The sequence below is a fragment of the Streptococcus sp. SG1 genome, from assembly GCF_030439935.1.
GTDB classification, from domain to species: Bacteria; Bacillota; Bacilli; order Lactobacillales; family Streptococcaceae; genus Streptococcus; species Streptococcus gordonii.
This window is the reverse complement of the sequence record NZ_JAQFJC010000009.1, coordinates 1-113655: the sequence shown is the minus strand read 5'-3', so window position 1 is coordinate 113655 and position 113655 is coordinate 1. Positions and strand designations below refer to the sequence as shown.

Here is a 113655-nt window from a genome sequence, read left to right as displayed (position 1 = left end):
CCCTCGACCATAGAAGACCTTATGGGTAACACCACCTTTAATATGTTGCAAATTAACGATTTCAGGCCTGTTGAAAATGTCAAATGCCAAATCAAAACGAGACAAACGTACCGTCAATGAATTCAATTTAGCAAAGTACATTAATTGTCTCCATACTTTCATTCCGTCAAATTCTTTTAAAATATTAGGATTGAAATCAATTCGAATCAATTGTTCACCTCCATAAGTGGATAATTGGAAAAATATAATATTGATCGAATCATACTCATTAAAATTTTTAGCTAAAGTAAAGACATCATCTCGTACATTATCATATAGTTCAAATGAATCAACTCTTGTACTTATTGCCTGTTTCAGATTTTTGAAAATTCGTCTTAGGGAACCAGTGTCTGTATCCCAGATAACCGTTAATCTATCAATACTGACATCTAACCGCTGTACTAATTCTCCTACATCACATCGTTCTTGAATGTTTCTTAAATCTTGTATAGAAACCAACAAAATTGTCCCCCCTTCTTTTAGATTTTTTAGGTCTCAGAAACACCGTCAAATCAACGTTTGCTCGTTCCGTCGTTCTTTGGGCGTTGCCCTAAGTGTACCTTTTTGCTGGCTGTTAGAATAGCCAGCTTTTGCTTGGCTAGAAATTGTCTGGACGCCAGTCTGCAGGACTTCGCCTGACTTCCCGTCAGGCTCGTCCCTTGACCTTGTCCACACAATTTCTAGCACCAAGGCTTCGAATAGTCATAAGTCATAGTCTCGTCCTCAACTTCCTCCTCACTCACTGTTCCTAAACTTACGAGCTACTTTGTATCGTTTATAACTTATTTATAAGTTATAAATATATTTTATAAAAAATATTTTAAATAGTCAACTAAAAACTTGATTTGTAAGTTTATAGATGATAGAATAAGTTTAAAATACAACATAGGAGTTTATCATGACCTTTATTATTCAAAATTTTGGACCCAATTTGGCACGACTACGCATAGAAAAAGGAGTAAGTCAAACTCAACTTGCGGAAGATTTAGGAATCGGTAAACAGTCCATCTCTGATTATGAAAAACAAAAAAGCTATCCTACCTTTGCAAATTTAGATAAGATAGCAGAATATTTTAATGCAACTCCAACCCAACTATTTGGAACTAGTAAAGAGATTGAGTTAGAAAAGAGTGTTCTTGAATCTAATGAATACTCTGATAAAGTAAGTGAAATCTTAAAGGCTGTCAAATACATCGAACATTTTCTACAAACTGATGGACAGTACTTAGAGGATTTACTTTACCTAACAAGAGGCAACCAACTATACACAGAAGATGGAGATGAATTGTATATTGATCCAACTTCTCAGAAAAGAACATTTCATACCCAATATGAACCCGGTTTTATTGTAGCAAGAGATAAATCCCCACTAGAACTCTTAATTGAAAATAAGGACCTATTAGATTAAATAAAAAAAGCGAGTTTTAGGCTCGCTTTTCTATTGTATAATCTTATTCTTCAGTTCTTCCAGTTACTTGAAGCAGGTTCACTGTTTCAATATTGTTGAAGACAAAATTAATTGAATTATCCTCTCCAATCTCAATACGATCTATAAAAGACACTAAAGATAGTTGATTTAATTCATCACTTTCAGAATTAGGAACTATCTCAGAAACGAAAATTTATCCCCTTGATAACCAGATTTATTAATTTTTTAAAATATGCTTACTTTTTAAATACCATTTTAACTTCAGCACCATTACCTTGATCATCATAATTATTTAGTAACAATTGTCCCTTGTTATTTTCAAGTATTTTCATAACAATTGAAAGCCCTAATCCATGTATATTATTATCATACATTTTCGTTGATACATATTTTTCTCTTAGATCATAAAGAATATCATTATTAAATCCATCACCTTGATCCCTGACCACAATAGTATAATCATCTATATCATCATAAAAACCGATAAATATCGTAGAACCCACTGAAGAGTTCTCAATTGCATTATTTACTAAATTTTGTATCGCAATAGCAATTGAATTTTTATCTAATTTAATGTTACTTTCATCAGACGAAAGAATTGACAAGCTAAAACCCTTAAGTTTACAAATACTAGTCACAATTTTTATCCAATCGTCTAAAACTTCTTTTGATACAACTTCCTTTGGAGCTTCCATCAAATCAGAAAATTCATTTAGTTTTTTTAAAAAAGATTCCAATCTCTCCACACCATTTAAAGCATCTTCTGCTCTTTCAAGAACATTTTCTTGATCTTCTTTTAATAATTCTATATTCCCCTTAATTAGAGTAATCGGAGTCCTCACATCATGAGTAATCGATTGAATCATTTCTTTTTGTGTCATCTGCATATTCCATTGTTTTTCTAATGATGCCTTTAAGCTCCTTGCCATACTATCTATAGAATCTAACACTCCTGAAATTTCTGTATAATCAGAATACTCTCTTTCAAATTCTAATTGTAATTTTTCAATATTTTCATTAGCCTTGGATATCTTTCTAATTTCACTCCTTAATTTCCTTGTCAAATTACTTATTAAATAAATAAACCCAATTAGCCATAGACAAAACATGCTTGTAAAATACACCAATTCAAAATTTCCAATTATTTTGTATACATTTGGATTGGTAGGTATAGCACTAATTTTATATTTTATGATCAAATCTTTATTACCATTTTTAAAAGCCTTAAATACATCTGAACCTATTATGTGTTCCTTTGAAGATTTTCCTTTTTGCAATGCCTCACTTATTTTTTGATTATAGCGTTCATCAATCGTATTTTCTATAATTTCTCCATTATCTCTTAATTGATATTCATAAAAAAATGGTATTTTATCAATTTCCCAATTCTCTTTTTGAAACTCATATTTTACTGTATCAGAATGCCTTTCAGCATAATTTGCAGGATATACTACCCCAGTGTTAATTAAGATGTTTAGAGGCATATAGGAAAATAAACTCATAAATAGTACAAAAAACAATTCTAAAATTGCAAATTTACTAATTAAATAGGTTAAACTTTTTTTAGTTCCCATTGATAACCTACTCCCCAAATAGTTTTAACTGGATCTATATGAAATCCAGCAAATTTTTCTCTTATTTTTTTTATTCTTTCTGTAATAGAAGTTGAACTATCACCTTCAGCATCATATCCATAAATTGTTGTATAAATCTTTTCTTTAGTAAAAACCTGGTTTCTATTTTTTAAAAGTAATTCGCATATTTTATATTCACTTTTGGTAAGAGTAATTTCATCTTCCTTGAAATATATTTTTTTAGACAATAAGTCACAAGAAATTGGATAATCAATTATTCTACTGTGCTTATCTCTATTTTCTCTTCTAATATGTGCTGCAACCCTCGCCCTTATTTCAGATACAGAAAATGGCTTTGTAACATAATCATCTGCACCTAAGGCAAATCCCTCTATCTTGTCCTTTTCAAAACTTTTAGCCGTCAACAAGATAATCGGTGCATCTATCAATTCTCTATATCGTGATAAAAACTCAAATCCATCCATTTTATCCATCATGACATCAAGAATAATCAAATTATATTTAACCAGCTGTTCAGGAACAATTTTTTCAGCTGAATCACAAAGGTCAACATTATATTCTTTTTTAAAAGTCAACTCTAAAAGTCGTAATAGATCTTTATCATCATCTATGATTAATAAGTTCATTCTACTCCTCCATTTTATTAATACCATCCCATCTATTATACCAAATATTAAATACGCCTATAAACAATACAGTAATGATTACTGATAATGCTAAAAACATCAAAATATCATGACTTGTAACTTCATGACTTGTATAAGCAAAAATAAGTTTTATAGGCCAAACAAAAGGTAATAAATACCAAATATTACTGCCTAATTCTGTGGTACCTAACAAAATACCTGATAATGTTAAAAAAATTCCGATTAGTATACTGCCAGAAAAACCTAATTTCAAACTTAAAAATTGATAAACAGGAATCATTGGCATCAGCATAATTGTACCAATCAAAAAGCATAAAACTGTACTTATATAATTAAACTCAACTTTTCCAAACCCGACTAATATCATTACCAAGATAGATATAAATTCAATTATAAATAGTAATATAGAGATATAAATAGATTTAGAAAAGAATATTTTTTTCCTACTAATCCCAGTCCTTAAATCATTTGCAAAATTCCCAGCTACCTTATCAACCTCATATATCATTGGTATATAAAAACACATTGAAAAATTTGCTAAAATTATATATGCGCAAAAGAACACTCCCATTTCTTTCCCTATTAATCCTTTTGAATTCATCGAATAAATACCATAAATCAAAGAAAATAGGATTGGGCATAAAAAAGTCATTAGTCTTACTGGTGTCCTTCTACTTCTAAGCCAGTATGACGATATCATATTATGCACTTCATTTACTCCTTTTGTTGTTAATTAAAAGACTTAATGTTAATACGACTACATAGACCGCAATACTTAAAAGCAATCCTAAGTATGTTGCATCCATATTCATTAGTTTAGAGCCAGTCTCAAGAAAAGTCCCATTTGGATGTACTCCAACAACTGGACTAAGCATTCGCAAGTTATATGACCATGGAAATAAAATCCAATTTTTTGTTACTGCAATCACAGCCGATGGGAATGTCAACACAAAATTCAACAATATAAGAACAGCTTTCTTTTTTGTAAGTCCATATATCAAAAAAGATAAAGCAACGATCGGTAAACTTCCAATAAAAAGACAAATAGTAGCTATAATTAATTGACTTAGCGATATTTTTTCACCTAGAAAAAATGTCGCAACAGTAAATATTAATATTGTTGATATTAGTAGAATAATAAATAATTCAGCTACAATAATAATATTTTTTGCCAATTCTATTTTTGTAAAACTTAGATTTTTGCTTTTTTGTAAAACAATATGCTCGCTCTTTTCTTTAACATTTATATTCACAACTAGTAAGCTCAAAACTATTGGGAGAATTAAAAGTGGATACCAATTAAAAGAAGTTGCCAATATGTAACTTTTTCCTTCTGGACTTTCCCCCATCAAACTAATCATAGCTATATTAAATAAAACAAAAATTATAGGCACAATAATTCCTAACTTTAAGTTAGCAGATCTTTTTTCTTTCATTAACTCTGTTTTAATATAACTAATCATTATTTTTCACATCCTTTTTTATCATTTCTAAAAACAATTTTTCCAAATCCATCTCATCAGAATTATTAGCTTCATAAATGAGATGCCCATTATTAATAATCCCTATCTTATCTGCTATCTGTTGAATCTCACTCAGAATATGACTTGAAATAATGACTGTAATCCCTTTTTTAGAAAACTCTTTTATCAATTCTCTTAACTCTTGAATTCCCAAAGGATCTAGTCCATTAGTTGGTTCATCAAGTATCAATAATTCTGGATTATTTATTAGTGTCATTGCAATTCCAAGTCTTTGTTTCATCCCCAATGAAAAATTTCTTACCAATTTTTTATTTGTGTCTTCTAACCCAACTGTTTTTAACACATAATCAATTCTTCTTTTATCAATATTTAATAATACTGTTAAAACTTCTAAGTTTTCGTATGCTGTTAAATTTGGATAGATGGCAGGATGCTCTATGATAGCTCCAACTTTTTTTAAATCTTGTGTACACATGCTTTTTCCTTCAAAAAAAATATCCCCTGATGTACAATTCATAACTTTAGTAATTACTTTTAATAGCGTTGATTTCCCAGCACCATTCGGTCCTAATAGTCCATATATCTTTCCTTTCTCTACTTTAATTGATATATTTTCAAGTACCATTTGTTTTTTGATTTTCTTTGTTAAATTTCTTGTTTCAAGCATAATTTCCATATAATGTTCCTCCGTTTCTTATGTAATCAATTCTAATACTAAAAAATAACCAAATCATAATTACTCTATTTTTTTGTAAAACAAAAAGCATATATAAATTTTAAAAAGGAGTAAGCAACTCTTCTGTTCACTTACTCCCCCATACTTTTATCTAAAATCATCAAATGTGAGTCATTCGTTATTTTTGCCCCACTTTTGCCCCATTTTTAAATCCTGACATTGAAAACACCTAAAAGTATTTCTCTAAAATCAGCTATATTTCAACATTTTTATTTATTTTCAATATGAAAAGTTCTTACAAATCCATGTAGGGGGCATAGAAATATAGAAGAAAAAGCCTTGATTTTCAAGGCTTTTTTGTGTCTTCTCTACTTTAGTTCTACTAACGGATACTCATTTAAAAGGTTTTGTAGTATCTGATGTTCTTTTCCTTCTCTTTCAAAAGATGAGCATACGTTTCAATTGCTCGTTTTTTATTTTTATGCCCCATTATATAAGCAACCGTTCAGATATCAATTCCTTTTGCAAGCAACATAAATACCCGTAGAATTGAGAAAATTCCTATTTTACTCAGTAACAAAATTGTAAACCTTGATATAAAGATCAGATTCGTCATATAGGATTTATTTTCTCAAAAATTTTTTTAAAATTTACGCTTGACATGGAACGCGTTCCATGGTTTATACTGATTTCAAAAGTAAAAGAGGTAAATTTTATGACAATCAAACGTATTTTTTGTGATATGGATGGAACACTATTAAATAGCGAAGGACAGGTCAGTGACAGTAATGCGACCTTGATACGTGAAGCAGGGATTCCTATAACTTTAGTATCTGCTAGAGCACCAATGGAAATGAAGGAGGCCACAGATGCCCTTCAATTAAAAGGGGGCCAGGTCGCTTTTAACGGAGGATTAATTTATACAATAGGCGCTAATAATCAAGTTCTACCCATTCATGTACAAACCATTAAAAATAAGACAGTAAAACAACTGCTGAAAGGGATACGTCAACACTTTCCTCAAGTCAGCTTATCTTATTACGACCTGAACAACTGGTATTGTGATAAAATAGATGAAGGAATCCAATACGAACAAAGTTTAACCCGTCAAACACCAACATTTATTGATAATGAAGATCAGTTTTTAGAAGGTCAAGGAAATACTTTTAAAATCATGATGATTACTTTCGATGAAGCAACAATGCGAGAATTGGAAAAATATCTTCAAAGTTTATACTTACCACAAATCACTATTCAACGTTCAGGTAAGGCCTATCTTGAAATTACACATCTCTTAGCCAAAAAATCTAAAGGAATCGCACACATCCTTCGAAAAGAGCAGTTGGCTAAAGAAGAAACAGCTGCATTTGGTGACGGACATAATGATTTGCCTATGCTTGAAATGGTAGGTTACCCTATTGTGATGGATAATGCCTTTGATGACATCAAAGCGATAGCTTATAAAATAACGAAGTCTAATGATGAAGATGGCGTAGGATATGGGATTCATCAATTTTTAAAGTAGGAGCCCAACAATGACAAGTATTAGTGATATAGCTAAAAAGGCTGGCGTTGCTAAATCAACGGTTTCCCGTGTGATCAATCACCATCCATATGTTTCTGATGAGACACGGAAAAAAGTAATGGATCTTATCGCTGAATTGGATTATATGCCAAACCAACTAGCGCGAGATCTCAGTCGAGGCAAAACACAAAAAATAGGTGTCGTCATTCCACACACGCGCCACCCTTATTTTACACACTTAATAAATGGTCTCCTAGATGCTGCTAAAGCTAGCGACTATCAACTTGTTATGATGCCTTCAGATTACAACCAAGAATTAGAACTGTCCTACCTGAAGCAACTTAAAATGGAAGCTATTGCCGCTTTAATCTTCACCTCAAGAGCCATTAGTCTTGAGATTATTGAAACATATGCAAAATACGGACGCATAGTGGTTTGTGAAAAATTGCAGGGATATCAGCTCCTATCCTCTGCTTACCTCGACCGCTATTCTTCATTTGTGGATGCTTTTTCTGCTATGAAAGCACGAGGCTTGCAGCACTTAGTTTTGTTATTTTCAAGAGATAATGAATCATCTGCTACTTATCAGTCCGCATTATTAGCTTATCACGATGTTTATGGTCAACAATCGACTCCATATATGGTATTTGGAAATATCCACGATTTTAATGATGGCCTACATATATCTCATCAATTGGTAAAAGATGCTCATATAGATGGTGTATTAGCTACAAGTGATGAAGTTGCTGCAGGGATCTTAAAAGGATATGAAGAAAGTAAGAAAAAATATCCCTATATTATTGGGCAAGAAAATTTGTTAGTTGGGCAACTGTTGAAACTCCCAACGATAGACCACAAATCCTATTCATTAGGAAAATTAGCCTTTAAACAAGCTTTATCTGAATCGATTAGTCAAGAAGTTTTGATCTCAGAATTTTTATCGCAAGACAATTAGTCATTAAAAGTAATAAAAAAGTTTCCAATTTTGTATAGTTGGAAACTTTTTTAGTTAATGATTCATAATTTTAAACAGTTACTACTTGCCCAATTTTAAATCGCTCAAAGTATTTTCTGAAAATCACTTATATCTCAATATTTTTAATTAGTTTCAATATGAAGATTTCTTACAAATGCATGCAGGATGCATAGGAATATAGAAAGAAGCCTTGTAAATCAAGGCTTTTTTGCTTGTCTCAAGATTATTTGCTCCACATTTTTCATGAGCAATCTTTCCAAACACCTTTGATTTGATTAAATTCTTCAAAAATTTTCTCTTCTAAAGTGTGTCTATACACTCCTACTAACATTGAAATATCGCTCTGCCCTAAAATTTTTGCATAACTCCAAGGTCAAATCCTTTGTGTCAGAGATAACTCCCATAGGTGTGATGTGCTTCTTTTGTCGTGATATTTAAATAAATGCCCAACTCATTTAAGAAAATACTCAATGCTTTATTGACACTTGCAATATCGGGGACTGAATGAATAGACGTTTTATTTTTGGGTAAGACAAATTTATGAAAGAGAATTGCCTATTCGACCGAATTTTTCATCAAATTCTACTTCATACTTTTTTATTCGATTAATTCTTCAAACTATATCCTATTTTAAAGGATCGTATAAGTCAAAAAAAGGAATAATTTATTTTCTATAATTCCTTTTAACGTTTCAGAATTTTTTACTGGGTTAATCCGTTCAGTATTACCAATAATCATTGTTGAGAATTTTTCACTTATAGTTATTTTGTCAAAAATATTAAAATAGTGTCAAAAATAGTTGACATCACTTTAAAAAAAGAATATTATATAGTCAAGTATATACGACATAATTTAAGAAAGGAGTAATCATGAACCGTGTCCAAAAGTTTCGAAAAAAACTGGGAATTTCCCAACTTGATCTCGCCAAATATATTGGCGTCTCGAGACAAACAATTAATATGATTGAGAACAATAAGTACAATCCAACATTAGAACTTTGTCTAAATCTTGCTCGAAGCCTCCATACTGACCTCAACAGTCTTTTCTGGGAGGATGACTTTTAAAAAAGGAAAACAAATATGAAAAAAGAAACTTTCACTGAAAAACTCATCAAGCGTACATTTGGGATTTCTGGCCCTCTAGACGAGCATAAAAAACGTGAAGCCGACCGTATTGGTAATCAGGTTTTTATAGTCCTCTTTTACATGATGGTTTTTGCAAATATAATCCCACTATTTCTAGCTAAACGTTACCCAGAAATTATTGCACTTGGATATCCCATCTTAATATTTCTGTTTTCTATCATCATTAGTATATATGTTAGTTACCAGTCAAAAAAATCAGGTATTACAGCCATAGACCCAGAAATTTTGGAACAGAAAGAAAGCAAACGTTTACCACTCTCTGGTCTTAAAGCAGGTATAGTTTATGGAATAATTATGTTTTTTAGTCTCCCATTTCTCAGTATCCTAATGGGAGATGCAAGAAACTATTCTCAAAATCTTTTTAATATAAAACACATATGCTCTACTCTTTTTGCTTCCGTGTTATTTGGAATAATTGTACAAATTGTTATTTATATGCGGATTCGAAAAGCAAAAAATGAACAAGATGATGATTGAGAGGTGTACCTTATGAAATCACTAGTGACCTTGATTATTTCCCACATTACTTTAAGTATTTTTGTGGTAGTTCTCTTTCTTTCTGGTGAACCATCTAAAAAATATTTAATTCTAATTCTTCTGTGTCTTCCAGCACTAAACAAACTTCTCGCGCATCTTAACATCAACTCAGATAAAGCTCGATTACTCAACTCATCTCTATGCTTCTTCCTCATATCTTTACCACAGTTAACAAATATCTCTACTAACTGGAGATATTTCCTATTATCAATAGTAGCCGGCATTTCCGGCTTCATCTATCTCTATACTTTCTATAGATTATTAAAGGAAACTAAGAGAAAAACACTTATTTAAGAGGTTAATTCCCTAAAAAGGACATTTAGAATACTTTTTCCTATTCTAGGATTCAAATTTTTAAATTTTCTTTATTAATTTTTTTCTAAAAGATGACCGTAAAAATTTTTTATTCCCAATTTTTCTCTGCTTCTTTTGGAGCATTGTTACGGATCTTGTAAAGTAATCCACTATATTTCATAACTACCAAAAAATCCCTTGAAATAATTTCAAGGGATTTTTGAATTAAAGTTTAACTGTCTCGACTCCAAAAAATTGCTAATAAAATCACTGCACCTAAGATAGAGGGTACTACAGCTGTGTCATGGAGAAGAGGACCCCAGGTCCCGAAAAGACTTTGGCCTATCCAGGCTCCAAGCAAGCCTAGTATCATCTTGCCGATGCATCCCATCCGCTCGCCTCTATTGGTAATTGCGGCAGCTATCAGACCAATGATAAAGCCAACTAACATACTTCCAAGCATGACTTAACCCTCCTTTTTAAATCGTTGAACCAACCAAAGGATGGCCAAGGAAATCACTGAACCAACAAAGGAAGCAAAAATTTTAAAGATAGGGAAAAAGACAACCAAGCCAAGCAGGGCACCGATTAAGCTGACCAACAATTTTAATTTCCATTGTTTGAGCTTTTCAAACGGCGTCAATATGACTGCCACAGCTGTCGTCAGTAAACAAGCTGGCAAAGTGAAAATCAATACAAAAATTAGTCCTGTCATCTTAAATTGCCCAGTCTCCATTTCTAAAGATTGCTACACGGCTGCCGTCTTCGCGGATACCATCAATATCCATCTGATTAGAGCCAATCATAAAGTCCACATGGACATCCGAGCGGTTGAGACCTGCCACCTCCAACTCTTCTTCGGAGAAATTCTCTCCGCCCACTACACTAGTCGCATAAGCTGCACCAATAGCCAAGTGGTTAGATGCATTTTCATCAAAGAGGGTATTGAAGAAAGTAATACCTGACTGAGAAATCGGACTTGGATCTGGTACCAAGGCACATTCACCTAAAGCACGCGCACCCGCATTTTCAAAGACAAGATCCTTCATAACCTGATCACCCTTTTCAGCCGTAATATCTACAATCTGGCCATCCTTGAAGGTCACCTTGATGCCCTCGATGATATTACCATTGTAGCTAAGAGGTTTGGTGCTGGTCACATAACCTTCTGCCCGGCGGAAGTCCGGTGCTGTAAAGACCTCTTCTGTTGGCATGTTAGCAATGAAATACTCACCTTGGGCATTAAGACTGCCAGCCGACTCCCAGTGGTGGTTCTTGGGCAATCCTAATGTCAGGTCTGTTCCCGGCGCTGTGTAGTGGAGAGCAGAAAATTGCTCTTCATTTAGAATCTTCGCTTTTGAGCTGAGTTTTTCTTCATGAGCTTTCCAAGCTGCAACTGGATCATCTTCATAGACCCGGCAGGTTTTGAAAATCTGATCCCAGAGAAGATCTACTGCTTCCTCATCGCTAGCTGCATTTGGAAAGACCTTCTTAGCCCACTCAGTACCAGCTGCTGCTGCAACTGTCCAGCTGACTTTATTGGATTGGGTTGCGATTCGCATCGGCTTCATAGCTAATCCCAAAGCCTTAGCAGAAGCTGATAATTTCTCAGCATCCACACCATTCAAAGCCCCTGGGTCAGATGAACGGACACCCAAACGACTGGCTTTCTTTTCTAGAAGATAGTTCATCTCAGCCACCTTATAGTCAGGGATGTTGTCCAAGCGGTCCATCGGCGCATGGAGGAATTTCTCCCGCGTACTCAAATCATCCGCCCACTGGACGATGACCTCGTGAGCACCCAGAGCATAGGCCTCCTTGACAATCAAGTGGGCCAATTCACGTTGCTCCACATCAATATTGAGCGCCACCGTATGACCCGGCTGCACATTGATACCATTAGCCACCAATAATTTAGCGTATTTTTCTAAGTTTTCTTTAAAATTTGGTAAAACCATTTTTTTCTCCTTAATAAGCAATATTCTCTTCCTAGTATACCATAAGTACACGCCTCCTGCAGAATCCTTACAACAGAAAGTGCCTTTCCTTCCGTCTTGAATACTTTTTTCTCTGCTAGAATATTAAAAATCAAGTCTATTATTTAAACATAAACCAAGACTTTCTACCGTGAGAAAAGCGCCTGAAACAAGAATGTTTCAGGCGCTTGGAATTTTGAAAGCTGAGAATTAGGGAATAACATAGCCTTGGTCATCTACCATATGAGGATGTTCTGGATTTCCATTCTCCCTCAGGGCTTCCAAATCTTGATCCAAAATGGAATTGTAGTCTGTACTTTCTTCACGTGTTACACGAGTCGATACTTGTCGCAAAAGTTTTTCGTTGAGATTGCGGACCCAGCGACCGTTACTGTGGTCATTGGCACGCAAATAATTTCCTTTCACAATTTCTCCGTAGAGAGCTTCATTGACTTGGTAGCCTTGCTTGCGTAATCCCATGAGACCAATCTCTACAATCTCATCTGGATTATAGTCCTCAAAGTCAAAGACATTTGGAATCCGACTTTGCAGTCCTGAATTGACTTGCAAGAAGTCATGCATCTCCCTAGTATAACCAGCGAAGATAATGACGATATCTCGACGGTGATCCTCCATAAATTTGAGGACCTCATCCAAGGCCTCCTTCCCGAAATCATCATTTTGACCAGTGTAGAGCGTGTAGGCTTCATCGATAAAGAGAACCCCACCAAGCGCACTTTCTAAGACTTCACGCGTCTTCAAGGCTGTTTGGCCTTGATAGCCACCAACCAGATTGCTTCTAGATACTTCGATGAATTTCTTCTGCTTGATGACACCTTTTTGAAAGAGAATATTCCCCAAAATGCGAGCAACAGTCGTCTTTCCTGTACCAGGGTTTCCAAGAAAGAGCGAGTGCAGGGTTGTATCTTCCACAAGACCACCTTGCTCCGCCCGTTTTTGGTTGAACTCAGCCATGGCTACAAACTGTTCGACTTGCTCTTTCACTTTTCCAATTCCAACCAAGCGGTTGAGGGCTGCCATACCATCTTCTTCTTTGTCTACCCCTACTTGGTACTTGCCTTGGTTGAGAACAGCATCAATGTCGATATTGAGTATGGTCTCGATATCATCTGAACCTTGGGCCACTACTCGGTCTGCCATGGTCTTGGTCAACTGCTCATCCAGATTACGGATCCAGCGACCATTGCTTTTATCTAATGATCCATCATAGGCTCGCTTGACATGACGAGCATAGTAATCGCGGTCTTCGAGCTTATAGTCTCCCTTATTCAAGATCATTTCACCCAGTTGGACAATTTCATCTCCTGTGAAGTCTTCAAAGATGAAGTTATTGGGCACACGCGAACGGAGGCCTGGATTAGTCCTTAAGAATTCCTCCATTTCTTTGGTATAGCCGGCAAAAATAATCATGATCTCATCACGATTGTCCTCCATGAATTTGAGGATGGTATTGATGGCTTCGATCCCAAAGTCGACATCACTGTCTTTTTTGTCCAAGCTATAGGCTTCATCAATAAAGAGAATCCCACCACGAGCTTTTTCAAGAAGAGCCTGAGTCTGCTCAGCTGTCCCTCCAACATTAGAAGAGATTAAGTCTGACTCAGTCGCTTCGACAAAACGAAATTCCTTACCGGAAAGGACACCTGCCTCAAAGAGAACTTCTCCCAAGAGACGGGCAACGGTCGTCTTCCCTGTACCAGGATTTCCCATGAAGGCTGCATGTAGGGTTTGCTTTTCAGGAGCCTTGCCATTTGCGATACGCTTTTTGTTAAATTCTACCATGTTGATCATTTTTTTGATCTCATGTTTGACCTTCTCAAGACCAATCAGGCTATTGAGTTCTTCCAGTGCATCGCGTTTCTTTTCTTGTTCAGATCCACTTGCTGTAGTAGTTGGAACAGTCGGAATAGTTGCATCAGATGCAGAGCCTGAAGAAGGTGCTTGCGGATTTGCTTTAGCCACTTCTCTACCTACAAGATAGTCACAACCATCCTCAATCTCAGTTATCAGATCACGCGCATCTCCCTGCGTATAAGTAACAGCATCCGCCTTCACATAGGCAGAACTTTGAAGTCGAATATTTGGATCAGCGATTTTATGGAAAATCATCTGGTCCGCCATTACTACACTATCTGAAAAAGCCCCGAATGAAATTCTTTGAGCATTTTCCGCAAGGAAAGTAGTTTCTCCTGTCAAAGTCGCGAACGATAGGTCATAGATGCATAAAAATTCTGTGAAAGTGGCTTGATGAGCTCGAAGCATACTTCCGTACGAATTCAAGGACGTAATGCAATCCGAATCAGAGTTGAATTGAACGTTATTATTGAGGCAAACCGCAGTCCCACCAGGCAATTCGATTTTACAGTTCTCAGATTTCCAGACCACATTATCTAACCAAACTGGTGGATAGTCCATCTCAAGATTCCCACCTTTAACTGTAGAGTTCTTGAGAGTCACTTCTGAGTTAGTCGCACTGATCGTATTAATATCATATTTTTCAAGGTGGACAGTTTCTAATGTTAACTTAGCCCCGTCTGATAGATCAATTCTAGATAAAATCCTTGAATGACTGATTGATAATTCAGAAGCCACGATACCGATTGAAGCATCGTGTTTTTCGGGAACCTTCATTTCTATATCAGTTAAGATTAGTTTAGAATGCGTGTCTGCATATAGAAAAAAGTTCTGATTGTTTTGGGTGCTAATTTCAAAACAAACTTGCTTACAAGTGACTTCAGATCCACTCCATAACAGAAGGGTAGAATAATTCCCTGTGACTTTAAAACACAGATTTTCAAAGGTGACCTTTGCTCCTGCTACAAATCGGAAAGCCGCTTCGATGGTATTCTTAAAGATTTGGCCATTGCCATTTGGATTAGAAACCGATTGCCCTACAAAATGTAGCTCCTTATCAATTACAATTTCCTGATTGGTCGGCCATTGAAAAGCGTATCCATCTTCAAACTCGATGATGTCCCCATTCTGAGCTTTGTTATAAGCATCCATAAAATTCCAACTATTGTTGTAAGGACCTACTAAATATTTCGCCACACTCTTCTCCTCTTTTCTTCTGATTACCAATAAAAACTCGCTGATTTATCAGCTCATTTACGAAATTCTACACACTAAAAATTGTAACACAATCCAGGTTCAATGAAAACATCTAGAAGCGGTTATAAAACTTAAAAACCTCTATTTCCTTTTTTTGAAATAGAGGTTTCGATCTAATCTTTAAAGAGAGACAAGAGAGTTACCATAACTACACTGGAGTGGAGCAGACCAAGCCGGTTACTTTTATAATTGTATCCGTGTCTAGCTCTAATTGATAACCAAATGATTTTTGAGCTGGTTTATCTTCTGCTACAATACTAAATCTCATTTTTCCCCTTTCTTACTCCTGATCCAGATACAATCTTTGCGCTTCTGGGCTATTAGCTAGAAGAACCACAGTCAGAAAACTCAAAACTTCTTCTAACAAGTTTGCCTTAAGCCCACGTTTCATAGACAACTTAAAATCATTTTGAATTATTTTAGAAAAACTCATCAAACAGACTCAACTGGTTATCCTCCGGCATATTGCCCAGAATTCCCATATCGTCCATTTTTTCGACTAGGGTGCTAGAGAGGCCACCGCGCTTGCGGAGCTCCGTCTTAGAGAGGAATTCGCCTTCTTCCCGTGCTCTAACCACCTGGCGGGCAACATTGTCACCCAGACCGTCCATAGCAGAGAATGGCGGGATAAGGGTATCTCCTTCGATGAGAAACTCGGTCGCATGGCTCTTGTAGAGGTCTAGCTTGCCGAATTTGAAGCCTCGCTCCAGCATTTCATTGACGATTTCCAAAGTTGTATAAAGGTCAATTTCTACATTGGAGGCTTCGTTGTTCTTGCGCTTTTCAGCGATTTCGTTCATCCGGCGCTTGACGGCATCAAGTCCGCCACTCATGGTCTTGATATCAAATGCCTTGGCCCGGATAGAGAAGTAGGCACAATAATAATAAATCGGATGATGCACCTTGAAGTAGGCCACCCGCAGGGCCATCATAACATATGCTGCCGCATGGGCCTTGGGGAACATGTACTTGATCTTTCCACAGGACTCAATATACCACTCTGGCACATTATTTTCCTTCATGGCTGCGATGTAGCCATTGCGCTCTTCTTCAGAAATCTTCAGCCAGAGGCCCTTCCGCACGCGCTCCATGATCGTAAAGGCCATCTTAGGGTCCAAGCCCTTGTGCATGAGGTAAACCATGATGTCGTCCCGACAGCCGATAACGGTGGACAGGTCAGCAATTCCTTGCTTGATCAAGTCCTGAGCGTTGCCCAGCCATACGTCCGTACCATGAGAGAGACCAGATAGCTGTAAGAGCTCGGCAAAGGTGGTCGGATGGGTCTCATCAACCATGCCCCGTACAAAGTTGGTTCCAAACTCCGGAATTCCCAGCATACCAGTCGGCGTGCCGATCTGCTCCTGAGTCACTCCCAGAATGTCTGTCCCAGAAAAGAGGGCCATGACACCAGGATCATCCATAGGAATATCAGTAGGATCAATGCCAGATAAGTCTTGAAGCTTCCGAATCATGGTCGGATCATCGTGTCCCAGAACGTCTAGCTTGAGGACATTTTCATCGATATCATGGAAGTTGAAGTGGGTGGTCTGCCACTCGGCCGTCACATCATCAGCTGGATATTGGACTGGTGTAAAGTCATAAACATCCATGTAGTTAGGGATAACAACGATTCCGCCCGGGTGTTGTCCAGTCGTCCGCTTGACTCCGGCAGCTCCCTGCGCCAAACGCTCAACTTCGGCGTCCCGATAGAACTTCCCGTAGTCGCGCTCGTAGCCCTTGACAAATCCATAGGCCGTCTTAGCAGCAACGGTACCAACGGTTCCAGCTCGAAAGGCATATTCCTCACCAAAGATATCCCGCACGTCCAAGTGGGCGCTAGGCTGATCCTCTCCGGAGAAGTTCAAATCAATATCGGGTACCTTGTCCCCGTCAAATCCAAGGAAGGTCTCAAACGGAATATCTTGCCCATTTTTGCTGAGTTTGTGGCCACACTCTGGACAGTCCTTATCCGGCATATCAAAACCAGAACCATAGGAGCCGTCCGTAATGAACTCGCTGTATTGGCATTTGCCACAGACATAGTGGGGTGATAGAGGATTGACCTCGGTAATCCCGATCATGGTCGCAACAAAGCTGGATCCGACAGACCCCCGTGAACCTACCAGATAGCCCCTCTCATTGGAGCGTTGCACCAGCATCTGCGAAGCCAGGTAAATCACGGCAAAGCCATTCCCCAAGATAGAGGTCAGCTCTTTTTCAATCCGTAAGTCCACAATATCTGGCAGCGGATTGCCATAAATCTCAAAGGCCTTTTGATAGGTCAGCTCGGCAACCGTCTCCTCGGCCTTATCAATGAAAGGTGTATAGAGGTCGCCCTTGACCACTTCTACCGGCTCAAAGGTCTCCGCCAGCTGATTGGGATTGGTGATGACCAACTTCTTAGCCAAATCCTCGCCTAGAAAGGCAAATTCGTCCAGCATCTCATTGGTGGTCCGGAAGTGAGCCTTAGGAAGCGGAGCCGGCTGGGCATTTTCACCGTGACCAATGGTTCGGTTAATCATGGCTCCCTGACCCAGACTCCGTACGATAATCTCACGGTAGATCTCTTCTTCCGGCTCGATATAGTGGACGTTCCCCGTTGCAAGGACAGGCTTGCCCAAGCGATCTCCGACCTCAATCAGATTGCGAATTATGGTCTGCAGTTCTTCCTGGTCCTTGATCTGCTCCTTGGCAATCAGTGGCTCATAGATGGCTGGTGGCATGACCTCGATAAAGTCATAATACTTGGCTACTTCGACAGCCGCATCCACCCCCTGAGAGACAACAGCATCATAGACTTCGCCTTCTGAGCAGGCTGAGCCCAGAATCAGGCCTTCACGATGGGCATCCAGCACAGTCCGTGGAATCCGTGGGACACCTTCGAAATACTTGGTATTGGACAGACTGACTAACTTGAAAATATTCTTGAGCCCCGTCTGATTTTTCACATAAATGGTCGCATGCTTGACCCGAGCCTTCTTGTAGGAATTCTCATCGACCAGATCCGTATTCAGATCCTTGAGATTGGTCACACCATGCTTTTCAGCCACATCCTTGATAAAGATAAAGAGGAGGCGGCCTGTCGCTTCCGCGTCATAGTTGGCCATGTGATGGTGCTCCAGAGCAATCTGGAAACGCTTGGTCAAAGGCCCCAGACCATGACGCTTGTACTCTGGATAGAGGTTGCGGGCAAATTCCAGCGTGTCAATAACTGGCTGAGTGATTTTCGGCAGGCCATGACGCTCATAGTTGACATTCATAAAGCCCACATCAAAGGTGGCATTATGGGCAACGAGGACACTGTCCTGGCAAAATTCCTGAAATTCTTTCAGGACCTGCTCCAGGGGTTTGGCATTGCGGACATGCTCATCTGTAATCCCAGTCAAGTCCGTAGTAAAGGCCGACAGAGGATGCCCAGGATTGATAAACTCATCAAACTCAGCGATGATATTGCCCTTGTGCATCTTGCTGGCAGCGACCTGAATCAAGTCATTGTAGACGGCTGAAAGCCCCGTCGTTTCCACGTCAAAGACTACATAGGTCGCATCGCTCAGCGCCATGTCCACTTCATTGTAGACGATGGGCACCCTGTCTTCTACAATATTGGCCTCCATACCGTAAATCAGCTGGATACCAGCTTTCTTGGCAGCCTTGTAGCCATGGGGAAAGCTTTGCACATTGCCATGGTCAGTAATGGCGACAGCCTTGTGGCCCCACTTGGCAGCCGTTGCAACGATTTCCTCTACCTCAGGCAGGGCATCCATAGTAGACATATTGGTATGAGCGTGAAATTCAACCCGCTTCTGGCCCTCAGGCATCAAGTCCTTGCGCTCATAGTGGGTGACTTCCTGCACATCCTGCACATTCATCGTCAGGTCGCGGGTGAAATTGTTCATCTCGACATTTCCCCGTACGCGTAGCCAAGCCCCCTTCTTAATCATGTCAAACTTCTTGGCTTCTTCTTCGTTTTTCATCCATTTCTGCAAGGCGAAGCTAGAAGTATAGTCTGTCATCTTGAAATTGAGCAAGACCCGGCCGGTCCGAGTAACCTTCTGCTCCAGATCAAAGACCATTCCCTCAAAGACCAGACGATTTTCCTCAGTCTGAACTTCAATCATAGGGGTAATCTCTGCCTTATCTAGCTTTGGTTTAGCCGCAGCCTTGCGAGCTTGGAAATCATAGGCTGGTTTTTCCTCTGGCGGTGGCGCCATTTGCTGTAGAGATTCCATGGCTTTGAGAGCTTCTTCATTAGCTTCTTGAACAATCTTGTCATTCTCTGCCTGGAAATTCTCTGCCTGTTGCTGGGTTAACTCATCGCTGTGCTGAACCTGACAGGTCAACTGAGGAAAGCCATACTTGACTAGCTGGCGACTGAGATTTGGTAGGTGATTCTTGCGAAAATGTTCCGTATCAATGGTCGAGGGCCCTTCAATTAGCAACTTGTCCTCATCCAAATGAACCTGCAAATCCTGATAAAGGCTCTTAAATCCATGGCTGGCACATGGACCTTCCTCAAAGGCCAGCTGGTAATAAGCCTGCAAGAGCTCATCTGATAACTGAGGCGCCTGACAGTGAATTTCAAAAATAGCTTGATTGCCTGTCTTCGAAAACTCTTGAGCTAAGCGATTCTGCAATTCCCTAAAAATCTCAACAGGCAGAATATCCTCAAAAGAAAAATGAAATTCCCAGACTCGACTGACCTTGTGGACCAAAACCTTCTCGATTTCTGCATTCAAAAAGGCCTCTGAATTTCTCATCTCCAGTGGCATATCTAGCTGATTCATTAAAATTTCAAACTTGTTTGACATGACATTTCCTCGTACAGTAGTGACCTTATTTTACCATAAATCAGCACTTTTTTCGACAGAAAAAGGACCGAGCAATGCTCAGCTCCCCATATAATTTTCAAGACTTTTTTCTTGGTCCTAAGTTATGATATAATAGAAAAAACATTTACCTAAAGGAGTCTTAACTGTGAAGAAAATTTTACTAGCTAGCATCTGTCTACTGACCCTAACTGCTTGTAGCACGACCAGTCAGAATAAGCAAGAAAATACACCCAAGCAAAGTCAGAGTCAAAGTAAAACCAAAGAAGAAAAGACAAAGACGAAAACTTTTTCTAAAAAAATCGATGAGCATTATACTAATTCAGTCAAACTTTTCTATACTAAAGACAAGATCCTATCTTTCCAACTCATTTCCAGCCAGGCCATCCCTGAAGAAAGTCAAAAAATGAGTGTTGAAGAATTAAAGAAATCCTATAGTGAAGATCTTAAGAAAAGTTCCATGATTGAAAATCAAGAAAAGCTAAAAGGACTTAAGATTCATCTTAAAATTTCTGAAGACAAGAAAAACGCTATAGCCATTTTTGACTTTGACCTCAGAAAAATAGATCAAGAACAACTGATTCAGTCAGCAAGTGACTCTGAAAGTAGTCAAACTTTCTTCAGGAAACTTCAAGATAAACCAGAAGTTGTCTTTGATTATTTGAAGGGGCAAGGACTCGAAGAAGAATAAAAAAGCTTTCTGATTAATTTTTAAACTTATACCTGTTCATAAATTTTAGTATATTTTCTAATACAAGTTATTAACTTTTGTTTTATTTTGATATAAATTTCAAGGAGTTTTTATGCGCTTAACTAAAAAAACTGTTCTTATTGGTGTCGCTTCTCTTATTATTTTAGGCTTAGCTGCATGGGGAGTAAATTTATTTCTCGTTAAGCACAACGCTCAGCAAAGTTTTGATAAAAATTTTATTCACTATCAAGCAAAAAGTGACGATCACGAAACTTTTATTACTCAAGGCATCGGAAAAAAAGAAGTCTATAATTTATCCTACTCTCCTTCTAAGAAGACCATTGAAATAACCAAATCGACTAAAAATGGAGATAGCTATTCTGCCGATTCCATTTACGGAGCAGTAAAACTCTATGATATAAAACAAAACGGTAATAGCTACGTCTTCATTACTGCTGCAAAACCAATAATCATTGACTTCGGAATGACTTCAGTAAGGGTAACTTATGACGGAGGTAATTTTGAAACCCCATACTCTGAGCTGCATTTTGGTGAATCTTTCCCTAGTGAAGACAACTAGATTGCTACTTCTCTAGACTAACAGTCTTTAACTATCAACTAACCAAGCTATTAGGCTGTGGTTAGTTTTTGTTTGCAAAAAAAGCGGTTGAAACCGCCTTTATTATCTTAATACTGCTTCTGCCAAAGCCTTCTGAATAGCAATGACACTCTTATCACTTCGGAAAGTTAAGATTTCGGCTGGTTCTTCAGCACTGGATACCCAGATTTTCAGCTCAGCATCAAGGTCAAAGTGGCCAGCCGTTTCCACTGAAAATCGACTGATAGAGCGATATGGATAAGACTTATAAGCCGTTTTCTTGCCCGTCATTCCTTGCTTATCAACCAAAATCAAGCGCCCATCTGTAAACACAATCAAATCTCGAATAAGACTGAAGGCCAGTTCCACATTTTCAGTTGGTGTTAGAATATTCTCTAGTTCTCTTTCAACTTTATCAATATCTTTTTGAGAAGCATTGCCCAGCAAACCACTAAATAATCCCATGATTTCGTCCTCCGATTCATTTTTTCTTACTATAGCATTTTCAAGTCCAATAAGCAAAAGAAAACTGCCAGGCAAAACTGGCAGTTTATCTTATTTCGTTAAAATAGACAAGGTTTCGATCAAGTTATCTGCATGGACCTCAATGGTATCGCCACTTGCTTTAATTTTGACTTCTACAATACCTTCAGCAGCTTTCTTACCAACGGTTACTCGGATTGGCAGACCAATCAAGTCGCTATCGCTAAACTTAACACCGACCCGCTCATTGCGGTCATCGACTAAGACTTCATAGCCAGCTCCAACTAAACTTTCTTCAATCTTGTCGGTCAAAGCCAAGCTTTCTTCATCTTTGACATTGACTGGGATCAAATGAACGTCAAATGGCGCCAATTCTTTAGGGAAGTTAATTCCCCAAGCATAACGATACTCACCTTTAGGAGTTTTATTAACAAAGAGGCGGGCATGCTGTTCCATGACAGCTGAGAGCAGACGACTAACACCGATACCATAGCAACCCATCACAAGGGGAACTGCTCGGCCATTTTCATCTAGAACTGTCGCATTCATACTGTCAGAGTAACGAGTCCCTAGTTTAAAGATGTGCCCAATCTCAATCCCACGTGCAAACTTCAGAACACCATTACCATCTGGAGAAATTTCTCCTTCGCGAACTTCACGGATATCGACATATTCAGCAGTAAAGTCACGACCAGGATTTACCCCTGTCAAGTGGTAGCCATCTTCATTGGCTCCAGCAACAGCGTTGGACAAGTCTTGAACCTTACGGTCAGCGATGATGGTCACTTCTTCTGGCAGATTAACTGGACCAAGAGAGCCAAAGTTTGCTCCGAACAATTCTTGGACTTCTGCTTCTGTTGCCGCTTCAAAGAAGTCAGCCCCTAAGTGGTTTTTCAATTTGACTTCATTGAGCTGGTCGTTTCCTACAAGCAAAGCCACTACCGGATTTTCATCTGCAATGTAGACCAAGGTCTTGATGGTTTGCTCCTCAGAAACTTGTAGGAAGGCTGCAACTTCATCAATAGTCTTACAGTTTGGTGTTTCCACACGAACCAGTTCAGTTTCAGCTACTACACGATTGCTCGGCTTGTATTCATTCGTTGCCATCTCAAGGTTGGCTGCATAGCTTGACTCACTAGAGTAAGCGATAGTGTCCTCACCAGAAACCATCCAGTTGCTTAGCTCAGCCTTAATGGCTTCCAAAACATCTGCAGGGATTTCGTCCAAGCTTGCAACGGATTTATCCAATACCAACCAACGATCCAAGTCTGTCCGATCAGGAGTAATCGCCATAAATTCTTGGCTATCCTTTCCTCCCATAGCACCACCATCTCCAATGATGGCTTTAAAATCAATCTCGCTACGAGTGAAGATCTTTTCATAGGCAGACTTGTATTCATCATACGTCACATCCAAACTATCATAGTTCGCATGGAAGCTATAAGCATCTTTCATGATGAACTCTCGCGTCCGCAAAAGACCGTTACGAGGACGTTTTTCATCACGGTATTTTGGCTGGATTTGATACAGATTCAGCGGTAATTGTTTGTAAGATTTCACTGAATCACGCACTAGAGCAGTAAAGGTTTCTTCATGGGTTGGTCCCAAAATGAAGTCTGATCCCTCACGGTTCTTTAACTTGAAGAGGTCATCACCATAAGTCTCGTAACGCCCTGATTCACGCCAAAGATCTGCACTTAGCAAAGCTGGCGCCAACATTTCTACTGCACCAATTTTTTCAAATTCTTGGCGCATGATATTCTTAGCTTTTTCAATAACTCTATTGGCCAATGGCAGATAAGAATAAACTCCCGCTGACACTTGGCGAACATAGCCCGCCCGCAAAAGCAAGGCATGACTGATAACCTGCGCATCACTTGGCATTTCACGCAAGGTTGGAATTAGCATTTTACTTTGTTTCATAAAAACTCCTTTAATTACATTTGAAGGCAGTGAAGGCCCTTTAGCAATCTACGTTTTCTCTTCACTTGCCCTTACTTAAAAGAATGTACGCATAATATCATTCCAGGTAACAGCAATCATCAGCACAACCATAATCGCTACACCTGCTAAAGTTACATAAGTCTCTGTTTCGCGCTTGAGCGGTTTTCTGCGAATTGCTTCAATAATGTTGAGAACAATCTTTCCACCATCAAGAGCTGGAATCGGAATCAAATTGAAAATACCAATATTGATTGATAACAGAGCCAATAGACTAATCACCTGATCCAGACCAGCTTGTGCCGCTTGACTGCTGACACGGAAGATAGCAACCGGTCCTCCCAGTTGATTAAGACTAGGATGGAAAATCAAGTTTTTCAAAGCATTCAAAATACGGAAAGCCGCATCCCAAGCCATGGTCAGACCACCTACCATCATGGACATCAGATCCGACTTCATGCCTGGCGTAACACCTAATAAGTAACGGTCCCCTTCTTTTTTAGGACTGACTGTCACATCTTTGGTCTCGTTTCCGCTTTTAACTGTCAGGTTAAGTTTGGGATTCTTTTGACCTTTCGTTTCCTTTTCAACTGCCTGAGTCAAATCATCCCAGTTTGAAATTTCTGTCTGACCAACCTTTAGAATCTGATCATTATTTTTTACACCAGCTTGAGCTAAGGCACCGTTCGGAGCAACCTGTACGTGGTTTGTGTCCAGATTTTGAACACCACCTTGTAGAGCAATTAGGATCCAAAAGGCTACGATTCCCAAAATAAAGTTATTCATAGGGCCAGCAAAGTTTGTGATTAAACGGCCCCAGATTGTTGCATTTTGGTACTGAACATCTAAAGGCGCAATCCGAACTTCTGTCCCATCTGCTTCAACGATAGTTGCATCGTGATCAACTGAGTAGGTTCTACTTTCTTCAAGAACCAAACCAGTGATTTCTAATTTATCTTCAAAATCAAAACTTGTCACATTCATTGGCAAGGCTGTCTGGTCAATCTTCTTGCCAGATAGATTTACTCGAATAACCTTGCCTTCTTCATTTAGAGTCAGACTGACAGGTGTTCCAGTTTTGATTTCAGTTGTATCATCACTCCAGCCAGCCATGCGCACATAGCCACCTAGAGGAAGAATCCGAATGGTATAGGCTGTTCCATCTTTTCCAATATGAGAAAAGATTTTCGGTCCCATTCCAATGGCAAATTCTCGAACGAGAATGCCTGACTTTTTGGCAAAGTAGAAATGTCCATACTCATGAACCACTACAATAATACCAAAAACAATGATGAAGGTGAGGAGTCCCATAATTCCCATACTTTCCTTACCACACATTCCTTTCTAAATCTTGACTTCTGGAGTCTAAATCAAAGAGGCTGGGAGTGTCTCCCAGTACTCTGTTTTTCATTAAATTTTGTTCCAGGCAGAAGAAGCCGCTTATCTCCAACTCTGCACATCTTAAACAAATTAGAATAAACCTAAAATCCGCATCAGAGGGAAGACAAAGAGCAAACTGTCAAAGCGATCCAAAACACCACCATGGCCAGGTATAAACTTACCAGAATCTTTGACACCATAATGACGTTTAATGGCGCTTTCCACCAAGTCTCCAAACTGTCCAGCTATACTAAAGAAAATAGCATATAAAACCAAAAGCCAGCGATTATGCGGAGCAGCCACACTTCCATCAATCAAAACAAAAATGAAGGTGACTACCATCGCAGACGCGATACCACCGAGGGCACCTGCAACAGTTTTATTGGGTGAAATTGTTGGAGCTAGCTTTTTCATCCCAAAACGGCGACCAAAGAGATAAGCACCACTATCTGTTGCCCAAACAATTAGAAGAGCCAAAAGCACCTTGTTTAGGCCTGCACCTCGAGCATCTAAAAGGGCATTAAAACCTGATCCTACATAGAAACTAACTGCAATCGGATAGACTACATCATCAAAAGTATAATTGCTACCAACGACAATAGAACCCAATAAGCAAAAGATGACCAGAGTATAGGCTATTACATTGCCATCAATTGGCAAAAAGGTAAAATAATACTCAATCGGAACTGCTAAGACAAAGGCAGCCAGCATGGCCAACATACCTTCAAGAGTTGTCGTCGCTAGGCCCTTCATTCGGAGCAATTCATGTACTGCTAACATGGCTAAAATGCCTACAACAATCTGAAAAGCGACTCCTCCTAATACGACCAAAGGAAGGAAAATTGCAAGAGCCACTCCCGCAAAAATCAATCTCGTCTGTAAATCCTTATCCATATATTCTCCTAAACACCACCAAAGCGTCTCTGGCGCTTACTATATTCTTCGATAGCTTCTTTTAAAGATTTTTCATTAAAATCCGGCCACAAGGTCTTTGTAAAGTACAATTCGCTATAGGCACTTTGCCATGGAAGGAAATTACTGAGACGTAATTCCCCGCTAGTCCTGATGATCAAATCAGGGTCCCGTAAAATACGAGGTAGGTTACTAGTCTGTAAATAATCCCCAATCATTTCCTCGCTGATATCACCGGGATTAAACTTGGCATCCAAAACTTCTTGAGCAATATTGCGAATGGCTTGAGTTAATTCTGCCCGTCCACCATAGTTCAAGGCAAAGTTCAAAATCAAGCCAGTATTGAGCTTTGTCAGCTCTTCTGCTTTAACCAAGGCATCATATGTAGCTTTAGGTAATCTGGCCACATCGCCAATCATTTGAATTTTCACATTGTTTTTGTGCAATTCAGGCACATAACGCTCATAAAATTCAACAGGCAGGTTCATGATAAATTTGACTTCTTTTTCTGGTCGAGACCAGTTTTCTGTTGAAAAAGCATAGACCGTCAAAACCTGGACGCCCATCTCTTTGGCTGCGATGGTGACATTCTGCAAAGCCTCCATACCCGCCTTATGTCCAAACACACGAGGTTGCAGTCTCTTCTTGGCCCAACGGCCATTTCCATCCATAATAATCCCAATATGCTTTGGCACCTGTAGGGGGATGGTTACTTTTTCTTTCTTTTTTAAGTGAAACATAGCTTTATCCTAAATTTTAATCATTTTATTATATCATAAATCTAACAAAAGTGTTGTTTTAGCAAGTTTTTTGACAGTGAGCACCCAAAACTAGGCTAAGAAGCTTCGTAAAACCACTCATTCACAGCCTCTTGTTCTTTTGAAAGGCCTTACCTGCTTATATTATAGGCTTTCCTCTTTTATTTTTCAAGAAATGCCCCAAAACTACAGACTCTGATAAAAAGGTAAAAAAAGAATCCGAGATCCTCAGATTCTTTTTCTTATTCTTCGATAGCAGATTCTTCCACACCATCAGCCTCAATCGCTACTTTTGCTTCAGGATCAACTTCTGCTTCAGCTTGTGGTAAGACTGTCTTGATCGCTGTTAATTCAAAAGTCAAATAAACGCCATCAACATCCAAAACAACGGTCCGTTTTTCAGTATCCACTTCATCAACAGTTCCATACAAACCGCCAATTGTGATGACCTCATAACCCTTTTGGAGCTTATTCAAGCTTTCCATGCGTTTTTCCGCTTGTTTTTTCTGTGTGCGGTTCATGTAGAAAATCAATCCAGCCATGACCACAAACATGATAATCATTTGGTATCCCATAGTCGTCTCCTTTCGTTTTTCATGTCTTCATTACTATAACAAATTTCTCTTTTTTTTACAAGAGAGGACTGTTCTTTCGACCTGACTACAAAAGGCTTTAAAGACGATTTTAAAAGACTTTTTTAACATCACTAATAGCTGGTCTATCTTTTAAAAGTTCAAGAGAAAGGGACTTACTCAGCCCCCTCCTTTTCCTTAATAACCAAGACACCATCTTCCAAATCAGCTGTCAAATGCTTAGCATCTAGATTATCCAAGTGGAAGTCAGTCACCTTGTCACGGATTTGTTGCTCGATAACTCTACGGAGTGGACGAACACCCATGACTTGGTCATAACCAGCGTCACGTAGGAATTCCTTAGCTGCATCAGATACTGCAAGATCAATTTCTTTTTTGCTCAAGGTTTGATTTACTTCAATCAGCATGAGATTGACAATCTCCATCAAGTCTTCTTTCTTGAGATGAGAGAACTCAATAACCGCATTGAAACGATTGAGGAATTCTGGACGGAAGTAAGCTTTGAGGCGGTCCATCAAATCAGGTTTTTCTGCATCTTCTTCTAAGCCAGCTTCGTAGCCAAATCCAGCATTGGAAGTTGCAATGATAACCGTGTTCTTGAAGTTGACAGTATTCCCTTGACCATCTGTCAAACGACCGTCATCCAGAACTTGAAGGAGAAGGGTAATCACTTGTGGATCAGCCTTTTCAATCTCATCCAAGAGAATGATAGAGTATGGATTGCGACGTACACGCTCGGTCAAAGTATTGTTATTGTCATCATAACCAACATATCCTGCAGTCGTACCAATCAGCTTGGACACAGCAGTCCGATCAGAGTATTCAGACATATCCAGACGAATGATGGCCTCTTTAGTACCGAACATATCTAGAGCCAGTTGCTTAGCAAGCTCAGTCTTACCAACACCAGTTGGACCAACAAAGAGGAAGCTTCCGATTGGACGGTTGCCTTCATCAAAGCCTGCACGGTTACGGCGGATAGCTCTAGCCACAGCTTCTACAGCCTTGTCTTGGCCGATAACTTTGGCTTTGAGGCGGTCATTCATGCCCTTGAGGCGCTCAATATCACTTGCACCCATTTGAGATACTGGTACACCCGTCATACGTTCAACAGATTCTGCTACATCGTTGACTGTTGCCGTCACCTTCATATCCTCAGTGTGGTTTTGAATTTTCTTTTCTAGTTCTTCGATACGAGTCTTAGCATTGAGAGCTGCTTCAAAATCTTCTTTTTCAACAGCGGCTTCCTGCTTGTCTTTTTGCTCAGCGATTTCATGCTCGACCGCATGAACATCAGTCACCGGATGTTGGGCTGCCAAGTGGGCTGCCGTTACATCAACCAGGTCAATCGCCTTGTCTGGCAAGCTCCGTTGTGGAATATACTGAACAGAATAGTCCACAGCAGCTTTCAGCACTTCATCTGGCAGGATGACATTGTGGTGTTTTTCGTACAAGTCACGAATACCTTGAAGGATTTTATAGGTATCTTCTGCAGATGGTGCATTGACTTTAACCTCATTGAAACGACGAGCTAGAGCCGCATTTTTGAGAATAGTGTTACGGTACTCATCCTGAGTAGTAGCCCCGATAACTGTCAACTCACCACGAGAAAGCGCTGGTTTGAGAATATCCGCTAGTCCCTTAGAGCCACTATCTCCACCGGTAGATCCTGCTCCTAGGATTTGATGGATTTCATCAAAGAATAGGATGATGTTGCCGGCTTCCTTGACTTCATTGACCAAGTTTTGGATATTTTCTTCAAAGCTACCACGATACTGGGTACCAGCTTCCAGACCAGAAATATCAACAGAAATGATTTCCTTATTCTTGATAGCCGCAGGTACATCACCATTGACGATAGCTTGAGCCAAACCTTCTACGACAGCTGTCTTACCAACTCCGGCATCTCCGACCAATACAGGATTGTTCTTGGTCCGGCGAGAAAGGATTTCAGCTGTTTCTTGGATTTCCTTATTACGCCCAATGACTGGATCTAATTTACCATCACGAGCTTCTTGAGTCAGATTGCGACCCAGCTTAGCCAGGATGCCATCTTGCTTAGGTCCATGACCAGCAGTTTGTAAATCCTGTTCACCCGTTCCTTGACCAGGTAGTTTACCAGTAGCACGATATTGTGCAAATTCTTCTGGTGTCACTTCACGGCCGTTAATGAGGTAACGACGGTTTTCACTATTGTAACCACGCATTCCAGCCATTAATTGATTAAATAAGTCATCCATATTATTAAAATTGTTGTAATTGTTATTCATATTTATACCTCTTCATTTTCAAGAATTGCAAACGATATTTTGTTTTGTGTTTTTCGTTTACATTTGTAATTGTAACATGGTACAAAAGGATTGTCAATAAATTATGCTCAATTTTTTTAAAAAAAATTTACAAGTGTAATCGTTTGAGTTTCTATCCTTATTATTTTCTACAAGGTTGTATTTTTGAAAGAAAAATACAAAAAAACAGACATCCATATTTGAATATCTGTTTTTCTATATTATACTTAAATTTTTAGGCTTTTACTTCAATAACAGCATCACCTTTGCTTACTGTCCCTTGACCTACTGGAGTTACAGAAGCATAGTCCGCAGTATTCGTCACGATAACCATTGTAGTATCCTCAAGACCTGCTGCAGCGATCTTAGCTGAATCAAATGTTCCTAGAACATCACCGGCTTTGACTTTATCACCTTGAGCTACAGTGTGATTGAAGCCTTCACCATTCATTGATACCGTATCAATACCAACGTGAATCAAGATTTCTGCACCATTAGAAGTTTTAAGACCATATGCATGTCCCGTCGCAAAAGCAATCGTAACCTCTGCATCAGCCGGAGCATAGACAACTCCCTCGCTTGGCTTGATTGCTAAACCTTGCCCCATAGCTCCGCTTGAAAATACTGGATCATTAACATCTGCAAGAGCGACAACTTCCCCAGCAACTGGAGCAAGAATTGTTTCATCTTGGAGTGAATTTTCATTTTCAACTACTTGCTCTTCAGCAACCTCTTTTTCTACTGTTTCAACAGCTGCCTCAACAGTAGCTTCTGCAGCAAAAACATCTGCTGCCTTTGTCTTACCGTAGAAATAAGTCAAAGCAAAGGCAATCGCAAAAGCAATAACTTCACATAAGAAATAGAACGGAATTGACTTAGCATCAATTGAAAGGAATCCAAGGAAACCAGCTGAACCAAGAGACACCGCAACAACTTGGAAAAGACCTGCAAAGAGAGCTCCTACTGCTGATCCGATAAGGGCACAAAAGAATGGGAATTTATATTTCAAGTTTACACCAAAGAGAGCCGGCTCTGTAATACCCAAGAGGGCAGAGACACCTGCAGATGATGCAAGACCTTTGGTTTTAGCATTCTTAGTTAAGAACAAAATTGCAAATGTAGCTGCACCTTGAGCAACGTTGGCCATAGATGCAACAACAAAGATAAAGTCACCATGTCCACTACCATTTCGCCAAGCAGAAAGCAATTGCGTTTCGATGGCTGGGAAAGATTGGTGAAGTCCAGTCATTACAATTAATGAATACGTTCCACCAAAGATGCTCATACCAATAAAGCTTGTTGTGTTGTAGAGCCAAACAATTGCATCTGTAATACCATTAGATACCAACAGCATTACTGGACCTACGACTGTAAATGTCAGGAACCCAGTAATCATAACAGATAGCAATGGAGTGAAAGTGAAATCTACAGCGGACGGTAACTTCTTATGGAAGAATTTTTCAAGGTAAGATAGAATCCATACAGCAGCTAGAACTGGAATAACTTGGTAAATATAGCTTGTTTGCTTAACATGCATGCCAAAAATATCCCAAAATTCTGTATAGGCACCAATTGTTGACGCTTTACCAATAAGATCTTTTGCTGTCAAACCAATGATATTTGCTGCACCAGGTGCAACCATAATCATACCAATAGATGCACCTAGGAACTGGTTAGCACCAAAGCGTTTTGCAGCTGATATACCAACTAAAATTGGTAAAAACCAAAATGGGGCTGCAGACATGAGCTGAATCATATCAGAAAGGCCCTTAATAGCTGGATACATTTGAACCAACGATTGAGATCCAAACAATCCTTTAGAGGTAAGGAAATTACCTAAAGCCATCAAAAGACCGCCTGCAACTAAGGCTGGAATAATTGGTACAAAAATATCGGACAAGAGTTTAATCAAAGCCATAATAGGATTAAACTTCTTCCCACTAGCAGCAATCTGCTTCAAATCATCAGTTGAAACTTCTTTAAGACCAGTTTCTTTTATAATCTCAGCATAAACAAAGTTTACGTCACCAGGACCAATGATAACCTGATATTGACCATCTGTTTTAAAAGTCCCTTTAACATCAGCATTATCGTCCAATGCTTTTTGATTAATAATACTGTCATCTTTCAACACAAGGCGCAATCTAGTTGCACAATGTGCTGCTGCCACAAGATTATCTTTTCCAACAGCATCAATAACCTGTTTTGCAACTTTTGAATAATCCATTTGCAAAAATCTCCTTATTAAATTTATTAAACTTTTTTGAAAGCGATTTAATCACCTTTACGAATATTATTTTACCATGATCTAAAAATATGTCAAGCGTTTTGCAGAAATTTTATTTTTTATATGTTTAAAGTTGATTTTTAGGCGGAAAACGTTTACTATAGTAGTAAGAAAAAACACATGACGGAGGAATATGGTTTGGCTTGGACAACTGAAAAACGCTACAGACGCTACGAAGACTGGACTCAGGATGAAGTACAGCAGATTAAAGAAAATATTGCAAAATCCCCTTGGAGGGCCAGCTACCATGTGGAACCTCAGACTGGACTACTCAATGATCCCAACGGTTTTTCCTATTTTGATGGCAAGTGGATCGTTTTCTACCAAAACTTTCCTTTCGGAGCAGCTCACGGTCTCAAGTGCTGGGTTCAGCTGGAGAGCGATGACCTAGTTCACTTTACTGAAACTGGGCTCCGTGTACTGCCAGACACCGCACTAGACAGCCACGGTGCCTACTCTGGCTCTGCCATGCAGTTTGACGACAAGCTCTTTCTCTTCTACACCGGCAATGTTCGTGATGAGAATTGGGTACGTCATCCCTATCAGATTGGCGCCTTGTTAGACAAATCAGGCAAGCTGGAAAAAATTAATAAGGTCTTGATTGAGCAACCTGCTGAAGCCACTGACCACTTCCGCGATCCACAGATTTTTAACTACAAAGGGCAGTTCTATGCCATTGTCGGAGGACAAAATCTAGACAAGCAAGGCTATGTCAAGCTTTACAAGGCTGTTGATAACGACTATACCAACTGGGAAGTCGTCGGCGATTTAGACTTCGCCAATGACAAAACGGCCTATATGATGGAGTGTCCAAACCTTGTCTTCATCAATGACCAGCCAGTACTACTCTATTGCCCTCAAGGCTTGTCTAAAGACGTACTGGACTATGGCAACATTTATCCAAACATGTATAAAATAGGTCAATCGTTTGACATAAATAACGCTGCTTTGATTAATCCTAGCCCTATCCAAAATCTGGACTACGGCTTCGACTGCTACGCGACCCAAGCTTTTAACGCACCTGACGGTCGTGCACTCGCTGTCAGCTGGCTAGGCTTACCTGATGTGGAATACCCATCTGACCGCTTCGACCATCAAGGTACCTTCTCTCTCGTCAAAGAATTGACTTTGAAAGACGGCAAGCTCTACCAGTACCCAGTGCCTACTATCAAGGATTTACGAGCAGAATCTCAGCCTTTCACTGCTCTGGCAGAAAGCAAGAACAGCTACGAACTAGAATTGAATCTCGCTGCGGACACCGAACACGAAATCATCCTCTTTGCGGATAAGAATGGCAAGGGCCTACGCATCAATTTTGACCTCAAAGCAGGTCAAGTAACGGTGGATCGCAGTCAGGCGGGTGAGCCATTCGCTCTGGACTTTGGAACCAGCCGAAGCTGTAATATTGACAAAGAAGCAATGAGCGCTACTATCTTCATCGATAAATCAATTTTTGAAATTTTCATCAATAAAGGAGAGAAAGTATTTTCCGGCCGTGTCTTCCCAAGAGAAGACCAGACAGGGATTGCCATTACCAAGGGCAATCCAACCGGTACTTACTATGAATTAGATTATGGTCGCAAAGCTAACTGATGTAGCAAAACTTGCAGGAGTCAGCCCCACAACTGTTTCTCGCGTCATCAACAGAAAAGGCTATTTATCCGACAAAACGATTTCTAAGGTTGAGGCAGCCATGCGAGAGTTGGCCTACAAGCCCAACAATCTGGCTCGCAGCCTCCAAGGAAAATCAGCTAAGCTAATCGGGCTTATTTTCCCTAATATCAGCAATGTCTTTTATGCAGAATTAATTGATAAATTGGAGCACGAGCTCTTTAAACAGGGCTATAAAACCATCATCTGCAATAGTGAGCATGACTCAGACAAGGAGCGTGAATACCTTGAGATGTTAGAAGCCAACCAGGTGGATGGTATCATCTCTGGCAGCCACAATCTGGGCATCGAGGACTACAATCGCGTGACTGCGCCAATCATTGCCTTCGACCGTAATCTTTCGCCGGATATTCCTGTCGTCTCTTCAGACAACTACGGAGGCGGAGTGCTGGCAGCTCAGACCTTGGTCAAGACTGGAGCGCAAAACATCATCATGATTACAGGCAATGACAATTCCAACTCACCAACCGGCCTGCGCCATGCTGGCTTTGCTTCCGTCCTACCTGATGCACCTATTATCAATGTTTCCAGTGATTTTTCTCCCGTCCGAAAGGAAATGGAAATCAAGCAAATCCTTAATCAAATTAAGCCCGACGCTATTTTTACTTCAGATGATTTGACAGCCATTTTAATTATGAAGGTCGCTCAAGAGCTGGACATCAAGGTTCCCGAAGATTTAAAAATCATTGGCTACGATGGCACCTACTTTGTGGAGAACTACTATCCACAGTTGGCAACTATCAAGCAACCACTGAAAGATATTGCTCATCTATCTGTAGACCTACTCCTCAAAAGGATTGCTGGCCACGAAGTTCAAACGACTGGTTATTTCCTACCAGTTAGTCTATTACCTGGCAAAAGTATTTGATTTTTATCCCAAAAAAAACAACCTCAAAAAAGGAGGTTGTCTTTTTTATGTCTAATCTTTCAAAAAACTCTCAGACTATTTATCAAAGCTTTCTAAGGCTTTTTCACGTTCTTCAACTTGACCCTTAGCGTCTAATTTTTCACCCTTGTAAACTGTGGATTCCCATGATCCATACATTGGATTAGGGAAGATGATGAATTTTTCACCAAATTCTTTTTGAAGTTCGTCCAATTTCTTGTCACGCTCTTCAGAAGATTTTTTGGAGAAGTCTGCAAAGTCAACTAAATTATCTCCAAATAGCATAACTAGATTTGTCGTTTCTTGAACCTTTTGGCGACGTCCTTCTTTTGACTTGACGCCTTCTTCCAAGAACATCAAATGGTCACGTCCCTGAACAGGAATGCCTTCTTTTTCTAGGTTCTTAATGGTTGCATCTACCTGACTAGCCGCACGGTCAGAAACATAGTAAATTTGTACACCATTTTCATTAGCAAATTGGAGGAATTCCTTTGCTCCTGGAACGGCTTTAGCCTCAGCCTTTTGGACCCAAACATCCCAATTTTCAGGTGTAAATGCTGTGCCATCTTTTACATTTTTCACTTGGTAAGGGCTGTTATCCAGTACAGTCTCATCCAAGTCTAAGACGATAGAATATGGTTTTTCTGTCGGTGTTTTTAATAATTCTTTCAGACGATTCGTTGCAACATTATAGCCTTGTAAATACAAAGCCTTGGTTTCAGCCGCCTTTTGATACCAAAGAGTAGACATGGTATTTTCTCTCGAACGAAGCTGTTCATAGGTCATCGAAATCTTATTATCCGATGTACCGCTCTCTGTTGTCTTATTTTCTGTCGGTTTCGGAGCACAGCTCGTCAGAATAATAACTGATGCCAATGCAGAAAAAATGGTTACGGTAGCTTTCGTTGCTTTCATAAAAAAACATCCTCCTAATATTAATCTAATAAAATTATAACGTTTTCATAATGATTGTCAAGAAAGAGCCTTATCTGAGCATCTAATAATTCGCTATTTTTTGAAGGATTAACTTCCTAAGACTCTTAGCTTTTTGTCTTACTTCGCTCCTAGCTTCATCTGCATTCTTTTTAGTTTCCTTACACCAAAAAAACCGAGATAAGAATCTCGGCTTTTTATTCTTCTGTAACAAATTGACTCAAAATCCCATTGATAAACTTACTTGATTTTTCATCTGAGAATTTTTTCGCCAGCTCAATAGCCTCGTTAACTGCAACAAGCTGTGGTGTCTCGTCGTATTCTAGTAGCTCATACAAACCTAAACGTAGAATATTTTTCTCTACCAGAGTCAAACGATCTAAGGTCCAACCAGCCTTCAAATACTGAGTAATCTTATCATCGAGCTCACTTTTGGATTGCATTACGCCATTAACTAGATTGAGCAAGAAGATCGGAAGTTCAACTTGTTCCTCTTCTTCCTTATCATGTAGATAAGCAAAGCGACAAGCTTCAACTATATCCCCATCATACTCCAGACTCATCAATGCCTGAAATGCGCGCTCACGTAAATCACGTCTTGAGTCTACCATTACCTTACTCATTGAGGAAATCCTCGTCAAATAAATCAGCCATATCCGGTTTTGGAGATTTTTCAGGAACAATACCTGCAACATGGACATTAACAGCTGACAAAATCACATCTGCCATATCATGGACAGCACTTTTCACAGCCTTTTGAATAGCCATAGCAACGGTAGGAACCCCTACACCATACTCCAAGTACAGATAAATATCCACTGTTACATCGCCATTATCCGCAGTATGAAGATAGACCCCACGACTCAAAGAACGCTTAGCTAAGCTATCTGACATACTCTTGTTTGCAAAAGAGTGAACTCCGTCTACTTTTGCAGTTGCAATCGCAATGATTTTTTCCAAAACGCGTGGCGCAATAACAATTTCACCTAATTGTTCAGTTGCCATAGTGATTACCTCTTCTATATTATGCGCGAGAAACGTAAGTTCCTTCTGCAGTGTTGATGATTAATTTTTGTCCAACTTCAATAAAGTCTGGAACGTTAACGACAAGACCAGTTTCAAGAGTAGCTGGTTTACCAGAACCAGTTACAGTAGCACCCTTGATTGATGGTTGAGTTTCAGTTACAACTAATTCAACGGTTGTTGGCACTGTCACACCAATCACTTCGCTTCCATAGAACTGGATTTTTACGTCAGAGTTTTCAAGGATGTATTTCAATTCATCTTCAACATTGACTACTGGGATTTCATATTGGTCATAGGTTTCAGTATTCATGAAGTAAGCAGTGTCATCCATTTGGTACAAGTATTGAGCTGGAACAGTTTCAATAATAGCTTGCTCAAATTTTTCTTCTGGACGGTAGCTTGTATCAAAAGTTGAACCAGTACGGACGTCACGCAATTTCATACGCATGATCGTATTTCCTTTACCTGGTTTATGGTGGCTTGCTTCCAAAACGCGGATCAATTTGCCATCAGCTGTTTCAAAAGTCATACCAGCTTTCAATTTACTTGCTTCAATCATGTGATTTTTACCTCTTTAATAAATAGTTTACTCTTTATTGTACCATAAAGCCTGATAATTCTCAAATAACAATCAACTCCAATTGGTTGCAGTTACTAAATTTTCAGACTTGTTCACCATACCATACCGTACACTTACTTCAGTCTACTGGAACGATATTTCCTTCTTCATCTTTCTTGACATGGACATATTTCCCATCCACCTCAATATAAAATGTTTTTTCCTTGCCTTGAGAAGACGAAACTTGTTGTTGGAGTTCTCCACCTAAGGCTTGGCCAAGGTTCATCCCCATCAAAAGATTCATGCCGTTTCCGCCTTCGTTTTTGGCTGCAGCAATCAGAGCCTCATTACGCGCCCTACGTTCTTCAATTTCAATCGTGTTGTATTTCATAGCCGCTAACTCACTATCAAGCTTGCGAACAGTCGCCATGCTATCTTCATCATAGCTTAGGTCTTCAAGGAGGACATTGGTTACTTCCAAACCATATAAGCTTGTCCAAGTTTGATTGACCTCTTGTTTTGCAAGTTCATTAAAGACTTCTTGATTAGCATTGAGGCTATAGATGTCCACTTGATTGTCAGCAGTATACTTTGCGATGGCAACCGCAATCTTTGGTGGCAGATTTTGGCGTAGAGTCCCTTGTGCTACATCTTGCAAGGTAAATGGTTGATCCACCGTAATCTGACGACTTACAGAACTAATATAAAAGAGAACTGGATCCGCAATTTTGACATCATACAGCCCGTAAAATCTGATACTAAGCAGTTGTTGATAGCGTTCACTAAAGTATTCAACAGGGTTTTGAGTTCCAAATTTATTGCCTGTGAAAGGCTGGATCTTGAAATAAATAATTTCTTGTTGGGTCACAACTTGTCCACCAAATGAGAAGCGATTCTTAAAGTTTTCCCAAGTTCCTTTGATCCCACCTTTTTCTAGTAACCAAGCATTATCGCCAGCTTGCCATTCGTGGCTACCAGCTTCCAAAAGTTCTCCCAGAAAAGTTCCATTGTTGACCAATAAAGCTACATAGCCTTGAGGAACAATTACCAAAGAGCCATCCGTTAAAAGACCGGTATTTTGATTGCCGTGTCGAGATTGACCGTCTGGGTCTTTTGTCAAAAGAACACCTTTAACTGCCAAGGCTTCTGACGGAACTGACTCAGGCAGAACAACCGCTTCTTTAAACTTGCTATCACGAAAGCTACTGATGCCCCCAGAAAGGGCTGCTTTAATAAATCCCATACTATCTCCTATTTATAAAATTCAATTTCATCGACAACATCATAGGTGTCCAAGAGCCAATCTTGAGCTGTTCGTACCAAGGAAGCCTGACAGTATTCACACTTGGAAACAGAGTCAATCGTCAGAGGAGCCCCACAGTTTGGACAGTGGTCACTAAGAATATCAGTCTTCGTGACTTCTTCAGTTTTAGCATCATGCAGACGAATGAAGTTTAAGCGATAAACTGTAAATAAGTCCTTGGTTGGATCACCTTCGATAATCCGTCCTGTTTCATCGTCCCTGATATAATCCCTCATAGTCGATGACAGGATCACTTCCAGTCTATCATGACCTTGCGGATTTGGATAGAAGTCCTTAATCTTAGAATTTTCCACTCGTACACGTTCCAAGACATTGGTCGTTTTCGCTCGAATATGCTCCTGTAGCTGAGTGCTGTGCTGGTCATAGAGACTCGGACTTTCTAAGCCACGAACCGAAGCCCAATCTTTCTCGGTCCAGGCAGACTGAAGTCGAAGGTAGATTACCTTCACCTGTGACAAGAAACGCTCTTCATCAAAGTTTGGATCCTGTTGTTTCAGTTGTCTAATCGCTTCGAGATTATTCTGAATCGGCTTGCCGGCTCTTTCCTCAGTCGTTCTTTTTAATTCATTACTTGAAGAACTAGTGTCATCTGTACCTTTTACTAAATTATACAGTAAACCGATAACACCACCGATGACAACAACGGCAAAACTTCCCGAAGAACCCGAACCAGAGCCTGAGCTATAACTGCTCGAACCTCCAGACCAACTGTCACCTCCAGACCAACTGCTTCCGCCACCCGAATCAATCAAGCTGCTACCACCACTTTCAGAATTCCCCACACCAGCATCAACGGCAGGGGCTAAAAAGAAGAGTAGAACAAGAAAGATGGTCGCAAATACTAAAATACCTTTTTTCATAAGCCTCTTTTTATCCTTTAAATTAACAGGGTAAGAAAAGATTCTTTAATCTAAATAACAATCAATTCTTTCGGCGCAAGGGTTAGGACTTCACAGCCTGTTTCTGTAATAAGGAGATCGTCTTCGATGCGGACGCCGTATTTGCCGTCCAGATAAATACCTGGCTCATCGGTCAGGACCATGCCTGCCTCAATCGGCTCTTCTGACTTGCCAAAGTAAGGAATCTCATGGATATCCAGACCGATACCGTGGCCAATCCCGTGGCTAAAGTAAGGACCATATCCAGCATCGTTAATAATCTGCCGCGGAATTCGGTCAAAATCAATCCGACTAAGCCCAGCCTTAGCAGCTTCTATCAGAGCTTGATTGCTACGCAGGACAATATCATAAATCTCCCGCTCTTCATCTGTCACCTGTCCCACATGAACAGTCCGTGTCATATCGCTGACATAGTGATTGTAGTAGCAGCCAAAGTCCATGGTCAGGGTTTCGCCATTTTGAATGACCTTATCACTAGCCACACCATGCGGCATAGCAGAGCGGTAGCCTGAAGCGATGATAAAGTCAAAAGAGGCACCTGAAGCACCTAGCTGACGCATCCGGGCATCTAAAAAGTTCATAACAGCCAGCTCAGTCGTCTCACCCGGCTTGATAAAGTCCAGTACATCTAGGAAGGCTTGATCTGAAATTTGGCAGGCCTTGCGAATGGTCGCGATTTCTTGCTCATCTTTAATCATGCGCAAATTCTCGATAAAACCAGTCATTGGCACCAGCTCATATCCTAAGAAAAGACTTTCTAGCATCTTGAAGTAAGCATAGGAAATCTCGTCATCAAAGCCAATTTTTTCCAGCTTGTCGTCCGCTATGATTTTAGCAATCTCACCAAGTGCGTCTCGCGTTTCAACAATATCAAATCCTTGAACTACTCCCTTGGCAATCAGTGTATAACGGGCATCCGTCAGGAAAATACGACGTGTCTTACTGATGAAAACTGTCGCCTCTGTTCCGCTAAAGCCAGTCAGATAGTATATATTTTTTAAATTGGTTACTAAGACAGCATCACATTCTATCTGAGCTAATGCTGCTTCAAATTTTTCAACTCTTGATAACATTTCATACCTCCATAAAATAGTTAAGCATATTATATCAAAAAACAAATAAAAGAGAAGTATTTTTATCAAGCAATATTTCGGCCGTATTACTAAGAAATTCCACATAATAAAAATCCCTGCCAACATACAGGTGGCAAGGATTTATAAAATACTATTTTTGGTGCAACTTCTCTTTCAGATACTGACCAGTATAGCTAGTTGGGTTGGCAGCGACCTCCTCTGGTGTACCAGTTGCAATAATCGTACCACCACCGACACCACCTTCTGGGCCTAAATCAATAATATGGTCAGCTGTCTTAATCACATCTAGATTGTGCTCAATAACTAAGACGGTATTTCCATCATCAACGAAACGATCCAGAACTCTTAACAGACGAGAAATGTCTTCTGTATGAAGTCCGGTCGTCGGTTCATCCAAGATGTAGAGAGACTTGCCGGTCGATCTCTTGTGGAGCTCACTAGCCAGCTTCATCCGCTGGGCTTCACCACCCGATAAAGTAGTCGCTGGCTGTCCTAAAGTAACATACCCCAAGCCCACATCTTTAATTGTTTGTAACTTCCGATTGATCTTTGGAATATGTTTGAAGAAATCAACTGCATCATTAACAGTCATATCTAAGATTTGTGAGATATTCTTTTCCTTGTAGTGTACTTCTAAGGTCTCACTGTTGTAGCGTCTTCCATGACAAACTTCACAAGGAACATAAACATCTGGTAAGAAATGCATTTCGATTTTGATGATACCGTCGCCCGAGCAGGCCTCACAACGGCCACCCTTAACGTTAAAACTAAAACGGCCCTTCTTATAGCCACGAATCTTGGCTTCATTGGTTTGAGCAAAAAGATCTCGAATATCATCGAAAACTCCAGTGTAGGTAGCAGGGTTGGAGCGCGGTGTCCGACCAATTGGACTTTGATCAATATCGATCAAACGATCTATATAATCTACTCCAGAGATTGTTTTAAATTTTCCAGGCTTATCCGAATTACGATTGAGTCTTTGAGCCAAGGTCTTTTTTAGAATAGAGTTGACCAAGGTCGATTTGCCGGATCCCGAAACTCCCGTCACAGCAATAAACTTCCCAAGTGGGAAACGAGCTGTAATGTTTTGCAAATTATTTTCAGCTGCACCTGTAATTTCGATAAAACGCCCATTTCCTACACGACGTTCCAGTGGTACTGGAATTTCACGCTTGCCTGATAGGTATTGTCCAGTGATAGACTTCTTATTCTTAGCCACTTGCGCAGGAGTGCCAGCCGCTACGATTTCACCACCGAAGACTCCTGCTCCCGGCCCGACATCAATCAGCCAGTCTGCCTCCCGCATAGTGTCCTCATCATGCTCAACCACGATGAGGGTATTTCCTAGGTCACGCATCTTCTTGAGGCTAGCAATCAGGCGGTCATTGTCACGCTGGTGCAAGCCAATCGATGGTTCATCAAGAATATAAAGAACGCCACTCAAATTAGAACCAATCTGGGTCGCCAAGCGAATCCGCTGACTCTCGCCCCCTGATAAAGTTCCGGCAGAACGAGATAGGGTCAAGTAATTAAGACCAACATTATTGAGGAAGGTTAGCCGATCATGAATTTCTTTGAGAATAGGGCGAGCAATCGTAGCTTCGTTGTCTGTCAAGCTAAGCTTGTCCAACTGAAGCAAATGATCTGCAATGGACAAGTCTGAAATCTCACCAATATGCAAACCAGCTTCACCCCCAACCCTGACTGATAAGGCCTGAGGACTAAGACGATAGCCATGACAAGCTACACAGGACAACTCATTCATATAGGTTCGCATCTGAGTTCTAGTATAGTCACTATTGGTCTCATGGTAACGACGATTGATATTGGTCACCACTCCCTCAAAAGGAATGTCAATATCTCGCACACCTCCGAATTCATTCTCATAGTGGAAATGGAATTCTCGTCCATCTGAGCCAAAGAAAATCAATTGCTTTTCTTCTTCACTTAGCTCTTCAAAAGGCTTGTCCATATCAATGCCAAAGGAGGTCATCGCCTGTTCTAGCATCTGCGGGTAGTAGTTGGAAGAGATCGGATTCCAGGGCGCCAGTGCACCTTCTCGTAAAGTCATACTAGAATCTGGCACCACAAGATCTAGGTCTACTTCTAGTTTTACGCCCAAGCCATCACAGTCCGGACAAGAGCCAAAAGGCGCATTGAAAGAGAAAAGACGTGGCTCAAGTTCTGGAACTGTAAAGCCACAAACCGGACAGGCATAATGCTCAGAAAAGAGCAATTCTTTCCCATCCATGGTATCAATAACTACATAACCCTCTGCAATCCTTAAAGCAGCTTCGACCGAATCAAAAAGACGACTTCTCACTCCCTCTTTGATGACAATTCGGTCTACCACAACCTCAATGTCATGTTGCTTGCTTTTTGATAAGTCAGGAACTTCTGTCACATCGTAAATTTCACCATCCACGCGCACTCGGACGTAGCCATCTTTCTGAATCTTATCAAAGACAGTCTTATGCTGGCCCTTTTTCTTGCGGATAACTGGCGCCAAAATCTGCAAGCGCTGGCGCTCTGGAAGCTCCAAGACTTGGTCTACAATCTGCTCAACAGAGGAAGCCGTTATAGCTCCGTGGCCGTTGACACAGTATGGCGTTCCAACACGGGCATAGAGCAAGCGCAAGTAGTCATTGATCTCAGTAACAGTTCCTACAGTTGAACGGGGATTTTTACTCGTCGTCTTTTGATCGATGGAAATAGCCGGGCTAAGACCATCAATTGAGTCCACATCTGGCTTTTCCATATTACCTAAGAACTGCCGAGCATAGGCCGACAAACTCTCAACATAGCGACGTTGCCCCTCAGCATAGAGAGTGTCGAAAGCCAGACTGGACTTGCCTGATCCGGATAATCCTGTCACCACGACCAGCTTGTCTCTAGGAATTTCTACATCAATATTTTTTAGATTATGAGCTCGCGCTCCATGGATCACAATTTTATCTTGCATCTTAACCTCATTTCACTTTGAACATTCTCTATTATATCAAAATTTTCTCTATTCTTTTGCTCCAAAAATCGTGAATTTATAGTATAATAGTACGGTGTCTAAAAAAACAATCTGGAAAGGAAAAAGAGTATGAAACAAGTCTTTTTATCAACCACGACCGAATTCAAAGAGATCGACTCCCTCGAATCGGGCACTTGGATCAATCTTGTCAATCCTTCCCAGAGCGAATCAGTTGAAATTGCCAATGCTTTCGGCATTGATATCACCGACTTACGGGCGCCACTCGATGCGGAAGAAATGTCCCGGGTAACCATCGAAGATGACTATACTTTGATTATCGTGGACGTCCCCATTACTGAAGAAAGAAACAACAAGACCTATTATGTCACTATTCCGCTTGGTATCATTCTGACGGAGGATGCCATTATCACCACCTGTTTGGAAAAACTCCCCTTGTTGGATATCTTCATCCACCGTCGCCTGCGCAACTTCTACACCTTTATGAAGTCACGCTTTATCTTTCAGATTCTCTATCGTAATGCCGAGCTATATCTAACAGCCCTACGTTCTATTGACCGCAAGAGCGAGCAGATTGAAAGCCAGCTACACCAGTCTACGCGAAACGAAGAATTGATTGAACTCATGGAGTTGGAAAAAACCATTGTCTACTTCAAGGCCTCTCTCAAAACCAATGAGCGCGTGATTAAAAAACTGACCAGCGCCACTAGTAATATCAAAAAATACCTAGAGGATGAAGACTTGCTAGAAGACACCTTGATTGAGACCCAGCAGGCCATCGAGATGGCAGATATTTACGGAAATATCCTGCGTGGGATGACAGATACCTTTGCGTCCATTATTTCCAATAACCAGAACAACATTATGAAAACTCTGGCCTTGGTAACGGTCGTTATGTCCATTCCAACTATGATTTTCTCTGCCTATGGTATGAACTTTAAAAACAACGACATCCCACTCAATGGCGAACCGCATGCCTTTTGGATTATCATGTTTATCGCCTTTGCCATCAGCGGTTCTCTCACCGTTTACCTCATGCACAAAAAACTATTTTAATTGATAGAAGGAAAGCCTATGTCACAAGTATCTATAGACAAACTTAGCAAGAAAAACCAAGAATTTATTCGCATTGCTACTCACCAGCTGATTGAAGCTGGGAAAACCGACGAGGAAATCAAAGTCCTCCTAGAGGAAATTATTCCTACCATCCTTGAAAACCAATCCAAAGGAATCACTGCCCGTGGTCTCTACGGTTCCCCAACTGCCTGGGTTCAGCAATTAACCGCTGCAGAGAAAAAAGCAGCTGAAAATCCTGCACAAAATGACGATCCGCGTCTCATGATTTTGGATTCTGCTCTTTTGATTTTCGGGCTTTTATCTATTTTCCAAGGAGCAGTTAACTATTTTGCAAAAACACCTAATCCTTACGGATTTACTACCCTAGTTCTGGGCAGTCTAACAGGAGGTTTGGTTTTCTATTCACTCTACCATTTCATTTATCGCTACTATGAACCGGACCAAGAATACGGTACTAAACCACCTTTTTGGAAATCAGCCATTGTTATGAGTGGTGCTGTCCTACTTTGGTTGGTAGCCTTCACTCTTAGTGCTTTCCTACCAAGCTTCCTTAATCCGCAATTGCCAAACCTCCTTGTCATAATGATTGGTGGTCTTGCCCTAGTAGGACGCTGGTACCTCAAGAAAAAATTCAACATTAAAAGCGCCACAGCTAACCCGAGACGCTACTAATTTTTTGATTCCTAAGCAAACCAGCTTAGGAATTTTTTTATTTTCTTTTTTTCGAAAAATAAAGTACTAGGTCATCACTATTTTCACAAGGAGCATATGGGGCAAGGGCTTCATTGTTAAACCAAAGTCCAGAACCATCTGGAATATATCCTCTTTTAATATATAAGCGCTGTGCCGGCCCATATCCCTTATGTAATCCCACTCCCAAGGTAACCACATCTGAATATTTCAGGGCTTCTTGCTCTGCTTTTTCGATTAGAGCCGTGCCAATCCCCTGCCTTTGAAAGCTTTCAAAAACATTAAAATCAGTTAACTCCGGATAAAGGCCTGCAAAAGGTCCGTGATTTGCTGATGGAATGACTGTTATATAACCTGCCAAAAATCTGCCAACAAGAGCCACCAAAACTTGGCGTTCTCCCTCCTCTTGCTCAAGAAAATATTTGTGCAGAATATCTTTTCGCTCAGGCCATCCCTGCTCAACAAAAGCATTTGATAATCCTTCAATATCCTCAAAAAGCATCTTTCTGACGATTCGCTCTTCACCCATATCATACTCCTTATAACAGATTCTCATCTCATTTTAACACTTTAAAGAATAATAAAAAACCCCTGCAAAAGCAGGGATTTACTTGGTCTCCTTTTACGAAAGCCGTCCTTGATCGCTATGAATACATTCTTTAAGTGTTATCAAGTGTATAAGCTTCTCTCAACCATGTCCGACCAACTTTGCTAGAAAAGAAGCAAGTTAGTTTTTACCTTTTTGGTAGAGGTTTAGAAAATCTTGATAAGATTTTAAGAGATGATCTTTCTTATCGGATGAGTACGAACCATCTAGTTTGATATTAGTATAAAGATCGATTTCCCCTTCAGCAGCTAGAAGCTTTAGACTTTTTTCATAAGAATCATCGCCAGTTATCATTAAGCTCCATCCGGCACTAAATTTCTTTTCTATACCAGGCAATTCTTTACTTAATTTCAAACTCTTAATATTTAAATCCTCTCCTCCCTCGATGAGAGTAATATTCTGTGTTTTATTGGCCAAGACTAGTCCATAACGATTCAATTTATCATCCAGGTCAGTAGCTGAATAGATTGGTTGCTTCGAATGGGCTGTTAGAGGTTCGAAATAGCGATCCAGAGAAAAAGTCTGACCATTTTCAATATTCGTATAAAGAGTCTGGGTAAAGGAGCCACTACTTGAACTAGAATAGTAGCTTGCATTTGATCCACCTGGTAGATATACCTCAAAAGCAAAATAGAGTTGACTGTCTTGAGGATCTTGATACAGTTGGTGACTCACTTTCCCCGGAATAGCTTGAGGATGTAGTTTTTGAGCCAACTGGAGTAGGTCATAATCTTTGTAAGTCCCTTCAGCTTGGTTTAGAAGTCTAATTTTCAGGTGGTTATTCTTATTCTTATCTCTACTAAATTGCTGGTAACTATCGTAGTAAAAAGTTTTGTTGGGGTAATTCATCTCTTGCTGCAAGATATACTTGTCAGACAAGATGGCCAAATTAGGATTCTCGACCATATAGAGATTATCACCCAGCTTTTCTATCTTAAAAGTCGCATCCTTATCTGGCCTATTTTTACCAACCTCTTGCTGCTCAGTATGATTTTGCTCAGAGTGTATAGTGTTTTTTTGTTTTTCAGCAACATATGAAGCCAAAAATAAACCAATTGCAAATGCTAAAGTATAACCACCAATATTCAAAAAGATTTTATTTTGAAATAGTTTTTTTATCTTTATAATGATCTGACTCACTTATCTTTCCTCCGGAACTTTTACTCGACGAAGCTGACCATCTATAAGGACATAGATAATTCGTCCCGATTTTATCATTTTATCAGGGGTTAAATCATGAAAATTATTTATCTTAAACTGCAGAGGAACTAAAGCCTGGTTGCCGTTTTGAACCATTACAGAAATTTCTCCTGCCACAAGATTGTCATTAGTTTCAGCTTGACTAACCGTCATCTGTCCTACCTCAAGACTAAATATGGAGAAAATTCTATACAGAGGTCCTTGCTCCACAATCTCCTTAACGGTATTCATATACGATTCAGACAAAGGGCTACTAGGGTTATATTGAAGCCAATTAATATATTGCGGGCCGGCTGGATTAGACCGCTTAGATTCATCAATAAGAGTGCTGACGTCTTTTACAGTTTTTATTCCATAGCGTCTGGTTTTATCGAAACTAACTTGATTTAGCATCGTATTGGTAGAGCTAAGATCAGTCCAACTTCCTAAAGCACTTATGTGGTCATATAGATCGAAATGCTGCGTGTAAACCGGACCTTTTTTGAAGTCAACGGTAACTACTTCTTCACTATCGATATCAAGTCCAATTGGGACAATCCCTTCCGCCCAATTGATTTTTCCTTCCTCCTGTACCTTCTTTATAAACAAGTCATAAGGAAGTGGAGTTTCAGGACTTTTCTTCTGTTTTACGATTTGTTCTGCTTCATACTCTTGTTTCTTTTGAGCAGACCAAAAAGGAGCTTCTCCTGGATAATTAAAGAGACTAGCAAAATCAGAGGCTTGTTGAGTGGAATCCTTAGTGTATTTAAACAGTGGATAGATAGCGAAACTACCTTTCTTAGCCATTTCGAGGGCATGAGGATATTCTTGGTAGAGATTGATTAGGTCTCCACCCTGATATGGTCTCATCATGATAACTTTGTCTTGATTTTGCTTTTCTTGGTTATCATAGGAATTTGTGTCTTTTTTAGCATCAAGAATAAAGCTTAAGCTCTTTAAACGGTCAGCAAAAATAGGATTGCTTTGAGCAATTTTAAATTCACTATTATCGCTAGCAGTTAAGACTTCTTCTTGTGCAGCTCCTATGTAGTGAGCAATCCGACTCTTTGCCGTCTTTAAGTCAATAATCAGAGATGCTTTTTGAAGGCCACCATCAATCTCTTCCAGCGCTATTTCTATATAAGGAGCATCTGGAGACGAGTCAAGCACATCTAATCTCGCGGTACTCTTAATGTTATATTTTTTCTTTTCTTTAAGAAGAAGGGCTCGTACATCGACCTTCTTTAATGACTGAATCCCTTCGTCCTCTTTGTAAATATCAATCTGATAAAAATATTCCGTGTTTTTTTTGTCATAAAAAGCCTTCCCCTCGTCAGGATACGGATCCTCGGGGAGCTTGTAATTCTGTGCAACTAGATAGCCATCTTTTTCCTGGACTTCCCCAAACTTGTCGATAGCCAGCGCAATATTTCCGATTTTCTGAAAGTCATTTACCTGACTAACACCTATTCGATATCGATCTTCTGACTCGGTCCGACTATGATTCTTGCTAATCCCTTCCCTTTTTGCAGGTTCAGGACTAATCGTCGGATAATAGATCAGATAGGTCACTAGAGCGAGAAAAAAGAAACTAGATATTTTAATGATTTTTTTGAAAGGTGTTTGATCCATATTCGCTTCCCTAATAAAAATATAATAATACCATTCTATCATACTTTTCTTCCACTTTTAGCAGAAATCTTACCCAAAAATGATATAATAGTGCATAATCTATCTTAAAGGAGTATAGGATGAAGAAGCTAGAGAATTTCTCTTGGCAAATGTGGCAAATTTATGCTTTGGCAGCGCTGGTCGTTTTTATTGTCGGTGGTGCTTGTTCTTTCTTTTTTGTAAAAGAAGCTACTTATGTAGTTAAAGAACGAAATTATGTTTATAAAGGGAAGAATCTGCGTTTAACGAATTATGTAACAATTGGAGAGAATGAGCCTGAATTTCCTATGATAGCCCTCTCTTTTAAGGAAGACGATAATGAACGGGGCTCATCTGTTTTTGCCGTAGGTCGGAAATATCTAGCAGTTCAAGATTCCAAGCAATATGATGGCACACTGAAAAAGAAGGATAAGGAAGAATACTTCCGAATTCGTTATTACCAACTAGGACAAGAAAAAGGAGAAGGTCAAACGATTGATGCCTTAAAGCTTGTTCAAGATATGGGATATGTATCTATAAATGGCGAATTAGATAATCAGATGTATTCTGATGGGAAAAATGACTATGTAAAAATCCAGATAGACTACGATAACGAAATTTATATCAATCTGACTAATAAAAAGGCAACAAAAAAACGCCCCAAAGAGACAATCCAATTCGGCTATGGAGGAATCTATCGTGCACTCTCAGATCCATCATTTATTACTGAGGCATACAGTGATGACGAGAGTAATATACATAGTTACGGACCTTGGTTTAAGTATGAAAAAGAAGATAAAGAATCAATTTCAACTGACAATTCTTCCGACAAAAATCATAGTAGCAGTAATGTTAAAACTGAGGATAGCGTAACACTTGCAACACTTAAGAAGTATGGTTATTTATTAGTTTTAAAAGAAAATATGACCTTAGATGATAGTGAAACTCTGACAAAGATTTTATATCCTGATGCCTCCTATTTTCACTGGACCATTGATAGTGGATATACAAAAACTGGCCGGAAAGAGTATGTAGAAACAGATCAGGAGTTCAAGCAAGTAATTAAGGAGGATGCTATTGAAAAAGATACTGAAAATTAATTCTGACAAGTGGAAAAGTATGCTTGTCCTTGTGTGCTTTCTAGCACTCTTGTTCCTGTTTTTCTATAAGAATCTAGAGGCCAATCTCAAGGGTTTTTATGCTAATCGGAATTTCCCTGGAGAGATTAAGATTACAGGCTTTTCCTGGGCTGAAAAAAGAACAGGCATTGATGTTAATTTTACTTATACTGAAAAAATTAACGGCAAGAACATTTCTCTGCCCTTGAAAAAATCCGTACGCTTTAAACAATTAGTCATGCCTTATTATGACAAAATAGATTTATCCGATAGATACAACCCTATATCTGAGTTAGGGACGACTTATGATGAATCTATCAGAGTTTATTTACCAATGATTGAAAAAATGCTGGAAATCAATCCCGAACGGACCAAGTTGGAAGAGTCTTTAACAAGAAAATTAAATCAAGCTCCAGATTTAAGTGGAGCATCAGCTAAGTTAAGAAGCACCCTATCTGATCAAGCTAATTTTGTTAGAGGTGAAACTTGGTATAGCGATCGCATTGAAAATGCTACTAAAAATAAACATTCTATCCTTGAGGAATTGTACGATTTTTCATTAAATCATGCCTTATCGCAAGGAGCTGTCTATGTCCAAATTATCTTGCCCAAAGGAGTCGACAGAGAAGATATCCACCTAAGAGACCAAATCCAACAGTTGTTAGAACAATTAAGCCTGCCAGATGGAGCCTACGTCTTAGGGACGATTGATGAAGCAGGAGGCGATTTTGTCGTAGTTGAGCAAGGAAAAATTAGAGAAGGGAGATAGGAATGTCAGAGAATAAAGAAAGGGTTAAAGTAAGTTTCCCTTGGCAAATCGGATTATTAGTTGCACTTTACTTAGTTATTGCTAGCATGCCTTTTTTACACGATAAAACATCTCAATTTTACCTATTCCAAAATAACAATCCTATTTTTGGTGGAAAAGAATTTGCAGATCTGAACAATTCCTATTTTAAGAATTCCTTTATTTTTCTATCTGTTCTTCCTGCCCTAGCCGTTTTATTGAAATTCATTTTAAAAAACAAAGGCTATCCTTTTCTAGCAAGTTTACAATCTTTTCTACTTTTTATAGCTAGCTTTGTCTTAATGGTTTACACAATGTTCTCCATTACCATCCAAAGAGACATTTATAAGCTAGATTGGGGATATTACTTCTGCCAAATAATTTTTCTAATTTTTATCTTTAATGATCTAAGCTTTCTAAGAGCATGGGTAAAAAAGATACCATCACCTTAATTGCAAAGAATAAATTTAAAAGAACCACTTATGAACTGTATAGAAAACTATATTCTGTTCATAAGTGGTTTTCTTCATGGTCACACCTAGCTTCTCTTAGAAATTGTTCACTGACCTCTTTTTTATTTGCTTCGAAAATATTTCCAATAAAGAGAGTAGGGAATGGGCAAACCGAGAATCAACCAAAAGCGATTGACAACAATGTCCGCATTTCCTGCGCTGTTAAAATGAATGGGAACCTGCTCTGGCAGCAGGAAGATAATCAAAAATATGATTACTGCCAAGAGAAACAAAACGAATAAATCTTTCTTTTTCATTAGCCATGGACCTCCTTAAAATATCCTTGCTTTATTAAATGCCTATAAAGGACGACTGCCAAAAGCAAAAGTCCAAGAGCTGAGATTCGCAACGAAATCTCCAAGTCCATACCAAATAGTAAGGATAAGCAAAGAGTGAACACAAGAACCAAGATGCCAATTCCTCCAGACAAGATAGTTGAAAAACTTTGCTTAATAACAATCATTTCATTGTCCCAGATGAACTTAGGAAAATGAAAATTGACCACAAGTCCCTGAAGAGCTGTAAATAGAGAATAAGCCAGTGAAATAAGGACCAAGTCCACTACTTGCAAGACTCCTAGCGAGAAACGCCAGGCCAGAACAGGCAAGCCCAGCAGCAAGGCCACGAAATGTAAAGACACCGTCAAGGCCAGCTTTGCCATCATTATCTGCCTCATAGAAACCGGGAGCGTCTGAAGCAGCCAAATCTCTTCACCCTCTAAGGAAATACTGACAGCTGCAGGATTGGAAATACTGAGACAGCCAGCCAGTAATAGGGGTAAAAATTCTCGGCTATCGCTGAGTCCTATCGAAGAAAAGAGGACATCAGAACTCATAAAACAAAGCAAGATGGCTAAAACGATGATTAAAATAGTTCCCAGTCCACTATTGAGCATATAAAGATAGGAACTCACAAAATTCGCAACTTCTCTCCTATAAAGAGCCATAAAGGGAGACTTCTGCCAGCTTCTATAGACTTTGCTTTCTGACTTCACCCCTGTTATCATCTGATTCATTTTTAAATAATTTCTACTTAAATACCTTAGAAAGAGTCCTGTCAGCACAAAAGATGCAAACATCAACAGAAGGCTAGCCCACAAAAAATGCTGAAGGTTAAAAAACAAGCTTGCCGGAGGATAGAGAGAGGTCAGCTGCTTGGTAAGCACGAGACCAACATTTTCCCCTGACAGTCCAGCTCTCATAGCCCACATACTGCCTGTTGCCAGCCCCAAAAGCAAGAGGAGAGAAAAAAGGAAGGCAACTAGATTTTTATGAGGGGCCTTTGAGGCTATGTAGGCCACGCACAAGCCAAGTAAAGATGCTAAACAGAGAGGTAAAAGAGGAACAAATCCCATTAAAAGCAGATAAAAAAGCAACTCCAACAAGGACGCACCATATCTAAACCAAACGAGGCCTGCTGGCAGCATGAGAAGAATGGCAAACACACTGTTCAAAAGATAAAGAAAAGCATATTTCTCATAGACGATTTCCCTAATACTGAGCGGTAATACGATGAGCCTATCAAGTTCCTCTTGGTCAAACAAGATGCCATTTGACTGCATCAGACTGAAAAAGAAAATAATAAAACTAACCAAGGCAATCATATAGGCTGGAATCAAATTTGCCTGCCCCAACTTGACCAAACTCAAAGCCGTCAAAAGATTATAGCCTGAAAATAGCAAAACAAGCAAGAAGAGCAGACCAAGCTTAAAATACCTGCCCAATCCTCGTCCTTTCCTTAAATCATTAAGCGAAAATGTGCTGTATAATTGTACTTTTAAAAGCAAAAGAATATTAGTCATCTTCCTGTAACTCCATAAATACTTGTTCCAAACTAGATGTCCCCTTAACTTCAGAGGTCCTTCCATTAGCCACCAAACGACCCTTCTGCAGAATTGCAATCTTATTGCAGAGTTCTTCCGCAACCTCTAAAACGTGAGTGGAAAAGAAAATCGCATGCCCTTGACTGGCTAGCTCTCTCATGATTTGCTTAAAATAATATGCGCCTTTCGGATCTAAACCGACAAAAGGTTCATCTAAAATCAACAATTCTGGCTCATGCAAGAGGGCCGCTATTAGTGCCAATCGTTGCTTCATTCCATGTGAATAAGCTGATATCAATTGATCCAAAGACGTATCCAGCTCAAACATTTTAGAATACTTTTCTATAGCTGCTTGCCTCTTTTCCATAGAAACCCTATAAATGTCTGCTACAAAATCCAAAAACTGCCTTGCTGTCAGATTTTTATAAAGGTCTGGGTTATCCGGCAGAAACGCCATCTTTTTCTTACAAAGCAAGGGCTCCTTCCTGATAGAGTGCCCGCAGATATAAATCTCTCCTTTATCAAAATCATGAATCCCCACAATGGACTTAATGGTGGATGTCTTACCTGCTCCATTAGCGCCGATGAAGCCATAAATATCTCCAGGCTCCACCATCAGACTAAGATCATCCACAGCCTTTTTACCATTGCTATATACTTTTGTTAAATGTTCTATTTTTAACATGAATTTCTCCTTTTATTTAAACTGACATTTTGTCAGTTTTGGCGTAAAATTTTTTATAATTTAGATTAAGAGATTGAAGGTTCGAACTGACATTTTGTCAGTTGTGTTTCTAAATAAAAGGCAGAAAACTGCCGATTATTCTAAAAAATAGATTCTTCTATTCCTAAGCTTCTTTCTAGGATTACCTGGAAACTGGTGAGATAATCCTGCAAAGTCTCTGGTTTTTCATTACTCATCTTAATATCATTTGACACAAAGACGTAGGCAGTCATGAGAAAAGAAGCCGTTTCATGTGGATATTTTAAATGAAAATCTCCGGATTTCTGTCCTTCCTCCAAGATATGAGTGAAGAAAACAATCATCCGTTCACAGAGTCTATGATAAAAGCGATCTAAAACATAGCGATTGGTCTCCAAATTGACGGTTTCCTGCAAGACCTGATTTTCCTGTGTTCTGCTTTCCTCTGGGATAAGGGTCGCCTCAATAAAGGCTCTGATTTTTTCCTTGGCCCCAACATTTGGCTGATAGCTAATCTTTTCTAGCTTTCTCAGCAAGGGCTCAGAATTCTTTTCAATCAGACAATAGAGAATGTCTTCCTTATCCTTAAAATGATAGTAAAGCAGACCTCGTGAGATTCCAAGCTTATCAATAATATCTTGAGTTCTAGTCTTTAGATAGCCTTTTTGGGCAAAGAGCTGTAAGGCTGCAGACATAATCTCTGCTCTCCGTACCTCTACTTCCTTGACATCACGCATGATTTCTGCCTCCTTGTGGTCAGTATAGCACCTAACTGACATTTTGTCAATGATATAATAAAAAAACAGCAGGTCAGAGCCTGCTATTAATCAAATTAGTCTTCATTTACGAAAGGCATCAAAGCCATTACGCGAGCGCGTTTGATAGCTGTTGTTACTTTACGTTGGTTTTTAGCTGAAGTTCCTGTTACACGACGAGGAAGGATTTTCCCACGTTCTGAAACGAAACGGCTAAGAAGCTCAGTATCTTTGTAATCAACATATTCAATTTTGTTCGCTGCGATATAATCAACTTTTTTACGGCGTTTGAATCCGCCACGACGTTGTTGAGCCATGTGTTTTCTCCTTTATATTATAGTTCTAGTTTGTCCAATTAGAATGGCAGATCATCATCTGAGATATCCATTGGATTTGAGTTACCAAATGGATTCTCATCACGAGAAAAATTCGGTACTTGGTGAGACGAGTCAGCGCCTCCGAAGCTTGGTGCTGCATTACCGCCAAAGTTATTTGGAGTATAGCCTCCAGACTGTCCTTCACGGCTTGTACGACTCTCCAATAGTTGGAAGTTGTCTGCAACGACCTCAGTGACGTAGACACGTTGACCTTGCTGATTTTCATAATTACGAGTCTGAATACGACCTGTAATTCCGACTAGAGCACCTTTTTTAGCCCAATTAGCAAGATTTTCTGCCTGCTGACGCCAGATGACAACATTGATAAAGTCTGCTTCTCTTTCACCATTATGGTTTTTAAAATTACGATTAACAGCTAATGTAAATGTTGCAACCGCTTGGTTTTGCGGTGTGTAGCGTAGTTCAGCATCGCGGGTCATGCGACCTACAAGTACAACGTTATTTATCATGAATCTACCTTCTTAATTAAGCGTCAAGTTTGACGATCATGTGACGAAGAATGTCAGCGTTGATTTTTGAAAGACGGTCAAACTCTTTAAGAGCTGCATCGTCGTTTGCTTCAACGTTAACGATATGGTAAAGTCCTTCACGGAAATCTTGGATTTCGTATGCAAGACGACGTTTTTCCCAATCTTTTGATTCAACAACAGTTGCACCGTTGTCAGTCAAGATAGAGTCAAAGCGTGCTACCAAAGCGTTTTTAGCTTCTTCTTCAATGTTTGGACGAATAATATAAAGAATTTCGTATTTAGCCATTGATTTTTCCTCCTTTTGGTCTAATGACCCCAAGACTTTGCAAGGGGTAAGTGAGGTTTTCTCACGAATAACTATTATACTAGATTCTCTATGAAATAGCAAGGAAATTCTTTAAAACTTCGTGAACGAGATGTTCTGATACTGCTCAAGTATTTGACGGCCCTGTTTCTTTCCGATATAATAGGACTAGTTTGACTAATGAGGAGTTTTTTATGTCTGATTTTGAAAAATTGCAAGAGACTGTTTACCAACTATTAGAATTAGTTGGGGAAAATCCTGACCGTGAAGGGTTGCTTGACACACCAAAGCGAGTAGCTAAAATGTATCAGGAAGTCTTTTCTGGGCTTGGTCGAGATCCTAAGGATGAATTTACTGCTGTATTTTCGGAAGGTCATGAAGAAGTCGTTCTTGTAAAAGATATTCCATTTCATTCTATGTGTGAACATCATCTCTTACCTTTCTATGGTGTTGCTCATGTCGCCTACCTACCAAGCAACGGCAAAGTCACTGGGCTGAGCAAATTAGCCCGTGCAGTTGAAGTGGCTAGCAAACGTCCTCAGCTACAAGAACGTCTTACTGCCCAAATTGCAACGGCCTTAGATGAAGCTTTGTCACCTAAGGGTGTATTTGTCATGGTTGAAGCCGAGCATATGTGCATGACTATGCGAGGAATCAAAAAACCTGGTAGTAAGACTGTCACGACTGTTGCAAAAGGAATTTACAAAGAAAATGTTCATCAGAGACAGGAAATCTTGTCCATGATTCATCACGACTGATTCCCTCAATCACCGCAACACAATAATCTCACCTTAGAAAGAAGTTTATGAAGAAAAAATTAGTATTTCTCCTATTTCTGGCTCTAATCTGTATTGGAATTGAGTACGAAACAAAGACCTATACTCTAGGCGAATTATCTGGCAAAGCCTACGGCATTATTGGACTGGCTGCCTTACTAGCCTTGCTTTATATCGTTCCAGCCAGCTTAATCATTTTACACGTTCAAAAAAAATGGAAGACTCCGCTTGCTAGCTTAATCATCGCCTTCTTGGGCGGGCTATTCATCGCTGGATGGACTTCTGGTCTTGCCAACACTTATATCCATGACGGTGTTTCTACTTTATCTATTTCTTTTATTAATGATTTAGAAAGTGCTATCGTAGCGCCACTTGTCGAAGAGCCTCTCAAATTGATCGGTGTAGCCTTTGCTCTCTACTTAGTTCCTGTAAAAAACTTGAAGTCTATCTTACTTCTAGGAATTGTAGCGGGATTTGGTTTCCAAATCAGTGAGGACTTCTCTTATATCTTATCTGATATGTCAGAAGGCTTCTCTTTCGCTATCTCAGGAATTTTGGGACGCGTGGTTGGCTCAATCGCCTCACATTGGCTCTACACAGGCTTGACTGCTTTCGGCTTGACCTTGATGATTCGCTATCGCAAAAAGAATGCTAGCAACTTCAAAACAGGCCTTATCTACTTCCTAGCGGCTTTCATCCTACATTTCATCTGGAACTCACCGCTTTCAGCTATTGAAACCGAAATACCGCTTGTAAGACCCATCCTATCTGCCCTAGCTATTTTTACCTTCTTCTTAGCCTACCAAACTGCTACGCGATTGGATAATGATCAGCCAAGTTTACATTTTTAAACACTTATATAATTAAAAGAACTGCCCCAAGACAGAACAATCTATCTTAGAGCAGTTCTTTTTATTGTCCACAGACTCTGAGTCTATCAAGGCCTAATCTATCACTGTGAACTTGATATGAGAGTAGTCCTTTTCTAAATCCTTGCCCGTCATAAAGGCCGCAGCTTCTTTCTTTACTTTTACTAGGTCGATTCCCTGGTCTTGAGCACCAAAAATACAGCCACAATAGCACTGGCGATAAATATCATATTCCTCGCACATCTCCACAGAGCGTTTATATCCTTGATTTTTCTTAAAATCACTCGGCAAATAATGAGTCGCATAGACTTTTTGCACCTCAATACCGACACTATTAATGGTCTGAGAATTTTTATGAGGACTAATCGTCAATGCGCTTCCAAAGTAATCAAAACCTAGTTCTACCGCTACCTCAGCAGTTTTATCTAAACGATAGTCATAGCAAACCTTGCAGCGATCGCCTCCTTCAGGTTCATCCTCCAGACCATGAACTTTTCGGAAAAATTCCTGAGGTGCATAAGGGGCTTCTAAATACTGAACTGTATAGCCTGTTTTCTCGTTGAAGTCACTAACAAATTTTTGTGTTACATAAGCCCGTCTCTGATACTCCGCCTTAGGATGAATATTGGAGTTGGCAAAGTAAATTGTTACATCCGCATATTGGCTAAGATATTCCAAGGTATAGGTCGAGCAAGGGGCACAACAAGTATGCATAAGAATGGTCGGGCGTTTCTGATCCTTTTCCCAATCCTGAACCATTTTCTGCATGACACGGTCATAGTTAATCTTCTGATTGGGATTCATCTTGCTCAGAATTTCTTCTACATCAATCATAAGCCGCTCCTTTAGTTTCTCATTCTATTTTACCATAGAAAACCGACTCAAACAATCTTGATTAAAATGATTCTAGAATAAAAAGACTGAGATTTTCATCTCAGTCCTCACTATCTTTTTGTATTACATCATGCCACCCATCATGCTTGGATCCATGGCTGGTGCTGGACTAGCTGGCTCTGGCTGATTTGCTACTACTGCTTCGGTTGTCAAGATCAAGCTAGCAACAGAAGCCGCATTTTGCAAGGCTGAACGAGTCACCTTAACTGGGTCAATGATTCCAGCTTCAATCATGTTAACCCATTCGCCAGTTGCTGCATTGAAACCTGTACCAGCTTCAGAGTTTTTCAAACGGTCAATGACGATTGAACCTTCAAAGCCTGCATTGAAAGCGATTTGACGGACAGGCTCTTCTAAGGCACGAAGAACAATATTACGACCTGTCGCTTCATCTCCTGTTAATTCGAGACCAGCAACTGCATCTAAAACACTAACAAAGGCTGTACCACCACCAGATACAATTCCTTCTTCTACAGCGGCACGGGTTGCGTTAAGGGCATCTTCGATGCGGAGTTTCATTTCCTTGAGTTCTGTTTCTGTGGCAGCTCCAACCTTAATCACAGCTACACCACCAGACAATTTGGCCAGACGCTCTTGAAGTTTTTCCTTGTCAAATTCTGAAGTTGCACTTTCAATTTGAGATTTGATAACAGCTACACGGTTAGCAATAGCTTCAGGATTTCCAGAACCTTCTACAATTACAGTGCTGTCCTTGTCAACAGTGACTTTAGATGCTTGTCCAAGTGCTTCAATGGTCGCATCCTTGAGTTCCAATCCGAGATCTTCTGTAATGACTGTTCCACCTGTCAAGATGGCAATATCTTCCAACATAGCCTTACGACGATCACCAAAGCCTGGTGCTTTGACAGCTACAACGTTGAAAGTCCCACGAATCTTGTTAAGAACAAGTGTTGGCAGAGCTTCGCCATCTACATCATCTGCAATGATCAAAAGCGGACGGTTAGTCTTCAAAATGTTTTCTAGTAATGGTAGGATTTCTTGGATATTTGAAATTTTCTTATCCGTAATTAAGATGTATGGATTGTCTAAATCAGCTACCATTTTTTCACTGTCTGTTACCATGTATTGAGACAGATAACCACGGTCAAACTGCATTCCTTCTACGACATCCAGCTCAGTTTCCATCCCTTTGGACTCTTCAATAGTGATGACACCGTCGTTGCCAACTTTTTCCATAGCTTCAGAGATGTACTCACCGACTTTCTCGCTACGAGAAGAAACAGCAGCAACCTGAGCAATCGCTTCTTTGTTAGAAACTGGAATAGCAGTTTCTTTTAGAGCTTCAACAGCTGTTGCAACTGCTGCTTCAATCCCACGACGGATACCGATTGGATTGGCACCGGCAGTTACGTTTTTGATTCCTTCGCGAACGATAGCCTGCGTTAAAACAGTTGCTGTTGTTGTTCCGTCACCTGCGATATCGTTGGTTTTTGAAGCAACTTCTGAAACCAATTTAGCGCCCATGTTTTCAAAATGATCTTCCAATTCAATTTCTTTAGCGATGGTCACACCGTCATTGGTGATAAGGGGAGAACCAAAAGATTTTTCCAAAACAACATTGCGACCTTTAGGTCCCAAGGTTACTTTGACTGTATCCGCTAAAATATCGACTCCTCGTACCATTGCACTTCTTGCATCTGCTGAAAATTTAATGTCTTTTGCCATTTTTTATCCCTCTTTTCTAATCTTACTCAACTATTGCTAGAATATTGGCTTCGCTGACTAGAAGGTAGGTTTCTTCACCGTCTTTCACTTCTACTCCTGCGTGACTTTCAACGAGAACCTTGTCTCCAGCTTTGACAGATGGTGCTACCAATTCACCGGTCAAGGTACGAACTCCTTGGCCAACTGCTATAACTGCGGCTGTCTTAGTCGCTGCATGACTGTTACCAGCGATAACAAAACCGCCAACTTTCTCTTCTTTTTCTTCTATTTTTAGGACCACTCGGTCACCTAATGGTTTTAACATAGTATCCCTCCTGAGATTGAATTTTAGCACTCTCTTATACCGAGTGCTAATCTATAGTTATTATTTTATCACTTGGTCAAAAATAGTCAAGAAAAAAATACTATTTTTTCTTTAAAGAATTTAAAAAAACTGATTGGAAAAACCAATCAGTCTTTTTGTCTTACCCTAAGACTAGAGCATCATCATTCAGTACTTGACCACTGTTTTTATGGAAGAGATCCATGAGCTGGGCTACCGTCAGATTTTCCTTTTCTTCACCCTTAACATCCACGACAATCTTCCCATGGAAGAGCATGATCAAGCGATTACCATACTCAATGGCGTGTTCCATATTATGAGTGACCATGAGGGTTGTTAGCTTTTGCTCCTCTACTACTTTTTTCGTTAAGTTCATCACCATATCACTTGTTTTTGGATCAAGAGCTGCGGTATGTTCGTCCAGCAAGAGAACCTTAGGCCGAACCAGAGTCGCCATCGAAAGAGTCAAAGCCTGTCTTTGACCGCCAGATAAGAAATTAGCATCCGTCTTCATTCTATTTTCAAGACCTAGGCCAAGATGTTCCAGTGCGCCCTTAAAGATTTGGCGTTCTTCTTCCGTAATCGAGCGTTTGAAAAAGCTCCGCTTCTTCCCACGACGGTAGGCAATGGCCATGTTTTCTTCTATCGTTAAATTGGTGGCTGTCCCCATCCGCGGGTCTTGAAAAACACGACTAATACTTTTCGATCGATCAGCTACTGAAAATTTTCTGATAGACTGACCATCAAGCAAGATATCTCCATCATCAATCTCTACGACACCTGCAATAGAGTTCATCAAGGTTGATTTCCCTGCTCCATTCCCACCAATTACGGAAATAAAGTCTCCCTGTTCGATTTCGAGATCCAAGCCTCGGAGAACAGGATTCTCATTGATTGTTCCTTTTTCAAAGGTCTTATGAATATTTGTTAATGTTAATAAAGGCATTAGCTGTCACCTCCTGGTGTTAAGGTTTTGTTTGCTTTAATTTGCAATTTCTGACGAATTTCTGGGACATAAAGAATGAGAGCAAGAAGAATAGCTGAAGCTAATTTAAGCATTTGAGCATCCACATTCATAGCCAGAATAACTACTAGAACTAAGCGATATAAGATGGATCCGACCACAATGGACCAGAGACGTTTTCCAAGTGGAAGGTATTTAACGATGACTTCGGCCAAGATAATCGATGCCAAGCCATTTACAATAGTTCCTGTTCCCATATTCATATCCGCGTAGCCATTATTTTGAGCTAAAAGGGAACCAGCAAGAGCGATTAGACCATTTGAAAGCATATAACCTAAAATTTTGATACGGTCAACTTTAATTCCATTGGCTGCACCCATAGTCAAATTATCTCCGGTCGCCCGCAAAGCTAAGCCAAGCTGGGTATTGAGTAGGACAATTAAAAGTAAGATAACAAAGGCAACGAAAGCAAGCCCTAATACAATGACAGAAGCAGTCTTGGATAGACTAAGTAAACTTGTCATCATAGTTACCAGGGTCTTTTGCCCAGAAAGAGAAAGATTAGAACTTCCTAGTACAAGTAAGTTAACAGAGTAAAGGGCAGTCAGGGTGATAATCCCAGTCAGAAGAGCTGGAATCTTCATCTTGGTATGTAGAAAACCAGACACTGCCCCCGCCAGCATTCCAGCAATGAAACCGCCAATGGTGGCTAGAAGAGGATTCAGGCCTTTCATAATCAAAATGGCTGTAGTTGCTGCACCAAGTGGGAAGGATCCTTCTGCAGTCAGGTCTGCAATATCTAAAATCCGGAAGGTAATGAAGACTCCAATAGCCATAATGGACCAGAGCAAACCTTGAGATAGAGCAGAGAGTACAATATCTAGAAGACCACCAGATGAATCAGACGGCTTAGATTTAGAAAGAGAATTCACTTTCGGATTTGCAGTATTTTTAGTAGAAGAGCTTTTCTGAGTTGTTTTTTTCGCTTGAGCATTTGCCTGCTCCTCTTGCTCAATGGCGCTGATGTCGATTCCTAGAAGCTGAGCCATTTCTTTATTAGCGACTGCCTTTAGCGTCTCAGGATCTTCGGCTGAAATATCATCGACCTTTTCTCCATTCATAATTCGAATAGCCATTTTAGCAGTTTGACGACCCAAAGCTTCAAAATCAGCACCGTAGGTGAAGAGCACCCCATCATCTACCACGTCAACAGAACCACCCACTACTGGCACCTTCATTTCTTTAGATAAGTCTGTCACCAAGGTGATCGCTGAAACGATGGTATTATCAGCGGGGATAAAGAGGGCTTCCGTCTGACTCATCAGGCTTTTTGTAGTATCTTGCACATCATTAGTGGAGGAAATCCCCTTGACAACTGTCTCAATACCAGCTTCTTTAAATGCTACTTCTGCCTCTTGCACCTGAATCTCTGAATTTCGTTCATTAGTCGTATACATAATCCCAACTTTTTTCAGATTGGGCATGACTTTTTTCAGTAGAGCCACTTGTTTCTTTGCAGAAACTCGGTCACTGGTACCAGTTGCTAGACCGCCAACCTTGTCCATAGACTTCACAAGCTTTGCAGAGACAGGATCTGTAATCGCCGTAAAGAGAATAGGGGTATCAGTCGATAGATTGACTAATGATTGGGCTGCTGGTGTTGCAATCCCTAGAACCAAGTCATTCTTAGAAAGTAGACTCGTAGAAATCGTTTGGAGATTGGACTGATCCCCTTGGGCATTCTGGTAGTCAATCTTGATATTCTTACCATCAATATACCCTTGGTCTTTCAACTCATTCTCAAAGCCTTTTCGAGCAGCTGTCAGGGACTCATGCTCCACATATTGAAGAATCCCGATGTGGACCTGTTTTTCCGACTTCTTTGAAGAACTGCATCCTGCTACAAGAAGTAAGGCCATCGCCAAACTAACCAAGGAAAGTAGTGTTTTTTTCATATCATGCTCCTTAATTTTTTTCAAAAACAAAAAGCCAATTAGATTTTATTCTAACTGGCTTTTAAGTGCTGATATAGATGAAATCAATCATCCACTTTAATCCAGTCAGTTAGAAAAGATATCTAATCAGCTGGATTCATCATAAAATGCTTTAGCTTCATAGATACAAACGGGGAACGTTTGTATCCTTTTGGCTACAAACGTCTATCTAAAGAAACTAAAGTAAAAGTAGGTATTTAAATTAATTGTCTGTGATGACGTTTGTTTAACCATTTTATTTCTCCTTGTTTTTATTGTTTAATACTATACCCTTAATTTCATACAATGTCAAGACTTTTTTAGAAAATTTCTGAAAATTTTTAATAATCAACCCCCGATAATCTTTTATCAGGGGCATCTAGCTTAATATTTTATTTGAATTTTAGCTTCAAAATCATCAATGACTTTTTGAAGATTGAGTCGGCCTTTGTAGATACCATAACCAAATACTAACATGGCAAGAATGCCTATCACTGCTAGGATAATTCCAACAATGAAAAGAATCATATTGGTTTGGCGGAAGAAATAAATCAGAACAAGACCGATACTCGCAATGGTAAAGAAGAGACTAAACCAACGTCCTAGATTTTCAATCATATGTTTTTGATAGTGAATTTCTGTTTCATAGCCTTGAATCAATTCTTGTTCTGTCATGATTTCTCCTTTTAATATTTCAAACCTGGATTAAAGAAGCCAAGTAATACACCAATAAATGCAACAACTACAAGAAGTAGCATCACTTTGATTGGAGATAGATTTTTCTTAGCCATTAACCACCAGCAAAAGACGATAAATAATGCAGTTAAAAGTCCAGGATAAACTCCGTCTAATTGATCTTGCAGAACCAAGAATGCTTTTCCGGATGAGTCTTTTAATTGGAAAGCTGTTTTAACAGGCACCCAAGTAGCTGCTACCGCACCAATAACCATACCACCAATGATAGATACAGATTTACGGATAGCTTGTCCTTGAGGACCAACAAGAAATTCAACCGCTTTGTCGCCCAGTTCGTATCCTTTAAAATAGGCAAATTTCATACCGAAGTAAGCTAGCAAGTTCCAGACAACGATATAGAAGATAGCACCTAGTGGAGATCCTCCGTTTGATAAGCCAAGGGCAATCCCCAAGATAATAGGGATCAGGGTCCCAACAATCAGTGAGTCACCAATACCAGCAACAGGTCCCATCAAACCAGCACGAAGTCCATTGATTGTTTCATCATCCACTCCGTCAGCACCATTTGCACGCGCTTCTTCGAGCCCTGCTGTAATCCCGACAATCAAGGCACCTAGCTGAGGTTCAGTATTGAAGAAGGCTGTATAAGTATGCATTGCCTTTGCTTGATCTTCTTTTTTCGAATAAAGTTCTTCCACAATTGGTAGCATAGACGCAAGATAACCAAAAGTCTGCATGTGCTCTTGTGAGAAGCAGGTCAAGTTACCATAGTACCAATGATGGAAAGATTTTCCTAATGTTTTTTTCGTTAATTTTGCCATTTTAGATATCCTCCTCATCATCGTCATCAATCACGCCTATACTTGCTACTGCTTGAGCTCTGACATTTTTAGCCATTTGAATTTCATAGAATAGAACAGCGAAAATCAATGAAATGACTGCACAAGAAACTAGATTTAATCCTAGAGAAGCTGCAAGAGTAAAACCGACAAAGAAAGGAATAAAGTCGACAGCTTTTTCAACAATTTGTTTTAACAAAATAGCGATTCCGACACATGGAAGGAGTGAGCCCACTGTAAAGAGGGTTTTCATTGGAATTCCATCCAAAGGAAGGGCTGATTTCAAAGCTGTAACTGCATCTGCCCCTAATTTACACATGATTAGAGTTGGCAAGAAGGAGAAGACAATGTGTGAAATCCATGGGAAGCCCCAGTCTACTGCGTATAAACGTTTAAATTCTCTCTTTTCAACAGCTTTCCAACCAATATGTTGCCAGAGCAAGTTCATTGTTGCTGTACCATAAAATAGAACGGTACCAACTGTCCCTACCAAAGTTCCCATTGATTTAGCCAAGTTTGCTGCATCTGAAGAATCGAGGGCTAAGCCTTGTGTCGTAATAGCTACCATCGCTAGCGGAATACCGATATAAGAAACCGCACGAACGTCTGCTGAAACAGTACCACCAGGAGTAACCAGGGCAATATAAACCAATTGCATGGCAACCCCACAGACTATCCCTAGTTTAATATCCCCTAAGATAAGCCCTGAAACAAGTCCACCAACAAGCGGGCGTCCCAGAGTATAGTTACCAATTGATGTACCACCTAGACCAGGCATGGATGACAAACACGCAAACAATCCTAGCAAAGCGGCCTGTAACCAAGAAATTGTCATAATAAGCCTCCTTTAACGCTTATAGTATTATTAAAAACCAAATTTAGACTTGAAATCACTCCAGTAGCCGATGGAAACATCTGGCAACAATTGGAATTTCACCTTATAACCAGCCTTTTCAATTGCTTCAATTGCCTCTGCTTCTTCCTGAGTAATGGACTGATTATTTCCTAATTTCGTTGCTCCTGGGCGATCATTAGCAGGGCCGACGATAATTTCTTTGACATCAGCTGGAACAAAGCCTTGGTCTACTAAAATTTCTTTCATATCAATTGGATTCTTTGTGATTAAGAAATAGCGACTATCTGAATCCAAGACCTTTTGTGATTTTTCTTTGAAAGCTTCCTTAGTCCAAACAAAAGTTTTCTTATCTGAAGCAGCTTTATAAGCCTGTTTTAACACGGCATTCCCTGCAGCTGCATCATTGACCGCAATTAAGCCATCACAAGGATATTCCTTAGCCCAGCGAGTAACTGTCTGACCGTGGATCATGCGGTCATCAATCCGTACAAATGAAATTGTCATGATAAATCTCCTTTAAGTATTTAAATATCGTCGTCATCTTCTTCGTCGCTATCGGTTGCGACTTCGAATTCTTGAAGAGCTGCTGAAGCTTCTGAAAGAATGGTTCTAGCTAGTTCTTTGCCTTCTAACATATCTTTCATCACTAGCCCTGTTAAAGCCATAGTCAGGTTTAGACCACCTAGGACAACTGCTGTGTCTAGTTTCCCAAGTTCAGCCAAGACATTGCAGGCAGTAGTAAGAGGGCTTCCCCCAACAATATCTGCCAACACAAGAACCTGATCTTCCTCAGCTAAGCCCGCTAAAGCTTGGCGAAACTCCAAGGCAAAATCGTCTACTGACTTACCTGCTTTTAGACCAACAGCAATCACTTGATCTGTCTTGTCGCCGGCAAACATTCCCAAAGAACTTTGCACCCCTTCGGCCAAGCCACCGTGGCTGACCAATACAAGATATTTCATCTTTCCTGCCTCCTTACCCTTCTACTTCTTAGCCAATTCAGACTTTAAATGATGAAGGTTTCTTTATGACTTTATTGTACAAGATATGGAACCGGTTTCATATTGTCAAATGTCACGTAAGTCAGATGACATTTGTTAATAAGAATATGACAATTGTCATATTGGTCTAGTCAACTTTGTTTATTTTGTGATTGAAATGTAAAAAAAGAAAGCAGATTATTTTCCGCTTTCTATTTCCTTTTGAATACTAGGTAGGGAACTATCAATCTCTTGATTCTGCATCGCTTTTTGAATCAGATAGTCCATCCGCTCCATCGTATGTTGATCTACTTCTAGGCTGATATCAATGATAGAGCGATTCATCATGCGATCCAACCTCTCAGAAGTCAAAGAATCCAAGCCAAAATCATCTGCTTGTAGGATTGCTCTAGACTGCTGACTTTTCACTACAGATGGCAAGACCGAAGTCCCTTGAGATTTCTCAAATAGAGCCTGTTGGCTTTCTTTATCCTGCGACAACAAAAGCATAAATTCCCATGCCAGTTTTTCTTGACTGGTATTAGAAGACATGGCAAAGAGCGAGGTCTTGACCTGAGTTCCCATCACCTGATTGTTGGCTGTAGGCATTGGGATACAGGTCCAAGAAAAGCTAGAATATTTGGAAACATGATAAGGATAGGGTTTGTAGGTCCGATACTGGGCCAGACTCATAGGATAGAAGGCCACCCGTCCCTCATCAAAGTCATTAGAAGTCACCTTATAGTGCCGACTGAGCATATCTAATTTGCTCATAAAGGACAGGGCTTGGTGCATCTCTGAGCTGTCTACATTGATACCAGATTTATCGGTAAGATGGCCGCCGTAAGCTACCAGAGCCTGCTGCCAAGTGTAATCTGTTATTCCGTACTGATCCACTACACCATCTCCATTGGTGTCTTTGGTTACTTTCTTGCAAATCTCATAGAAATCCTCTAAAGTCCAGCCTGACTCAGGAATGCTAATTCCTTCTTTTTCGAGCAAGTCTTTATTGACACACATCATGATAGGATTGCTCTCAACAGGAAGAGCATAGCTGACTCCCTGATATTGCCCGGCTTCATAAGCCACCGGATAAAAGACCCTTCGTTCATCATCCTTTAAGAGGGTATCCAAGGATTTAAGCGCGCCCGTCGAAGCCAACATGCTAAAATCGTTTTCTGGTACCATAAAGAGATCCGGTTGCTCGCCTTTCAAGACTTGCTCTGCCAGCCAGTCGGCGTAATCATCCTTGGGAATCCCGCTTTCATAAATGACCTTGACATGAGGATGCGTCTTTTCAAATTTTTTAATCAAGCTGTCCAAGACCCTGTTTTCGCGGCTGTTAGGTACATCCCAGCTGGAGCCAGCATAGACGCCGATACGCAGGACTTTTTCCTGAGCTGAAGCCCAAAATACAAAAGCTAGGGCAACAGATATGATCAGGACAACCAGCAGGGCCAAATGTCTCAATCTCCACTTCATTTGTCGCTTTCCTTACTAAAATCTCTCTGGGTGACTCCGGTCTGAACAGCCCAGATAGCCAGCTGGGTTCGGTCGCGCAAGTTGAGCTTGGCTAGGATACCTGACAGGTAATTACGAACTGTCCCTTCTGATAGAAAGAGCTTAGCTGCAATTTCTTTATTAGAAATCCCAAAGCCAATCTGCTGGATAATCTTCCACTCTGTCCGGCTCATATCCTCAACATTTTCCTCAGTCACCGTGATAGCAAAGTTGGACTGGGCCATCTGTGAAAAGATTTTGAAGACCTTGGTGGCAATATTGGGATTGATCATAGCTCCGCCTCGATAGACTGTCTGAATGGCTTCGTGAAGCTCTTCTGTCGAAACCCCTTTGAGAATATAACCAGACGCACCGTATTTAAGAGCGGAGAAGATAAATTCATCGTCATCAAAGGTCGTCAGAATGATAATCTTAACATCTGGATACTGCTCCTTGACAGCCTTGGTACAGAGAACACCGTCCATGACTGGCATGCGAATATCCATTAGAATCACATCTGGGCGTACCCGATGAAGCTTTTCCAGCACTTCCTTGCCGTCTCCAACTGTCCCGACCACCTCAATATCTGCGTGGGCTGACAGGATGATTTGCAGAGACTCGCGAATCAAGGCCTGATCGTCTGCTATTAAAACCTTAATCATGTCTTCCTCCTATTTTTGGGATTTCGATATGCGTGTAGAAGCCGTCCCGATTTTCAAAGTGAACGCTTCCGCCAATAATCATTAGGCGCTCCTGCATCTGCTTGAGGCCATAGCCATAGTGGAGTTCATCAAAACCAATACCATCATCCTGAATGGTCATTACATAAGCTTCTTCTTCCTCCAGTAACTCAATACAGATGGTCTTGGCATGGCCGTGGCGGACAGAGTTGGTAATAGACTCCTGAATCACCCGAAACACAATGTCTTCCTTTGCAATATCCAAGTCAATATTATCCCATTCGTAGCGGAGATGAATCTCCAAGTTGGAGATGGCTTCATACTCGCGGATAATCTTAATCAGAGCTTCCCTCAAAGTGTTGTTTTCCAGAGCTCCCGGCCGCATTTTATTGAGCGAGCCTCGGACATCACGGATACCGTCTCGAACAACGACTGAAACATTATTGAGCTGCTCCTTAGCCCGATTGGTATCAATATCAACCAAGACCTTGACCGCATCAATACCCGCTGAAATTCCCGTTAGGGCATGGCCCAATGTATCGTGAATCTCTCTGGCAATACGCTTCCGCTCTCGATCTTCTGCTATTTTTTCGGACAAGGCCAGATAAGAGTTCAACTCGCGATTGGCCTGAGAAGCCATGCGCAGCTCTTCCTCAATCCGATGACGCTCTGTAATAGCTGACAAGATATAGAAGAGCAAAGAAATCATAAAGACGACGATATTGAGGGAATAGAGAAAGTTCTTGCCAAAAAGCAGCAACAGCCGGACAGACTCTGGATAAAACCGAATATAGGTATCTAGAGAAGGCAGCTTGATAAAGAGCGACATAAGGTCATAGTTGGACAAGAGCAACATGCCAAAACTCAAAATGATAAAAGAAAACCAGTACTTCTTGTCTTTGGAAGAATTGAACTCCTTAGAGCCATAGAAAATATCCGCAAACACCAGGAGAATCAAGCCATTGTAGGACGAGTGCAAGACAGAAAAGATGACCAACATAAGCAGGATTTCAATAATGGTCACCTTGTCATAGACAGACAGCTGATTAGGGTGGCGCTCGCGATAGTACATGACCAAGAGCAGGCAGGCATACAAGCTAATTGATACCCAGAAAATCAAGCTGGGAGAGCCAGGAATGGCATCCAAACGCTCCAAGAGCGAGTGACTGAAGCCCTTAGCAGCTACATAGTTGGTCGCAAAGAGATAGATAGACGCATTATAGACAATGGCAACCAGATTGATGATCATCAGCGCTATTTTGCTGTAAAATATACTTTTTTGAGGTCTCATTATTGCCACCCTGTAACTGTGTATTGACTGATATTATCCCTATTAACCAGATGAACTGGAATCAGATATTGGCTGTCGTAGGATTTCCCTTCCTGCATCAGCTCAATTACCTGCGCCACCTTGCGTCCCATCTGAATGGGCGATTGGGCTACAGTTCCCTCTATATCGTTTGTTGTAGCCAAAAAGTTTTTGATATCTGGTGAGCCATCCACGCCATAAATAGAAAGCTTTCGGTTCAAGCCGTTATTTTTAATAGCCGCTAGGGCACCAATCGCTGCCCGATCATTGAGAGCCATGACCACATTAAAGTCCATTCCTTCATCTAAGGCACTTTTTACTTGAGGCATTGCTTCTTCAGTCTGTCCAAGCGTCTCTTTTTGGGAAATAATCTTGTACTGAGGCTGATTTTTTATTGTCTCTACAAAACCTCGAATGCGGTCCATAGCAGAAACTGCATTTCGATGTTCTAGCAGAAGGATATTCGCAGCTGGCAAACGTTTCATCATATCTTTAGCAATTAAAACACCAGCTTGGTAATTATCTGAAACAATTGTCGTATCGACTGCCACTTCCTTGCTGATTGGCGTATCCACTACGATGATTTTAATCCCAGCTTTCTTGGCCTTCTGAAGAGAGGAAATGATACTTGGACTATTGCTTTTCACTGGATTAATCACAATGACATTTACCTTTTCTTTGACGAAAAAATCAATCTGTTGGCTCTGCTTGCCCTCATCCAATTCAGGATCCCTAACGTAAAGTCGGCTGCCCTGCTGGTTAGTTTTCTTCTCCAACTCCGCATTTAAGGTCTTGTAAAAGTCGTTATTCATGGTCATGTAGGTCACCCCAATCTTGACCTGTTTTGGATCCGGAAGAATCCCTTTAAAATACACAAAAGATAAAGCCATTACAAGTAGAACTAAGAGGGGCCACAAAGTATTTTTATAATGCATACGACTTCTTTGCATTTCTTTTTTCGCCATCATCCATACCCCAATCTTTCTAGTAGGCTTCACTTATATACAGAATTATTATATTACAAAGCACGAAAAAATCAAAATCTGCTCTAAGAAGCTAACTATTTCTTTATAGCTGACATCAAAGTTTTTTCTATACTTCCAATCTAGCCTTCCCCACTAAAAGAGCTCCATGACCAAATAGAACCATGGAGCTTCATCTAACTGCGGTGTTGTTTTATTGACTGATTGCAGTTTCACAAAAGACAATTATCAGTTTAGTAATTTTTAATCAAATCGACTGTTGAACGATCTAACTTCTTCACAATTGCTTGCAAGAATGCCTGAGCTTGTAAGAAGTCATCCATTGCATAAAGTGTCTGATGGGAGTGGATATACCGAGCACAAACTCCGATAGTTGTAGATGGCACACCACCGTTTTGGAGATGGGCTGCACCAGCATCTGTTCCACCTTTTGCACAATAGTATTGGTACTTGATACCAGCTTCTTCAGCCGTAGTAAGCAGGAAGTCTTTCATATTAGGCAGCATGAGATGACCAGGGTCGAAGAAACGAATCAGTGTTCCGTCACCAATAGCGCCTTGACCACCATATACATCACCAGCTGGAGAACAGTCTACAGCAAAGAATAGTTCGGGCTCAAATTTAGTTGTTGAGGCGTGAGCTCCACGCAAACCAACTTCTTCTTGGACGTTAGCACCAACATATAGCTCATTGCCTAAAGATTGTCCTGATAAAGCCTGAGCCAATTCACTGACCATGAGAACCCCGTAACGGTTATCCCAAGATTTGGAAATAACATTTTTACCATTAGCTGTTAAAATAGCTGAGCTATCTGGCACAATAGCATCTCCTGGACGAATTCCGAAACTTTCTGCTTCTTCCTTATTGGCAAATCCACCGTCGAAAACAATATCGCTTACTTGTGGCAGGGTTGGTGTCCCACCAGCTCCACGTAGGAAGTGAGGTGGAACAGAGCCAGAAATCACTGGAATTTCCCGACCTTCTCTAGTAAACAATTTGAAGCGCTGACTGCTGACCACAAGAGGATTCCAGCCACCGATTTCAACTACACGAAAAGTACCGTCTGCTTTAATCTCACTGACCAAGAAACCAACTTCATCCATATGAGAGGCCACTAAAACTCGAGGCGCATCTGCTAAGTTTGAATGCTTGATACCAAAGAGGCCACCCAAGCCATCCGTCACCATTTCATCCACATGCGGAGTCATTTTCTCCCGCAAATAAGTCCTTACAGGACCTTCATGAGCTGAGATTGCAGAAATCTCAGTTACTTCTTTGATTTTTGAAAATAAGTCTGTCATATATACCTTCTTTCTGCCCCCTATTTTATCACTTTTTGGGAAAGATAGGTAGCAAAAGCCTAACTCTCTACAGGAGAAATATCCAAGTAAAAAAATTTCAGTTAAGTCCTCTCGCTTGTCAATTTCTCCTTTTCTATCTTGGCCATTGTTCCCCCTTCTTTTTTGTGTTAAAATATTGTCATGAAAGCTAAAAAAATCATTTTAACAACAGCTGCTCTTCTTGGAGCAGGAAGTCTTGCCTTGGGCGCGCGAAAAGTCGTCAAAGAACAACAGCTAGCCAAAAAGAGAGAAGAGATTATTCACCTGGTCCGTAGCTTCTTTGCTAGTCAAGGACAGATTGCCACGGTCTATGTGCAACTCTATGAGTCCAGCGAAGATACACTGGTTGGTGGAGTAGTCCTTGAAGATGACCGCCACTTTACCTTTGTCTACGAAAACGGCCAGCTAAGTTATGAGGAAAAATGATGATTATTCCTGAAAATATAGAAGAATTGGCAACTTACGTTCAGTCAGAGGGGAGGACTGTCTTCTTTTTCACAGCAGACTGGTGTGGAGACTGTCGTTTCATCCAGCCCTCCCTACCAGAGATTGAGGCAAGGAATCCAAATTTCACCTTCATCCAAGTAGACCGTGATGCTTATCTTGACCTTGCTAAACGCTGGGATGTCTATGGGATTCCTAGTCTGGTTGTACTGGAAAAGGGACACGAAATAGGTCGGTTGGTCAATCGCAATCGAAAAACCAAGTCTGAAATCAATGATTTTTTAGCGTCATTAAACTAATCAAATGGAGAAAAGAATGATTTTTACTTATAACAAAGAATTTGTTGGCGATGTTTTGATGGTGATTGTTGCCAACAACGAAGATGCAAAACTTTCTGTTGAACGCAAAGGAAATATTGCTCGTATTTTCCGAGAAGATACAGCTGAAACCGTAGCTTGGAACATTTTCCAAGTATCAGATATTCTTAATATCCAACAAAGTGGCCAGATCTTTCTTACTGACGAAGAGGTTGCCTTGCTCAACCAAGAGTTGGCTAAAGAAGGCTTTTCTGAAACTCTGATCAATGATCTCCAACCGAAATTTGTCGTCGGAGAAATCGTCGAAATGATTGCTCATCCAGATAGTGACCATCTCAACATCTGTCAAGTCCAGGTCGCAGCAGATAAGACTCTTCAAATTGTAGCCGGTGCCCCCAATGCTCGAGTAGGCCTCAAAACTATCGTTGCCCTTCCTGGCGCTATGATGCCTAAGGGAAACCTTATCTTTCCTGGTGAACTACGGGGTGAGAAAAGTTTTGGTATGATGTGCAGTCCACGTGAATTGCAATTACCAAACGCTCCTCAAAAACGTGGCATTATCGAATTAGCCGACTCTGAAGTCGTCGGAACTGCGTTTGATCCAGCAAAACATTGGCAAGGGTAAAAAAATCGTGATTTTCACGATTTTTTTCTTTCTCTTCCGAATAAATAAGTAGGAGGAAATTATATGTACAATAAAGTCATTATTATCGGTCGTTTGACGGCCACACCAGAATTGCACAAAACTAGCAATGAAAAATCTGTCACACGCGCAACGATTGCGGTCAATCGCCGTTACAAGGATCAAAATGGTGAGCGCGAAGCAGACTTCATTAATATCGTCCTTTGGGGCAAATTGGCTGAGACTCTAGCTAGTTATGCCAGCAAAGGAAGCTTGATCTCTCTGGACGGCGAACTACGGACCCGTCGTTATGAAAAAGACGGTGTGACTCACTATATCACAGAAGTCCTTGGACATGGTTTCCAGCTTCTTGAAAGTCGTGCCCAGCGGGCTATTCGTGAAAATAATTCTGGAGCCGATTTGGCTGACCTAGTCTTGGAAGAAAAGGAACTTCCTTTCTAAAACTCCCACTTTTCCTTTCTTTTCTATTAAGAACCTTGGCTGAATAGCCTTGGTTTTTTTATCGTTCTATTTAAAATTTTTTCTTCTGATCGGTTCTTTTTATTTGTCCTCAGATACTACTTTTGCTCCCAAAAATATCTCTTTTTTGTTATAATGCTTAGCAGAGGTAAAAATGAAAATGAAAAAAATTGCTTTTGATTCTGACAAATACTTAAACCTGCAGCGCGACCATATCTTGGAGCGCATTAATCAATTTGAGGGCAAACTTTACATGGAATTCGGCGGTAAAATGCTAGAAGACTTCCATGCTGCCCGCGTCCTGCCAGGCTATGAGCCGGACAATAAAATCAGACTGCTCAAAGAGCTCAAGGACCAAGTAGAGATTGTCATTGCTATCAATGCCAACAACATTGAACACTCTAAGGCGCGTGGCGATTTGGGCATTTCCTACGACCAGGAAGTGCTGCGACTAATCGATACCTTCAACGAGCTAGATATTTATGTAGGCTCAGTGGTCATCACCCAGTATTCCGGTCAGCCAGCAGCTGACCTCTTCCGCAGCCAGCTGGAAAAGAATGGCATCGCCTCCTACATCCACTACCCAATTAAGGGCTATCCGACCGACATGGACCATATCATCTCGCCTGAAGGTATGGGGAAAAACGACTACATCAAAACCAGCCGTAATCTAGTCGTTGTTACTGCACCTGGTCCTGGTTCTGGTAAATTGGCTACTTGCTTGTCCAACATGTATCATGACCAAATCAATGGCATCAAGTCAGGCTACGCCAAGTTTGAAACCTTCCCCGTTTGGAATCTGCCCCTGCACCATCCGGTCAATTTAGCTTATGAGGCAGCGACGGCAGACCTGGACGATGTCAACATGATTGATCCATTCCACCTGCAAACCTACGGAAAAACCACAGTCAACTACAACCGTGATATTGAAATTTTCCCAGTCCTCAAGCGCATGCTAGAACGTATCCTTGGAAAATCACCTTATGCTTCACCAACGGATATGGGCGTCAACATGGTCGGCTTTGCCATTGTAGATAATGATGCAGCTATCGAGGCATCTCAACAGGAAATCATCCGTCGCTACTACCAGACGATTCTGGACTTCAAGGCGGAGCGCGTTTCTGAATCTGCTGTCAAGAAAATCGAACTCTTGATGAACGACCTGGGCATTACACCGCTGGACCGTAAGGTAACAGTTGCTGCGCGCGATAAAGCTGAAAGCACTGGTGAGCCAGCTCTGGCCCTGGAATTACCAAACGGTGAAATCGTAACTGGTAAAACCTCTGAACTCTTTGGTCCTACGGCTGCTGTATTGATTAATGCCATTAAGAAATTAGCCCATATTGCTAAAGAAACCAAGCTGATCGAGCCTGAGTATGTCAAGCCAATCCAAGGCCTGAAAATCAATCATCTGGGCAGCCGCAATCCTCGCCTCCACTCAAACGAAATCTTGATGGCTCTGGCAATCACAGCCATGGAAAATCAAGATGCGGCAAATGCTATGCAACAACTCGGTAATCTCAAGGGCAGCGAGGCCCACTCTACTGTCACTCTAACTGGCGAAGACAAAAACGTCCTGCGCAAACTAGGCATCCATGTGACCATGGACCCCGTTTACCAGTATGATCGACTTTATAGAAAATAAAAACAAGCTCTGTTAAAAGCTTGTTTAGAAAGCTGGCGTCGCCAGCTTTTTTCTTAATAACGCTTGGACAGGAGAAAGCGCAAGAGATAGTAAAGTCCCAAAACCAGGATAATGGTCAAGGTCAGAAACTGATTGAGACTTAAGATGATTGGGAAAACCATAGACAAAACGCTCAAGCACGCTGCCAGCAGCAAAAGAATATTAAAAAGCAGAGTGCGGGTCTTTTCATCAATCATGCGATTGCGTTCGTCAGTCACCTGAATGTAGAACCGCTCAAAATTTTCCTCCCGTCTTAGGGCAAGATTATACCGAATAGTCATCAAAGAAAGCCCCAGCAGTATGCCGACCATGACTCCTTCCTGCCGATCATTCAGAGAATGAAAGTGGCTCCAGGCCAATCCTACCAAGATGATAAAGGTTAAGATACGTCCCACGATAACTTTCTTTTGAAGTTTTTTTCGAAATTCTTGTTTAGTTAATGTTTCCATGTCGGCCTCCTATTTTTCATACGCTTGAAAAATTTTCAAGATCAGCACAATCAAGATCATTCCCACAACAGGCAGGATTTCCTTAGGGATAAAATCGAACTGTAAATGAAGAAAGATCAAGACAAGGACTACTAAGAAACCTAGTCCCCATTTGAGCATATAAGTCCATTTCATGATTCATCCTCCTCAAAGAGAAACACTTCTTCAATCCTTAAATTGAAAAAGGATGCAATTTTATGAGCCAAAAGGAGCGAAGCATTGTAGCGGCCCTTTTCCAAAGAAATAATCGTTTGTCTCGTAACCTCTAGCTTCTCAGCCAGTTCTTCCTGGCTGAGCTTTTTTCTTTTTCGCAATTCTTGAATTCGATTTTCCAAGGCCGACTCCTTTTCACAATGTAAAACAAACTTTACTTTTCAAATATAGTATAGCTCCCTTTACATCTTTTGTCAAGAAGAAAGCGGCAAAAAAGAGGCTGGGACAAAAGTCCTAGCCTCTCAATTGTCTTTGGATTGTCGAGCAAGACGCAGTGGTTGAGTGGGCTCTACTACGCTGATTCCATCAGCTTTTACAGCCCTACTCAACTGTGCGGAGGTGGGACGACGAAATCGAATTCTAACGAATTACCGATTTCTGTCCCACTCTCTTTTATCATCTTGATTGACTTCCTTTGTTATTTGCTTTCCAAAGCTACAGTCAACTCGACACAAGCTCCTCCTTGGTCTGGATTGAGCAGGGTCAGACGACCACCGTGCAAGAGAGCTACCTGCTTAGAAAAGGCTAAGCCGATGCCATGATGGGGATTAGCTGAATTGCGGCTTTGGTCACTCTGGTAAAAGAGCTGTTCTGCTCCTAGCAGCATCTCCTCTGAAAATGCAGGACCATTGTTCCAGATAGCAAAAACTAACTGGTCCTGCTGCACTGATACCGTTAGCTTCACTTCTTTTTGGTCTTGGTCAGCATGTTCAAGCGCATTTAGTAAGATATTGAGCAAAGCCCGCTTGAGATAGTCCAAATGAATAGACAAGCTTAAGCTAGGATCACAATCTTCTTGGAGAGAAAAACGATGGCTTTCTTGTTTGCTGAACAGTGCCCAATCGTCCTGTAGAGAAACCAAAAAGCTCCCTAAGGAAAGCTGACTGAACTGATTAGAATCAATCTGAAAGGTCTTAGCGTAATCAATCAAAGAGCCACAATACTCTTCCATCTTGTGACTAGCCTGCAAAATCTCAGTAGCATAGTCTGCCTGTGGCTGACCCAACTGCGCCAACTCCAAGAGCTCAGCATTCCCCTTAATCACAGTTAGGGGCGTCTTCAAATCGTGCGATGTCGCTGATAGCTGTAAAATCAACTCCTGATTATGCTGCTGCTCTCTTTCTAGAAGACGAGCATTTTCTTGGTGGCTGCTCCGTAAATCGCTATAGACTTCTAGCATTTCCTCGATCCGAAAAAACTGGCTTTGATTTTCTTCTAAAAGCTTCTTGCTCTTTAGCATTTTTATTTCCCTGTCGATTTTTCGGAGCAATTTCAAAATATGATAAAAAGTAATCAGCAGCAAGCTCCCCGCCCAAAAGAACAAGGTGAAAAGAACGTGATTACTTCCTTGCGTAAATTCATAGCCTATAAGCACAAAAATCAAAACATGAAAAAAGACGACTTTTAAACTGGTTGTCCAGACTAGGCTTTTGAAATTTCGGGTTCTAATTGCCATCTATAGCCTACTCCTCTCACTGTTGCAATTGCTTGCAGCCCTTCTTGTTTGCATTTTTGGCGAATCTGATATACGTATTCTGAGATGGAGCGAAGCTGTGTTTCTGAACTTTCTGGGTAAAGCAAGGTATGCAGGCGTTCAGCTGAAAAGGTCTGCTTGGGATTGCTAGCTAGTAAATGCAGCAACTTAAACTCTCGCTCTGAAAATTTCAAGACTTTACCAAAACAGGCAACTTCATAGCGCTCAGGATAAAATTGACAAGAAGCAATTTCAGAATAGCGCTCCTCACGTCTTTCCTCCCGACGAAAATGAGCTCTGACACGCGCCAGCAATTCTTTGGTCCCAAAAGGTTTGACAATATAGTCATCTGCTCCGCGAAAGAGCCCCTCCACCTTGTCCGCCTCCAACTCCTTGGCCGTCAGAAAGATGATTGGGCACGAAAGATGAGGACGAATGTAGGAGCACAACTCAAAACCATTAACAGGCTCCATCATCACATCCAGCAGAATCAAGTCATATCCGACAAAATGCGTCAGCTCTAGCTCTTCTATCCGATCAAGCGTCGTCACATCATAAGCATCGAGCTCTAGGACATTTTTCACCAGCTTCAAAATGCTCTGGTCGTCATCAACCACCAAAATACGATACTGTCTCATGATTTCCATTATAGCATACCTCTAGCGAACATCTCGTTTCAAGGTTAAGAATATAGCAGAGCTCCAAACCAAAGCTAACCATAACAGCTGTATTCCCAGCCCTGATAGATCTATTGAATGCTGAAGCCCTTCATACTCAAAAAGATTTAGGGTAGCCAGATCGGGCAAGTATTTTGCTTCTTTGATGAACGTTGCCAATAAACGGCTGAGACCAATCAAGAGAGGAAAGAGCACTGACACCGGCACAACCCAAGATTGAAATAGCAAAGCGAGGCCGGCAGTTAAAAAAGCCAGAAAAAGATTGCTGAGAAGACCAAAAGAGCTGTAATAAAGGAATTTCCCCAGTAAGGACCAGCTAAAGTCTAGGTCAAAACGAGCCAGCATAACAAGGAAACAGCTGCCTATCATGACACTGTAGAGAACCAAGAGCAGCAAAACCAGAAAAAGGATTTTCCCAGCCAACCAAGCCTTTCTATTTGATACGGTTAGAAAATTCGTTCGCATCCCTGACTTGACAAACTCCTGAGCAAAATAGAGGGAAGTAAAGATGACGATGACGGGCTGCGCCAGATAGAGGGCATGCAAAGCCTCACTCAGAGCCTTTGTCTGGCCAACTGCTGTTTGACTGTAGTCAAGATTCATTAGAAAAAATGGAACGACTACCAGAGCCACCAAGCCTGCACCAAGAGCGAGGTAGTAAGAACGAAACTTAATCCATTCACTTCTAAGCAAAGCTTTTATCATCAGTAGCGTCCTCCTAAATCCGTCTTCAAAAAGCGCAGAGAGGCCATGCCGCCGATGACTAGCAACCATACGCTTAGTACCAAGAGTCCTTGCAAGGGATTATTAGCATATTGAGAAGTCGGCGTTGCAACAAATAACTCTCCTGCGGGCTGTGGCAAATAAGCTCCCCAACTCGTGTGGGTAGCTAGGTAGTTTCCTAGATTATAGATTTGGGGTACGAGAAAGAGTAAGGGAAGCAACATCGTCCGCCCAAGCAATCCCAATAAAAAGGACAGGAGACCCAGCAATGCAGTAGCTAGTGCCTTCCATAAAAGATGACTCCAGGCAGCTTGATTAAGTAAAATTGGATGTAGCCCTTCTTTTCCTAAAGCCAAGTGCATGACAATATAGCTCAAATAAATGGATAATAAGCTAATGACGAGTGAAAACAAACCAAAGGTCAATATTTTCCCCACAAGTAGCTTCAGGCGGTTATTACAGGCCAATAGACTGGTTCGCAAGCTATGAGACTGGAATTCCGTTGCTCCCAAAATTCCAGCTAAGATGACTAAAACCATACCACCCATAGAAGCGCCATTAAGACCTAGATATTCCAGCGGATCAATAGCTTCTGCCAGACGGGGAACCGTCTCAGGGGTCGCATCTAAACCGATAGACAGATACTGGCGTCCCTCTAGCCATGACACAACAGGTACCAATAACAGCATAAAGACCACACTTACCCTGAAAGCCTTGGTTGATTGGATTTTCAACCACTCTGAATGCAATAAGGACATCGTCTCTTTCATCTTAAACCTCCTCTGTTAAGTCGAAGAAGAGCTCTTCTAAACTATCTGTTCCTTGTAATACATCTTCTAGAGTTCCCTGTTCGATAATTTGCCCATGATGAATCAAGACTACATCATCTGTTACCATTTGTACCTCAGACAGGATATGAGAGGATAGAAGGACGGTTTTCCCTAAATCAGCCTGCTGGCGAATGAACTTTCTAAACCACTTAATTCCACTTGGATCCAAGCCATTGGTCGGCTCATCTAATATTAGAAACTGAGGATCACCTAGTAAAGCTACTGACAACCCCAGGCGCTGCCCCTCTCCTAGAGACAGGCTTGATAAGAAATCCTTTTTCTTATGAGCGATCCCAGTCATCTCCAAAACCTCATCGATCCGAGATTTGGGAATAGCATTACTCGCCGCAATAATCCTCAAGTGGTCATAGACCTTTCGATTTGGCAGACCCCCAATACCGTCAAAAGCTGCACCTACCGTTCTGAGCGGATAGGTCATTGACTGATAGGTTTGCCCATCAAAAGTCGCAGTCCCTGCTGTCGCCCGATCTAACCCCAACAAAATCCTCAAAGTCGAGCTTTTTCCTGCACCATTATGTCCTAGAAAAGCTGTAATGCGACCACTCCTAGCTGTAAAAGAAATATCCTTTAAAATTTGCTTGTCTCCATATTTTTTAGAAACACGATCAATTTTTACAATATGTTCCATACTGAACTCCTTTTCTTTATTTGACTTCATTTTACAATGGCAAGTTCAGAAGAAAATCAGACAAGAAAAAAACTTGCCTTACGACAAGCTTCTTTTCTCATTTTTCAACTACATCCCAGAGCTGACGGATGCTTTTTTTCTGCACGGGATCGACAAAGTGTGGAGCGATTTCCACCAGAGATTGCAAGACAAAAGCTCGCTCAGCCACATAAGGATGAGGAACAATCAAGTTTGGACTGTATAACTCTTCTTGCCCTATGTAAAGAATATCCAGATCAATCACACGAGGTCCCCATTTGATCTCCCGCACGCGCCCTAAATCCGCTTCGATAGCTAACAGGGTCTGCATTAATTCCTCAGGATTGAGCCAGGTCTCAACTTCAACAACTTGATTGAGAAACGGATCCTGCTCAACGCCACCCCAAGGCTCTGTTTCGATACGACTTGATATCTGCAAAATTCTTATATTTTGCTCAGCCATTTTTTCCAGAGCCGCATCCAGATTGGCAACTGGGCTGCCCTGATTGCTTCCCAGAGCGATAAAAGCTTTCCGCTTTTTACGAACTAGCTTGACTGAGCATGTGTCCAAAGGTAGAGGAACAGGAGCCCAAGGTTTCTTGACCTCTAAACTGACTTTCTCAACCAGGTAATAGGATTGAAAAATCTTGCCAATCAGCTGATAAGCCAGCGTTTCAATCAAATCTTCCTTGCTTTCCTGACACCACTTAACCAGCTCCTGAGCTAGCTCGCCATAGTGGATAGAAGCTGTCAGATCACCTGTTTTAGCAGCCCGAGTCATATCATAATCCAAAATCAGATCCAGCACAAAACGCTGGCCCAATTCTTTTTCAGCCGCAAAAACACCATGATAAGCATAGACTTCCAAATCTTTAATTCTTAACTGATCCATCTATTTCCTCTTTCTTTGTCAATATATAGGCTCTAACTTGAGCTAAAAAATACAAGGAGCCTGTAATCAGCAGCACCTCTTGATCCTTATGCGCATCTTGTAAATAGCTATCTACATACTGCTGCCAAGGTTGATAGGTTAGCCCCGTTTGGAAGGCTTGTCTCTTCATTTCCTCTTCAGAAACTGCTCGCTCATCCGCAAAAGATGTCAATGCGACAGATACATCTGCTTGAGCAAACAACTGCAACATCTCATCTAGTGCTTTGGTCCGAATACAGGTAAATAAAATCTTCTTATCTTTTGAAGCAAAGCGTTCTTGGAAGGAAGCTAGTAGAGGGCTCAAAGCATGCGGGTTATGTGCCCCATCCAAAAAAATCAAAGGTTGCTCCAAAATTTTTTCCATCCTAGCTGGCCAGGCAACTGCTAGAAGTCCACGGTCGATTTCTTCTTTTGTCAGAAGAGACAAGCCCTTTTGTTGACAGTACAGATCACAAATCTCAATAGCCAAGGCGGCATTGTCTGTTTGATAAGTTCCTAGGAGTGATGTTTGGTAAATACTGGACTCTCGCCATTCATTTTCCAGTAAAAAGACTTCACCAGTTTCTTCGCTTCTGAGCCAGTCAACCTGATAGGCCTGTCCATACAAATATGTTGGAGCCTGTTTACTTGTTGCCACGTTCTGGATAACTTCCAAAGCCTCTCTATCAATCTTACCAGTGACTACTGGAACAGAAAGTTTGATGATTCCAGCTTTCTGCTCTGCTATTTCCCCAAGGGTGGACCCCAAAAGAGCCATATGATCCAAACCAATCGTACTAATCGCAGTAAGATCTGGCTGGCAAACATTTGTCGAGTCTAGAAGCCCGCCCATACCGACCTCAATGATCGCCACATCCACTTCTTCCTGAGCAAAATAATCATAGGCTAAGGCCGTGATAATTTCAAACTCAGTCACTCCCTTGAATGTCGAATGATGCCCCTGATGGACAAATAAATCTTTATAAATCTGCAAGAGCTGGTTTAATTTTTGATTGGAAATAGCCTGTCCATTTATAGCAATTTGCTCATTATAAGAAACAATATACGGAGAGGTAAAGGTTCCAACTCGTAATCCTCTTAACTGAAGAAGTTCTCGAAGAGTCGCAATCGTTGACCCCTTGCCATTGGTTCCTGCTATATGAATGACTGAAATCTGCTTATGAGGATTTCCTCGCTGAGCCAGCATAGCTTCCATTCGTTCTAAGCCAAAGTTCGGAGTATCCGTCCGATAGTTTGCAATCCAACTCAAATCTGGTTTTTCGTTTCTATCTATCATCTTATTTGTATTGTCCCAAGGTTAAATCTTCAGCGCGGTTAGCTAAACGAATCGCATCACCAATCTCCACAGCCATTTTATGATAAGGAATATCATGAACTCGTAGCATTTCTACCCCTTGACTGGCCGCAATACTTGTCAAATGACTAGAGGCTATATCACGATTTTGGTAGCCCAAATCTGTCTCTGGATCCACCTCAATTCCTGCATCTTCCAGTATATTCACAACAAAGCGCTTGCGAGAAACGCCAAGAAAGATTGGAAAACCAGCCCGATGAATATCTTCCAGATGCTGTAACAGAATTAGGTTTTCCCGCTTGGTCAGACCAAAACCGATACCTGGATCCAGCATAAGACTGTTCTTCTCTATTCCTGCCACTTTTGCTCTAGCCAAGGACTTATCAAAAAAGGCCCACATTAAATCTACAATATCTGAATGAGCAAATCTTGATAATTCCTGGTCTGTGAAAACATCTTGAAAGCCAAACTTGGGAAAGATCAATGAGCTAGCATGGTGAGGTCGAGCCATAACTGGATTGAACATCAGAATAGCTCCCGCAGAAGACTCAGCCACCACTTGCGCCATTCCTTCATCACCTAAAAATCCAGTGATATCATTAACAATATCTGCACCGGCTGCTAGGGCTGCTTTTGCTACGGGCGCCTTCCAAGTATCGACCGAAATCAAGACATCACTTTGCTTGCGAATAGCCTCAATTACTGGAACTACTCGCTCGATCTCTTCTTCAATCTCAATATAATGGCTACCGGGTCTCGTGGACTCCCCTCCAATGTCCAACATCTGGGCACCTTCTTGTATCAGATACCTCGCTTGCTCTAAAGCAAATTCTACAGTGTTGTATTTGCCACCATCCGAAAAAGAATCTGGGGTTACATTAAGAATCCCGCACAAGCCTGTCTTACCGTCTGGGACTAGTTTTCGAACATCAATCTTTTTTTGAGCCATTTTATTTCTCTCACTAATTCTTAATTACTAACATTTTATCATATTTTCCTCAGAAAAAAAGACGAGAAAATTTCTCGTCAGGCTTGATTATTTGCAAATAACATGAGGAATATGGCAATTCCATTTCGAAGCATATGGGCCATAATAGACATTTCTAACCTTTCTGTCGTATAGGCTACATAGGCAAAGACTGCTCCCATTCCTCCATAAACGATAAAACTACCAATATTAGTCGGACCATGGAAAAGGCCAAAAAGTATCGCACCTATCACAAATCCCACCAGTTGATGCTTAGGAAAAAGTTTCTTGGGAATAAAGCCACGAAAAATGACTTCCTCTAGAACTGGAGCTCCAATCACTGTTGCGATAATCATGACAATCTGTGGGATCTCGCTCATCGCCTCTTGAATTCTCTCTTGATTACGAGGAATAAGCGAGCCCCCTTCCAATCTCATGACAACAAACCCTAAAGCACCGATGAGAATCGATAGGAAATAATATAAGGCCAAAAGTCCCACTGAAGACCAACTAAAAAAGCTGAAATCAAATGTGAGGATTCCTTCTCTTTTAGCAAGAAAGAGCGTTAAAAGAAGAATCAATAGGTACAGGATGATTATTCCACCTACACTAATTGGTGATTGTTTGTCTTCTAAATACCTCATTGCAATGAAAGGAACTTGTGTCAAGACCACTATCACCAACACAATTAAACAATATTTTAGTTTTTTTAAATAGAATTCCATTTCTTCCCCCAATCTATAAAAAAGGGGAGGCTAACGCCTTCCCCCTATTATTTTTTAAAACGTTCTACATCACGCGCAATGACTAGCTCTTCGTCTGTTGGAATAACTAACACTCTGACCTTTGCTTCTGGTGTCGAGATATCTCCATATTGCCCAAAGACATTCTTTTCTGGATCAATATCACAACCAAACCAAGAAATTCCTTCAATGACCAGTCTACGAATAGTCACAGAATTTTCGCCAATTCCTGCGGTAAAGATGATGGCATCCGCTCCATTCAAAACGGCAAGATACTGACCAATGTATTTTTGAATCCGGTCTACAAAAATGTCGTTAGCTAATTGAGCCTTGGCATCACCTGCCCGCATCGCTTCATGAATATCACGCATATCGCTTGATTTCTCGGAAACCCCAAGTAAACCAGATTCACGATTCAAAATTCGGCTGATATCTTCGGGAGTTTTAAAATCATCTGTATGTTTCATGAGATAAGGAATAATTGCAGGATCAATGTCACCAGTCCGCGTTCCCATCATGACACCCCCCAGAGGTGTGAAGCCCATAGAAGTATCAACAGACAAACCTTTATCAACAGCCGTAATAGAAGCACCATTACCAATATGACAGGTGATAAGTTTCAACTCCTCAAGCGGTTTGCCCAAAAGTTTAGCTGCTTCATGTGCTACATACTCATGACTAGTACCATGTGCGCCATATTTACGTACCTTGTTTTCCGTATAATATTTCGTTGGCAAGGGATAACGATAAGCTTTTTCTGGCATAGTCGTATGGAAAGAAGTATCAAACACTACCACACTTGTAATGTCAGGCAAAAGTTCCTTAAAAGCACGAATCCCTGCGGCATTTGCTGGATTATGAAGAGGTGCCAAGAGAGAGAGTTCTTCAACTTTTTGAATGACCTCTTCATCAACTAGAGCAGAATCTTTGAAATACTCACCACCCGCAACGACACGGTGACCTACTCCTGTAATCTCATCGAAAGACGCAATGATATTAAAACGCATCAAATCGTCTAACAAAATCTTTACAGCTTGAGTATGGTCAGTAATATCAAGCACCTGTTTCTCAGTACGACCATCAAATTTTACCGTTGAAATGGAATCTTTCAGTCCAATTCGCTCAATCAAACCTTTAGCTAATACTTTTTCTTCTGGCATCAAGTAGAGCTGCCATTTTAAACTAGAACTTCCTGCATTTATTGCGATTGTTTTAGACATAATTTACCTCTTTTAAGCGTTTTCAGTTCTCATTATACCAGAATTTTGATCAGTTTTCACTAACTTTGCGCCATTTTTGAAAACTTTCGCGGAAGCGAGTAATTTCTTCATGATTTTGTAGATCAGCCAATGCATAGACAAAAGGTTCTGATTTTATATTTTTTTGTTTTTGCAAAACAAACACCGTCTTAGCCTGAGAAACTGATGCAAAGAGTTTTTCTGGCAAAGCAATCATTGCTACTAAGCTGGCATTGTCTTTGAGCCAGGATTTAAGCAAGTCACTCTGCGGGCTGGTTAAGAGGTGATTAGGAGCTAAGAAGATCGCATAGCCATCAACCTTTAAATACTTTAATGCCTGCTCCATCAACAGATGATGAGCATAGGTGTGCTCTGTCTGACTGGCTACCTGATAGCGACTGGCAATCTGATCATCCGGATAGTAACCGACAGGCAGATCGCTGATAATCAAGTCGCTCTCTTTTAGAACTTGAGGGCGCACAGCATCTCCCTGGGCAAAATGTGCCTTTGAACCCATCACTTCTGCAATACTGGCAGATAGGTCAATCAGTAAATCATCGATTTCTAATCCTAGATAATCAATCTCTTTCTGACTATTGTTCAGGATTGTCTCTGCAAGATTTCCAGTTCCACTTCCCATCTCAAGAAGAGTAATATCTGATGCTACCATCAGCTGGTCGATGATAAAAATCAACAGAAAACCAATGGCATCTGGTGTAAACTGATGATTGGCTTGCAAAGGCTCTGTCTGAGCACCCTTCATCAGAATGAACTGATAGGCTCTCCGCCACTCTTCTCTGCTTAGCTTTAAGCTCTTCAAAGTTTGATGATTCTTTTTGACAATTTCTAAGTCCGTTTGCCCATCCAAATAGATACCGTTTTGCTCAATTAAGGCATCATAAAAATTAGTTGAAAGCTTGTTTTGAATGACTTGGACATTTTCTAAAAGGAGCGTATAGGCTTCTTCAATTTTTTCAAAATTCATAGTTTCCTCCGCTCCTTATCTTATCAAAATTTAATCTTTTTTGCCATTATCGTCTTTGGCTTCCTCTTTTTCACGGGCAGGCTCTGCTTCTCTCTTTTCTTCTTTTTCCAGTTCAGACTTTTTATCTTTATCCTGATCCTTATCCAATCTGGCTTTTGGTTCCTTAATAGCAAAGGTAAAATCGTAAGTCCGGTCAGAGATCACTACATTGACGATCAACTGGTCCTTTTCTTTCTGGTATTGACTTTGGCCTTTATTAAAAGAAAATTGTCCACTATCAGCTAGCTTCTGGTCTTTTGTCAGCAAGGCTATAGCGTAAGCTTCCTGTCTTTCTTGCTGGGCTAAAAGATTGCGCTGATGGGCAGTCTGACGGTTGAGATAAAACTGCAACAGCAGACTAAAAACGGCAGCCATAAGCAGAGCATAGAGCATGACCCCAGCCTTAATGTTCTTCTTCAACACGATAGATGTACTCTCTTTCTAAGCCGTCCTTAAACTGCAGATGCAAATGAACTATCTGACCTTCTTTATGTATTTGAGCAGCTTCTAAGCCATAAATCATGGGTTGATAACCACGGCCATTCGCATCCGTCTTTCGAAAATCATCGCTTTTAGACTTACCAAATGCAATCGACTTGCCATCTTGTTTGACATAAAGCTTATTTTGCTCGACTTTTTCAAAATGGCTCCGGGATAATTCTGCATCTAACTGGTCCGCAAACAAGAGCCATTCCTTGGCCTTAGTTTGCTCTTGATACTGAATCTCACTGGCTAGGAGCTTAGTCATAGCTTGAAAAACCAAGAGGCCACCACTGATAACCAAGAGGGCCACTAATGCTTCCAGCAGGGTAAAAGCTCCTACTTTACCTTTTTTCAACATCAATCAACTCCTCTCCCTGATGGAACACTCGAATCTGATCCTTCGTTCTCTGGATACGAATTTCAATACCATTTAAAGAAAGATGGTCCTGCCCTGTTTGGAGGGCCATCTGGGCCACCCGCAGGACCTCCTCTTTTTCTAAAATGGCAGCTGCTTCTTTACGCGATTGCGTGATTTGACCTAGTAACAAGCTTGCAATTACAGCAAAAACTCCCAAAGCCAGTAAGGCTTCCAGTAAGATGGTCCCTTTAATTTGTCGTTTTCTTAAATTTGCCATTTCCAATATAGAGTTGATAGGTCACCAGTCCTTCCTTGGTTTGAAACTGAACTTTACTGAGTGAAGAATTACCTCCAGCCTTATCAAAATAGATCTGTGTAGATTCAGGTGCTTGGATTCCTTTAGGAATTGGAAGACGAGCATAGCCGTTTGAAATCTCTTGGTTTGAGATTTCTAGCACCAGCTTTCTCTGAGAAGATACGCTAAGCTTCTGACTTTCCTGATAAAAATGCTCAAATTCTAAAAAGAAGATCTTTGCCTGAATCTGCTCAAAAGTAGCTTGAACAGAGCTTGATAAAGCCAGCAAGATAAAACTGCTAATCATCAGGACCAAGAGGCTTTCCAAAACTGTAAAGGCCTTAATTGGCAACTGCCTGAGTCTCACTATTGTTCTTACCATAATAAGCCTTGTAAGAGTCTGCTTGCTTTTGACTGATGTTCCCAGCTGCGACTAATTTGCTAAGGGTTGCTTGATCTCCTGTATTTTTGAGTTCATAGAGCTCAGCCTGACTTTCAACCACCTTGACCACCGCAGCATTTCCAGTATCCGAAACAGCCTCTTTTTGCTTGGTTAGATTAGGGACGAATAAGAGCATAAGGACACTGATAATCAGAAGGACGACTAACATTTCCACTAAAGTAAAGGCTTTTACGCGTAAATTTTTTAATTTGTTCATAGATGAACCTCCATATTTTGATAAAGGGGCAATAGCATTGCCGCATACAATAAGACAATCATCAAGGCTACAAAGACAAAGACTAGGGGCTGAATCAGATTCATGGTCCGATTGACCCTACCAAAAAATTCTTCCCAAGTCTTAAGAGCATAGATTTCTAGTTCGCTTCCCAGCTTAGATTTGACTTCCCCGTATTCGATGATTAGAGACAATTCTTTTTTTAAAAAAGGATACGAAGCAATTTTATCTGAAAATTCTTGACCGTTTTGTAAGGCTTGACCCAAATCCTGACCAATTTCCTGAAATAAAACCGAGAGTTGCTCTTGCATAATCTGAAAAATCTGACTGAGCTCCAAACCTTGTCCAATCATATTGCCCCATTCACGCGCATAATAGGCGGTTAGGTAAATCTTTACAAAGGATCCAACAAAAGGCAGGCGAGCTAAGAAAGAGTATACAGGGATCCGTTTCTGGCCTTTGAAAATCAGATAAATCGCTCCTGTTAATCCAAGTAACATTAAGACAGATAGTAGAAAAATAGTCGGCAAATGACCAATGAGTTGCGTTGCAAAATTTTGACTGCTGAGTTGGGGTAATAAATAATTTCTCAAGCCCATCATAATCAATACCAAAAAGCCGAGAAGCATCATGGGATAGGTCGCTACTTCAATTAACTTCTTTTTTACCTTCGCAAGATTATCCAGATATTCCTCTATTTTTAGCAAGGCAAGCGATAAATTCCCATGTAACTCAGCCAATGACAGCTGGGTTACTACCGCATCAGAAAAACCTAGACTAGCCATAATCTCTGAAAATGCTTGCCCATTAGCTAGGCCATGACGCATTTGCTGAACATAGTTCTTCTCCAAAAGAGCGCTTCGACCTAAAAAGTCCACAGTCTCAGCCAAGTGAAAACCGCTAGAGAATAAATTATTAAACAGTTCAATGACCTGCTTTTGCTTGCTAGTTCCTAATTTTTTCTGCTTCTGCTTGCTCAGGATGGATATGTCCTGCTGCAAGAAGCTGATCAATCTGCTGATTCCAGACGGTCGGCTCGTGTTCTTGGTAGTTGTTGCTGGCAAAGTCTATCACACCTCCTCCCCCAATCAAGCGTTGATAGCAAATACCCTGTAAAACAATTTTCAACTCCTCCTCGCTAACACCTAATTCCAATAAGCGTTCGTAAACACCAGGAATGCTTTTAGCATGAATCGTTGAAAAAACTGTAGCTCCCGTCAAGCTAGCTCGAACCACAGCTCTAGCAGTTTCACTATCTCGAATTTCTCCAATAATCAGCAAGTCCGGACGGTGACGCAGGGAAAGCTTAATTAGACTTTCATAGGTCAGACCAATCGTTTCATTCAGCTGTAGCTGAAGCATATCCTCTTGCTTGATTTCAACAGGATCCTCAATGGACATAACCTGCTGACCCTTAAATTTTAGCTGAGCTAATTGATGCATGAGAGTGGTCTTGCCACTCCCTACTGGTCCCGAAAAAAGATACAGTCCTCGATCCTTAAACTTCTCTCTAAACTCAGGAAAATGAGTAAACCAAAACTTCAATTCTGTCTCTTCATCGTGCAAAAGTCGAATAACCAAACTTTCATATCCACGATAATCACCTACAGTTGACAGACGAATTGATGTTTCCTTATCATCATAACGATAATCACAGGATCCCAGCTGACTGCGACGTTTTTCTCCTACATTCATCCCAGCTAAAAATTTAAAATGACTAATCACAGCGGCTAATTGGTCAAAATCATAAGTCTGTATGAAGCGTCGTTCATCACCAATCCGCATATAAAGTTCATAGCAATCATCCTTGGGTACAAAATAAATATCCTGAGCACACTCTTCCTTAGCCTGCCGGACAATCGCCTGGGCAATTTTTTGAACCATAAGACCTCCCTCAAATAAATTTTGTTGAAAAGTTTTTTCAAACCTTTCTTCAACTATTTATTCGTAAACACAACAAAAAAACCGATTAAATTTATCGGTTTTCTTCTTTATTTTATTTGATTCGGCATGATCGATGCTTCTCAAGCCCGTTTTGTTTAGCATAACCCGGACGGTATTTGCTTTTTGGAATAACCTTTTCATCTTCCAACAATATAATTGACCTATATTGCTGAACGTAGTCGTCACATTCTTCACACCATCTCTGATCTTTTTCATTCCAAAAGACAGTCATCAAATCACTGCGACTCTTATATTCTTTAAATTCTGTTTCTAATTTTAGCCATTGAATTTTATAGAATTTCAAAGCATCATAGTACTTTTCAAACCGTTGTTCTTGAATAATATCATTTTCCCAACCGTCTAAAAACCACCAGGGTTCAAAGTCCCCATACATTTCTACTACTCGGTACATATTTTCTTCCTTTGTACCGTATATTATATACAAAATCCTTTGATAATGAAACTAATTTGCTCATGGTTAGTTCTATATTTTAGACAAAATCAATGGGGATGCTTTATTTTATACTCTATAATCAAGCAATTCAGCTAAAATGGAGAATTTTCTCTCATCTTGCAAATACCAAAGCCTGAGATTTTTAGGGCTCAACCAAGCTTATCTCCGATAAAAAAGAAACCCGTTTTTAAAACGAGTTTCTTTCATCTTATTCTGTGACTAGTGTTTCAGTAGACTCTACGTCTTCTGGAGTCACCACAACTTCATCAATGATTTCAACTTCATTGATAGCTTGTGGTTCCAAGTTGCGGTAGCGAGCCATACCTGTACCAGCAGGGATAATCTTACCGATGATAACATTTTCCTTAAGTCCAAGCAGATGGTCTTTCTTACCACGGATAGCCGCATCAGTCAAGACACGAGTTGTTTCCTGGAAGGAAGCTGCAGACAGGAAGCTGTTTGTCTCAAGGGAAGCTTTGGTGATCCCCATGAGGACTGGACGAGCTGTCGCAGGTACACCACCTGAGATAACTACATCACGGTTAGCATCTGTAAAGTCTGTAATATCCATAAGAGTTCCCATAAGGAGATCTGTATCACCTGGATCCATGACACGTACTTTACGGATCATTTGACGAACCATTACTTCGATGTGCTTGTCACCGATTTCTACCCCTTGGCTACGGTAAACTTTCTGTACCTCAGCAAGCAGGTAAGTTTCAACGGACAAGACATCACGAACAGCCAGCAAGTGCTTAGGTTGGATAGAACCTTCTGTCAAAGCAGCACCGCGAGACACTTGGTCGCCTACTTCAACTTTCATACGAGCTGTAAATGGTACCACATACTCGCCTTCACCAGTTTGACCTTTAACAAAGACCTTCTTAGTACGAGTAGATGCATCTTCTTCGATAGCTGTAACTTCACCCTTGACTTCAGTGATGACCGCTTCCCCTTTTGGATTACGGGCTTCAAAGATTTCTTGGACACGAGGAAGACCTTGCGTGATATCTGAACTTGAAGCAACACCACCCGTGTGGAAGGTACGCATGGTCAACTGTGTACCAGGTTCCCCGATAGATTGAGCAGCGATTGTTCCGACTGCTTCACCCACTTCAACCGCATCACCAGTTGCCAAGTTAATACCATAACAGTGACGGCAGACACCATGACGAGTGTTACATGTTAGAACGCTACGGATTGTGACTTCCGTCACACCAGCATTAACAACTTGACGTGCCATATCCTCAGTTACAAGAACATCAGCAGGAACTAGGACTTCTCCTGTCTCAGGATGTTTAATAGATTTCTTAGTATAACGACCAACCAAACGTTCTTCAAGAGGTTCGATCATTTCCTTACCATCTGTGATAGAAGTGATAAGGAGACCACGATCTGTTCCACAGTCGTCTTCACGGATGATAACGTCTTGAGCAACGTCAACCAAACGACGTGTCAGGTAACCAGAGTCGGCTGTCTTAAGGGCCGTATCCGTCATACCTTTACGAGCTCCGTGAGTTGAGAAGAACATTTCGAGTACTGACAAACCTTCACGGAAGTTAGACAAGATTGGCAATTCCATGATACGTCCGTTTGGTGCAGCCATCAAACCACGCATACCGGCAAGCTGTGAGAAGTTTGAGATGTTACCACGCGCTCCAGAGTCCATCATCATAACGATAGGGTTCTTCGGATCTTGATTGGCAACCAAACGTTTTTCAAGTTTTTCACGGGCTGCACGCCATTCAGCAGTGACAGCATTGTAGCGCTCGTCGTCTGTGATCATACCACGACGGAATTGTTTAGTGATTTGTTCTACACGTTTGTGTGATTCTTCAATAATCTCAGCCTTGTCTTCAACAACTGGAATATCAGCAATACCCACTGTCAAACCAGCCAGAGTAGAATGGTGGTAACCCAAGTTCTTCAAGCGGTCAAGCAGGGCAGATGTTTCTGTTGTACGGAAGCGTTTGAAGATTTCAGCGATAATATTCCCAAGATTTTTCTTCTTAAATGGTACATTCAATTCAAGAGCTTGGATGGCTTCTTTGATATCTTTTCCTGATTCTAAGAAATACTTATCTGGAACACCTTCAGTCAAGTTAGCATTGGTTGGCTCTTGCAGATATGGCAATTCTTCCGGCATAATCGCGTTAAAGAGAATTTTACCAACTGTCGTCATCAAAATTTTATGTCTTTGTGACTCGGTCCACGGTTTCGCCAGGCTATCGGTTGTAATACCTACACGAGTATGCAAGTGAACATAACCATTACGAAGAGCCATGACAGCTTCATCCATATCTTTGAAGACCATACCTTCGCCTTCGCGGCCAGCTTCTTCCATGGTCAAGTAGTAGTTCCCCAAAACCATATCCTGAGATGGCGTTACAACTGGTTTACCATCTTTAGGGTTCAAGATATGTTCAGCAGCTAGCATGAGGATACGAGCTTCTGCTTGCGCTTCTTCTGAAAGCGGTACGTGGATAGCCATTTGGTCACCGTCAAAGTCGGCATTGTAGGCTTCACAGACCAATGGATGCAGACGCAAAGCTTTACCGTCAATTAGAACTGGCTCGAAGGCCTGGATTCCCAAACGGTGAAGGGTCGGTGCGCGGTTCAAGAGCACTGGGTGTTCCTTGATTACTTCTTCCAGGATATCCCAGATACGCTCATCTCCACGTTCCACCAAGCGTTTTGCAGCTTTTACGTTTTGCACGATATCACGCGCAACGATTTCACGCATCACAAATGGTTTAAAGAGCTCAATCGCCATTTCACGTGGCACACCACATTGGTACATCTTTAGAGTTGGTCCAACGGCGATAACAGAACGTCCTGAGAAGTCAACCCGTTTACCGAGCAAGTTTTGACGGAAGCGTCCTTGCTTCCCTTTAAGCATGTGGCTTAATGATTTAAGCGGACGGCTACCTGGTCCTGTGATCGGACGACCACGACGACCATTATCAATCAAAGCATCTACCGCTTCTTGAAGCATCCGCTTCTCATTTTGAACGATGATACCAGGTGCATTCAACTCAAGCAAGCGCGCCAAACGATTGTTCCGGTTAATAACACGACGGTAAAGATCATTAAGGTCAGAAGCCGCAAAACGACCACCATCCAGTTGAACCATCGGACGCAAATCTGGCGGAATAACCGGCAGAATATTGAGAACCATCCATTCTGGTTTATTACCAGACTTATAGAAGGCATCTAAGACATCCAAACGACGGACAGCCTTAACACGTTTTTGTCCAGTCGCGGTTTTTAATTCTTCTTTGAGAACAGTAATTTCAGCTTCCAAGTCTACTTGTTTCAAGAGATCTTGAATAGCTTCCGCTCCCATCTTAGCTACAAATGAGCCTGCACCATACTCGCGCAAACGTTCACGGTACTCACGTTCAGTCATAATTGACTTGTGCTCTAGCGGTGTATCCTTAGGATCAATGACCACATAAGCCGCAAAATAAATGACTTCTTCCAAAGCACGAGGACTCATATCCAAAGTGAGTCCCATGCGGCTTGGAATTCCTTTAAAGTACCAAATATGTGAAACAGGTGCCTTCAATTCGATGTGGCCCATACGTTCACGACGAACTTTAGCACGGGTTACTTCAACACCACAGCGGTCACAAATAATTCCCTTGTAACGAATCCGTTTGTACTTACCACAAGCACATTCCCAATCTTTGGTTGGACCAAAAATAACTTCATCAAAGAGGCCTTCGCGTTCTGGTTTAAGTGTGCGGTAATTGATTGTTTCAGGTTTCTTCACTTCCCCATAAGACCATGAACGGACCTTGTTCGGAGAAGCTAGGGTGATTTGCATACTTTTAAAACGATTTACATCAACCACTATTTCTTACCTTTCTTCATTTTCTAGTCAGTGTGAATTCTTATTCTTTTCCTTCAGCTTCAAAGGCTGCTTTCGCTTCTTGAGCTGCTTTTTCGCGCGCTTTTTCAAGATCGTCAACGTGAATCACGTCATCGTCTTCTCCTTCGTCTAGGTCGCGCAGTTCTACTTCATTATCATCTTCGTCGAGAACGCGCATGTCCAGACCAAGAGATTGCAATTCTTTAACAAGGACACGGAAGGATTCTGGCACACCTGGTTTTGGAATTGGTTTACCTTTAGTGATAGCTTCATAAGCTTTCAAACGGCCGTTGACATCATCTGACTTGTAAGTCAGGATTTCTTGCAGAACGTTCGAAGCACCGTAAGCTTCCAAGGCCCAAACTTCCATCTCACCAAAACGTTGTCCACCAAACTGAGCTTTACCTCCGAGTGGTTGTTGGGTAACCATTGAGTAAGGTCCTACTGAGCGGGCGTGGAGTTTGTCATCTACCATGTGGTGGAGCTTGATCATGTACATGACACCGACAGATACACGGTTGTCAAATGGCTCACCTGTACGACCATCATAAAGAACGGTCTTAGCATCACTATCCATACCAGCTTCACGAACAGTATCCCAAAGATCATCTGAGCTAGCTCCGTCAAAGACTGGAGTCGCAATGTGAATGCCCAAATTACGCGCTGCCATACCAAGGTGGAGCTCCATAACCTGACCGATGTTCATACGAGATGGTACCCCGAGTGGGTTCAACATGATATCTACTGGTGTTCCATCTGGCAAGTATGGCATATCTTCCACAGGAACGATCCGGGATACAACCCCTTTGTTTCCGTGACGACCGGCCATCTTATCTCCGACCTTGATCTTACGTTTTTGAGCGATGTAGACACGAACCAGCATATTAACACCAGATTGTAGCTCATCACCATTTGCACGGGTAAAGATCTTCACGTCACGAACGACACCGTCTGCCCCGTGAGGTACACGAAGCGAAGTATCACGCACTTCACGAGACTTATCTCCGAAGATGGCGTGCAAGAGGCGCTCTTCAGCAGAAAGATCTTTTTCACCCTTCGGAGTTACTTTTCCGACTAGGATGTCTCCTTCTTTAACTTCCGCTCCGATACGGATAATCCCCATTTCGTCCAAATTGCGTAGGGCATCTTCCCCTACGTTTGGAATTTCACGGGTAATTTCTTCAGGCCCAAGCTTAGTGTCGCGAGTTTCTGATTCGTATTCTTCTAAGTGAACAGAGGTGTAGACATCGTCTTTCACCAGACGCTCACTCATGATAACTGCATCCTCGAAGTTGTAACCTTCCCATGTCATGTAAGCAACGATTGGGTTTTGTCCCAATGCCATTTCTCCATTTTCCATAGAAGGTCCGTCAGCGATAAAGTCACCTTTTTCTATGACATCGCCAACTTTAACAAGGGTACGTTGGTTGTATGCAGTTCCTGAGTTAGAACGACGGAATTTTTGAACATGATAAACATCAAGTGATCCATCTTCACGACGGACTTCAACTTTATCTGCATCTGCATAAGTAACTTTACCATCATGCTGGGCAATGACTGCCGCTCCAGAGTCATGAGCCGCTTGGTATTCCATACCAGTACCAACATAAGGCGCTTTTGGATCAATCAATGGTACAGCCTGACGCTGCATGTTGGCACCCATGAGAGCACGGTTGGAGTCGTCATTTTCCAAGAAAGGAATACATGCTGTCGCTACAGCAACTACCTGCTTAGGCGATACATCCATGTAATCTACTTGATCTGATGGGAATTCTTGGTTGTTACCTTGGTGGCGTCCCATAACGATAGGCTCTGCAAAACCACCTTCTTCATTGAGCTTAGAGTTTGCCTGAGCTACGATAAACTCATCTTCTTCATCAGCTGTCAACCAAACGATTTCGTTGGTTACCACACCAGCTTCACGATCTACCTTGCGGTATGGCGTTTGAATAAATCCATATTTGTTAAGGTGTCCATAAGAAGACAAGTTATTGATCAAACCGATGTTTGGTCCTTCAGGTGTTTCAATCGGACACATACGGCCATAGTGAGTATAGTGCACGTCCCGCACTTCATAGCCAGCACGGTCACGTGTCAAACCACCAGGTCCTAAGGCAGATAGACGACGTTTGTGAGAAAGCTCAGACAGCGGATTGTGTTGGTCCATGAACTGAGACAACTGTGAAGATCCAAAGAATTCTTTAATGGCCGCAGTTACTGGACGAATATTAATGATTTGTTGCGGTGTGAGAACTTCATTATCCTGAACAGACATCCGTTCACGAACGTTACGCTCCATTCGAGAAAGTCCCAGACGAACTTGGTTAGCCAGAAGCTCACCAACCGCACGAATACGACGGTTCCCCAGGTGGTCAATATCATCCACACGACCGATACCTTCTGCCAAGTTGAGGAAGTAGCTCATCTCAGCCAAAATATCAGCAGGTGTTACAGTCCGAACCTTATCAGACGGATTTGCGTTACCAATAATAGTCACAACACGGTCTGGGTCATTTGGAGCCACAACTTTGAACTTCTGAAGCTCTACAGGTTCTGTCAAAACAGCTGAATCATTCGGAATATAGGTGATTTTGTTCAAACCATTATCCAACTGCTCTGCAATACTGTCAATCACGCTGCGAGTCATAAGAGTTCCTGCTTCAACAAGGATTTCACCTGTTTCAGCATCCACAAGAGGTTCAGCAATTGTTTGGTTTAGTAAACGAGTCTTGATGTTGAGCTTCTTATTAATCTTGTAACGTCCAACTGCTGCCAAATCATAGCGATGTGGATCAAAGAAACGTGCCACAAGAAGTGAACGAGAACTTTCAGCCGTCTTAGGTTCACCTGGACGGAGACGCTCATAGATTTCTTTCAGAGCTTCATCCGTGCGGGAATCCATAGGGTTTTTGTGAATATCTTTTTCGATAGTATTGCGCACTAAGTCGCTATCACCAAAAATGTCAAAGATTTCATCATCACCTGAGAAACCAAGCGCACGAACCAAAGTTGTAAATGGAATCTTACGCGTCCGGTCAATACGAGTATAGGCAATGTCTTTTGAATCTGTTTCCAGTTCCAACCATGCTCCACGGTTAGGAATAACAGTTGATCCATAGCCGATTTTACCGTTTTTATCGACTTTATCATTGAAGTAAACCCCTGGAGAACGTACCAACTGGGATACGATAATCCGTTCACCACCATTGATGATGAAGGTTCCCATTTCAGTCATAATAGGGAAATCACCAAAGAAGACTTCCTGTGTCTTGATTTCACCAGTTTCCTTGTTAATCAGACGGAAAGTCACAAAAATTGGCGCTGAGTAGCTGGCATCATGAATGCGTGCTTCTTCCAGCGTATATTTTGGTTCTCTAATTTCATAACCAACAAATTCCAGCTCCATAGTGTCGGTAAAGTTTGAAATTGGAAGTACATCTTCAAAAACTTCCTTCAAACCATGATCCAAGAAGTCTTTAAAAGAATCTGTTTGAATCTCAATTAAGTTAGGTAAATCAAGAACTTCCTTAATTCTTGAAAAACTACGACGGGTACGATGTTTCCCGTATTGAACGTCATGTCCTGCCAAGTTTTTACTCCTTTATAGTAAGATACGCAGCCCATCAACAAAGCTTAAAGAAATTCCAGATTTTGAATTGATAAAGAAATGAATCTTTTCTAACCAGGAACTTCTTACCAGCTCTTTTAGGGCGAGTTCAATTAAATCTTTTCAGAGGCAATTCCTCTATTCTGTTTTGTCAAACTGCAAAACAGCTACAATCAGTCCCTTTTGTTTAATTTTCAGAAAAATTAAATTATGATGACATAATTCATTTTTCCTAAAAATAGGCACAAAAAGAGCAGCTAAATCTGACTTATGAAAGTTTGATTTAACTGCTGTAAGCTCTTTTGGACAATATTTCAAAAAAGCAGACGACAAATTATTAATAATATTGTACCTTATTTTGCCTGAAAATGCAAGATTATCGGCGTTATGAAAGCCTTTTTATTTTAATTTGTCTGACTTTGACTAGAATTTTTATCTGTAGAGGAATCTTCTTGTTTTTTACTCGAACTGCTTGTTTCTTTTTCCTCTTTTTCGTTTCTTGTCTCGCTCTCTTTTTCTTTCTCTTCTTTGCCCCGACGGTCAGAAGTTTGGTTTCCAGCAAGTGCCGCCCAAGCCTGCTGTAAATCGCTATCTGTGCCACCGATAGCAAAACGATAAGATAAAGCTGGTGCTCCATTCTTAGCCCAGTAGCTAGTAACTGTTTGACCGCCCAATGAAATATCACGACCATTAATTGTCGTACGACCAGGTTTTGTACCAGTAGCTTTTAAAACTTCCGAACTGATAACACTAGAATCTAGGTTAAATCGATCGCTAATACCAAAGACGTTTGGATCGGCTTGATAGATGGCGTTTACAAGATTGGCCATGTAGCTTGCATTGTTATTATAACCCGTCAAAGCTCCCATCGAGGTATTGTCGTCGTGTCCTATCCAGCCTCCCAAAGTTACCTTTGGAGTTGAAAGCATCAGCCACATATCACCATTGACATTGGTAGTTCCTGTTTTCCCAATCCAGTCAGCACTCAACAAACCACCATTTACTTGCGCTAGTCGTGATTTAAAAGTCGTTGTAGACCCAGATTCCAAGACTCCTCGCATCAAGCTTTGCATAATAGTCGCTGTCGCTGGTGTATAGACCTGGACTGGACTAGCCTTATGTTCATAAATAACTTTACCTGTCCTGTCACTGATTTTTTCAATCATATAACGCTTCTGATAAGTCCCATTATTAGCTAGCGCCTGGAAACCATTGGTATGCTGGGCAACAGAGACTTCAATCCCTCCTCCCAATGGCAGACTCTCAATTGTATAGTCAGGAATCGAATAGCCCATTTTATCCATGTAGCCTTTGACATTGACTCCTTTCTCACGTAGGAGCTTATAGGTCCAGTAGGCAGGAATATTCCAAGAAGTATTCAAGGCTTCTTGCAAATCCATCATACCCGTCCCTCGACTGTCCGCATGCATGATAGGGTCTCCGCTTGAGAAGGTTGTCGGATAATTAGATAGGACACTTGCACTTCCCATCAGCCCCTGGTCAATTGCAATTCCGTAGGCTAAAATCGGCTTGATGGTCGAACCAGGTGAACGCTCCGTATCAAAAGCGTGATTATTTTGATTCTCGGCATAATTCCTTCCACCGATAAACCCTAGGACAGCACCGGTCTGGTTATTTAAAAGAACATTCCCAACTTGAACCTGCCCAGTTCCATCATCTAAGATTCCACCGTATGCAGCAACAGCATTTTGCATGGCGTTATGAACTGCCTTGTTAATGGTGGTTTTAACGGTATAGCCACCTTCACTTAGTTCTTTGGCTGCTAATTCCTTATAGGCCTTAACAGTAGCTGTATTTTTCAGATCTTGTTGAGAAACATTATCTCTCTTGATGAGATACTGATACATGGCATCTTCAGCTTCAGACTTGGCTTGATAATATAGATAGCCACGTGATGCCGTTTCAACATTTCCAGCAGGTAAAAAATCTTTGGTCAAATCATAATCTTTATAAAGATTGTACTCATCTTGGCTTAAAGCACCTGTCCGGTACATGTTATAAAGAACGTCCTTAGCCCTCTCCAAACCATAGGCCATGTCCTTTGAATCTTTCAAAGTCCCCTTCGCCGTGTAGGGAGAGTATACAATTGGGCTTTGAGGCAATCCCGCAATAAAAGCTGCTTGAGGCACTGTTAATTTACTTGCGCTAACACCAAAAATTCCCTTAGCAGCCTCTTCAACACCAGCTATATTTTGGCCTTTATTATTTCTACCAAAAGGTGATACATTGAGATAGGTTGTCAGTATTTCATCCTTACTCATATAGCGCTCTAATGCTAAGGAATCGATGATTTCCGTTGCTTTACGATTAAAAGTAGGAGCATCTCCAACAACTTGCTGTTTGATAACCTGCTGGGTAATAGTAGAACCACCACTAGCAGAACCAATTCCAACTACCGACCCCAGAGTGGCCCGTAAAACAGCCTTAGGAACGACTCCCTTATGGCTCATGAAATTCTCATCTTCTGTTGCAATTACAGCCTTCTTTACATTTTCAGAAATCGCAGAGCTGTCCACAGTAACCCTTAGCAGGTCACTATCTATTGTCGAAATCAAGCTACCATCAGCATACGTTAATTCTGAAATTGCTGATATATCTTGAACTTTCTGAATCAAAGTATCTTTTTCGGGTACTGCTACATTATTAAATAAATTTAAGGCATAGCCTGTCGCGATCCCCGCACCAAATAAAAATCCCAGAAACAAAAGGACGAACAGGGTATTCGAAAGAAGCTTAATTGTTCGCAAGACAGTAGCCCCAATATCCATAGGAGACCAAGGCTCTCCATCAGTTTGTAGCTTAGACCCCAGCCACTTCCAAATTTTCCCAAAGAAAAGGCGAGATTTTTCAGCCACTTTTTTCCATAGGATCTGAATTTTTTTAATAAATGGTTTTAAAATTTCAAGAAACTTTTTTACTTTTTGTTCCAACATATTATATCCTCGTATTGCCTATTATATCAAAATCTTCGTCCATATGACAAGAACAGCGCGATTTACAAGAGCTTGGGGAGATTTTTTACTAGTTTTTTTGCAATTTTATTACACTCTTTTCCTGGTTTGTGATACAATGGGAGAATGAATTTAAAACTTTGAAAAGGAGAGACAGACATGCACATTTTTGATGAGCTCAAAGAACGTGGGTTGATTTTTCAAACTACTGATGAAGAAGCCCTGCGCCAAGAACTAGAAGAAGGTCAAGTCTCTTATTATACTGGATATGACCCAACAGCAGACAGCCTGCACCTTGGTCACCTTGTAGCCATCTTAACAAGCCGTCGCCTACAGTTGGCTGGACACAAACCTTACGCCTTAGTTGGAGGAGCAACTGGTCTTATTGGCGACCCATCTTTTAAGGATGCTGAACGTAGTTTACAAACCAAAGAAACCGTAGAAGGCTGGGTTAAAAGCATCCAAGGGCAGCTTGCAGGCTTGCTTGACTTTGAAAACGGTCAGAACAAAGCTGAAATGGTTAATAACTACGACTGGTTTTCAGACATCAGTTTTATCGATTTCCTACGTGACGTTGGAAAATACTTCACAGTCAACTACATGATGAGTAAAGAATCTGTTAAAAAACGGATTGAAACAGGGATTTCATATACTGAATTTGCCTACCAAATCATGCAAGGATACGACTTTTTCATCTTAAATCAAAAACACAATGTTACTCTGCAAATTGGTGGTTCTGATCAATGGGGAAATATGACTGCTGGAACAGAACTCTTGCGTCGTAAAGCTGACAAGACTGGACACGTCATTACTGTTCCTCTTATCACCGATGCTAGCGGTAAGAAATTTGGTAAATCAGAAGGAAATGCTGTTTGGCTGAACGCTGACAAGACAAGCCCATATGAAATGTACCAATTCTGGATGAATGTCATGGACGATGATGCCGTTCGTTTCCTTAAAATTTTCACCTTCCTAAGCTTAGATGAGATTGAGGGGATCCGCAAGCAGTTTGAGGCAGCACCACATGAACGTTTGGCTCAGAAAATCTTAGCACGTGAAGTGGTCACTCTAGTTCATGGCGAAAAAGCTTACCAAGAAGCCTTAAATATTACAGAACAGCTATTTGCAGGAAATATTAAGAACCTTTCTGTTAAAGAGCTGAAACAAGGACTCCGTGGTGTTCCAAATTATCAAGTCCAAACAGAAGACAACCTCAACATTGTTGATTTACTTGTTACAGCTGGAGTTGTTAATTCCAAACGTCAGGCGCGTGAAGACGTCCAAAACGGAGCTATCTACGTCAATGGAGACCGCATCCAAGACCTTGACTATACTCTGAGTGATGCAGACAAATTAGAAAATGAATTGACCGTCATCCGCCGTGGTAAGAAAAAATACTTTGTCTTGACTTATTAAACCTAAAGGAAACTCGAAAGACAGACGGGTTTCCTTTTCCATATCTTCTTCAACAAGATCTTCTATTTTCACAGAAAGAAACGACTCATGAAACCAAAAATCGCTCGATTTGCTAGAGCCTCAACTTTTGCTTGTCCTCTTTGTAAGGAAGAACTCAAATTTCAAGACCATAGCCTAGTCTGCACAAACAGACATTCTTTTGACATTGCAAAATACGGCTACGTAAACTTGGCTCCCCAGATAAGACAATCAAAAGATTATGATAAAGACAACTTTATTCAGCGCCAAATCATCTTAGAGGCCGGCTTTTACCAACATATTTTACAGGAAATTGAAGTTTTTTTGCAACAATCACCCGATACTCAAACTATTTTAGATGTTGGTTGTGGCCAAGGATACTATAGTTTGGAATTGCAAAAAGTATTCCCAGACAAAGATTTTTATGCTTTTGATATTTCCAAAGACTCCATCCAACTAGCCAGCAAAACTGATACTAGCCTTTCTATCAATTGGTTTGTGGGAGATTTGGCAAAACTTCCTATCAAGAATCATAGTATTGATCTTATTTTAGATATTTTTTCTCCTGCAAACTACCAGGAATTCCAACGTGTATTGACTAAACAAGGACTCCTGATCAAGGTTATTCCTACCAGTCAACATGTTCAGGAAATCCGCAAAAAGGTTGCCGGGCAGCTGCAAAAGCAAGATTATTCCAACCAAGATATACTAGACCATTTTGAGACCTCATTTGAAATTCTTGAACAGAAAGAGGTTACTGTCACTTATCCAATCAATGAAATCCAAAAAGAAGCTCTCATCGGCATGACTCCTCTGCTCTTTCATATTAAGCAGGAAGAAATTGATTGGTCCGATCTCACAGAAATCACCATTTCTGCTACCATTCTGATTGGAAAAATCAAAAAAGACAAGCTTTAAAAGCTTGTCTTTTTAATATCTTCTCTTATTTAATACGATAGTAAAAACTACCTTGTTCACCAAAGGACTGAATACCCACCCCAGTCCAAAGGCGGTCACGACTAGTATCAGAGCTATCTTTAAAGTTTTCTGTATCAGCAAGCTTGACACCACTTGGAATAAATTCTAACAAGAAACCTCCTGTTTGGCCACCGTATACACCGCCAGCTGCTGTTCCATAGTCTGTTAAGGAAGCACCACCAAATTCATATTCAGCTGAAACTAGACCGTTTTCATCAAATACAAGTTGTTCCCCTTTATCATTTTGCCATGTGCCTTGAATGCTTGCAAAATTTCCATCAGCCAATTCACTAATGTTCATTTTTTTCTCCGCTTCCTGACTAGGGCTTGTAGAACTTTCTGAAGTCTTACTGGATTCAGAGCTGGCCGAAGTTGCTGAACTCTTCGAGGATGCCATTTGACTTGAAGAAGCTGAGCTCTCTTTTGTTTCTCCTTTTCCAGAACATCCTGACAAGACTAGTCCTCCTCCTAAAGCTATTAAAATAGTTGTTAACAATATTCTTTTTTTCATATTTTTCCTCATGTGTCAGGCTTAAAAAATAAGCCCTTTTCTATTTTCTAGTATAGGACTTATTGTATCTTTTTTCTATTAATTTAGCAACCGCCCTTATTGATCAACTCGATAGTAAGCTGCACTTGCGATATTTTCAGGCATTCCTTGACCGGCAAAAATTCTATCACGATTTGTATCAGAAGTATCTCCTTCTGGTACAATGGCATTTCCCTTCATCACAAACCAGATTGAATAACCTGTTAATCCCGTTTGAACATTTACGATCAAATTGCCTGCAGCATCATAGTTGAAAGAAGAAATGCTAGTTTCATCAGCCACTATGCCCTTCTCATCAAAGGTAATTGTCTGACCTTCAGCATTCTTCCATGTCCCTTTTACGCTTGTAAAATTCCCATGAGTCATCGCATTAAAATCAAATACAGTTGAACGAGCCTTTATTTGCTCCTTACCTTCTGCTTGGTCACTCGGTTTTCCAGTCTCATTTGAAGGTTTCTCTGAGGTCGAATTAGTCGTTACGCTACTAGAATCCTCACTTGATTCCTTCTTGGTTGAGCTTTGGCTAGACTGACTTGTGCTAATTCTGGACTGTGAAGTTGTTGAGGAAGGTTTATTTTCAGAAATGGTAAAAAATTTAAAATAAATAAACACGCCTGCTATAACGATAAACAATGCTGTGATTAAGCCAATAAGTAGCTTCTTACTCATATAATTTCCTCCCCTTAACCGGTTCTTTATTTCATTGTAATAGAATTGTAATATTAAGTCAAGATGTTTTACAAAATATTACAATGAAAGACCAAACAGGTTCAAAAGGAAGTAAGATCTTATCTAAAATTAAGCATTAATCAACTGATAATACCTTATAAATCGTTTTAGCTAAAGCCGCTTCATAGTCAGATACACTATAAAGTTTATCCGTTGTCACTTGAGCTGTCTGTTTCTCTAAGTCCACAACCACATCTGACACTCCCTCCATAGATAGGAAATGCTGGGTGACGTGTTTGACACAGTTTTGACAAGATAAGTTTTCTAATTGGACTGTTTGTTTCATAGATTTATTCCTCCGTATATTTAGTTCATTTTAAAGCGTCCTAGACGTAGAGCATTGACGACAACCGATACTGAGCTCAAGCTCATGGCTAGGCCAGCCAACATAGGATTGAGCAAGGGACCGCCGAAAAGATGCAGCAGACCCATAGCAATCGGGATGCCTAGTGTATTATAAGCAAAGGCCCAGAAAAGATTTTCCTTGATATTACGAATGGTCGCCTGGCTAAGCTTGATGGCCTTGACCACATCTTGCAGATCACTATGCATGAGCACTACATCTGCTGATTCGATAGCTACATCAGCGCCTGATCCGATGGCAATTCCTACATCTGCCTGAACCAGAGCTGGCGCATCATTGATACCGTCTCCGACCATGGCCAGTTTTTTATCAGCTTCCTGCAAGTCCTTGATAGCAGTGGCCTTACCATCCGGCAATACACCTGCGATAACTTTTTGGATGCCAGCTTTCTGGGCAATAGCTTTCGCTGTTTCCTCACGATCCCCTGTCAGCATGATGACTTCTAGCCCCATAGACTGGAGCTCTTGCACCGCCTTCAGACTGTTGGACTTCATCTCATCTGCTACCGCTAAAATACCTACCAGCTGTCCATCTATTGCGACAAACATGGCTGTCTTCCCTTTCTGGGATAGCTCCAACAACTGTTCTTGAAAGGCACTGCTGTCAATGTTATTTTCTTTCATCAAAGACTCATTTCCCACCAGAAGCCGTCTGCCCTCGACCTGAGCTGCTAAGCCTCGTCCAACTATAGCCTCAAAATGGCTGACTGGCAGTAAGTTAAGCTCCTCCTCTTCAGCCGCTTCCAAGATAGCCTGAGCCAAAGGATGTTCAGAATGCTGCTCAGCACTAGCTATTAGTCGCAACAAGTCGGGCCGATTCAAATCACCCAAGGACAGCAGATCTGTTAGGCTGGGTTTACCAACCGTAATCGTCCCCGTCTTATCAAGAACAATAGTATCCAGTTGATAAGCTGCTTCCAAAGCTTGTCCTGATTTAATCAGAATTCCATTTTCGGCCCCTTTACCAGTCCCAACCATGATGGCTGTCGGAGTGGCTAATCCTAGCGCACAAGGGCAGGCAATGACCAGAACTGCTATAAAGATTGACAGAGAAAAGCTAAGACTCTCACCAGCTAGAAAATACCAGCCAAGAGCGGACAAAGTAGCTAAGCTCAGCACAATTGGGACAAAATAGAGTGAAATCTTATCGGCCAAAGCCGCTATCGGCGCCTTAGACCCCTGAGCTTCCTCCACCAATCTGACAATCTGGGCTAAGGTCGTATCCGAACCCACCCTAGTAGCTTGGTAGTCAATACTACCATTTTGATTGATCGTTGCACTGGTAATAGTGTCGCCGACCTTCTTTTCAATCGGGACACTTTCACCAGTCATCATGGACTCATCCACAAAGGTCTGCCCGTCTGTCACAAGGCCATCTACTGGCATACGCTCCCCTGGTCTGATACGGATAATGTCTCCAACTCGGATATCCTCCGTATCAATGGTTACAGCCTCACCATAACGAATCACTGTCGCCTGACTAGGTACTAGCTCAAGCAGTGATTGAATCGCCTGAGACGTTCTCCCCTTAGCTGAACTTTCCATATATTTCCCCAGAAGAATCAAGGTAATAATCACTGCAACAGACTCAAAATAAAGCTGATGAACAAAGGGATGATGGCCTAGAAAAACCTGACTGACTGAGTAGAGACTGTAGAGAAACGCTGCGCTGGTCCCCACCGCAATCAAACTATCCATATTAGGATGTTTCTTGATAAGATTACGAAAACCTCTCTGATAAAAGCCACGACCGATCCACACAGCAGGCAACGTTAAAAGCAGTTGTGACAGAACGAAGACCAAGGGATGCGCCATATGATCCAAGAAGCTTGGCAGAGGAAGACCGACCATGCTACCCATAGAGATATAAAGCAAAGGCAGAGTCGTAAGCAAAAGAATCAGTAGTTCTTGTTTCTTTCTTCGTAATGCTTGCGCTCTAGCCACAGCCTCTTCGTTTACTTCAGACGGTCTGTCTTTTCCTTTTTCTTCTGCCTGATAACCAGCCTCAGCTACCGCATCCAACACTTGCTGGCTGTCAAACCCCTCCTTAGGGATTAAACTGAGACGTTCTGTTGCTAGGTTAACATTAACATCTTCGACAGTCTCTAAATCTTTGACCGCCATCTCAACTGTCATAGCACAAGATGCACAGGTCATACCTGATAGCTTGTATTCTTTTTTTTCCATCACAATTTCCTCATCTACGACCACAGCGACACTGACCTTGCGGGCAGTGACATTCTATTTCTAGTGGAGCTGAAGCTCTTTTCTTATCAATGACCTGACTAAGCAGTTGCAAATCTCCTTGGCTGAACTGACTTCTCTCAATCATTGAAATTAGCAGCTCTCCATGCTTGGTGTTACAGATGTTGTCAAAGAGAGCCTGCAAAGTACTTTCTAGATGATCCGCTTCTAAAATCCGAGCATCATAGTAAAACTTACCCTCTATTTTTTCCATGGCAATAAATTCTTTGGTTTTGAGACGATTCAAAAGTGTTTTGATCGTAGCAGGCTTCCATGAAAAATCAGCTTCCAAACGCGCTATAATCTCTGTACTACGGCTATGTGGATAAGCCCACAACACACGCATGACTTGCCATTCAGCTTGGCTAATATTTTGCTGTTCCATTGTTTAACACTTCCTTGTTATTTACATTTGTAATTCAATACTTTATTAGTTTACATTTGTAATCGTAATTTGTCAAGTATTTTTATCGCTACTTTTCGAAATGTAAAAAAGAAGGCGGGATAATCCCGTCTTCTCAAGTTTATTCATATTAGTGCGCCAACATTTCTTGGGCAATTTCTTGACCAGTTAATTTACTTGGATAGTAGGTTGGCCAATTTTCCAACTCATTAAAGAGTGCTTCCTGGCTTTCGCCACCATAGAAGATATGGAAATGAGCTGCCTTGGTCGGTGCAATATTATGATCGCTAAACTGAACATACTTGTACTGGCCAGCATCTGCATCAGTCGCTTCAAACATAAAGCGAACTCCACGATTTCCCTTAGAGTATGTCAGAGTGTGCTTACCAACGTATTTATAAGTATATTTCTTGGATTTTCCATCTACCACAAATTCCATAGTCTTGTCTGTGATATTGATATTGGAAACATCTGTCTTGTAGCCTTTATCATAGTAGTCCTTGTATTCAGCTGCTGTCATTTTCCCAGTCAGCTTAGCCTTGTAGTCAAAGACTTGATCCAAGGTCCCGTCTTTCAGATAAGGGTAAACAGACTGCCACTCGCCAGCATAGTCAGATAGTGTCCGATCCTTGACGGCACTGTCTTCAAAGTAACCGTTTTGAACAGTCTTAGTATCTTCTTCTTTCTCAGCCGCAATCTCTGCCCCCTCTTGGTCTGTCGTTTTCTTAAGAGCTTTTAGATTAGCCTGCATGATTGAAATATAGTCTGCCCCATCCTTGGTCTGTTCTTCAGTCAAGCTTTCCAATGGATTCAAGACATCAAGCTCTACCCCTGTTTCCTTAGCCAAAGTGGAAGCCAATGCCTGAGAAGCATTTTCTTCAAAGTAGATATACTTGATTTTATTTTTCTTGATGTACTCAGTCAATTCAGCCAAGCGTGAAGCCGATGGCTCACTGTCTGGTGAAAGTCCAGAAATCGGAACCTGTTTCAAGCCATAGTCCAATGCCAGATAGTTAAAGGCAGCGTGTTGAGTAACAAAGCTCTTTTGTTTGGCGTTAGCCAAGCCAGCTTCGTATTCTTTATCCAAGGCTTCCAGCTTCTTGATATAAGCTGCAGCATTTTTCTCAAAAGCAGCCTTCTTGTCAGGATAAGCTTTGCTCAAGCTATCACGGATGTGCTCCACCATTTGAATGGCCCGCTTTGGAGACAGCCAAACATGGGGATCATAGTCATGATGGTGTCCCTCTTCGCCATGTTCATGGTCTTCCTCCTCTTCTCCTCCAGGAAGTAAGAGCATTTTTCCAGTCGCCTTGATTACTGTTTCCTTCTTATTTTTCAATGTTTTTAGCAAATCTGGAACCCAAGTCTCCATATTTTCATTTTCATAAACAAAAGCATCCGCGTCCTGAATCGTCGCAACTGCCTTTGCAGAAGGCTCATAATCATGCGGCTCTGTTCCAGCACCGATTAGAAGATCAACGTTGGCTTCATCTCCAGCCACCTGCTTAGTAAACTCATAAACAGGATAAAAAGTCGTGACAATGTTCAACTTGCCATCCGCTTTTTTCTGATTGGAACAAGCCACCAAGAATACACTAAATAAACCAACTAATAGTAAGCTAATTTTCTTCATTTTTTTCTCCTATTTCACAAATTTTTTGATCAAATTGACCACTAAAAACAGACTAACGAAAATAATTGTAATACTAGCGCTTGCCGGCGTCTCTGCGTAGTAAGAAATATATAGGCCAGCAATCATACCAAAGAAACCGATGATATTTGCTAGCAAAATAACCGATTTAAAGTTTTTCCCAATCCGCAGAGCAATACTGGCCGGCAAGACCATAATGGTCGAAACCAGCAAGGCTCCCGCAGCCGGAATCATAAGAGCAATCGCAACACCCGTCACGATATTGAAGAGAATAGACATGGTCCGTACCGGTAGCCCATCCACGAAAGCCGTATCCTCATCAAAGGTCAAGATGTACATAGGCCGAATGAAGAGGAAGGTTAAGACGAGCACCACAGCAGCAATGACAAAGAGAGAAATCACCTGCTCCGTACTAATCGTCACAATGGAACCAAATAGATACTGATCCAGACTCATCGAACTAGAACTCTTACCTTTGCTCATAACAATCAGAGAAATAGCTAATCCAGTAGACATGAGAATGGCCGTCCCGATTTCCATAAAATTCTTATAAATAGTCCGCAAGTACTCTAAAAATACTGCCGCTATCATGACCACAATCACCGTTGTCAAAGTTGGTGACAAACCAAGAACCAAGCCAAAAGCAACACCTGCTAGTGAAACGTGGCTAAGCGTATCACTCATGAGACTCTGCCGACGTAAAATCAGGAAAGTCCCCAGAATCGGCGAGAAGAGACTCATGGCAATAACTGCCAAAAAGGCTCGTTGCATAAAATCATAGGAAAATAGATTAAGCATGGCTCACCTCCTGTCCATTGTCGCTTTCATGCACATTGAAACAGCGCCAAGGCGAGTCCTGATTACGAACCAGATGAATATTACGGTCGGCATACTTTTTGACTTCTTCCGGATCGTGTGTAATCATCAAGACAGCTTTCCCATGCTTATGAGCACTATGGTGCATGAGCTTGTAAAATTCATCCTTACTGCCTGCATCCATCCCTGTTGTCGGCTCATCTAGGACAAAAATATCCGGATCCGAAGCAAACATCCGAGCAATCACAGCTCTCTGCTTTTGCCCGCCAGAAAGAGAGCCAATCCGCTTGTCCCTATGTTCCCACATCCCTACAGATTCAAGACTTGCCTTGATATGTTCTTCATCATGCTCATTCAAACGACGAAACCAACCTTTACGCGGATAACGACCTGACTTGACAAATTCATATACCGTACTAGGAAAACCAGCATTAAAACTAGCTATCTGCTGAGGTAGATAAGCAATACGTAATTTCTTTCCTTGAGTATTTGTCTTAGAAATCTTAACCTCACCATGCTTAGGCTGCAAAATACCTAGACTAGCTTTGATCAGAGTAGTCTTAGCAGCTCCATTCTCCCCCGTCAGCGTAACAAACTCTCCACTATCCAAAAAATAATGAATATGCTCCAAAACAGGTTCTTTATCATAGTAGAAAGATAAATTTTCCACTGTTATATATCTCATTTCCCAATTTCTCCCACTAAGGCCTCCAAAAATTTTTCAATTGCTTGCTGTTCATCTTGAGAAAATCTATCCAGTAAACTTTGATAAGTTTCCAAGGTATGAGCGTGATGATGCTCATGTTCATAAGCAATTGGCTGTGCTAATTCAGTTAAGCGATAAAAAGTTACTCTAGCATCCTTCTTATCTTTGAAAGTCTCCAACATCCCTTGATTGATTAAAGACTTAACAGCCTTCGTTACAGCGGCCTGACTTACATTTAATTTTTTAGCTAAATCAGAGTTGGTCAACATCTCTTCAGCTAACAACATCAAAATATGTTCTTGTGTATTCGTTAAAGCAACATTACTCGTACATGAACCAACTAGAATCTCATGCTGATTCTCAGCCTTCAAAATAATCTCATTTAAAAAAGAATCAATCTTATGAGCTAACTGTGACATGATTTCCCTCCCTCTCTTTACTTAACCAGTTAATGTTTCACTGGTTAATTATAACACAATTAAAAAAAGAAGCAAATAAAAAGTTCAAACTAGAATCAAAAAAATTATTACAAACCGAATCATTTACTTCAAAGCCAACAAAGTAAACACAGTAAAAAAGAGCTAGAAACTCGAATAAACTTAAGCTATACTGACAAACGAAGGCACATCCATGAAGACAATAGATTTCAAGCTCTATTCTTGCTAAGTAGCAGCATGTTGATTTAATACACTTCTAGAACTTTTGGTTATTCACAAAAAAAGGCTTTTTTCAGCATCTAGGATCTTTCTAGTAACTCATTCTTATCTTTCAAATACTAACATCGTCTAATGATTCTTAAAAAAGAAATTATGATCTCAGGGATTCAAACAATTCACTAATATTAAATCAAGCAACAAATAATCAACTTGAAAAAATCACGCCTCTATAAATGGAACTACAAATTTCCCCTCGCACATATATCCAAATAATAAAAAATTTACAGATTAAATAAATAAGTTTTAAAGTATAAGTTATTTAAAAGAATGCAAAGTTAAAAAGATCAAAATAAAAAAAGACAAGGTCAACAAACCTTGTCTCTTCAGTAAACTTAAGCTATACCGGCGGCCGGGGTCGAACCGGCACGTCCGTGAGGACACTGGATTTTGAGTCCAGCGCGTCTGCCAATTCCGCCACGCCGGCTCAAGTTTAACTGGGGTAGCTGGATTCGAACCAACGCATGAGGGAGTCAAAGTCCCTTGCCTTACCGCTTGGCTATACCCCAATATCAATAAATAGGCGAGTGATGGGGATCGAACCCACGCATGCCAGAGCCACAATCTGGTGTGTTAACCACTTCACCACACCCGCCATATTATCAAACACGGGCAGTAGGAATTGAACCCACACTGAAGGTTTTGGAGACCTTAGTTCTACCTTTAAACTATGCCCGTAAAGGTTTATGGAAGGGGAGGGATTCGAACCCCCGAACCCGAAGGAGCGGATTTACAGTCCGCCGCGTTTAGCCTCTTCGCTACCCTTCCAAAAAATATAAGTAAAATGGCGCGAGACGGAATCGAACCGCCGACACATGGAGCTTCAATCCATTGCTCTACCAACTGAGCTACCGAGCCTTATTGCGGGAGCAGGATTTGAACCTACGACCTTCGGGTTATGAGCCCGACGAGCTACCTAGCTGCTCCATCCCGCGATACTATTATTCAACTAAAAGGAGGATGTGGGATTCGAACCCACGCACGCTTTTACACGCCTGACGGTTTTCAAGACCGTTCCCTTCAGCCGGACTTGGGTAATCCTCCAAGAAATGATATAGTCCGTACGGGATTCGAACCCGTGTTACCGCCGTGAAAAGGCGGTGTCTTAACCCCTTGACCAACGGACCATAAAATATTCAAATGGGCACGAGTGGACTCGAACCACCGACCTCACGCTTATCAGGCGTGCGCTCTAACCACCTGAGCTACGCGCCCAAGTTATAAAAACTTGGTATGAACCTTTCGTTCAAAGCGGGTGACGAGAA

The 113655-nt window shown here is 40.9% G+C and carries 109 protein-coding genes, 10 tRNA genes and 2 pseudogenes; 23 read left to right on the top strand and 98 right to left on the bottom strand.

Annotated features, from left to right (window positions below):
- Together PCY06_RS08850 and PCY06_RS08845 are read right to left on the bottom strand one after the other, a co-directional pair.
- Positions 1–501 (bottom strand): annotated as a pseudogene (locus PCY06_RS08850) (replication initiation protein); the annotation flags it as partial.
- A gap of 45 nt (positions 502–546) precedes the next feature.
- Positions 547–729: a hypothetical protein gene (locus tag PCY06_RS08845; protein WP_308697132.1), complete on the bottom strand. Its 183-nt coding sequence runs from the start codon at positions 727–729 to the stop codon at positions 547–549.
- Between the two features lie 208 nt (positions 730–937).
- On the opposite strand from PCY06_RS08845, the gene PCY06_RS08840 reads away from it, so the two are divergent.
- Positions 938–1447 (top strand): helix-turn-helix domain-containing protein, encoded by a 510-nt coding sequence (locus tag PCY06_RS08840; protein WP_247941099.1) that lies wholly within the window; start codon positions 938–940, stop codon positions 1445–1447.
- Positions 1448–1704: 257 nt separating this feature from the next.
- Here PCY06_RS08840 and PCY06_RS08835 read toward each other — a convergent pair whose 3' ends face one another.
- From PCY06_RS08835 to PCY06_RS08815, 5 genes are all read right to left on the bottom strand, one after another.
- Positions 1705–3042 carry a HAMP domain-containing sensor histidine kinase gene (locus tag PCY06_RS08835; RefSeq protein WP_125384897.1) on the bottom strand — a complete coding sequence of 446 codons (1338 nt, stop codon included), beginning with the start codon at positions 3040–3042 and terminating at the stop codon, positions 1705–1707.
- Complete coding sequence (locus tag PCY06_RS08830) at positions 3021–3689, bottom strand: response regulator transcription factor (RefSeq protein WP_031576232.1); 669 nt, start codon at positions 3687–3689, stop codon at positions 3021–3023. The genes PCY06_RS08835 and PCY06_RS08830 overlap by 22 nt, the downstream gene beginning before the upstream one ends.
- Before the next feature lies 1 nt (position 3690).
- Positions 3691–4311: a hypothetical protein gene (locus PCY06_RS08825; protein ID WP_254728112.1), complete on the bottom strand. Its 621-nt coding sequence runs from the start codon at positions 4309–4311 to the stop codon at positions 3691–3693.
- Positions 4312–4420: 109 nt separating this feature from the next.
- Positions 4421–5173, bottom strand: coding sequence for an ABC transporter permease (locus tag PCY06_RS08820; RefSeq protein ID WP_031576229.1), 753 nt, complete (start codon positions 5171–5173; stop codon positions 4421–4423).
- Positions 5166–5870 carry a lantibiotic protection ABC transporter ATP-binding subunit gene (locus PCY06_RS08815; protein ID WP_031576228.1) on the bottom strand — a complete coding sequence of 235 codons (705 nt, stop codon included), beginning with the start codon at positions 5868–5870 and terminating at the stop codon, positions 5166–5168. The genes PCY06_RS08820 and PCY06_RS08815 overlap by 8 nt, the downstream gene beginning before the upstream one ends.
- A 715-nt stretch (positions 5871–6585) precedes the next feature.
- On the opposite strand from PCY06_RS08815, the gene PCY06_RS08810 reads away from it, so the two are divergent.
- On the top strand, positions 6586–7395 hold the full coding sequence (locus tag PCY06_RS08810) for a Cof-type HAD-IIB family hydrolase (protein WP_082307365.1): 810 nt from the start codon (positions 6586–6588) through the stop codon (positions 7393–7395).
- Positions 7396–7405: 10 nt separating this feature from the next.
- Positions 7406–8350 carry a LacI family DNA-binding transcriptional regulator gene (locus PCY06_RS08805; RefSeq protein ID WP_082307364.1) on the top strand — a complete coding sequence of 315 codons (945 nt, stop codon included), beginning with the start codon at positions 7406–7408 and terminating at the stop codon, positions 8348–8350.
- A gap of 262 nt (positions 8351–8612) precedes the next feature.
- On the opposite strand, the pseudogene PCY06_RS08800 reads toward PCY06_RS08805, so the two are convergent.
- Positions 8613–8881, bottom strand: a pseudogene (locus tag PCY06_RS08800) (site-specific integrase); the annotation flags it as partial.
- A 359-nt stretch (positions 8882–9240) separates the two neighbouring features.
- On the opposite strand from PCY06_RS08800, the gene PCY06_RS08795 reads away from it, so the two are divergent.
- Complete coding sequence (locus PCY06_RS08795) at positions 9241–9435, top strand: helix-turn-helix transcriptional regulator (protein ID WP_061594126.1); 195 nt, start codon at positions 9241–9243, stop codon at positions 9433–9435.
- Positions 9436–9450: 15 nt separating this feature from the next.
- Positions 9451–9993, top strand: a complete 543-nt coding sequence (locus PCY06_RS08790) for a DUF3278 domain-containing protein (RefSeq protein ID WP_061594125.1) — start codon at positions 9451–9453, stop codon at positions 9991–9993.
- Between the two features lie 586 nt (positions 9994–10579).
- Here PCY06_RS08790 and PCY06_RS08785 read toward each other — a convergent pair.
- The 5 genes from PCY06_RS08785 to PCY06_RS08765 form a co-directional block, all read right to left on the bottom strand.
- Entirely contained in the window at positions 10580–10810 is a 231-nt protein-coding gene (locus tag PCY06_RS08785) for a GlsB/YeaQ/YmgE family stress response membrane protein (protein ID WP_045504405.1), read from the bottom strand.
- A gap of 3 nt (positions 10811–10813) precedes the next feature.
- On the bottom strand, positions 10814–11062 hold the full coding sequence (locus tag PCY06_RS08780; protein WP_225791209.1) for a hypothetical protein: 249 nt from the start codon (positions 11060–11062) through the stop codon (positions 10814–10816).
- A 1-nt stretch (position 11063) separates the two neighbouring features.
- Entirely contained in the window at positions 11064–12305 is a 1242-nt protein-coding gene (locus PCY06_RS08775) for an aminopeptidase (RefSeq protein WP_082307361.1), read from the bottom strand.
- A 228-nt stretch (positions 12306–12533) separates the two neighbouring features.
- A complete protein-coding gene (locus PCY06_RS08770; RefSeq protein WP_125367572.1) occupies positions 12534–15395 on the bottom strand; it encodes an AAA family ATPase in 2862 nt (953 codons plus the stop codon).
- A gap of 479 nt (positions 15396–15874) precedes the next feature.
- On the bottom strand, positions 15875–20263 hold the full coding sequence (locus PCY06_RS08765) for a PolC-type DNA polymerase III (protein WP_195916557.1): 4389 nt from the start codon (positions 20261–20263) through the stop codon (positions 15875–15877).
- A gap of 166 nt (positions 20264–20429) precedes the next feature.
- Here PCY06_RS08765 and PCY06_RS08760 point away from each other — a divergent pair, with 166 nt between their 5' ends.
- Positions 20430–20972, top strand: a complete 543-nt coding sequence (locus tag PCY06_RS08760) for a DUF1307 domain-containing protein (RefSeq protein ID WP_125397199.1) — start codon at positions 20430–20432, stop codon at positions 20970–20972.
- A gap of 112 nt (positions 20973–21084) precedes the next feature.
- Positions 21085–21552, top strand: coding sequence for a hypothetical protein (locus PCY06_RS08755; protein ID WP_195916558.1), 468 nt, complete (start codon positions 21085–21087; stop codon positions 21550–21552).
- Positions 21553–21654: 102 nt separating this feature from the next.
- On the opposite strand, the gene PCY06_RS08750 is transcribed toward PCY06_RS08755, so the two are convergent.
- The 8 genes from PCY06_RS08750 to PCY06_RS08715 form a co-directional block, all read right to left on the bottom strand.
- Positions 21655–22035 (bottom strand): PH domain-containing protein, encoded by a 381-nt coding sequence (locus tag PCY06_RS08750; RefSeq protein ID WP_012130877.1) that lies wholly within the window; start codon positions 22033–22035, stop codon positions 21655–21657.
- 90 nt (positions 22036–22125) lie between these two features.
- Positions 22126–23976 carry a proline--tRNA ligase gene (locus PCY06_RS08745; protein WP_061596486.1) on the bottom strand — a complete coding sequence of 617 codons (1851 nt, stop codon included), beginning with the start codon at positions 23974–23976 and terminating at the stop codon, positions 22126–22128.
- A gap of 75 nt (positions 23977–24051) precedes the next feature.
- Entirely contained in the window at positions 24052–25308 is a 1257-nt protein-coding gene (gene rseP / locus PCY06_RS08740; protein WP_172858967.1) for an RIP metalloprotease RseP, read from the bottom strand.
- Positions 25309–25464: 156 nt separating this feature from the next.
- Positions 25465–26268: a phosphatidate cytidylyltransferase gene (locus PCY06_RS08735; protein ID WP_082307353.1), complete on the bottom strand. Its 804-nt coding sequence runs from the start codon at positions 26266–26268 to the stop codon at positions 25465–25467.
- A gap of 8 nt (positions 26269–26276) precedes the next feature.
- Positions 26277–27026 carry an isoprenyl transferase gene (locus PCY06_RS08730; protein WP_048777228.1) on the bottom strand — a complete coding sequence of 250 codons (750 nt, stop codon included), beginning with the start codon at positions 27024–27026 and terminating at the stop codon, positions 26277–26279.
- A 260-nt stretch (positions 27027–27286) separates the two neighbouring features.
- Positions 27287–27619 (bottom strand): preprotein translocase subunit YajC, encoded by a 333-nt coding sequence (gene yajC, locus PCY06_RS08725; RefSeq protein ID WP_061596484.1) that lies wholly within the window; start codon positions 27617–27619, stop codon positions 27287–27289.
- A 173-nt stretch (positions 27620–27792) separates the two neighbouring features.
- Positions 27793–29907, bottom strand: a complete 2115-nt coding sequence (locus tag PCY06_RS08720) for an ATP-dependent Clp protease ATP-binding subunit (RefSeq protein WP_048775886.1) — start codon at positions 29905–29907, stop codon at positions 27793–27795.
- A 253-nt stretch (positions 29908–30160) separates the two neighbouring features.
- Positions 30161–32152 carry a sucrose-specific PTS transporter subunit IIBC gene (locus PCY06_RS08715; protein ID WP_053794344.1) on the bottom strand — a complete coding sequence of 664 codons (1992 nt, stop codon included), beginning with the start codon at positions 32150–32152 and terminating at the stop codon, positions 30161–30163.
- A gap of 198 nt (positions 32153–32350) precedes the next feature.
- Between PCY06_RS08715 and PCY06_RS08710 the strand changes: the two genes are divergently transcribed.
- Both PCY06_RS08710 and PCY06_RS08705 read left to right on the top strand, forming a co-directional pair.
- Positions 32351–33805: a sucrose-6-phosphate hydrolase gene (locus PCY06_RS08710; protein ID WP_082307352.1), complete on the top strand. Its 1455-nt coding sequence runs from the start codon at positions 32351–32353 to the stop codon at positions 33803–33805.
- A complete protein-coding gene (locus PCY06_RS08705) occupies positions 33786–34751 on the top strand; it encodes a LacI family DNA-binding transcriptional regulator (RefSeq protein ID WP_061596482.1) in 966 nt (321 codons plus the stop codon). The genes PCY06_RS08710 and PCY06_RS08705 overlap by 20 nt, the downstream gene beginning before the upstream one ends.
- Before the next feature lie 75 nt (positions 34752–34826).
- On the opposite strand, the gene PCY06_RS08700 is transcribed toward PCY06_RS08705, so the two are convergent.
- The 8 genes from PCY06_RS08700 to uvrA all read right to left on the bottom strand — a co-directional run bounded on the left by PCY06_RS08700 (position 34827) and on the right by uvrA (position 43566).
- Entirely contained in the window at positions 34827–35684 is an 858-nt protein-coding gene (locus tag PCY06_RS08700; protein WP_061596480.1) for a 5'-nucleotidase, lipoprotein e(P4) family, read from the bottom strand.
- A 215-nt stretch (positions 35685–35899) separates the two neighbouring features.
- Positions 35900–36325 carry a transcription antitermination factor NusB gene (nusB, locus tag PCY06_RS08695; RefSeq protein WP_045504424.1) on the bottom strand — a complete coding sequence of 142 codons (426 nt, stop codon included), beginning with the start codon at positions 36323–36325 and terminating at the stop codon, positions 35900–35902.
- Complete coding sequence (locus PCY06_RS08690; protein ID WP_046164694.1) at positions 36318–36707, bottom strand: Asp23/Gls24 family envelope stress response protein; 390 nt, start codon at positions 36705–36707, stop codon at positions 36318–36320. The genes nusB and PCY06_RS08690 overlap by 8 nt, the downstream gene beginning before the upstream one ends.
- 19 nt (positions 36708–36726) lie before the next feature.
- The gene (efp, locus tag PCY06_RS08685; protein WP_009754238.1) at positions 36727–37287 is read right to left on the bottom strand and encodes an elongation factor P; all 561 of its coding nucleotides are present in this window, start codon (positions 37285–37287) and stop codon (positions 36727–36729) included.
- Positions 37288–37426: 139 nt separating this feature from the next.
- Positions 37427–38530, bottom strand: coding sequence for an SPFH domain-containing protein (locus PCY06_RS08680; RefSeq protein ID WP_061593966.1), 1104 nt, complete (start codon positions 38528–38530; stop codon positions 37427–37429).
- Positions 38531–38538: 8 nt separating this feature from the next.
- A complete protein-coding gene (locus PCY06_RS08675) occupies positions 38539–39471 on the bottom strand; it encodes a Tim44-like domain-containing protein (protein WP_053794342.1) in 933 nt (310 codons plus the stop codon).
- A 50-nt stretch (positions 39472–39521) separates the two neighbouring features.
- Positions 39522–40583 (bottom strand): Xaa-Pro peptidase family protein, encoded by a 1062-nt coding sequence (locus PCY06_RS08670; RefSeq protein WP_053794341.1) that lies wholly within the window; start codon positions 40581–40583, stop codon positions 39522–39524.
- A 151-nt stretch (positions 40584–40734) separates the two neighbouring features.
- On the bottom strand, positions 40735–43566 hold the full coding sequence (gene uvrA, locus PCY06_RS08665; RefSeq protein WP_053794340.1) for an excinuclease ABC subunit UvrA: 2832 nt from the start codon (positions 43564–43566) through the stop codon (positions 40735–40737).
- A gap of 129 nt (positions 43567–43695) precedes the next feature.
- On the opposite strand from uvrA, the gene PCY06_RS08660 reads away from it, so the two are divergent.
- Both PCY06_RS08660 and PCY06_RS08655 read left to right on the top strand, forming a co-directional pair.
- On the top strand, positions 43696–44640 hold the full coding sequence (locus PCY06_RS08660; protein WP_008809852.1) for a magnesium transporter CorA family protein: 945 nt from the start codon (positions 43696–43698) through the stop codon (positions 44638–44640).
- A gap of 18 nt (positions 44641–44658) precedes the next feature.
- The gene (locus PCY06_RS08655; RefSeq protein WP_020992710.1) at positions 44659–45333 is read left to right on the top strand and encodes a DUF1129 domain-containing protein; all 675 of its coding nucleotides are present in this window, start codon (positions 44659–44661) and stop codon (positions 45331–45333) included.
- Positions 45334–45370: 37 nt separating this feature from the next.
- Here PCY06_RS08655 and PCY06_RS08650 read toward each other — a convergent pair whose 3' ends face one another.
- The 3 genes from PCY06_RS08650 to PCY06_RS08640 form a co-directional block, all read right to left on the bottom strand.
- Positions 45371–45880 carry a GNAT family N-acetyltransferase gene (locus tag PCY06_RS08650; protein WP_008809854.1) on the bottom strand — a complete coding sequence of 170 codons (510 nt, stop codon included), beginning with the start codon at positions 45878–45880 and terminating at the stop codon, positions 45371–45373.
- A 198-nt stretch (positions 45881–46078) separates the two neighbouring features.
- Complete coding sequence (locus tag PCY06_RS08645; protein ID WP_048777237.1) at positions 46079–47098, bottom strand: hypothetical protein; 1020 nt, start codon at positions 47096–47098, stop codon at positions 46079–46081.
- Positions 47099–48769, bottom strand: a complete 1671-nt coding sequence (locus tag PCY06_RS08640) for a hypothetical protein (RefSeq protein ID WP_048777278.1) — start codon at positions 48767–48769, stop codon at positions 47099–47101.
- 119 nt (positions 48770–48888) lie between these two features.
- On the opposite strand from PCY06_RS08640, the gene PCY06_RS08635 reads away from it, so the two are divergent.
- The 3 genes from PCY06_RS08635 to PCY06_RS08625 are packed head-to-tail and all read left to right on the top strand — an operon-like array spanning position 48889 to position 51144.
- Positions 48889–49887: a hypothetical protein gene (locus PCY06_RS08635; protein WP_082307351.1), complete on the top strand. Its 999-nt coding sequence runs from the start codon at positions 48889–48891 to the stop codon at positions 49885–49887.
- A complete protein-coding gene (locus PCY06_RS08630) occupies positions 49859–50674 on the top strand; it encodes a hypothetical protein (RefSeq protein ID WP_045634132.1) in 816 nt (271 codons plus the stop codon). The genes PCY06_RS08635 and PCY06_RS08630 overlap by 29 nt, the downstream gene beginning before the upstream one ends.
- A 2-nt stretch (positions 50675–50676) precedes the next feature.
- Positions 50677–51144, top strand: a complete 468-nt coding sequence (locus PCY06_RS08625; protein ID WP_045634133.1) for a hypothetical protein — start codon at positions 50677–50679, stop codon at positions 51142–51144.
- Positions 51145–51266: 122 nt separating this feature from the next.
- Here the strand turns inward: PCY06_RS08625 and PCY06_RS08620 are convergent, their stop codons facing one another.
- The 7 genes from PCY06_RS08620 to rpsF form a co-directional block, all read right to left on the bottom strand.
- Positions 51267–51461: a DUF1648 domain-containing protein gene (locus tag PCY06_RS08620; protein WP_045634134.1), complete on the bottom strand. Its 195-nt coding sequence runs from the start codon at positions 51459–51461 to the stop codon at positions 51267–51269.
- Positions 51461–53071 (bottom strand): ABC transporter permease, encoded by a 1611-nt coding sequence (locus PCY06_RS08615; RefSeq protein ID WP_082307350.1) that lies wholly within the window; start codon positions 53069–53071, stop codon positions 51461–51463. The genes PCY06_RS08620 and PCY06_RS08615 overlap by 1 nt, the downstream gene beginning before the upstream one ends.
- Complete coding sequence (locus PCY06_RS08610) at positions 52998–53711, bottom strand: ABC transporter ATP-binding protein (protein ID WP_048777243.1); 714 nt, start codon at positions 53709–53711, stop codon at positions 52998–53000. Before PCY06_RS08610 ends, PCY06_RS08615 begins: the two co-directional genes overlap by 74 nt.
- 140 nt (positions 53712–53851) lie before the next feature.
- Positions 53852–54508: a TetR/AcrR family transcriptional regulator gene (locus tag PCY06_RS08605; protein ID WP_082307349.1), complete on the bottom strand. Its 657-nt coding sequence runs from the start codon at positions 54506–54508 to the stop codon at positions 53852–53854.
- A gap of 53 nt (positions 54509–54561) precedes the next feature.
- Positions 54562–54801 (bottom strand): 30S ribosomal protein S18, encoded by a 240-nt coding sequence (gene rpsR / locus PCY06_RS08600; protein ID WP_000068664.1) that lies wholly within the window; start codon positions 54799–54801, stop codon positions 54562–54564.
- A 38-nt stretch (positions 54802–54839) separates the two neighbouring features.
- A complete protein-coding gene (locus PCY06_RS08595) occupies positions 54840–55331 on the bottom strand; it encodes a single-stranded DNA-binding protein (RefSeq protein ID WP_012130902.1) in 492 nt (163 codons plus the stop codon).
- Positions 55332–55347: 16 nt separating this feature from the next.
- Entirely contained in the window at positions 55348–55638 is a 291-nt protein-coding gene (rpsF, locus tag PCY06_RS08590; RefSeq protein ID WP_002896497.1) for a 30S ribosomal protein S6, read from the bottom strand.
- A gap of 212 nt (positions 55639–55850) precedes the next feature.
- Here rpsF and folE point away from each other — a divergent pair, with 212 nt between their 5' ends.
- Both folE and PCY06_RS08580 read left to right on the top strand, forming a co-directional pair.
- Positions 55851–56414: a GTP cyclohydrolase I FolE gene (gene folE / locus PCY06_RS08585; RefSeq protein WP_082307348.1), complete on the top strand. Its 564-nt coding sequence runs from the start codon at positions 55851–55853 to the stop codon at positions 56412–56414.
- A gap of 47 nt (positions 56415–56461) precedes the next feature.
- Positions 56462–57283, top strand: a complete 822-nt coding sequence (locus PCY06_RS08580; protein WP_082307347.1) for a PrsW family glutamic-type intramembrane protease — start codon at positions 56462–56464, stop codon at positions 57281–57283.
- Between the two features lie 93 nt (positions 57284–57376).
- Here PCY06_RS08580 and PCY06_RS08575 read toward each other — a convergent pair whose 3' ends face one another.
- From PCY06_RS08575 to pepA, 15 genes are all read right to left on the bottom strand, one after another.
- Complete coding sequence (locus PCY06_RS08575) at positions 57377–58135, bottom strand: epoxyqueuosine reductase QueH (protein ID WP_061601177.1); 759 nt, start codon at positions 58133–58135, stop codon at positions 57377–57379.
- Between the two features lie 123 nt (positions 58136–58258).
- Complete coding sequence (groL, locus tag PCY06_RS08570) at positions 58259–59881, bottom strand: chaperonin GroEL (RefSeq protein WP_045773434.1); 1623 nt, start codon at positions 59879–59881, stop codon at positions 58259–58261.
- A gap of 22 nt (positions 59882–59903) precedes the next feature.
- Positions 59904–60185 carry a co-chaperone GroES gene (groES, locus tag PCY06_RS08565; RefSeq protein WP_045634143.1) on the bottom strand — a complete coding sequence of 94 codons (282 nt, stop codon included), beginning with the start codon at positions 60183–60185 and terminating at the stop codon, positions 59904–59906.
- 160 nt (positions 60186–60345) lie between these two features.
- The gene (locus PCY06_RS08560) at positions 60346–61149 is read right to left on the bottom strand and encodes an ABC transporter ATP-binding protein (protein ID WP_045634144.1); all 804 of its coding nucleotides are present in this window, start codon (positions 61147–61149) and stop codon (positions 60346–60348) included.
- The gene (locus PCY06_RS08555; RefSeq protein WP_045634145.1) at positions 61149–63122 is read right to left on the bottom strand and encodes an ABC transporter substrate binding protein; all 1974 of its coding nucleotides are present in this window, start codon (positions 63120–63122) and stop codon (positions 61149–61151) included. The genes PCY06_RS08560 and PCY06_RS08555 overlap by 1 nt, the downstream gene beginning before the upstream one ends.
- A 402-nt stretch (positions 63123–63524) precedes the next feature.
- Positions 63525–63815: a hypothetical protein gene (locus tag PCY06_RS08550; protein WP_012130909.1), complete on the bottom strand. Its 291-nt coding sequence runs from the start codon at positions 63813–63815 to the stop codon at positions 63525–63527.
- A gap of 11 nt (positions 63816–63826) precedes the next feature.
- Positions 63827–64657 carry a PTS system mannose/fructose/sorbose family transporter subunit IID gene (locus tag PCY06_RS08545; protein WP_008810033.1) on the bottom strand — a complete coding sequence of 277 codons (831 nt, stop codon included), beginning with the start codon at positions 64655–64657 and terminating at the stop codon, positions 63827–63829.
- Between the two features lies 1 nt (position 64658).
- A complete protein-coding gene (locus PCY06_RS08540) occupies positions 64659–65510 on the bottom strand; it encodes a PTS sugar transporter subunit IIC (protein WP_082307346.1) in 852 nt (283 codons plus the stop codon).
- 30 nt (positions 65511–65540) lie between these two features.
- On the bottom strand, positions 65541–66035 hold the full coding sequence (locus tag PCY06_RS08535) for a PTS sugar transporter subunit IIB (RefSeq protein ID WP_008810035.1): 495 nt from the start codon (positions 66033–66035) through the stop codon (positions 65541–65543).
- Positions 66036–66055: 20 nt separating this feature from the next.
- Positions 66056–66493 carry a PTS sugar transporter subunit IIA gene (locus tag PCY06_RS08530; RefSeq protein WP_008810036.1) on the bottom strand — a complete coding sequence of 146 codons (438 nt, stop codon included), beginning with the start codon at positions 66491–66493 and terminating at the stop codon, positions 66056–66058.
- Positions 66494–66709: 216 nt separating this feature from the next.
- A complete protein-coding gene (locus PCY06_RS08525) occupies positions 66710–67993 on the bottom strand; it encodes an ABC transporter substrate-binding protein (RefSeq protein WP_061582706.1) in 1284 nt (427 codons plus the stop codon).
- The gene (locus tag PCY06_RS08520; protein ID WP_012130913.1) at positions 67990–68673 is read right to left on the bottom strand and encodes a response regulator transcription factor; all 684 of its coding nucleotides are present in this window, start codon (positions 68671–68673) and stop codon (positions 67990–67992) included. The genes PCY06_RS08525 and PCY06_RS08520 overlap by 4 nt, the downstream gene beginning before the upstream one ends.
- Positions 68666–69982: a sensor histidine kinase gene (locus tag PCY06_RS08515; protein ID WP_082307345.1), complete on the bottom strand. Its 1317-nt coding sequence runs from the start codon at positions 69980–69982 to the stop codon at positions 68666–68668. The genes PCY06_RS08520 and PCY06_RS08515 overlap by 8 nt, the downstream gene beginning before the upstream one ends.
- A complete protein-coding gene (locus PCY06_RS08510; RefSeq protein WP_096754965.1) occupies positions 69982–70968 on the bottom strand; it encodes a sugar ABC transporter substrate-binding protein in 987 nt (328 codons plus the stop codon). The genes PCY06_RS08515 and PCY06_RS08510 overlap by 1 nt, the downstream gene beginning before the upstream one ends.
- Before the next feature lie 248 nt (positions 70969–71216).
- Complete coding sequence (pepA, locus tag PCY06_RS08505) at positions 71217–72284, bottom strand: glutamyl aminopeptidase (RefSeq protein ID WP_045504464.1); 1068 nt, start codon at positions 72282–72284, stop codon at positions 71217–71219.
- A gap of 180 nt (positions 72285–72464) precedes the next feature.
- Between pepA and PCY06_RS08500 the strand changes: the two genes are divergently transcribed.
- The 5 genes from PCY06_RS08500 (at position 72465) to PCY06_RS08480 (ending at position 75831) form a co-directional block, all read left to right on the top strand.
- Positions 72465–72749: a DUF4651 domain-containing protein gene (locus tag PCY06_RS08500; protein ID WP_045634148.1), complete on the top strand. Its 285-nt coding sequence runs from the start codon at positions 72465–72467 to the stop codon at positions 72747–72749.
- Positions 72749–73066, top strand: a complete 318-nt coding sequence (locus tag PCY06_RS08495; protein ID WP_012130918.1) for a thioredoxin family protein — start codon at positions 72749–72751, stop codon at positions 73064–73066. Before PCY06_RS08500 ends, PCY06_RS08495 begins: the two co-directional genes overlap by 1 nt.
- Before the next feature lie 16 nt (positions 73067–73082).
- Complete coding sequence (gene ytpR, locus PCY06_RS08490; RefSeq protein ID WP_008810043.1) at positions 73083–73709, top strand: YtpR family tRNA-binding protein; 627 nt, start codon at positions 73083–73085, stop codon at positions 73707–73709.
- A gap of 63 nt (positions 73710–73772) precedes the next feature.
- Positions 73773–74168, top strand: coding sequence for a single-stranded DNA-binding protein (locus PCY06_RS08485; protein WP_061582704.1), 396 nt, complete (start codon positions 73773–73775; stop codon positions 74166–74168).
- 178 nt (positions 74169–74346) lie between these two features.
- Complete coding sequence (locus PCY06_RS08480) at positions 74347–75831, top strand: DUF1846 domain-containing protein (protein WP_008810045.1); 1485 nt, start codon at positions 74347–74349, stop codon at positions 75829–75831.
- A gap of 53 nt (positions 75832–75884) precedes the next feature.
- Here PCY06_RS08480 and PCY06_RS08475 read toward each other — a convergent pair whose 3' ends face one another.
- From PCY06_RS08475 to pbp1b, 25 genes are all read right to left on the bottom strand, one after another.
- On the bottom strand, positions 75885–76319 hold the full coding sequence (locus tag PCY06_RS08475; protein ID WP_008810046.1) for a hypothetical protein: 435 nt from the start codon (positions 76317–76319) through the stop codon (positions 75885–75887).
- A gap of 9 nt (positions 76320–76328) precedes the next feature.
- The gene (locus PCY06_RS08470; RefSeq protein ID WP_004193711.1) at positions 76329–76493 is read right to left on the bottom strand and encodes a hypothetical protein; all 165 of its coding nucleotides are present in this window, start codon (positions 76491–76493) and stop codon (positions 76329–76331) included.
- On the bottom strand, positions 76490–76693 hold the full coding sequence (locus PCY06_RS08465; RefSeq protein ID WP_002896748.1) for a helix-turn-helix transcriptional regulator: 204 nt from the start codon (positions 76691–76693) through the stop codon (positions 76490–76492). The genes PCY06_RS08470 and PCY06_RS08465 overlap by 4 nt, the downstream gene beginning before the upstream one ends.
- A 296-nt stretch (positions 76694–76989) precedes the next feature.
- On the bottom strand, positions 76990–78027 hold the full coding sequence (locus PCY06_RS08460) for a sensor histidine kinase KdpD (RefSeq protein WP_061582703.1): 1038 nt from the start codon (positions 78025–78027) through the stop codon (positions 76990–76992).
- Entirely contained in the window at positions 77994–78692 is a 699-nt protein-coding gene (locus PCY06_RS08455) for a response regulator transcription factor (RefSeq protein WP_008810048.1), read from the bottom strand. Before PCY06_RS08455 ends, PCY06_RS08460 begins: the two co-directional genes overlap by 34 nt.
- A gap of 12 nt (positions 78693–78704) precedes the next feature.
- Entirely contained in the window at positions 78705–79427 is a 723-nt protein-coding gene (locus PCY06_RS08450) for a lantibiotic ABC transporter permease (RefSeq protein ID WP_061599107.1), read from the bottom strand.
- Positions 79427–80215: a lantibiotic ABC transporter permease gene (locus PCY06_RS08445; protein ID WP_008810050.1), complete on the bottom strand. Its 789-nt coding sequence runs from the start codon at positions 80213–80215 to the stop codon at positions 79427–79429. Before PCY06_RS08445 ends, PCY06_RS08450 begins: the two co-directional genes overlap by 1 nt.
- A 1-nt stretch (position 80216) precedes the next feature.
- Positions 80217–80924: an ABC transporter ATP-binding protein gene (locus tag PCY06_RS08440; protein ID WP_008810051.1), complete on the bottom strand. Its 708-nt coding sequence runs from the start codon at positions 80922–80924 to the stop codon at positions 80217–80219.
- A 97-nt stretch (positions 80925–81021) separates the two neighbouring features.
- Positions 81022–81834 carry a 2-amino-4-hydroxy-6-hydroxymethyldihydropteridine diphosphokinase gene (gene folK, locus PCY06_RS08435; protein ID WP_048777259.1) on the bottom strand — a complete coding sequence of 271 codons (813 nt, stop codon included), beginning with the start codon at positions 81832–81834 and terminating at the stop codon, positions 81022–81024.
- On the bottom strand, positions 81815–83146 hold the full coding sequence (locus PCY06_RS08430) for a folylpolyglutamate synthase/dihydrofolate synthase family protein (RefSeq protein ID WP_225791211.1): 1332 nt from the start codon (positions 83144–83146) through the stop codon (positions 81815–81817). Before PCY06_RS08430 ends, folK begins: the two co-directional genes overlap by 20 nt.
- A 4-nt stretch (positions 83147–83150) precedes the next feature.
- Positions 83151–84116: a dihydropteroate synthase gene (gene folP / locus PCY06_RS08425; RefSeq protein WP_082307344.1), complete on the bottom strand. Its 966-nt coding sequence runs from the start codon at positions 84114–84116 to the stop codon at positions 83151–83153.
- A 77-nt stretch (positions 84117–84193) separates the two neighbouring features.
- Positions 84194–84859, bottom strand: coding sequence for a CPBP family intramembrane glutamic endopeptidase (locus tag PCY06_RS08420; RefSeq protein WP_048777261.1), 666 nt, complete (start codon positions 84857–84859; stop codon positions 84194–84196).
- Positions 84860–84906: 47 nt separating this feature from the next.
- A complete protein-coding gene (locus PCY06_RS08415) occupies positions 84907–86097 on the bottom strand; it encodes an acetate kinase (RefSeq protein WP_048777262.1) in 1191 nt (396 codons plus the stop codon).
- Positions 86098–86146: 49 nt separating this feature from the next.
- Positions 86147–87100 (bottom strand): class I SAM-dependent methyltransferase, encoded by a 954-nt coding sequence (locus tag PCY06_RS08410; RefSeq protein ID WP_048777263.1) that lies wholly within the window; start codon positions 87098–87100, stop codon positions 86147–86149.
- A gap of 30 nt (positions 87101–87130) precedes the next feature.
- On the bottom strand, positions 87131–87562 hold the full coding sequence (gene comGG / locus PCY06_RS08405) for a competence type IV pilus minor pilin ComGG (RefSeq protein ID WP_223351938.1): 432 nt from the start codon (positions 87560–87562) through the stop codon (positions 87131–87133).
- The gene (comGF, locus tag PCY06_RS08400) at positions 87543–87980 is read right to left on the bottom strand and encodes a competence type IV pilus minor pilin ComGF (protein ID WP_061596806.1); all 438 of its coding nucleotides are present in this window, start codon (positions 87978–87980) and stop codon (positions 87543–87545) included. The genes comGG and comGF overlap by 20 nt, the downstream gene beginning before the upstream one ends.
- Complete coding sequence (comGE, locus tag PCY06_RS08395) at positions 87964–88257, bottom strand: competence type IV pilus minor pilin ComGE (protein WP_045634160.1); 294 nt, start codon at positions 88255–88257, stop codon at positions 87964–87966. The genes comGF and comGE overlap by 17 nt, the downstream gene beginning before the upstream one ends.
- On the bottom strand, positions 88229–88657 hold the full coding sequence (gene comGD / locus PCY06_RS08390) for a competence type IV pilus minor pilin ComGD (RefSeq protein WP_045634161.1): 429 nt from the start codon (positions 88655–88657) through the stop codon (positions 88229–88231). Before comGD ends, comGE begins: the two co-directional genes overlap by 29 nt.
- Positions 88617–88934, bottom strand: a complete 318-nt coding sequence (gene comGC, locus PCY06_RS08385; RefSeq protein ID WP_045634162.1) for a competence type IV pilus major pilin ComGC — start codon at positions 88932–88934, stop codon at positions 88617–88619. Before comGC ends, comGD begins: the two co-directional genes overlap by 41 nt.
- Positions 88931–89965, bottom strand: a complete 1035-nt coding sequence (comGB, locus tag PCY06_RS08380; protein ID WP_105165110.1) for a competence type IV pilus assembly protein ComGB — start codon at positions 89963–89965, stop codon at positions 88931–88933. The genes comGC and comGB overlap by 4 nt, the downstream gene beginning before the upstream one ends.
- Positions 89898–90836 carry a competence type IV pilus ATPase ComGA gene (comGA, locus tag PCY06_RS08375; RefSeq protein WP_046164736.1) on the bottom strand — a complete coding sequence of 313 codons (939 nt, stop codon included), beginning with the start codon at positions 90834–90836 and terminating at the stop codon, positions 89898–89900. The genes comGB and comGA overlap by 68 nt, the downstream gene beginning before the upstream one ends.
- A gap of 112 nt (positions 90837–90948) precedes the next feature.
- Entirely contained in the window at positions 90949–91308 is a 360-nt protein-coding gene (locus PCY06_RS08370) for a DUF1033 family protein (protein ID WP_008810065.1), read from the bottom strand.
- Positions 91309–91558: 250 nt separating this feature from the next.
- Positions 91559–95206, bottom strand: coding sequence for a DNA-directed RNA polymerase subunit beta' (gene rpoC, locus PCY06_RS08365; protein WP_048777268.1), 3648 nt, complete (start codon positions 95204–95206; stop codon positions 91559–91561).
- A gap of 40 nt (positions 95207–95246) precedes the next feature.
- Positions 95247–98813, bottom strand: a complete 3567-nt coding sequence (gene rpoB, locus PCY06_RS08360; RefSeq protein WP_125399984.1) for a DNA-directed RNA polymerase subunit beta — start codon at positions 98811–98813, stop codon at positions 95247–95249.
- A gap of 422 nt (positions 98814–99235) precedes the next feature.
- Positions 99236–101785, bottom strand: a complete 2550-nt coding sequence (pbp1b, locus tag PCY06_RS08355) for a penicillin-binding protein PBP1B (protein WP_081041937.1) — start codon at positions 101783–101785, stop codon at positions 99236–99238.
- A gap of 177 nt (positions 101786–101962) precedes the next feature.
- On the opposite strand from pbp1b, the gene tyrS reads away from it, so the two are divergent.
- Both tyrS and PCY06_RS08345 read left to right on the top strand, forming a co-directional pair.
- A complete protein-coding gene (gene tyrS / locus PCY06_RS08350; RefSeq protein WP_082307342.1) occupies positions 101963–103219 on the top strand; it encodes a tyrosine--tRNA ligase in 1257 nt (418 codons plus the stop codon).
- An 87-nt stretch (positions 103220–103306) separates the two neighbouring features.
- Positions 103307–104155: a putative RNA methyltransferase gene (locus PCY06_RS08345; RefSeq protein WP_060553791.1), complete on the top strand. Its 849-nt coding sequence runs from the start codon at positions 103307–103309 to the stop codon at positions 104153–104155.
- 25 nt (positions 104156–104180) lie between these two features.
- Here PCY06_RS08345 and PCY06_RS08340 read toward each other — a convergent pair whose 3' ends face one another.
- The 19 genes from PCY06_RS08340 to PCY06_RS08250 form a co-directional block, all read right to left on the bottom strand.
- Positions 104181–104726 carry a DUF6287 domain-containing protein gene (locus PCY06_RS08340; RefSeq protein WP_081041936.1) on the bottom strand — a complete coding sequence of 182 codons (546 nt, stop codon included), beginning with the start codon at positions 104724–104726 and terminating at the stop codon, positions 104181–104183.
- 96 nt (positions 104727–104822) lie between these two features.
- Entirely contained in the window at positions 104823–105434 is a 612-nt protein-coding gene (locus tag PCY06_RS08335; protein ID WP_082307341.1) for a DUF6287 domain-containing protein, read from the bottom strand.
- A 136-nt stretch (positions 105435–105570) separates the two neighbouring features.
- Complete coding sequence (locus PCY06_RS08330; RefSeq protein WP_060553788.1) at positions 105571–105780, bottom strand: heavy-metal-associated domain-containing protein; 210 nt, start codon at positions 105778–105780, stop codon at positions 105571–105573.
- A 20-nt stretch (positions 105781–105800) separates the two neighbouring features.
- A complete protein-coding gene (locus tag PCY06_RS08325; RefSeq protein WP_105165109.1) occupies positions 105801–108047 on the bottom strand; it encodes a heavy metal translocating P-type ATPase in 2247 nt (748 codons plus the stop codon).
- 7 nt (positions 108048–108054) lie between these two features.
- Positions 108055–108486 carry a CopY/TcrY family copper transport repressor gene (locus PCY06_RS08320; RefSeq protein WP_082307339.1) on the bottom strand — a complete coding sequence of 144 codons (432 nt, stop codon included), beginning with the start codon at positions 108484–108486 and terminating at the stop codon, positions 108055–108057.
- A 148-nt stretch (positions 108487–108634) separates the two neighbouring features.
- Positions 108635–110137 (bottom strand): zinc ABC transporter substrate-binding protein AdcA, encoded by a 1503-nt coding sequence (locus PCY06_RS08315; protein WP_061597062.1) that lies wholly within the window; start codon positions 110135–110137, stop codon positions 108635–108637.
- 9 nt (positions 110138–110146) lie between these two features.
- Positions 110147–110953, bottom strand: coding sequence for a metal ABC transporter permease (locus PCY06_RS08310; RefSeq protein WP_045773402.1), 807 nt, complete (start codon positions 110951–110953; stop codon positions 110147–110149).
- Entirely contained in the window at positions 110946–111656 is a 711-nt protein-coding gene (locus PCY06_RS08305; RefSeq protein ID WP_045504531.1) for a metal ABC transporter ATP-binding protein, read from the bottom strand. The genes PCY06_RS08310 and PCY06_RS08305 overlap by 8 nt, the downstream gene beginning before the upstream one ends.
- Positions 111653–112096, bottom strand: a complete 444-nt coding sequence (locus PCY06_RS08300) for a zinc-dependent MarR family transcriptional regulator (protein ID WP_060553784.1) — start codon at positions 112094–112096, stop codon at positions 111653–111655. Before PCY06_RS08300 ends, PCY06_RS08305 begins: the two co-directional genes overlap by 4 nt.
- A 637-nt stretch (positions 112097–112733) precedes the next feature.
- A tRNA-Leu gene (locus tag PCY06_RS08295) sits at positions 112734–112817 on the bottom strand.
- 10 nt (positions 112818–112827) lie between these two features.
- A tRNA-Gln gene (locus PCY06_RS08290) sits at positions 112828–112899 on the bottom strand.
- Between the two features lie 13 nt (positions 112900–112912).
- Positions 112913–112985, bottom strand: a tRNA-His gene (locus tag PCY06_RS08285).
- A 12-nt stretch (positions 112986–112997) separates the two neighbouring features.
- A tRNA-Trp gene (locus PCY06_RS08280) sits at positions 112998–113068 on the bottom strand.
- Between the two features lie 9 nt (positions 113069–113077).
- Positions 113078–113158 (bottom strand) — tRNA-Tyr (locus PCY06_RS08275).
- Positions 113159–113175: 17 nt separating this feature from the next.
- Positions 113176–113248 (bottom strand) — tRNA-Phe (locus tag PCY06_RS08270).
- Positions 113249–113251: 3 nt separating this feature from the next.
- Positions 113252–113325 (bottom strand) — tRNA-Met (locus PCY06_RS08265).
- Positions 113326–113344: 19 nt separating this feature from the next.
- A tRNA-Ser gene (locus PCY06_RS08260) sits at positions 113345–113434 on the bottom strand.
- Positions 113435–113445: 11 nt separating this feature from the next.
- Positions 113446–113517, bottom strand: a tRNA-Glu gene (locus PCY06_RS08255).
- 14 nt (positions 113518–113531) lie between these two features.
- Positions 113532–113605 (bottom strand) — tRNA-Ile (locus PCY06_RS08250).
- Positions 113606–113655 lie beyond the last annotated feature (50 nt).

Bases quoted from the DNA above. Each gene is read 5' to 3' on its own strand.
- PCY06_RS08840 (WP_247941099.1), top strand. From the start codon at position 938: ATGACCTTTATTATTCAAAATTTTGGACCCAATTTGGCACGACTACGC.
- PCY06_RS08835 (WP_125384897.1), bottom strand. From the start codon at position 3,042: ATGGGAACTAAAAAAAGTTTAACCTATTTAATTAGTAAATTTGCAATT.
- PCY06_RS08830 (WP_031576232.1), bottom strand. From the start codon at position 3,689: ATGAACTTATTAATCATAGATGATGATAAAGATCTATTACGACTTTTA.
- PCY06_RS08825 (WP_254728112.1), bottom strand. From the start codon at position 4,311: ATGAATTCAAAAGGATTAATAGGGAAAGAAATGGGAGTGTTCTTTTGC.
- PCY06_RS08820 (WP_031576229.1), bottom strand. From the start codon at position 5,173: ATGATTAGTTATATTAAAACAGAGTTAATGAAAGAAAAAAGATCTGCT.
- PCY06_RS08815 (WP_031576228.1), bottom strand. From the start codon at position 5,870: ATGGAAATTATGCTTGAAACAAGAAATTTAACAAAGAAAATCAAAAAA.
- PCY06_RS08810 (WP_082307365.1), top strand. From the start codon at position 6,586: ATGACAATCAAACGTATTTTTTGTGATATGGATGGAACACTATTAAAT.
- PCY06_RS08805 (WP_082307364.1), top strand. From the start codon at position 7,406: ATGACAAGTATTAGTGATATAGCTAAAAAGGCTGGCGTTGCTAAATCA.
- PCY06_RS08795 (WP_061594126.1), top strand. From the start codon at position 9,241: ATGAACCGTGTCCAAAAGTTTCGAAAAAAACTGGGAATTTCCCAACTT.
- PCY06_RS08790 (WP_061594125.1), top strand. From the start codon at position 9,451: ATGAAAAAAGAAACTTTCACTGAAAAACTCATCAAGCGTACATTTGGG.
- PCY06_RS08785 (WP_045504405.1), bottom strand. From the start codon at position 10,810: ATGCTTGGAAGTATGTTAGTTGGCTTTATCATTGGTCTGATAGCTGCC.
- PCY06_RS08780 (WP_225791209.1), bottom strand. From the start codon at position 11,062: ATGACAGGACTAATTTTTGTATTGATTTTCACTTTGCCAGCTTGTTTA.
- PCY06_RS08775 (WP_082307361.1), bottom strand. From the start codon at position 12,305: ATGGTTTTACCAAATTTTAAAGAAAACTTAGAAAAATACGCTAAATTA.
- PCY06_RS08765 (WP_195916557.1), bottom strand. From the start codon at position 20,263: ATGTCAAACAAGTTTGAAATTTTAATGAATCAGCTAGATATGCCACTG.
- PCY06_RS08755 (WP_195916558.1), top strand. From the start codon at position 21,085: ATGCGCTTAACTAAAAAAACTGTTCTTATTGGTGTCGCTTCTCTTATT.
- PCY06_RS08750 (WP_012130877.1), bottom strand. From the start codon at position 22,035: ATGGGATTATTTAGTGGTTTGCTGGGCAATGCTTCTCAAAAAGATATT.
- PCY06_RS08745 (WP_061596486.1), bottom strand. From the start codon at position 23,976: ATGAAACAAAGTAAAATGCTAATTCCAACCTTGCGTGAAATGCCAAGT.
- PCY06_RS08735 (WP_082307353.1), bottom strand. From the start codon at position 26,268: ATGGATAAGGATTTACAGACGAGATTGATTTTTGCGGGAGTGGCTCTT.
- PCY06_RS08730 (WP_048777228.1), bottom strand. From the start codon at position 27,026: ATGTTTCACTTAAAAAAGAAAGAAAAAGTAACCATCCCCCTACAGGTG.
- yajC (WP_061596484.1), bottom strand. From the start codon at position 27,619: ATGGGATACCAAATGATTATCATGTTTGTGGTCATGGCTGGATTGATT.
- PCY06_RS08720 (WP_048775886.1), bottom strand. From the start codon at position 29,907: ATGAATAACAATTACAACAATTTTAATAATATGGATGACTTATTTAAT.
- PCY06_RS08715 (WP_053794344.1), bottom strand. From the start codon at position 32,152: ATGGATTATTCAAAAGTTGCAAAACAGGTTATTGATGCTGTTGGAAAA.
- PCY06_RS08705 (WP_061596482.1), top strand. From the start codon at position 33,786: ATGGTCGCAAAGCTAACTGATGTAGCAAAACTTGCAGGAGTCAGCCCC.
- PCY06_RS08700 (WP_061596480.1), bottom strand. From the start codon at position 35,684: ATGAAAGCAACGAAAGCTACCGTAACCATTTTTTCTGCATTGGCATCA.
- nusB (WP_045504424.1), bottom strand. From the start codon at position 36,325: ATGAGTAAGGTAATGGTAGACTCAAGACGTGATTTACGTGAGCGCGCA.
- PCY06_RS08690 (WP_046164694.1), bottom strand. From the start codon at position 36,707: ATGGCAACTGAACAATTAGGTGAAATTGTTATTGCGCCACGCGTTTTG.
- efp (WP_009754238.1), bottom strand. From the start codon at position 37,287: ATGATTGAAGCAAGTAAATTGAAAGCTGGTATGACTTTTGAAACAGCT.
- PCY06_RS08680 (WP_061593966.1), bottom strand. From the start codon at position 38,530: ATGGGATTTATTAAAGCAGCCCTTTCTGGGGGCATCAGTAGCTTTCGT.
- PCY06_RS08675 (WP_053794342.1), bottom strand. From the start codon at position 39,471: ATGAAAAAAGGTATTTTAGTATTTGCGACCATCTTTCTTGTTCTACTC.
- PCY06_RS08670 (WP_053794341.1), bottom strand. From the start codon at position 40,583: ATGTTATCAAGAGTTGAAAAATTTGAAGCAGCATTAGCTCAGATAGAA.
- uvrA (WP_053794340.1), bottom strand. From the start codon at position 43,566: ATGCAAGATAAAATTGTGATCCATGGAGCGCGAGCTCATAATCTAAAA.
- PCY06_RS08660 (WP_008809852.1), top strand. From the start codon at position 43,696: ATGAAACAAGTCTTTTTATCAACCACGACCGAATTCAAAGAGATCGAC.
- PCY06_RS08655 (WP_020992710.1), top strand. From the start codon at position 44,659: ATGTCACAAGTATCTATAGACAAACTTAGCAAGAAAAACCAAGAATTT.
- PCY06_RS08650 (WP_008809854.1), bottom strand. From the start codon at position 45,880: ATGGGTGAAGAGCGAATCGTCAGAAAGATGCTTTTTGAGGATATTGAA.
- PCY06_RS08640 (WP_048777278.1), bottom strand. From the start codon at position 48,769: ATGGATCAAACACCTTTCAAAAAAATCATTAAAATATCTAGTTTCTTT.
- PCY06_RS08635 (WP_082307351.1), top strand. From the start codon at position 48,889: ATGAAGAAGCTAGAGAATTTCTCTTGGCAAATGTGGCAAATTTATGCT.
- PCY06_RS08630 (WP_045634132.1), top strand. From the start codon at position 49,859: ATGCTATTGAAAAAGATACTGAAAATTAATTCTGACAAGTGGAAAAGT.
- PCY06_RS08625 (WP_045634133.1), top strand. From the start codon at position 50,677: ATGTCAGAGAATAAAGAAAGGGTTAAAGTAAGTTTCCCTTGGCAAATC.
- PCY06_RS08620 (WP_045634134.1), bottom strand. From the start codon at position 51,461: ATGAAAAAGAAAGATTTATTCGTTTTGTTTCTCTTGGCAGTAATCATA.
- PCY06_RS08615 (WP_082307350.1), bottom strand. From the start codon at position 53,071: ATGGAAGGACCTCTGAAGTTAAGGGGACATCTAGTTTGGAACAAGTAT.
- PCY06_RS08610 (WP_048777243.1), bottom strand. From the start codon at position 53,711: ATGTTAAAAATAGAACATTTAACAAAAGTATATAGCAATGGTAAAAAG.
- PCY06_RS08605 (WP_082307349.1), bottom strand. From the start codon at position 54,508: ATGTCAGTTAGGTGCTATACTGACCACAAGGAGGCAGAAATCATGCGT.
- rpsR (WP_000068664.1), bottom strand. From the start codon at position 54,801: ATGGCTCAACAACGTCGTGGCGGATTCAAACGCCGTAAAAAAGTTGAT.
- PCY06_RS08595 (WP_012130902.1), bottom strand. From the start codon at position 55,331: ATGATAAATAACGTTGTACTTGTAGGTCGCATGACCCGCGATGCTGAA.
- rpsF (WP_002896497.1), bottom strand. From the start codon at position 55,638: ATGGCTAAATACGAAATTCTTTATATTATTCGTCCAAACATTGAAGAA.
- folE (WP_082307348.1), top strand. From the start codon at position 55,851: ATGTCTGATTTTGAAAAATTGCAAGAGACTGTTTACCAACTATTAGAA.
- PCY06_RS08580 (WP_082307347.1), top strand. From the start codon at position 56,462: ATGAAGAAAAAATTAGTATTTCTCCTATTTCTGGCTCTAATCTGTATT.
- PCY06_RS08575 (WP_061601177.1), bottom strand. From the start codon at position 58,135: ATGATTGATGTAGAAGAAATTCTGAGCAAGATGAATCCCAATCAGAAG.
- groL (WP_045773434.1), bottom strand. From the start codon at position 59,881: ATGGCAAAAGACATTAAATTTTCAGCAGATGCAAGAAGTGCAATGGTA.
- groES (WP_045634143.1), bottom strand. From the start codon at position 60,185: ATGTTAAAACCATTAGGTGACCGAGTGGTCCTAAAAATAGAAGAAAAA.
- PCY06_RS08560 (WP_045634144.1), bottom strand. From the start codon at position 61,149: ATGCCTTTATTAACATTAACAAATATTCATAAGACCTTTGAAAAAGGA.
- PCY06_RS08555 (WP_045634145.1), bottom strand. From the start codon at position 63,122: ATGAAAAAAACACTACTTTCCTTGGTTAGTTTGGCGATGGCCTTACTT.
- PCY06_RS08550 (WP_012130909.1), bottom strand. From the start codon at position 63,815: ATGACAGAACAAGAATTGATTCAAGGCTATGAAACAGAAATTCACTAT.
- PCY06_RS08545 (WP_008810033.1), bottom strand. From the start codon at position 64,657: ATGGCAAAATTAACGAAAAAAACATTAGGAAAATCTTTCCATCATTGG.
- PCY06_RS08540 (WP_082307346.1), bottom strand. From the start codon at position 65,510: ATGACAATTTCTTGGTTACAGGCCGCTTTGCTAGGATTGTTTGCGTGT.
- PCY06_RS08535 (WP_008810035.1), bottom strand. From the start codon at position 66,035: ATGACAATTTCATTTGTACGGATTGATGACCGCATGATCCACGGTCAG.
- PCY06_RS08530 (WP_008810036.1), bottom strand. From the start codon at position 66,493: ATGAAATATCTTGTATTGGTCAGCCACGGTGGCTTGGCCGAAGGGGTG.
- PCY06_RS08525 (WP_061582706.1), bottom strand. From the start codon at position 67,993: ATGAAGTGGAGATTGAGACATTTGGCCCTGCTGGTTGTCCTGATCATA.
- PCY06_RS08520 (WP_012130913.1), bottom strand. From the start codon at position 68,673: ATGATTAAGGTTTTAATAGCAGACGATCAGGCCTTGATTCGCGAGTCT.
- PCY06_RS08515 (WP_082307345.1), bottom strand. From the start codon at position 69,982: ATGAGACCTCAAAAAAGTATATTTTACAGCAAAATAGCGCTGATGATC.
- PCY06_RS08510 (WP_096754965.1), bottom strand. From the start codon at position 70,968: ATGATGGCGAAAAAAGAAATGCAAAGAAGTCGTATGCATTATAAAAAT.
- pepA (WP_045504464.1), bottom strand. From the start codon at position 72,284: ATGACAGACTTATTTTCAAAAATCAAAGAAGTAACTGAGATTTCTGCA.
- PCY06_RS08500 (WP_045634148.1), top strand. From the start codon at position 72,465: ATGAAAGCTAAAAAAATCATTTTAACAACAGCTGCTCTTCTTGGAGCA.
- PCY06_RS08495 (WP_012130918.1), top strand. From the start codon at position 72,749: ATGATTATTCCTGAAAATATAGAAGAATTGGCAACTTACGTTCAGTCA.
- ytpR (WP_008810043.1), top strand. From the start codon at position 73,083: ATGATTTTTACTTATAACAAAGAATTTGTTGGCGATGTTTTGATGGTG.
- PCY06_RS08485 (WP_061582704.1), top strand. From the start codon at position 73,773: ATGTACAATAAAGTCATTATTATCGGTCGTTTGACGGCCACACCAGAA.
- PCY06_RS08480 (WP_008810045.1), top strand. From the start codon at position 74,347: ATGAAAAAAATTGCTTTTGATTCTGACAAATACTTAAACCTGCAGCGC.
- PCY06_RS08475 (WP_008810046.1), bottom strand. From the start codon at position 76,319: ATGGAAACATTAACTAAACAAGAATTTCGAAAAAAACTTCAAAAGAAA.
- PCY06_RS08470 (WP_004193711.1), bottom strand. From the start codon at position 76,493: ATGAAATGGACTTATATGCTCAAATGGGGACTAGGTTTCTTAGTAGTC.
- PCY06_RS08460 (WP_061582703.1), bottom strand. From the start codon at position 78,027: ATGGCAATTAGAACCCGAAATTTCAAAAGCCTAGTCTGGACAACCAGT.
- PCY06_RS08455 (WP_008810048.1), bottom strand. From the start codon at position 78,692: ATGGAAATCATGAGACAGTATCGTATTTTGGTGGTTGATGACGACCAG.
- PCY06_RS08450 (WP_061599107.1), bottom strand. From the start codon at position 79,427: ATGATAAAAGCTTTGCTTAGAAGTGAATGGATTAAGTTTCGTTCTTAC.
- PCY06_RS08445 (WP_008810050.1), bottom strand. From the start codon at position 80,215: ATGAAAGAGACGATGTCCTTATTGCATTCAGAGTGGTTGAAAATCCAA.
- PCY06_RS08440 (WP_008810051.1), bottom strand. From the start codon at position 80,924: ATGGAACATATTGTAAAAATTGATCGTGTTTCTAAAAAATATGGAGAC.
- folK (WP_048777259.1), bottom strand. From the start codon at position 81,834: ATGGATCAGTTAAGAATTAAAGATTTGGAAGTCTATGCTTATCATGGT.
- folP (WP_082307344.1), bottom strand. From the start codon at position 84,116: ATGGCTCAAAAAAAGATTGATGTTCGAAAACTAGTCCCAGACGGTAAG.
- PCY06_RS08420 (WP_048777261.1), bottom strand. From the start codon at position 84,859: ATGGAATTCTATTTAAAAAAACTAAAATATTGTTTAATTGTGTTGGTG.
- PCY06_RS08415 (WP_048777262.1), bottom strand. From the start codon at position 86,097: ATGTCTAAAACAATCGCAATAAATGCAGGAAGTTCTAGTTTAAAATGG.
- PCY06_RS08410 (WP_048777263.1), bottom strand. From the start codon at position 87,100: ATGAATTTTGAAAAAATTGAAGAAGCCTATACGCTCCTTTTAGAAAAT.
- comGF (WP_061596806.1), bottom strand. From the start codon at position 87,980: ATGTTGAAAAAAGGTAAAGTAGGAGCTTTTACCCTGCTGGAAGCATTA.
- comGE (WP_045634160.1), bottom strand. From the start codon at position 88,257: ATGGCAAATTTAAGAAAACGACAAATTAAAGGGACCATCTTACTGGAA.
- comGD (WP_045634161.1), bottom strand. From the start codon at position 88,657: ATGGTAAGAACAATAGTGAGACTCAGGCAGTTGCCAATTAAGGCCTTT.
- comGC (WP_045634162.1), bottom strand. From the start codon at position 88,934: ATGAACAAATTAAAAAATTTACGCGTAAAAGCCTTTACTTTAGTGGAA.
- comGA (WP_046164736.1), bottom strand. From the start codon at position 90,836: ATGGTTCAAAAAATTGCCCAGGCGATTGTCCGGCAGGCTAAGGAAGAG.
- PCY06_RS08370 (WP_008810065.1), bottom strand. From the start codon at position 91,308: ATGTACCGAGTAGTAGAAATGTATGGGGACTTTGAACCCTGGTGGTTT.
- pbp1b (WP_081041937.1), bottom strand. From the start codon at position 101,785: ATGTTGGAACAAAAAGTAAAAAAGTTTCTTGAAATTTTAAAACCATTT.
- tyrS (WP_082307342.1), top strand. From the start codon at position 101,963: ATGCACATTTTTGATGAGCTCAAAGAACGTGGGTTGATTTTTCAAACT.
- PCY06_RS08345 (WP_060553791.1), top strand. From the start codon at position 103,307: ATGAAACCAAAAATCGCTCGATTTGCTAGAGCCTCAACTTTTGCTTGT.
- PCY06_RS08340 (WP_081041936.1), bottom strand. From the start codon at position 104,726: ATGAAAAAAAGAATATTGTTAACAACTATTTTAATAGCTTTAGGAGGA.
- PCY06_RS08335 (WP_082307341.1), bottom strand. From the start codon at position 105,434: ATGAGTAAGAAGCTACTTATTGGCTTAATCACAGCATTGTTTATCGTT.
- PCY06_RS08330 (WP_060553788.1), bottom strand. From the start codon at position 105,780: ATGAAACAAACAGTCCAATTAGAAAACTTATCTTGTCAAAACTGTGTC.
- PCY06_RS08320 (WP_082307339.1), bottom strand. From the start codon at position 108,486: ATGGAACAGCAAAATATTAGCCAAGCTGAATGGCAAGTCATGCGTGTG.
- PCY06_RS08315 (WP_061597062.1), bottom strand. From the start codon at position 110,137: ATGAAGAAAATTAGCTTACTATTAGTTGGTTTATTTAGTGTATTCTTG.
- PCY06_RS08310 (WP_045773402.1), bottom strand. From the start codon at position 110,953: ATGCTTAATCTATTTTCCTATGATTTTATGCAACGAGCCTTTTTGGCA.
- PCY06_RS08305 (WP_045504531.1), bottom strand. From the start codon at position 111,656: ATGAGATATATAACAGTGGAAAATTTATCTTTCTACTATGATAAAGAA.
- PCY06_RS08300 (WP_060553784.1), bottom strand. From the start codon at position 112,096: ATGTCACAGTTAGCTCATAAGATTGATTCTTTTTTAAATGAGATTATT.